Raw genomic sequence first — 115,343 nt, 5'->3', positions numbered from 1 at the left:
TACTTGCCACAAATCCTGCAGAGCCAGCTTTAAGCGGTACGCTCTTCCCGTCTGCAGGTTGCCGTCTTTGAGACGTTCCAGCGTCTCTCGTTGCTCAGATGTTAGTTTGTCCTCATTTTTAAGCCAGATGTATTTGGTCTTCTTCAGCTCTGGTGCTTGCTTTTGTTCCTGAATCCGGACTTGGTCTACGGCTTCGCCTACCAGCTTCATGACGTGGAATTTGTCAAAGATAATCTCGGCTTGAGGAAATGACGCCTCAATGCCCCGAATGAACGCAGGAGACAAGTCGCAACACACTTCTTCAATCTGTTCAGCTGGAATCCCTTTGTAGCTCAAGTACTGGCGGAATTGGGCCAAGGTGTCTTTGCCTTTTCCTTCCGCTGCGAACAAAACAATTTTGCGGTCAACGTCCACAAATAAGGTGATATAGCGATGACCACGTCTGGACGAGGTTTCATCGATCGCGATTCGTTTGACGGTTGTTACATCTAAGGATGCCATTGCTTTATCCACATAATGATGAAAAATCCGCCACATCCGCGTATCATGCTCCCACAGTTCGCGTGCAGCCGCATTGACAGGCATTTCGGCCATCAGTTGCATCGCCCAGGACTCGAAGGCCAAGGTGAAGTGAGCAGCCGGCCGCGACCACTTGACCAGAACTTGTGTCACTTTGCTACAGGAATGACAGCGTACCCGGGGTACACGCACATGCATAAACGTCTTCTATTCCCAGAAATCCAGATGACGCCACACTTTCAATGGAGCGACGTGAGCTTTGGAAGCTTTTCCACACAAGGGGCAAGCAAATTCAGCACCCGGTTCAAAGTCCATAAAGAGATGCCAAGCCTGCTCCTGATCATCAAACGAAATTTCTTTCAGTTCCCAAGGAGCCTCTACCTGAAGAGCTACTTTAAACAACTCATAAATCACATACTGTTCTCGATTTTTTGATGTCCACATTTTGCATCCGCTCCTATTAATCTTCTTAGAAGCAGTATGCACGTACTCTCTTTATTTTAGACTTCGTCCATCAAATAGAGCGATGAAGCAAAAATTTTCCACCTCAAAAATTTTAGATTGAGCCTGTTATCATTAATCACTTCTTGCATATTCATTTGCATTGTTCATAATTTCTGACAATATGACAAGGTGAACATTCTCAAAACGTGTGGGCAAGAGTTAAAGGGAGGCGACTAGGTGTACCCATTGTCCGCTATCGAGTCATTCTGCATGCCCAAAATGATGCACATCCGAAAACTTTATGAAAACCTTACGTACGAATTGATGAAGAGGAACTGGTATTAAAGGTCAGCCCTTCACTCTTTATAGAAATACAAAAATGTATATATTGTGTAAACTATTACAAATATTCTAATATAGTGTATACTGCTAAATGGGAGGTGACTTTTGGTATTATTTAGGAAAACGGTTCTTGATTTTAATAATTGCAAATCATTTAGGAGGGACCCTTGTGAAAAGAAATTTAAAAATGTTTTCTGTACTGTTGGCATTCCTCATGTTATTTGTTTATTGCGTTCCGGCTCCTCAAGCGAATGCCGACAGTACTTTGGTTCCAACTGAGAAGCTGACACAATTAAGTGGTGAAGATCTATTAAATACACTCTTAAACAATGGACTCGTAATACCCGAAGCATTAGAGAAGGAAAAAGAATATACAGAAAATGCTGTAAAAACAATTATTACCGATATCCAGCGGGGAGTAACAAGTGCAGAACGAATCCCGTATAACTATACGGAACTGGCAGAGTTAGCCAGAAGAGTCGTGGCTATATCTGCACAAAATAATAAATCTCTTTTAGCTAGCTATACGTTAGTAAATAGTACAGTAATAGGATCATGGTCAGATACCTATCTTGGATATAATTGTTATGGATATTCCATAGGTAATCATGTCTTCAAAGATCCAGGCTATCATTCAAATCAGGGCGGCTTCAGTATGAGTTTACCTATTGCAAGTATGGCGGATTTAGTAATTAGTGATCTAAATGCACTTGGATATTGGGCTTTAAAGACAACCACAAAACCATCGTCATTGAATTACTATGAAAAAGTAATAGCTATCAGAAAAGGAAACTCTGATTACCATTTTATGAAAGGCGATACTTCAGGTAACGATTGGACACATAAACCAGGAGGGAGCAATCCTCTGAGATGGAAATATTCGTCCCCTGGAGCTACGATTTGGACAAATGAATATTCCGCTTATAATGTAAGTAACAGTGGAAGTTTGACATACGATAGCACAATTTATTACATTAAGTATTGGTTAAAAAACGGTCCTGGTCCACAACCTACCAAAATTGATCCTACAATTTAAATTGAAGGTTATCTCATTTTGATCTCGTACAGGGGGGGCCGGATTGCCTATTAACACAATCAAAGTCATCCGACTAAGACGACTCTTCATTTGTTCAGTTCTTGGCTTGTTACTGCTTAGTGTCGGGTGCGCACTGAAGACGAAAGAAGAACCAAAGCCAAAGTCTGTAAGCGTACCTTCGGATGAAATGATCTCCATACCCTGGAATGAAGGTTGGTCACTCGCAGTCAGTATCACCCCGGGCATCCCAGTTGAACTACGCGGCAATGATGAAGTTATGTATGAAATATCTGGCGATACGAGCTGCTTAATCGTGTATTCCGAGGAAAAACTCGAAAGTATGAGCAAGGGGGGAACCCGCAAGTATGCGGAGGAGCTTTTCTACTGGAACCCATTCTTCGGGAATTCTACATTGCAACCCACCGAAATTGGAACCTCATGGATTCGTATAGTCCGTAAAGAGGAAGGCCATACGACTGGTTTGGTTTTGATTAAAATATTTTCTTCGGCGGGCAAGACAGCAGACGGTGTCGGAGGCGTGACCTTCAAAGCAGATATCATAGCAAGCCTGGAATTCCCTCGACAAAACGGTGCTTACCAGAACATCTCAGACCAGCAATTAGAGACAATTGAATCCACCTACACAAATTAAAGGACAAAAAGAAGAATGCCTTGGATTATACATAGTCCAAGGCATCTTTTTATTCAGCTTTCTTTTGTGGCTCAATCTAATAATTCGAGCAATTCGTTGATATCGCAGTAGTCATGCCCATCGGTCAGGAGATGAAAGTCAGCTTTACTTCGTCCACTCCTCCGACATTGTAAATAAAAACATTAAAATTCACTACTCGGTTACCTCTGTGAATAAAATTAGAGTTTTCGTCAATTAAACAAACAAAAACAAGTCTCTCAAATTGCTCTAAGCTCTTAGCAATGGCTTAATATGCACTTTATTTTAGAATTCTGCCCACTGCTAGTACATATTTTAAATAGTCGCCATAATTAGCAGCTGCAAACTCTGTTTTCTGCTGAAATACTTGACCTTCTGCGAGGGCTGGACGAGGACGTTGTTGTTCTGTTGCTGGGTTAAGATCAGCCTCCATTTGATAGGTCTTATTAAATAATGGTTGTGAATGATTTGTTAGATAACTAGAAACTGCCTGCAAGTACGCTAGATTCATTCGTACTTGCAGGCAGTTTTAATTTATAGTATTTCACTATATTTTACAGTTTATAGATTCTCTGCTGCTCAGAACGTGAGGTCACCGTCATAGGAAGCGATCAGGCGGTACAGCTCCGGACGGCGGTCGCGGAAGATGCCCCATTCGATCCGGCCGACCTCCAGCGCGTCGAGATCAAATTCGCTGACCAGCACTGCCTGCTCGTCGCGTCCCGCTTCGACAATCTTGTTGCCCTGCGGTCCGGCGATGAACGAGGAGCCGTAGAAGTTGATGCTGGACTCTTCATCGCTCTCTTCGCCGATACGGTTGGAAGCTACCACAGGGATCAGATTGGCTGCGGCATGGCCAAGCATGCAGGTCTGCCAGTGATCCTTGGAATCAATGCTGCCATCCTGCGGCTCCGAGCCGATGGCTGTCGGGTAGAACAGGATTTCTGCGCCCATCAGGCTCATGACGCGGGCCGCTTCCGGGTACCACTGGTCCCAGCAGACGCCGACGCCAATCTTGGCGTAGCGGGTGTTCCATACCTTGAATCCGGTATCGCCGGGATTGAAGTAGAACTTCTCTTCATAGCCGGGTCCGTCCGGAATATGGCTCTTGCGGTATTTGCCCAGCACCGTGCCGTCGGCGTCAATCACCGCGAGCGAGTTGTAGCGGGCGTAGTTCTTTTTCTCATAGAAGCTGATTGGCAGCACTACCTGCAGTTCCTTGGCGATCTCCTTAAAGTGGTTCACGGCCTTGTTCTGCTCAAGCTCGGTAGCGTAGCTGTAATAATCGGATTTCTCCTTCTGGCAGAAGTACGGGGTCTCGAACAGCTCCTGCAGCAGGATAATCTGTGCGCCCTGGGCGGCCGCTTCACGTACCAGCGTCTCCGCCTTGCGGATATTCTCATCAATGTTGCCGGAGCAGCTCATTTGTGTCGCGGCTACTTTTACGTTTCTCAATGATTGTTCCTCCTTGCTGTTAGGTTAGTTAACCGACGGCATCTGCTGGGTCGTGCAATGCACATTGCCGCCTTCGCCGATCACGGCCATGCCGTTCACGGTACGGATTCTGCGGTCCGGGAACAGCGCTGCCAGCTTCTCGGCAGCCAGCTTGTCTGTCTCCTCGGCAGCGCCGCCGAACACCGGCAGGATAATGCCGCCGTTCACAAAATAGAAATTCAGATAACTGAGTGTCAGACGGGTACCCTCATATTCTCTGTACGGCGGCTGTTGCAGCTTCACAATCTCCAGCTTGCGGCCCTTGGCATCCACTGCCGTCTCCAGAATACGCAGGTTCTCCTGCGTAATGGCATAGTTCTCGTCCTGCGGGTCGTCGCAGACCTGGATAATGACTTTACCGGGAGCTGCGAAGCAGGCGATGTTATCCACATGGCCATCCGTTTCGTCGCCGCTAAGGCCTCTCGTTAACCAGATGATGGACTCCGCACCCGTAAATTCGCGCACGTAGCCTTCGATCTGTTCACGGCTCAGCTCCGGGTTGCGGTTGGCGTTCAGCAGGCATTCCTCAGTGGTAATCAGGGTGCCTTCCCCGTCGGTATGAATGGAGCCGCCCTCCATCACCAGCGGAGCATCCAGCTGCTTGACCCCGTAGTGCCCCAGGATCTGCGGCGCCACCGCATCATCGAGATCAAACGGCACGTATTTGCCGCCCCAGGCGTTGAACTTCCAGTTCACCCCGGCCAGTTTGCCTTCCTTGTCCATGACAAAGGTCGGTCCGTTGTCGCGCAGCCAGGCGTCATTATGACGGATCGGCAGCAGCGTCACATTGTCGCCAAGATTCAGCTTCGCTACCTGCTCTTCTTCTTCCGGGTTGACTAGCACCGTCACCGGCTCGAACTCAGCCATGGCGCGGATGATCTCCGCGTATCCGGCGCTCACGGACGGATAGTTGTCCGGATAGACCATCGAGGCCTGCACCGGCCAGGAGATGAAGGTCCGCTCATGCTTCGCCCACTCCGCCGGCATTTTATATTGCAAATCATTAAGATTCATGTGTTGGTTACCTCTGCGAATGAAATTAGAGCCTTCCGCAATAAAAAAGCTCCTCACTCATCATACAATAAGTTGGGGACAGGCTCAATGTCAGACAGCAAAACAGAGAACTGCCTAATTTTAGACAGAGATGCGATAATTAAGGTATATTATGCATTTTTATGTATTATTTTTGAAGGGAGGGTGTTCCTTGAAGCATGGGACTACGGTTGTAACCGAGCTTGAAAGCTATCTCCAGAGAGAGCATTTAACCATATCCAAATTTGCCGAGCAGTCCGGCCTGCACTCCGGTACACTTAGCAACATCATTAATGGCCAGCGTCCGATTTCCATGAAACAGCTGGATCAGATGACCGAGGGTATGAATCAACCGGAGGGCTATTATTACGAGCTCTTCGTCGAGAATTACATTATGAATCGGGCTGCAGATTGGCGCCGGATCGGGCCGCTGTTAAAGCGCTGCGCTGAGCTGGGGAAGCACAAGCTGATCCGCCAAGTCGTGAATCATAGTATGGAGAATTTAACGTATGCCTCTCTGCTGTTTGAAGCGGCGGAAGAATTATTCTTGGAAGGCTATAAGACAGCTGCCGAGGTCATTTATGAATGCGTGGCCGAAGGGGAACGCCTGCAGCATTCCGAACGGCTGGCGTTGTGCCGGTATAGACTGTTTACGATTGCGTTAAGCGATAATTATCAATCCAACCTTCATGCAGCTAATCAGTTCGACCCGTTTATCGAGCGGCTGGATGAAGTGGATCAATTGGATGCCATTAAGCTGATCATCGACGTGTACGGCTCGCTTCATCAGTGGGACCGGATGGAATATTGGGCGGAGCAGTTGGAGCGGAAAGGAGCGGCTCATTATCAGTATTCCTCTGTAAAAACCTCTAATAAACGTCCCATCCGAGAGGTTATATACTATATTCTTTACTCCTATTTGATGCGGGGACAGGTGTGGGAAGAACGCGGCAATTTTGTACAGGCACATTATTATAATACACTAACTGCGGATTTCAGTTGGATTAGAAAACCTTACAGCGACACAGAGACTGTTGTGATGGAGCAATTTAAAGAATGGAGTATAGCCAATGATTATCTGTTCCGTATGTTGTCCGGAGAACTAGAAATTATTCCGGCATATATAGAGTATGTCGAGAACTTGGAGAATGAAATTGCTCCAGCCCTGTTCTATATCACGCAAGCGGCTAATCGTTTTGATCTAGATATTGACGGGTTGCTTAAACGGTTCAGTGATCGGTTATGCTACCGCAATCCACAAAGCCGAATTGGAGGCTTTAATTCACAATTGATTGATGATAAGAACACCCGCTTCTTGGCCGAATTAGCCCTTTACCATTTGAGCAGAGAACGTTTTGAGACTGGATTCAGTTACTTACAGCAAAGCTTTGAATCCTCAGTACGGACTCAGAGCAACGATAATATGATGCGCTGCATTGCCTTATTTGAACGGTACCGTTCTCTCGCTTCCTCCGGGCAGAAACAACAATTTTTCGCCGATAACTTTCTGTCCTACGATTCCTGGTATTGGGGTGCAAAGTCATCGTAATCACTTGTATCAATACCCGATTAGAAAGAAGGGCTTCTCTTGAACCACGGGAATACGATTGTGACCGAACTTGAAGGCTATCTCCAGAGAGAGCATTTAACTATATCCAAATTTGCCGTTCAGTCCGGCCTGCACTCCGGCACACTCAGCAACATCATCAATGGCCAGCGCCCGATTTCCATGAAGCAACTGGATCAGATGACCGAGGCCATGGGGCTCAAGAAAGGGCACTATTATGACCAATATATTACGGATTTCATTATCAACGGGTCTGCGGATTGGCGCCGCACAGGTCCCCTGCTGCAGCAATGTGCCGAACTGGGTGACCTTGAGGCAATAAGGCGAGTGGTTAACAACATTTTGGACAACCTTACTTATTTGCCAATGCTATTCGACGCAGCTGAGAGTTTATTCGATCAAGGTCTCTACTCAGCAGCCAGCGTTATTTATAAAGGCGTAGCCGAAGGGGAACGTTTCCAGCATTCCGAACGGCTAGCATTGTGCCAATATCGGCTGTTCCATATGCAGCTTGGCGAGAATCAGGACACCAACCTCCAAGCGGCCAATCAGTTTGAGCCTTATGTGGAACGGCTGGATGAGGCGGATCAACTTGATGCGATTAAGCAGTTGGCGGATGTGCACACATCTCTGCAACGCTGGGATAAGGCGGAGGAATGGGGAAAAATACTTGGGAAAAAGGGCCGTGTTCAATACGAATACTATCATAATAAAAGAGTAGAGCAAAAACAGCTGAGTAAGCCGTTAATTTACTATACTTTATACTCATATCTGACTCTATCAAATGTATATTATGAAACCGGAAAACATGAAAAGGCATTACATTACGCTTCTCTATACGCTGAAGTGAATTGGGCTAGAACTCCCTATAGTGAAGATGAACGTGTGGTCCTGGAGCAATTTAAAGAGTGGTCCACGGCTAATATACTCTTATATCGGCTAATGTCCGGTCAAGTAGAGGCTCTACCTGAATACGTTCAATATATAAAATCTAGAGAAAACGAAATTGCTCATGCTTTATTTAATATTGTTCGGGCTGCTAACCTCTACAGATTTAACGTCGACAATATACTTGAAAGGTTTCACGAGCACATGGCTTATGGCGAGCAGTTTAGCCGTTTTGGCAGATATAAGAGCCCTCAAATTACTCAGGAAAGACGCATCCGATTTTTTGCGGAGCTGGCAGTCTATCATCTGCAAATGGAGCGTTTCGATCAGGGGTTTGACTACTTATCGCAAAGTTTCGAAGCTTCAGTACGAACTCAAAGCAAGGACAATATGATGCGCTGTGTCGGACTATTTGAAAGGTACAGGTCTCTCGCTTCTTCCGAGCAGAAAGAAAAATTCTTTGCCGATAATTTTCTTTCATACGATTTCTGGTATTGGGGTATAAAATAATCGAATGACAACCAAATACAAACTAGCATAGACCACTTCCTATATAGTGGTCTTTTTAATTTATTTATAAATAATTTCGCATAAATAAAAACAAATTCACAATTCATTCATGTGTAAATATTGACCAATGGTTCATTTTGTATAATACTGGAATAAATATAATCTTTCTGATAATTTAAGTATTGTTTGGAGAGGAGGTCTTGTTTTGAACCCTGGAGCCACGATATTAACCGAAATAGAAGATTACATAGAACGAGAGAATTTAACTATATCCAAATTTGCCGAACGTTCTGGAATGCATTCCGGAACCCTAAGCAACATTGTTAACGGAAATCGCCCAATAGCCATGCAGCAGCTAGACAAGATTACGCAAGCTATGGGGATGAACGATGGTTATTTTTACGATCTGTACATAGAATGTTATATCATTAATGGTGCAGCAGATTGGCGCCGAATTGGACCTCTCCTGCTGCGATGTGCGGAATTAAATAAATTGGAGGCAATTCATCGGGTAGTTAGCAATATTCTGGACAATTTGTTCTACTTGCCAATGTTGTTTGATACAGCCGAGGAATTATTCACACAGCAGAAATATGCCGCTGCAGAAATCATTTATAAAAGTGTGGCCGAAGGAGAACGTTTTCAGCATTCTGAACGTCTGGCCTTGTGCCACTATCGTTTATTTCATATTGCGCTAGGAGATAATCAGGAGGCCAATTTACATGCAGCCAATCAATTCGAGCCTTATGTGGAACGATTAGATGAAGAAGATCAATTGGATGCTATTAAACAATTAATTGATATGTTTACTTCACTACAAAGATGGAAGAAGGTTGATGAACTAGCACATCTTTTAGGACATAAATCGAGAGTTCAATATCAACACTTTAAGAAAAAAGAGAGCAGTCTAAGACATTCAAAACATCCTCTTATTTTCTATATCCTTTACTCATATTTGATGATTTCTATAGCGTGGAGTGAACGCGGAGACTATGAAAGAGCCTTGTATTATTGCTCATTAATCTCTGAGTTCAGTTCGGTAGAGTTCCCTACTGACCCTGCTGAAGATACAGTATTAATTCAATTCCATGAATGGAATACTGCTAATTCCTATTTGTATCGGTTTATGAGTGGAGATGTCGAGATTCTTCCCGATTATGTCATGTACGTCGAAAACCACGAATCTGAAATATTTCCTGCCCTAATAAAAATCACCCAATCCGCTAATAAATTTTCTTTAAACATTGATGATATTTTAAAAAAATTTAAAAGATATATTCCATATAACGAACAGACTAGTCGATTGGGTAAAGTAAGAAAACAATTGACCAGTACATTGCATACTTTTTTCATGAGTGAACTATCTGTCTATTATTTTACACATAAAAATTTAGATAAAGCATTTTACTATTTATTGGAAAGCTTAGAGTCATCCATTAGAATTACAAATAATTCGAACATTGTTAAATGTGTAGCATTATTTGAAAAAAACAGAGCATTAGCGACAACAGATCAAATCCAAAAATACTCTTATCATATGGGTAGCCTTTTAATGTTATGACGAAGAGAAAAATGTTTGCCACAGGTAATTCACTAATGCAATAATATAGTTATCATCCCATTATATTCTTCTCCGCCTAGCCTATAACAATTGTTAGATCGGCATAGGCAAAAAATAAAAATTTTATTTAGGAGGTGCACAAAAATAATGAAGAAACAAAAGGTTCTCTTGCTTGCAGTAATAAGCTTTATCCTATTATCAGCCCTCCCTATCGAATCAACTACGACGACAGAAAAATTGACTGTAACATATCAAACAATGCAGCATGGATCCGGTGGCGGGGGTTAAACCTCGGACAATCAATTTACAAACAGAGTATATGTACTGTAATAATATTCTACATAAAGCTTAGAGGAATTATTAGAGCCGCGCCTCCAGCGCCGCTCTTTTTCTTTTCCCGGCACATTGTCGCGCCCTCCTACTTTTGACATATTATACTAATGTACTACATAGGGAGGGAATACCATGCCAAATTACCAAGACAATCTGCGGATGAGGGTAGAAAAGGCCCGGAGAAAGCTGTATCAGACCCAGCAGCGCTACGGCCATCTGACACATCCCAAGGTGATTGAACAGTCTGTCATCCTTGACGATTTGTTAAACCAGTATACATACAAACGTCAAGCACGCTAGTGCTCATATAGAAACAATAGAGGACGAAGCTTGAAGAGAATCGGTGTTGCCATACAGCAGCTGTTATTGTGTTAGGTGGGTGTGTAGATTACTCATCCCCGCTCCCTGACCAAGGTCATGTGAAAAATACAACAGAGTCGGCAGCGCCCAAGGCTTTAAAGAATGAACCTGCGAAAGCAACTCCACTGCCTGACGGTGGTCCGTTACGTTGTCGCAGGCATAAGAAAATGTGAAATAAGGTGCACTGGGTCTTTTAGCAGTGAGGCACTGCGCATATACCTCAACTCAACCCAACTCAGTTCACCTTACCTCACTCGAAACTCAAAAACTCAAAACTCTATTAAAACAAAAGCGATCCGGGCGAACGGAGATTGATTAATTGAAAGATATGTCGCCCGGGTCAGGAAGTGCCGCACCTCTTACTCCTACAGCGAGATCTGCTTTACTGTTTTCCCCGCAAAATCCTTGATCGTAAACTCGCCGTTCTCCAGTATAGCGTAGGAGTTAGGATTGTTCTCCTTAGGCAGGGAGATGGAGCCAGGATTCAGCACAATGATGCCGTCCTTGACATCAGCCACCGGCAGGTGGGTATGTCCCTGGATGAAGATGTCTCCGGCACTCAGCGCAGGCAGGTTGTCGATGCTGAAGCCGTGGCCGTGGGTGGCGTAGATTTTGCGGCCCTCGTGGAGAATCAGCACGTAGTCGCCCATCATTGGAAATTGCAGCAGCATCTGGTCCACCTCGGCGTCGCAGTTGCCTCTGACGGCCACCAGCGATTTGCCGTAGGCATTGAGTCTGGCCGCTACGCCTTGCGGGTCATAACCGTCCGGCAGCGGATTCCGCGGGCCGTGGTACAGGAAGTCTCCCAGAATAACCAGCGTATGCGGCTGCTCCTGCTCCGCCTTCTCCAGCGCCTTCTCCAGCCAGTGCAGCGAGCCGTGGATGTCGGAAATAAACATCAACTTCATGTGCAGTTCTCCTTTAATCTGTATTCAGTTAAACTGGTCTCCACTCGTACCTGCCCGGGGCGCTATAAGTTAGTCCCTTGATATGAATCACCGTCAGTGCGGTACAGGTAAAAAGACTCTCATCAAACACAGTCAAGTTAAAGCCTTTCTCGTCTTGATTCATTGTGCTGACATACTCGATCCCAGCGTACTCTCTTTGTCCTTCTTCATTCTTGATGCTTTTTATAAAATCAGTAATGTACTGAGTGGGTAAATAATCCAGATGACTATCCTGGCGCCTGAGTGGCTTAGCAATCTCCCGATTAATTTTCTCCAAATGCCTCTTATTGATGGCATGCTGGGTAGCGTTCAGTTCTGAGAAGGCGCTAATCCTGTTAATTGCCGTTAAATCAACAATATTGATGTCCTCGTTCAATTCGAACCTTCCCACTGTTACATAATCATGTGCTCCGGCTCTAACCTCCTTCAGAGTCGTCATTACCTCATCGGACAGATATAAATGGCTGATCCCCTCAGGATTTGCTCTACCCGCACTTGCCATTCCTGGTGGGGGAGCATACATTTGATCAGCAGGAAACCCCAGCTTGTCCGAAATTCTGGCCCTATAAAAGACACTGCCGACCGGATAAATCTTCTTCACGTAGGAGCAGAAGATTTGCAACACCTCTTCATTCAGGTGATCGGTATGAAAACGGTTCTGCGTCTTGATTGCTTCCACGAAGTCTTCCCAGTGATAGGTTTTAAGAAGGGAGTTCTCATCAAGATAACTCCGCTGCTCCGATTGTAGAATCCCAATAGGGGCATCGAACAACTCCGGTATGCTTCTGTATCGTTCCCGGCAAATACAGGTAACCAAACTGTATATGGTATTAGGATCAAGATTGAAGATATTCCAGCTATCATGCAGTTCATGTTTCAGCAGGCTTAAATTTCCTCTTGGGAATTCTTCCGGCAAACTGCTTACCGGGGTATATGCACTCAGTAGGGTTTCAAATACCTCGGTCAACTCATCATCCGTCTCCGTATCGTAAATGTAGACATTCAAGTTTCCGCAAGTTGTGCATCGACCCAGCCTCTGCAATCGTCTAATAATCGACTTCACTTCAATGTCCCTGAAGCATTCCGTGCAACAGATCATATTACAACACCTCGTCCAAGTATCGGGATACGAGCTCAAGATGATGCATAATAGAAAGCTTCTTTACAATTCCCAGACCGGGATAAGTCCCCGCCTCAAAATGCCCCACCAACTGGTCTATGCCGTAAGTCCTTACATTTACCTCCCTATACCACGCCGCCAATTTCGTAACCGCTTCATAGAACTTGCCTGCGGGGTCATTGAGGTCCTCGTTGGAATCCGAAACAAAATGTTTAATTCGCAAATTGCGTAATTCATCAAAGTAAACAATATGTATCGCAATGGCAAAAGGAGCGAATCCCGATTCAGTATACGGTCTGCCCACAATGGAGTAGTCCGAGAAGCCAATGTAGTTCTCATCCGCAAAATAAATGTGATCCTCCGAGAAGAACTCATCTTCCGTCTTCAAGTAGTCTACATTACGCAGTTGTTTGGTAAACTTATCATCCAGAAGCACCCTGTTAGCTTTTAATTTTCGCCTGAATGCACTGTCGCCGGGAATCAGATGATATCTGGAAGGCTGATCATTCAAATGCTGCCCATAGAAGTCCAACACATCCCTGTTCTCGCAAATAATCAACAGGTCTTCCTGCACCACCCCTAAGGGGGTGAGCTGCGCAAGTTCAGTTTGGGATTGATGATTTAGTATGTGGGCTTTAATAATGACTTGGTTTGACAGGAGGCGTTCATAAGCTTCTCTGAGCGGAGAGCCGGCCAATTGCTCCAGTTCGTCCGCAAACGATCCTACCTTGGGGTTATGGATGACAGCAATCGGCCTTTCTCTGGAGGCAAAGTACTCCAAGGCTTTAATTAAGGTAGCAGATAATTTAAGCGGTTCAACGATCGGAATTACATGTTCGCCGATACATTCACGTTCCAACAGTTCGCGCAGAGCCAATAATTCATATTGCCGGCCTCTCAAATACGGAAAGTACATTCACGATCAACCTCCAAATTTTTTCGCCAGGAAAGCATTCAGCTTGAAGTAATCTTCCTTTTTAAAATTTGAAAAATAAACCGAAAATTTCATTTCGTAGGGCACAAGGGCTTGAAAAGCCTCTGAGTCTATGGTAACCCTGCGCTTTAACTCTAACAACATATACCGATAGGCCAGCTCTATGGGAATCTTACGAAACTGTTCACAACATGCTTTGTAGTAATGTACTTGCTCCGTGACAGGAAGCTCATGGAAATGTCTGAGCAGAATGCTCTCGAACTCCTGCTTCCGCAGCATCTTAAACATCGTTCTGTAGTCCAATTTCGACCCGTCAGCAATTGGCGGCTTGCGAAGACTTAAAGTGTTGCGCTGAGTCAGAATATAAATACCAACTGAAGTTTGCTCCAAAATCTTAAATACGCGCTTATAGTTGGATTCGCAGGTTACAACACAGACATTATCGAAGCCCTTGTAGTAATCATTCAATTGACTCTCCAGCCGGTCAAGGTTGTCCAGCTCTGTTTTGATCTCGTATACCACTGCCTTACCGTTGATCAATACAAAATCGGCTTTGGATTTATGGACAAGAACCTCTGTCAGAGCTGTAGTTGTCTTCAAACTATGTCTGCCGAGCAGCAATTTATTTAATAGTGTATTTTTATAGAAATATTCATTTCGATAATTTTTGGTTATGATATTGTATACATCGCCTATTACCTTTTTATTGGTAACGCCCCCGGGATTACCCAAGTATCTGTCGACAGTCGCAGTATAGGCCTCATTGGTAAGATCATTAGTCCAATCACTTATGGAACTCCGCGAGAAGAAACGGTTAAGAACCATATTATTTGTATCCATAGCAAACCCTCTTTCAAAGCCATCACTTATGCTACAACAATCATAATATGATTCCGTTCTCCAAACAACAATTCTACTAAATAATCCCATGTAAATCCTGTTGCTTGCTTTTACAATTAAAATTAAAACGGACGCCCTCAGAAGGCGCCCGCACCGGGTTCTTCCCGGCTGTGTTCTTTATTAAATAAGTATAGTACTCAAGGCAAATTCGACGAGCCCATCAGATAACGGTCCACCTCGCGGGCCGTCTCGCGGCCCTCATGGATCGCCCAGACGACAAGGCTCTGGCCGCGGCGGATATCACCGGCGGCGAAGACGCCTTCCACGCTTGTAGCCATGGCTCCAAGCTCAGCCTTGACGTTCGAGCGTTCATCACGCTCCACGCCAAGCTGATCCAGCAGCGCTTCCTCGGGTCCGGTAAAGCCCAGCGCGAGCAGCACGAGCTGTGCCGGAATGACCTCTTCGCTGCCCGGTACTTCCTGCATGATCATCCGGCCTTCGGCATTCCGCACCCACTCGATGCGGACCGTGTGCAACTCCTGCACCTGTCCGCCGTCGTCGCCGACGAACCGCTTGGTGGAGACCAGATAACGGCGCGGGTCCTCCTGATAAAGGGCTTCCGCCTCCTGCTGGCCGTAGTCCACCTTCAGCACCTTCGGATATTCCGGCCAAGGGTTGCTGGCCTGACGGCTGAGCGGCGCCTGCGGCATGATCTCCAGTTGGATCACGCTCTTGCAGCCATGGCGGATCGAAGTGGCCACACAGTCGGTGCCGGTATCGCCGCCGCCGATGACAACTACATCCTTGCCTGCCGCCGAGATGTACTCACCGTCCGCCAGCTCCGAATCAAGCAGGCTCTTCGTATTCAGCGTGAGGAATTCCATCGCCTGATAAATTCCCCCCAGCTCACGGCCTTCCACCGGCAGATCGCGTGCCTTGGTGGAGCCGCCGCAGAGCACCACCGCATCATGTTCTTCCTGAAGCTGAGCTGCCGGGATATCCTTGCCGATCTCGGTACGCGTAACGAAGGTAACGCCTTCTGCAGCAAGTAAATCCACCCGTCGCTGCACCTTGGCCTTGTCGAGCTTCATATTCGGGATACCGTACGTGAGGAGTCCGCCGATCCGGTCAGCACGTTCATAGACGGTAACGCTGTGCCCCGCCTTATTCAGCTGTGCGGCGCAGGCGAGACCGGCCGGGCCGGAGCCTACAACCGCTACCTTCTTGCCGGTGCGATTCTGCGGCGGCTCGGGTACAATCCAGCCTTCGGCGAAGCCACGGTCGACGATGGCTTTCTCAATCGACTTGATCGTAACCGGCTTGCCATGCAGCCCTACCGTGCAGGCTCCTTCACAAGGCGCAGGACAGACGCGTCCTGTGAACTCAGGGAAATTATTCGTCTTATGCAGACGCTTCAAGGCAACCTCCCAGTTGCCCTTATATACCATGTCGTTCCATTCGGGAATCAAATTGTGCAGCGGGCAGCCGGAAGCCATCCCGGAGAGCAGACGTCCCACATGGCAGAACGGAGTTCCGCAGTCCATGCAGCGCGCCCCTTGCTCCTTCAATTTCTCCTCATCGAGAGGCACCGCAAATTCATTCCAGTTCTTAATCCGCTGCAAAGGCTCGCACTCCGCAGGAGTCTGCCGTTGATATTCCAAAAATCCGGTTGCTTTACCCATTCCTGTCATCCTCCGAGTCTCTCTGATTGGCCGCCGGGAACCCCGGAAGGCGGTATTCTTCCCCACAATACCTCCGGGCAAGTAGCACCGGCTACCGATGCGCCACTGTGAAGCAGCGAAGCAATCAGCTGCCGCAAGACGCGGACAACGTCCTGGACGGGCCCTTCACATACACGGAATTGGGGAATAAATGCCTTCATATTACCATCTATACCCCGGGCCGGACGTGAGCTATGTCACCTTTTGCGGCAGAAAACGCACTCTATTATGAGGATTCTTTCCCTTTGACAATATTATAGAAAGCGCAGAACATTCCGAACAGAAGCCCGGTGACGGGGAAGATGACCCAATTGATATGCCATGAGCCAAACACAAACCCGCTGACCAGAAAAATGCAGGTCGCCAGCGGCCAGACAACGGCGGCAACCGCCCCGATGACCCGTTCTTCCTCCTTCTGCAACTTGGCGGCCTTCGGCTTCTTCAGCAGCACGGTGTGGCTCTCCTTGATGTTGCCATAGTAGACGAACAGGAACACGGCCACAGCGACAATCTCCAGCAGCGCGATCACAGCGTAAGAGGTAGCGCTGTCGCCAAACGCCGAGGCTGCAAACACCGGAATAACGGACAGGATACATAGACATACGCCTAAGATCAGCGACAACGTATAGGTCGGTGCAAAAGCGGCCTGTCTCCGCTCGACTTCCAGCTTCATGTGGTAAGGCAGTTCAAAGCCGGCTTGCAGATAGCTGTATTTCTCCTGCTTCATCCCGCTGTAGATGAACATGCCGACCGCAGGCACAAGCAGGAGGAACATGGCAACCAGCCCCAGCATATTGCCGGCATCCTCGGAAGCAAAAGAACCGAACCATCCGTTTTCCACCAGTGTATTGAACAGAATCATCAGCGAAATGCCGGTCAGGCAGAGGGCTACACCGATGCCGGTGAAGAGGCCCGTTCTTTTTTTGACAGACATATAGCCTGCAGCTTCTTCCTCGGAGAGCAGCGGGAACAGGTCTTCTTCGCTCACAGGGGAGATTCCCAGCTCCGCAGCCAATTCCTCAATGTTGCCGAATTCGGAAATCACGATGCCGACCGCTTCATTCTCACTCTTGCCCTCCTGCTTCAGTTCGTAATATTTCTCCTCCATACCGGCCAGCAGATCCTGCTTCAGCTTGAACGTCTGCTCGGTCCTCGGCAATGCGGCGAACATATTATTCAGATAGCTCATAATGGTATCCATCTGCATCACAGCTCCCTTATAAATTTGCTGACGACTTCCTGCGTCAATTTCCACTCTTCGCATTTCTCCCGGTAATAGGCACGGCCCAGTGGAGTGATGCGATAATAGGTCCGTCTCTTTCCGAACGTCTCATCCATGAAAAAAGAATCAATAAATCCGTTCTTCTCCAGCCGGGTAAAGGCCGAATACAATGTGGTCTCCTTCATGATGTACTTCTCCTCCGACAGCATCCTGATTCTCTTCGAGATTTCATAACCATAGGATTCGCCGTCCAGGAGCAGGGAGAGAATGATCGTGTCATTGTAACCGCGTATGACATCACTGCTGATCAATACGGAACGCCTCCTCAAACAAGGGTACTGCCGCCAAAATTACTTCATCTGTCGTAGTAACTGCATTGTAGCATAATTACTACGACAGGTGAAGTAGTTAATGGAAATTTAGGCCAACGGTTTCGTTGTATACGCTAATGCAAATTAAAAAAAGCCCTGCGACTCAGGAGGCGCATTGGCGCTCCCCCTGTCCCAGGGCTGTCATTTACAATTATCGATTCCGCATGATTACCGTTGTTTCCGGATCTTCCACCATTTATAGCCTTCTGCCGCGATATCCGCCAGCGTGATGATCAATATGATATAAATCAGATTATCCGTTACCGTATCCCAGACCGTACCTATCGTCTCCAGCGCTTCGCCGCTGGTTACAAGCCCGGTGCTCTGCACCTGCATCAGAAAGTCCGGATTCCAGAATCCGGGCTTCTGCAGCATAATGGCCGCAAACCCCAGGCCCAGAAGGCTATAGATCACATGATAGGCCAATAATCCGGCCGTCCGTCTGCGGACGATGATCTTCCATATCTCTTTCAGCACACCCAGCGCACCCAGTATGGCGATGAACGGCAGGAACCTGTCGAGCGCGCCGGGACTGATGAAGGAGACCAGCTGCAAGGGCGAATCCTCGCCATGCCGCAAGTATACTCCAATCAGCTCTGATCCGAACAGGAACAGCACCGTGAAGATCACCGTGAAAAAAATACCCGCCACCGGCTCCGACAGCTTGATACGCTCACGCTGCGAAGGAACCGGCGGCAAATCACGCGGACTCCATTCCGGCTGCGCTGCGGCCGGGCTTCCTTCCTTGCTGTGAAGATTATATTCATAGAAGGCGAACCCCGCCGTTACCCAGAAGAACGCCTGACCCGCAGTGGTGAACAGCGTGGCCAAGTATTCCGCAAATTGATCCACGACCGGCTTCTTATCCACAATAAGCTCGATGGCGAACACCACGGTCATCGCCAGCAGTGTGGCGGCAATGACAATCTTCAGCGTAGACAGGTAGGAATCGAAATAAGCTGGCCCGATCAGATAACGCTCTCGGCCCCGGTACTTAGCCGCCATGCGGACAGGAGAGCCGAGCTCCAGCAGCACCTGCTCTACATCACCGGCCGAAGGCCGGCCGCCTTCCAGACGCTCCTCCAGCATATCTTCGATCAGGCCCCGCAGCTCCTTGCGGATATCCTCCCTCTGCCCTTCGGGCAGCCGCTGGATCACAGCATAAATATAGCGGTCAATCATCTCCATGGTTGTTATCCCCCTTCATCCCCGATAATGTGCTTCATGCTTGCCGTCAGCGCACGCCACTCGCGGCACAGCCCTTCATATACCTCATGTCCAAAGGCGGTTAGCTGGTAATACTTGCGCGGCCGAGCCTCATTCGTATCCCAGCTGCTGCTCAGCAGCTCCTGCTTCTCCAGCCTGCGGAGCAGGGGATAGAGGGTTCCGGGATCGACGGCGATCCCCTTCTCCTCCAGTACGGTTACCAGCGAGTACCCGTACTGTGCCTCTGTCAGTTGACTTAAGACCCCAATGATGATCGTTCCCCGTCTCAGCTCGCTTAATATCCCTTGAATCGTTTCTTGTACGTCTGCCATATCATCAACTCCTGCTTATAATATACTGTACGCCACACACTATTGTAAATAGACCATTATAGTTTTATCCAAAATATTCTTCCTCGTCATGCTTGTGTTGTTAAGCGCTCTGCCAAACAGCAAAAAGACCAACCAGAATACTCTGGTTGGCCAAAGGTAAAGTACAGTCAATTAAATTAGGGTAGCCAATACAACCATACCAATGCCGTTCATCTTCAGCCTACCTCCGGAAATTTCCGGCTGCAGCTCCTCACCGAAGATACACTGCCAGTCACCAAGTGCAGGCAATGTCAGCTCTGTACCGTCCTGATTTGAGTTATACAGAACATAAAGATGCTCTGCAGATTCGCCGCCGGCATGATTGCGCAGCGTGTAAGCGATGGCTCCGGCAGGCGCCTTCTCGAATACCAGCGAGTTGCGAATATCCTCGCCGCTGCGCAGGCGGAACGCCGGATGGGCGCGGCGGAGTGCGATCAGCGACTTCATGTAAGCCACGTCCTCGGCATGCTCCGCGCAGCGCTCCCAATCCAGCCAATTGACCTCAATCGGCGATTTGTAGCTGTTCTCGACGCCGCCTTTGGTCCGCATAAATTCTTGGCCGGCATGCAGGAACGGAATGCCCTGGCTGGTCAGCACCATGGCGGAGGCCAGACGGTGCATGGCCCGGCGCTGCGCGTCGGTTGCACCCGGCGTGGACATGGCAATCTTGTCCCACAGCGTATGGTTGTCGTGGCATTCCATATAATTCACGCTCTGCTGCGGCTCCTCTGCGAACTGGGTGGCGGTAATGCCCGCTTTGACCGTACGGTCCAGGCCGCCTTTGCCGCTGATGAATCCCGGTTCGTTGAAGCGGAAGATATTCCCCTTCACCGCATCGCGGTAGCTGTCGTTGAAATGCCCGATGCGGGGCAAGGCCTGCGCGTTGTTCTGGTTGGCCCGGCGGTCCTCCGCAAGCTCGGTCTCCATGACCCAGCCCTCGCCGATCGTGATCAGACTCGGATCAATCTCATCCAGCCGGCGGCGTACCTCCTGCATCGTCTCCACGTCCATCAGGCCCATCAGGTCGAAGCGGAAGCCGTCGAAATGGTATTCCTTCGCCCAATAGATAACCGATTCGACAATGAAGCGCGACAGCATCTTCCGCTCGGTGGCAGCGTCATTCCCGCAGCCAGAGCCGTTCGACAGCCGGCCGTCCGGAAGATAGCGCACATAGTAGCCTGGAACAAGCTTGGCGAAGTTGACCCGGTAGCCGTCATAGAAATGGTTATACACCACGTCCATAATGACGCGCAGACCGCGGTCATGCAGCGCCTGAATCATCGTCTTCATCTCCCGGATACGCGCTGCGGGAGCATACGGATCGGAGGCGTAGGAGCCTTCCGGTACGTTGTAATTCTTGGGATCGTAGCCCCAATTGTATTGCGGTTCGTTGAGCCGGGTCTCATCGACGCTTTCGGTTGCGTAATCGTAGACAGGCAGCAGCTGTACGTGGGTCACACCCAGGTCAACAATGTGATCCAGCCCTGTCTTGATGCCGCCGGGCCCGCGCGTTCCGTCCTCGGCAAGTCCAAGGTATTGTCCCTTCTGGGAAATCCCGCTGGCCGGGTGCAGCGATAGATCGCGCAGATGCAGCTCATAGATCACTGCATCCACCGGGTCCGCGAACGGCGGCTTGTCGTCCGTCCAGCGCTGCGGATCAGTCTTGCGCAGATCGAGAATACAGCCTCTGTCGCCGTTGACAGCGACGGCCCGAGCGTACGGATCGGCTGCTTCGTTCCACTGTTCCCCGATGCGTACGCGGTAGGTATAGAGCTTGCCTTCCAGATCGCCGTTGACCGTCAATCTCCAGGTCCCCCGCACATCACGGACCAGCGGGATATGCTGTCCCTCTGCCTCATCCCAAGTATTATAAAGCACGACCTCCGCCTCTTGGGCGGTCGGCGCCCATAAACAAAAAACGGAACCGGACGGTGTATAGGTTACACCCAGATCGTCCCCTTCATAACTGAACAGTTCGTCAAACGCTTGGTCGGACACGGAAACTCCGCCGGTCGCCGCAGGATCACCGTAATGAATCGGTTCATTCATTTCCTTCTGTACTGACAAGGCCCCTGTCTCCTTTACCCTATGATATAAGAAATTATATCTTATTCAGCGATTTATGCAAACGTTTGTATTCGATTTTTTTGCCATTTTTATGTCATTTCATTGGTTAAACCGGAGGGCTGTATAAAAAAACGGCCACCGCTGCACACAGTGCAGCAGAAGCCGTGAATTAAGGGCAGCCGGATGGACAGAGCCGCCTCACGGCGTTCCGGATGAAGCTCCAATATCAAGGGCGACCATCGTAATAATCTCCTTGTGGGGAGCATAGGCAATCCGGCGTTCGCGTCCGGGCACAAAGCCGCCGCCTGTACGCCGGCGCGCTCCGTTATCATGAATGATCAGCATAGTGCCTTGTGAGGTCTCTTCGTAACCGATTCCCAGCACCCAATGATAGTCGAAGATGTAATGGCCTCTCCAGCGGAAAGCGGACCATTTATCAAATTTAAGCGCGACCGGACGGCCAAAGTCAATTTCAGACTTATAGCGCTCCAAATCGTTGAACAGCATGACCGATACAAGCCGCCGCATATCGACCCGGCCCGCAGCAGCCGCGCGGATATAGGCCTTGGCTCCCCTGGCAAAAGCGCGCGCACTCATTCCCCAGGGAGCGCCGCCATGATACCGGTAGATGTAATTAACATGCGCCGCCTTGGAAGCAAAATGACCGGCCCCGGGAATAAAGGTCCGGCCTTTCCGGGCATGCCAATATTCCATCAGGGCGGCCATGGTCGCCGGACCGCAGGAGGAGCCGGGGGACTCCACCTCCGGCTCCCACTGCGTATATGCCTCTGCACTCAGGATGCGCCGCCGCAAATATCCGCCCTCCGTTTCGCTCATAAGGATATCTTTTCCTGGCAGCTCTGAAGTACCCGGTCAATTTCGGAGGAAAGGATCGGCTTGCTGATGAAATCATTCATGCCGACAGCCATGCACCGCTCGCGGTCCTCATTCCTGGCATACGCGGTCACTGCAACAATATGTGGCCGCTCATTTCCCTGCAGCCGCTCGTTGATCCTTGCGGCTGCCGTCAGTCCGCTCATGACCGGCATCTGCACATCCATGAATACCAGATCGTACCGCCGCTGCGTGACGGCTTCCAGAGCTTCAATGCCGTTCACTGCCAGATCCGCATGATATCCTCTCTTCTCGAGGATCGCCAGCAGCAGCTTCTGGTTCACCGGGTGATCCTCCGCTACCAGAATACGCAGCTGCCCATACTTGCCTATGGGCGTTCCTGATCCGTCCGGCAGCAGCAGTTCCCGGCCCTCCGGCTTCTTCTCGGGCGCGGCAGGAGCGTCTTCATGCTCCAGCGGCGGGTCCTCCGGATCAAAGTCGATATCCATCGGCAGGGTGAAGAAGAAATTGGAGCCCTCGCCTTCCTTGCTCTCCACACCGATGGCCCCTCCCATCAGCTCGACCAGGCGTTTGCAGATGGCCAGCCCCAGCCCGGTTCCGCCGTATTTGCGGTTAATGGCGGGATGCAGCTGGGAGAAGGACTGAAACAGCAGCGGCTGCTTCTCCAGCGGGATACCGATCCCCGTATCGCGCACATTGAACTTCAGCGTAAGCTTGTGTGCATTGGGGCAATACTGGGTTCCCACGTCAATCAGGACCCGGCCCTGCTCGGTGAATTTGACGGCATTGCTGACCAGATTAACCAGCACCTGGCGCAGCCGGGAGCCGTCACCCATAATGAGCTCCGGCACATTCGGGGCCATCTGGCGGACCAGCTCAATGTTCTTCTCGCCTGCGCGGGACAGGAACAGGTCGGTCACATGATCCAGCACCTCTTCCACGCTGACCGGCTCATGCACCAGGGTCATTTTTCCGGCTTCAATTTTACTGAAATCCAGAATTTCATTGAGAATATACAGCAGCGAGGCGCTGCTTTGGCTGATAATCTCCGTGTAGCTCCGCTGCTCGTCATCCAGTTCGGTTTCCGCCAGCAAATCGGTCATGCCCATAATACCGTTCATCGGCGTCCGCAGCTCATGGCTCATGATCGCCAGGAATTCCGATTTGGCCTGGTCGGCCTGCTCGGCCAATTCTTTGGCCCGGATAATTTCCTGCTCGTTGGTAATATCGCGGAAGACGATAACCGCACCGACACGCTCTCCCTTATCAAACAGCGGGGTAACCTGATATTCGGCCAGGAAGCTTGAACCATCCTTGCGCCATAGCACCGCATCTTTGCTCTTGAGCGACTCTCCTAAATGGACGGCTTGGAGCAGCGGAGACTCATCGGGGCGGTACTGCGCGCCGCTTAATGTAGTCTGCTGAAAATGTTCCAGATAAGGATGACCCATGATTTCGTCGTAAGGGAATCCGAGCATCTGCGCCCCGGCCGGATTGATAAACTGTACTCTGCCTTCGGTATCGACACCGAAAATTCCTTCGGACACGGCATTTAAGATCAGCGTATAATCATTGCTTAGCTTCTCGATCTGCTCGGTATACCGGATACGCTCGGTAATATCGCGGGAAATGCCGTATACGCCCACCACCTGCTTGTCCACAATGATTGGAATGTTCACGGTATTGATCTCCACCAGATGACCATCTTTATGGATCAGCGTCAGATCGTAGCTCTGCGGTTCTCCCTGGGTTGCCAAGGTAAAATGATGATGCGTCTTTGCAACATCCTTGTCGTGTACAAGCGGCCCGTAATAATGGCCGAGCAGTTCTTCGGCAGAATAACCCGAGAGCTTCTCCAGATTGGCGTTACAGGTCAGATAGTCCCCCTGCAGGTTCATCGAATAAACGGCAGAAGGATTATATTCGAACAAGGATTTGTACCGCTGCTGGCTCTCCTGCAGCCTGGACTCGATTTCCTTGCGCTCGGAAATGTCGCGTCCAACGGCAATAATCTCCACAATCTTCCCCTGCTCGTCAAAAATATACCGGCTGTTCGTCTCAAACCAAATGTAGGTTCCATCCTTACGGCGGTACCGGAAAGAGACCGGCGGTATGAACCTTGCCTGTTCGCTCTGCACCATCGTCTGCTGCATTTTATGCAGGTCGTCCGGATGCAGATAATCATAAGCGCTTGTTCCGATCATCTCTTCCGGTTCGTAGCCCAGCAGCCACCGGCTGGCCGGTGAACAGTACAAAAAGATGCTGTTCTCTACGGCGTGCCGTGAGATCAGGTCCAGCGAATTCTCCGACATGAGCCGGTAATTGCGCTCGCTCTCACGCAGCTGCTCTTCCATCCGCCGGCGCTCAGTGATATCCTGCATCATCCCTACCAGCCGGATCGGAGCCCCGGAAGGCCCGGAAATGACATCCCACTGGCTGTGCACAGTAAGGGTCTGCCCGCCCGGAAGAACAAGCCGGTATGAGGATTCTCCGGATTGTCCATCGAAGATGGCCCGGTCAACGGCTTCCTGCACCGAGGATACATCCTCCGGATGGACCAGCTTAAGAAAGGTCTGGTACTCGACACCTTCAGCCTCAAGCGCATACTGCAGGAACCGGCGCAGCTCTTCGGAAAAAGCAAGGGTGCCTTTGGTCAGGTCCCAGATCCAGGAGCCGATCCGCGCAATCTTCTGGGCGGCGGCCAGCGCTTCTTCATCTTTCTTGCGGTCCGTTATATTGCGGCCGACCCCCATAATCCGCGTAATCTGATTATTCTCGTCGCGGAGGATGTGGAACGAGGTTTCGAACCACAGGTAATGCCCTTCCTTATGACGCAGGCGCCTGACAAAGGTATTACTGGTCAACAGCCCGTCTGCCCCATGCATTTCCTTGATATCCTCGGGATGATAGAATTCCAGCCGGTTCCTCCCGATCATCTCCTCCGGTGTATAACCCACAAGCGACGTCGAGGAGGGGGAGATGAAGGTAAGAATTCCGTCGGGATTGGTAAACGAGATCATCGTTTGTTCATTCTTGATAAACAGGTCGTACAAATCGCGGCTGTCCACCGTCAGCTGATCGGCAATCTTCTGGTCAGTGACATCCTGGGCATACACGATAATATGGGAAGCCCGTTCCTGCCCGGCCTTTGCCAATGTAAGCGCCAGCCATACAGGGCGGCCGGAACGGGTTATAAATTTATATTCTTTAGTCAGGCTGACCTGCGATGAGGCGGCCAGTTCATGCTGAATCTCTTTAATGCATGATCCTTGCGGCTGTGTGGCGTGCGAAGTCTGCTCAAACGGCGACAAAACGGTTCCGGCAAGAAACTGCTCTTCCGTGCAGCCGAGAATGTTGCAGAAGGCGGGATTCACCTTGACCCACCGCTGTTCCCGGGCTTCCAGCACGGCAATGCCGAGCGGCGACACCATGAAAGCTTGATCCAGAATTATGCCGTTGTCTGCCAGGTTATCCATTATACAAAGCCTCCTCGTCTCGAGCCGCTGGGATGCTGACTCTCAGTTGTCCTTACCCCAGTATACGACAAGTAAACTTAGGAAGAAACGAAGATTGCAATTAAAAAAGTTAAATTTAAAAATGCAAATATTGACTGGATGTGACGGTTATTTTATAGTTTGGAGGAATAGTTCCTGTATTACGGCGGAAGCACCCGTAACGAAGGCTGAATAGCCTTTGCTGCGGGTGCTTTTTTTGTTATGCCGGTAACAGGAAGAGTCCAAAGGAGGAGTGCAATGAGTAAGCTAAAGCAAACCATGCTGGCACTGCTGGTCTTCATTATCGCAGCGGTAGGAGCAGTGGAAACGGCATCGGCATCCGCTGCGGACCTGACGCCCTCGGTTCAGGCAGCCTTCGATTTGACGGCGGCTGTGGCAGACAGCTCCGCAAGAACCAAGCTGCGGAGCCTGTACCAGGAGCTGTCCGTGCTTGACGCGCAGTATGACGCGCGCGAGGAGACGATCCGGAATCTGCACGGCAGCAACACGCAAGCACTGATTGCCGTACGCGCCAGGATCAAGGAGATTGGCCAGGCCGAGGTCGCACGTGCTTCGGCTACGGTGGAGAATGCCAGGAAACGGTACCAGCCGCTGTTCGATCAGTATGCCGCGCTGAATAAACAGATTTCATTGCTTAAAGGATTGAAGGACAAGTCGCTGAATGCGGTGCTCCGCACCCAGGCGGACGCCATGAAGCTGCTCGTCCAGGCCGCCCGCCAGGACATCCGTGACAAGGAAGCGCAGTTGAAGGACGTAAAGCAGCGGCGCGCGGACAAGGTCGCCGCGGCCCGTAAGACACTGGCTGCCATCGACAGCCCGCAGGCTGCCATCAAGACGCAGAAGAGTGCAGCCTCAGCGCTCAGCAAGCGGCTGTCTGCCGACTTCAGCGACTTCAAGGCCGCCACCCGCAAGAAGAATCCGCAACTGACGCTGCAGTCGCTGTCCTCCCTCGTATCCGGCTACAAGCAGATTGCCGCGAACAAACAGAAGATCGTGGAGCTGGAGCAGAAGATTGCCGGTATTATTGCCGCCACAAGCAAGCAAATTGCCGTCTGATATTCCTCCGCTCCCGGTGACTTCCGCCTGCATGACCGCATATGGTAGGTAGTAACTATATCCGTCAGGCAAGCGGAGGAGGCCTATTGTATGCATATCTGTATAATTGCACCGGAGCAGTTCCCGGTGCCGGGAGACGGCTCGGTGGAGATTTGCATTCTGGCCATTGCCGGGAAGCTGGGCCGGCGTCATAAGGTAACCATCTTAAGCAGAAAGGCGCCGGGACTCTCTGACTCGGGTGAAGCAGAGCAGGTCCGGATCATCCGGTTGCCGGCAGGCAGCGCGTCCCGCTACGAGGCCTCTGTGCTTGAATTTCTGGAGGATGAAAGCTTTGATCTGATCCAGATCGATAACCGGCCGCTTCTGATGGCGGCCGTCAAGCGCCGGCATCCCCACACCCCGGTGCTGCTCTTCCTGCATTCCATGACCTTTGTGCCCGCTCATGTCCGGATTGCCGGCTGCCTGGCCCGGGCCGACGGCATTGCGGCCAACAGCCGTTCCCTGCAGCTGCGGCTCTGCCGGCGCTTTCCCGGCGTGGAGAAGAAGCTGCGCGTCATCCCGCTCGGGGCAGACCTCTCCCGCTTCACACCGGCGTCTGCAGCGGAGCGGGAACGCCTGCGCAGGCATTACAACCTGCCGCCTGTCTTTACGGTGCTGTTCGTCGGACGGGTCATTCCGCGTAAAGGAGTACCTGTATTGCTGCGGGCCATGCACCGGCTGAAGCGGCGGCTGCCCGCCCATCTGATCATTGCCGGCAAGGGAAAGCCGGCTTATGTGCGGCAGCTCCGGGCGCTGGCCCGCAGGCTGGGCGTCCGGGTTTCTTTTCTCGGCAATGTGGCCCACGGACATATCCACGAGCTGTACCAGGCTGCGGACTGCTTCGTCTGCCCTTCCCAGCGCCACGAGGCCTTCGGGCTGGTCAATGTGGAGGCTATGGCTACCGGCCTGCCGGTTATCGCCTCCAGCAACGGGGGCATCCGCGAGATCATCGACTCCGGCCGCAACGGATATCTCGTTGGGCGTTACCGCGAAGCCGCACCTTTTGCCAGACTGATGCTCAAGGTGGCCCGGAATCCGCAGCTGGCGGCCAGAATCGGTATGCAGGGGCGCAGCGATGCCTTGTATTCGTTCGAGTGGCAGCATACGGCGGGGCAGATGGAGGAGCTGTACCGTTCACTCTTGGGCAAGTAAGCGGGGGAGGCCCGGTACAGCTTCCCCCTCCTATGCGACAATCTGTCAAAAGAAATTTGTGAGCTTCGTCGCTGGATAGCGCAGCAGTTAAGTTTATACTCAATTTGTAAGCGTTGCCATTAACAAACGATGTTATTTATTTACCCAACATGATTTGGCAACCCCCTACAACACATTAATCGCTGTAGAAAGGGTGCATCGGTATGATAATGATTAAGGCGATCATCAGACCCGAAAAAACGGATGAAGTCATGGAGGAATTGATGCTGGCCGGCTTCCCCTCCATCAGTAAGATGGATGTGCTGGGACGCGGCAAACAAAAGGGGATTCAGGTCGGCACGAACTATTACAACCAAATCTCCAAGAAAATGCTGGTCATGGTCGTCAATGACGACGAGAAGGACGATGTCATCAGCATCATCATGAGAACGGCAAGAACCGGAGAGAACGGCTCCTTCGGCGACGGCAAGATATTTGTGCTGCCTGTACTCGAAGCCTATACGATCAGCACCGGCAAAAACCAACTGTAAATCTTATCCTTACCATAAAAGAGGCGGCGTCCGCATCCCGGCTATCTTGGCCGATGATGCGAACGCCGCCTCTTGTCGTTCCGACTCTTAAATCATCTGAATCAAGGAAAGCACCAGCCCGACGGCAAATCCGCAGACCGCACCGTTGACGCGGATCCACTGCAGGTCTTTGCCGATCTTCTCCTCCAGCATATTCACCAGGGTAGCGTCATCCATCTGATCGAGGTTCTCCTTGACCAGGATGCCGATCCGGTAATGGTTCGCCGTCACAAAGGTAATCAAGGAGCCGCGCAGCTTCTCTTCGGCGGCCTGAACCCACGCCTCTTCGGCGGCGATGCGCCGCACCAGAAGGGCGTATAAGGCGAACAGCTTGCGGCCACCGGTGTTCCGGTCCTCCTCAATCAGGCCGGCCGCCTTGGTGCGCAGCGATTCGAGCTGGCTCTGAAGAAAGACTGCCGTGCCCTCCTCTTGTATGGCAGACACCGCCCACGCTTTGAACAAGCCGAGCTTCGCCTCATCGCTCACAAGCTGGAATAACGCAACGCGAAGCTCCCGGAGAATCTCTTCGCGGTGCGGATTATCCCCGTCCTGAAAGTCCCGGATACCGGAGATCAGCATTCCCTGCAGCATCTCTCCGAGCATATCTTCGTCCATAAACCCGACGAACGCCTGAAAAGCCATACCTTTGAGGCCGCCGAGCTTCACCTCGGCGAGCTTGCCTGCGGCAATCTGCCCCAGCATGCTCCGTGTCTCTGGACGCCCGCTCCATTTGGCGATTCCGTCCAGGGCATAGTCCAGCGCGGCGACATCCTTGCGGTCGTTCATGAGCCTTGTGGCGATTTGCTCGGCGGGAGCGCCAAGCTCGGCATCCCGGATATAGCCTGCCAGGGCGCGCTGCAGATGGGGAACCGCCTGCTCCACCGGCAGCCGCCGCACGGCATCGCCGAGCTGACGCAGAATCCCGGCTCTGACCTGTTTACGGGCCATGAGCTTCAGCAGCAGCCCGCTGCCCAGCGAGACGAAGCGGATGCTGCGCAGCTTGTTCTCGATGCTGGCTTTGTTCAGCAGCTCGTTCTCCATGGCGGAGATGAGCGACTGGACGATTTTGTCCCGGTTCTTGAGCAGCAGCGAGGTGTGCGGTATCTTGAGGCCGAGCGGATGCCGGAACAGTGCGGTAACCGCGAACCAGTCGGCAATCCCCCCGACCAGACCCGCTTCAAAGCCGCCACGCAGCAGCTCCACGGACCAGTGGTCCGGCAGAAAAAGTGTAAACAAGAATCCGCAGGCCATCACGGCCAGCGATATGGTTGCTAAATTTCTGGATTTCACAGTGCATCTTCCCCCTTACCTACCCTATATTGTACCATGCTCTCCCGGTGAACAAAAAATCTTCCATTGTCTTGCTTTCACTCTTTTTCGGCCGTTTCATGAAACTGGTTTTTAATTTTCGCAAGATCAATGATAAAATACATTCAGGCGGCCTGCATCCCTTTTAAGGGAGAGAACCCACATAAGGAGAACAACAACATGCTGATTGCACTGGATATGGATGGAACGCTGCTGAATGAAAAGGGCATGATCAGCCCGGAGAACCGTGAAGCGATTGCCCGGGCTCAAGGCCTCGGCCACATTGTAGCGATTGCCACCGGCCGCTCCTATATGGACGCCGAGCGGCAGCTGCGGCTGGCTGAGCTGGAAATGCCTGTGGTCAGTCTGAACGGAGCGATGGTTACGCTGGGAGACGGAGTACTGGCAGCGAGCCAGCCGCTCGACAAAGCGGATATTACCCCTGTCATGCGCTGGATGAATGAAATTCCCGAAATATACTACGAGGTATACACTGCGGATAATGTATATGTAGAACTGGATAAGCGTGTCCGGCTGGAGAAGCTGTCCTCGCTGAGTGACGATGAGGTTCCGGAAGAGGTGGCCTGGCTGCTGAAGGCGATGATCAACAAGCAGTTTCAACAGGCTGCCGTATCGTATGTGGAGAACATGGAGGAGATCTGGAACAGGGAAGACACCCCGATTTACAAGGTGCTGGCCTTCTCCCTGAACCGCGAGCTCCTTAAAGAGGCCTCTACGCGCTTTGCGGAGATTTCCGGACTGATCATTACGGCTTCGCATGTGAATAATATCGAAATCAATCATGAGGACGCCAACAAAGGCGCCGGTGTGGGGAAGCTGGCCAAGCATTACGGCCTGGCGCCGGAGCAGGTCGCCGTCATGGGCGACAGCTACAACGACCTGCCGATGTTCGAGACGGCCGGCTACAAGATTGCGATGGAGAACGCCGCGCCGATTCTGAAGGAGACGGCCGACTTCATTACGCTGAGCAATGAGGAGCATGGCGTGGCCGCCGGGCTGAAGCATTTGCTGGAGAAGGCATAGGCGGCTACCGATGTTATATGTATACACGCAGACAGGCCGGATCCTCCAAAGGGTACCGGCCTGTCTGCATTAGTTGTTGAACCGGTAGCGATTGTCAAAATGTTACCATTATCAGCATTCGCCGCGCGCCTATACAGACCGGGAAGCACGGTGGTATAGTTGAATTTGGCTAAAATTTAAGCAAGCGCAGGTGCAGGAACTTGAAGGTAAACCCAATAAACCAACTTATGTTTCATAATATACCGCTCGGTGCAAGCGGCGAGCATATTCCCAAGGCGCAGGTAGCTGCCGCACAGACGAGCCGGGAGACTGTGCAGGCCGAGGATGGCGATGCTGCCTATTTCCGGCGGCTGGAGGAGGGCGGCATGCTGCTTAATCCGCCGCAAATCGCGGCCGTTCGTCATCACCGGGGCCCGCTGCTCACACTGGCCGGTGCCGGGTCCGGCAAGACCTCGGTGCTGGTTGCCCGGACCGGATATCTCCTGGCTATCCGGGGCATCGCGCCAAGCCGGATGCTGCTGCTGACCTTCTCCAGCAAAGCGGCGGCAGAAATGCGTGAGCGGATCGCGGCGCTTCCCGGGGTACACCCCGGCTCCGCAGCCGGACTGCAGGCGCGGACCTTTCACTCGTTCTGCCTGTATTTACTGCGGCGGCAGGGCTACGTGCAGGAGATCTTCAGCGAGACCCGCCGCCAGCATATTCTGCTGAAGCAGATTATGCGTGAGCTCGGTCTGCCGAAGGATGCTTACCCGCCGGAAACGCTGCTCGCCCTGCTCTCCTCCTGCAAGATGAACCTGAGCGGGCCGGCGCAACTACCGGAAGGTACCGTTGCCGAGCAGGAAATGAAGGCCATCCTGAACATTTATGAGCAGTGGAAGCTGGACCACCGCAAAATGGACTTTGACGACGTGCTGGTGCTCGCCTACCGGATGCTGCAGGAGCAGCCGGCGCTGCTTCAGGCGCTGCAGCAGCAGTATCAGTACGTGATGGTCGATGAGTTCCAGGATACCAATGCGCTCCAATACGAGCTTGTCCGGATGATCGCCCATCCGCAGCAGAATCTGATGGTGGTGGGCGACGACGACCAGACCATCTATTCCTTCAACGGGGCCCGCAGCGAGTTCATTCTCGACTTCGAGAAGCAGTATCCGGGCGCCAAGGTGATTACGCTCGATATTAATTACCGCTCCGGCCCGGCCATCGTCGGACTGGGCAACGGCATTATCCGCCATAACCGTCTCCGGCGGGCAAAGACGCTGCAGTCGGCCAGCCGCAGCGGCGGACTGCCCAAGTACTTGCGCCCGCAGACGGCGGATGAGGAAGCGGAGCAGATTATCGCGCACATTGTGAATGAAGTGCAGCGGGAAGCGCGGGAATACCGTGACTTCGCACTCCTCTACCGCACCACCAGCAGCAACCGGGCGCTGCTGGAGCTGCTGCTCTTGCGCGATATTCCCTATGTCGACTACGGAGAAGGCCAGCTGCTGTACGAGCACTGGCTGATCGCTCCGGTGCTGGATCATCTGCGGCTGTCGGTCGACCGGCGCAATTTCGCGGCGATGGAGAGCATCCTGCCCACGCTGTACATCAACCGCGAGCAGGGGATGGAGCATATCCGCAGGCAGGAAGCGCTGCGGGCGAAGCAAGGCCCCCTGATCCATCTGCTATCGCTGCCCGGCATGCAGGATTTCAGGGAGGCGAAGCTGCGCGAACGCCTGACCATGATCCGCGAGCTCAAGGAGGGAAACCCGGTACAGGCCATCCGCCGGATCCGGACGAGCTTCTATGACCATTTCATTGAAGCGGGCGAACGCCATCAGGCGACCCTGCACCGCGAGACGCTGAAGGAAATGCTTGATGAGCTGGAATCGTCGGCGGAACGCTTCGCCGACCTGCCGGCCTTTCTCGAGTTCATCGACCAGATCACCCGGCGCAACGAGCTGAACCGGCAGCCGGGCCTGAAGGAGCAGGGCAACCGGATTGCCCTGATGACGATTCACAAATCGAAGGGACTGGAATTTCCGGTCGTCTTCCTGATCGGTGCGTCGGAGGGCATCCTGCCGCATAGCTCCGCCCTGGAGGGAGAGCGGCTGAAGGACCGCAAGGCCGCCAAGGCGCAGCAAGCGGCTCAGACCAAAGCCGCCGGTGCGGAATTGGCGGAGCTTGAGGAAGAACGGCGGCTCGCTTACGTCGCCGTGACGCGGGCCCGCGAGGAGCTGTTCATCAGCTCGCCGGCCCGCCATCACGGCAAGAAAGCGGAGGTCTCCCGCTTCCTGCTGTCCGCCTTCCGCGCTGCGGCTCCGGCCGCTGCAGCCAGCCCTGCGCCGGCCCGGAGCCGCAGCGGCGGGTACGCGGCCGGCAGAGCCGCACCTGTTTCGCAGACAGCCTCCAGGATGCAGACTGTGAATATCTGGAAGTGCAAGGCCGGTACCTGCAAGGGCTGGACACGGCGCAAAGCGGACGGGTCCGAGGAGCAGCTGTCCGCCAAGGCCTGCCCGCTGTGCAAGACGGACATGGAGAAGGCGACCCGGGAGGTACCCGTGTAAGCGTCCCGGCGCCCGCACCCAATCACATCTCCACGAAGTGTTTTGCAGGGGCCATTCATTAGCAATTATCGGATCAATCAAAAAAGTGACCGTTGCCTTTAGAGCAAGGGTCACTTTTGTCAGGTCCAGGCCCACATAAACAGGTCGCGGTCCCAGGCAATTCTGCCGCCGTGCAGCTTGCGGAATGCCTTCTTCACTTCTTTGTCCAGCGATTCATTGCCGTTCTCGTTGCGGAACACAAATTGCTCGCCGAAGTTCGCTTTCACATATTCAATAGCGGCTGTCTGGTACAGGCTGCCGGTAAACCGGATTTCCTTGACCATCCATTCTGCAACCTCCTGCGCCGTTGCTTCCATTATGGTGCTGCCCCTTTCTAGGTACATGCTGCAAATCCTCTTTATTATAGCATGTACCCGGGCGAAGTATCGGCGCAAGTCACACAGGGGGAAAAGGCGGATGAGAGATGGAGCGGCCGATGGTTAACGTACTTACCGTCTCCGCGGACCAGCGGTGACCACGCCGTACCGGTACAGCACCTTACGGCCAAACCAGCCGAAGAGCCGGTCGGTAAAGAAGCCCATGAACCCCAGGCAGAACAGTCCGACAAAGATCCAGTCTGTCCGGAAGAACAGCCGCGAATTCCAGATCAGATAACCCACGCCCTCGTTGGAGGCAATCATTTCAGCACCGATAATCGCCATATAGGAGGTGCCCATCGCCAGCCGTACTCCGGTAAAAATATACGGAGTGGTAGCCGGCACAATGACATGCAGCAGAATCTGCCACTCGCCCGCACCCATGCTGCGGGCTGAGCGGATTTTATCCTCCTCCACCGCCAGTACGCCGGTCAGCGTATTCAGCACCACGATAAAGAAGGTCGCGTACATAATGAGCGCGATCTTCGACTGCTCACCGATGCCGAACCAGACCAGAAACAGCGTGATGAAGGCGATTGGCGGAATAAAGCGGATAAAGTTCAGGAACGGCTCTGCAAAGATGCGGATGATATGAACCTTGCCGATGGCAAGCCCTACGGGAATCGCCAGCAGGCTCCCCAGCACCCACCCGATAAGCACGCGGTAAAAGCTGATGCCGATATACTGCATCAGGGTACCGTCCGCAATCAGCTCCTTCCCGCCCTTAATCGTCGCCCAGGGTCCGGGAACGACATCGGGGCCGTACAGCAGGGCGCCCAGCTGCCAGATTATCAGCGCGCCGAGCCATAGCAGCGAGACGGAGACCCATTTTTTCTCCAGCCATTTCATAAGCTTCCCCACCCTACTCTTCTTCAAAATGAGCCTGAATCCGGTTGTACAGCGAATAGAATTCCGGCGCTGCCACATCCCGGGGATAAGGCAAGGTATTATCGTAAATATCCGTAATATTGGAGGAAGGCCCCACAGACATAATACCGATCCGCTCGCCGAGCAAGAGCGCTTCCTGAATATCATGAGTCACGAAGATGACCGTCTTGTGCGTTTCCCGCCAAATATTGACGAGCTCCTTCTGCATCGTCCGCCGGGTCATCGCATCCAGTGCGCCGAACGGCTCATCCATCAGCAGAATTGCCGGATCGTTGGCCAGCACCCGGGCCAGTTGCACACGCTGCTTCATGCCGCCTGACAGCTCCTTCGGGAACTTCGCTTCATGTCCGCTCAGCCCCACCAGCCGGATGTAACGGTCTGAAATCTCCCGGCGCTCCGCTTTCGGCGTCTTCTTCATCCGCAGGCCGAACTCGACATTCTCCCTGACGGTCAGCCACGGGAACAGCGAAGAATCCGCCTGCTGGAACACAACCGCCCGGTCACTGCCGGGCCGCTGCACCTCGACATCATCCACCTTCAGATTGCCTCCGGATTTGGAGACAAACCCCGCGATCATATTCAGCAGCGTCGATTTGCCGCAGCCGCTCGGACCGAGCAGGACGAAGAATTCACCGCCTTTGATCACCAGATTCACATCTTTGATAATGTAGTGGATATCCCCCGCTCCATGCTCGTTATAGCTTTTGCGGAGCTGCTCGATGTGGATGGTATTTTGCTTGGCCGGCAATGACATATAAGGCACCTCCTGAATCTATTTGAAAAAATCCGCACCGCCGGGAGCATGGAACTCCGGATTGACTGCTCCGGCACCAGTGCTCCCGTTCATGCGCTTGTTATGGCTTGAGGCCATTCATTATGGTTTAACGTAAGTCACTTTATCGGGAAGCACGCCTTGGAGCGGCTCCAGATTTATTTTGCCGGCCAGATCGAAATCCTTCTCGATGATTCCGGTATCGACCATATATTTCTTCTGCCCCGCAAGACTGTCGTAAGCAGCCTGGGTAAATCCGACGATCCAGGGATTGATGGGCAGATCCTTCAGCGTATTCTCCTTCGGCTGCTTCACTTCCTCATACATCAGATCCGCCACTTCCTCCGGGTGCTCCTGGGCATAGGCCGCTGCTTCATCCACCGCCGCCAGGAACCCGCCGACTGCACCCGGATTAGCCTTAATGAACTCGTCTCCGGCCACAATTCCCATTCCCAGGCGCACTGAGGTTTTCGACATGTCGCTAAGCTCGTGCACGCCTTCAAGCGCAGCCAGCTTGTCAAACAGCGCCGATCCCGTGAACCAGGCAGCGTCAATGTCTCCCTGCTTCAGTGCAATATAAGCTTCATCAAAACCGCCCTGCCCGGTAAGTGTCACATCGCTCAGCGCAACGCCCTGCTCCTTCAAGTACACATCCCACAGATATGGGACAAAGGTACCGCGCGAGAAGCTCAAATTCTTGCCTTTTAAGTCGGCGCCGGACTGAATGTCATCCTTTACAAAGAGCTTCCAGCCGGCGGCAGCCTGATCCGTCGCCTGACCGGCGGAGGCAATAATGGAGTAATCGCCCTTGGACACGGCATTCAGCACCGGAAAGTCAGCGCCGAAGGCGATATCCACCTGCTTGATGAAGAGAGCGTTCACCCCTTCAGCCGGAGTGGCGAAGTTGTTAATTTCGGCATCGATGCCGTGATTCTTAAAGAAGCCTTTGGCCTTGGCCACCCGAAAGACCGGATTCGAGTTAATATCGGCGATCCGAATCTTTGTTGTCTCCCCTTTGCTTCCGGCCGCGGAATCCGAGGCAGCGGCATCGCCTTTGGAGCTGCAGCCGGAGAGGACGACGGCCAGCGATAGGGATAAGAGCAGGATAGCGGGGCTAAACCAGGATTTCTTCACAATTACACACCTCTTCATTAATAGATAGATTTCAGGAATAGGTAGATTTCAGGGATAGACTTCAGGTTATGAATTCTGCAGGGCTTCCTCATCCGAAGTTGCCACGCAGGCGGCGCCAGCTACGAACGGCAGGGTCTGCGCAACCTCAACCACAGAATCGGAGCCTTTGGGAGCGGCACCCGGTACGCGGAAATTCGTCACATCAATCGGGTCGATTGCCGTTTCCTGCGGCTTCTCCAGCTGCGGCACCCAGGAGTACGGTACACGGTAGGAGCGGTACACCATATTGGTGTTCCGGCGGTCCTTGAACGGGGAGATATATTCCCACACAATCTCGTATTCCGCCGTCACCTCGAACAGTCTGCCGTTCGAGCCCTCCGTAATCAGCGTATTGCCGTTCGGCAGGCGCTGGGCTGAGCTGATGTACGGGCTGTAGAATTTATAGGAATCCGTCGGCACCGAGAAGCCCGCTTCAGCGGACGTATATTGCCAGACAATTTCGAGTGTCACCGGATCAATCTCCAGAATGCGGGAGTGGTCACGGACCGCGTTCTTCTGGCCGAACGGCGATTGCGGATTCGGCAGACCATAGCCGCCCCAGCCGCCGTTGTCGAACACGAGCAGGTTGCCTTCGCCGGGCAGCCCCTTCGGAATGATATGGGCGTGATGCTGGCCGATAATCCAGCCGATATGCCGGAGCTCCGGCAAGGAATAATCCGGCCCAAGCCGCCAGACAATGTTGCCGGTTTGTCTATCGGTAATGGCGATGATGTTCGCTTCCCGGGCGTCCCAGATAATGTTGTCGGGATGGAAGCGCTCGTCCCCGGCGTCATAGAACCGGTTGGGACCGACATAGGAAGCGGAGTTGATATGCAGCCAGTCGCCTACGCCGCCGCCGAGATGCCCGAAGGAGCGGGTGTTCGGATCGCGGAACAGCACGTTGCGCGCCGCTTCGTCGAAGCCCAGTTCGGAAAAATGATCGCTGGCCGCCCATTCCCACACAACGTTGCCTTCCCAGTCCACTTCCAGAATCGTATCGTCCAGCAGCTCCTTATTGGAGATTTCTTCGTTGCGGACATTTTTGTGGGCCAGAATCAGCGTTTTGCCGCTGCCGATCTTCGGAGCCAGTCCGGGGGCGTAATAACCGACCGGATTGCCCTCACGCTGGTAATCATGATGCTGACGGGCGTACCACAGCGGCTCATAGCCGGGGTCCTCGATATATTCATAGCTGTTGTATTTCCAGACCACATTGCCGTCCCAATCGACCTGCACCAGATCGACATTATCCTGGATACCAAACTTAGGGTGACGGACACCCGTACTGCCGAGCACGTATCCGCCTGGGAGAATTTTGGCCGGGAACCCGACCAGCCCCTTCCACAGATGAACCTCCTTGCCGTTCATATCGATCAGCACAACGCCTTCTTCGCCTGCCTGAAATACCGTATAGCCGCTCCACGCCTTGGCCGGGTTATAGATTGTTGCTCCAGTCGGGTAAATGGTTGAATGTCCCATGATCATCTCTCCTCAAAGTTTTGTTTAGGTAAATAGGCTTCCTGTATTGCTTCAAACAAAACTGGCTTCGGAAGCATCCGCTTAGTTTTAAGCTGTCACCAGATAAGTCCGGAAGGTGACTCTGGTGCGTTTTGGACCTCTGGTCCGGGGCAACCAAATCTGTTTAATTGGAAAATCGCCACTTAATTTCAACAGTTTATTGATAATTACAGATCTAGTTGGATAACCGCCACTTAATATGAGCGAAAATAGATTATTACGCCAATATCGTCCAAATTAAGTGACGATAATCGAACTAGATGGCTGAAATCCGTGAAAACGGCAGAATTAGTGTGCGAAAATCCACTTAGTTGCGTTTCCAAAGCTCACCTCTGCACTCCCTCCAACTGTGCTGTTTTTTTGCTCAACTTATATAGCTTCTTCCATAACTTCAATCAAAACTGGCTTCGGGAGCATTGAGTATTCGCTTAGTATTCATTAGGTGAACAGGCTTCCCTCATTGTTTTCGTTTCGACTATTAAATGTATTTCTAACGTTGTTATCAGTAACTCAGGTACTTGCTGTTACTCGTATTTCCGCGCGGCTTCTGCTCAAGGGCGGACGGGGCGCAGGCTTCTGCCCGCTCCTTCGCCAGGGCCAGCAATGCATCCGAGAATCCCTCCAGATTCGCGAGAATCCGCTCATAGAAGCGGCTCTGCTGCTCCAGCTCTTCCGCTGTGAAGCCCTCGAACAGAAGCGTGATACATCGTTCGCCGATGCTGGCGTAGCGGTCGTGCAGCTGCCGGCCCTTGGCCGTAATATCCAGCAGCACGGTGCGGCGGTCGTCCTCCTTGCGCCGGCGGACCGTATAGCCGCCGCTCTCCAGCTTGTCGCTCAGCGCCGTAATGGCGCCGGAGGTGAAATCAAGCTGCTCCGCAAGATCGCCCAGGCGCTGCTCGCCTTCACGGATGATTTTGTGCAGAATCAGCATACCCGGCAGCGTAATCCCCTCTATGCTGATGCGGTCGCGCTCCTTAACGAATCTCCGTACCATTTTGCGGAAGAGGTAATCGGCTTCCTCCAGTTGCTCCCACTGTTCGCTGTTCATGTCTCCCCGGCTTTCTCCGTCAGGCCAACAAAAAAGACCCCCGGCACACTTCTCCAATGAGAGAAGTCGCGGGAGCCTTTGGCGGTCCAATCGGCTCAAATAATATTTCACTGTTCATTTAATGAGTGATGAAGGATTAATTGCTGTTATCATAAACCCCTTTAAACCCACCTGTCAAGTATGATTTTAAAAATAGGTTGAATTTGCTCCTCTCTCAACGCAAAAAGCACCAGCCCCTGTCTGATCGGACAAGGGCTGGTATAAAGCGGCAGACCGCTACGATAGTCTGATTACATAAGCCACAAAGGATAAAGCACCCTCCTTCGGCACCGTCGATGAAGCGAGCAGCGCATTGCCGGAGGGACTCCAGCGGAGCCGGTCGGAGATCTCAATATCGGCGAGAACCGGCGTCTGCTCGCCCGTCTCCGCTTCCGTGATGAACACACCGCTCTGAGCCGACCCCGAATCCCCGGGAATCAGCGAGTAGGCCAGCTTGCTGCCGTCGGGCGACCAGCTGGTGCCGAACACCTGCTGTCCGGCAGCCAGCCGGGACTGCTCATTGCCGGCCGTATCGCACAGCGTCAGCACCATTTCTCCGGGCCGGTTGCGTTCCACCAGCGCCAGCCTGCTGCCGTCGGGGGAGGGGATGACCCAGACGATGTTTTTTTTCAGCACCGTGGTCTCCTTCGTTCCGGTGTTATACGCGCTGAGCTGCATATCCTCGCCGGTGACGTAATAGATGACCTCCCCGGACTGCACCACCTCATGGACATATGGCACACCAGGTTTCAAGATAATCCCGCCGCTGCCATTCACGTCCTTCCTCCAGATGCTGCCCTCCATGTCCGGAAAAATAAGCTGCTGATCATCCACCCACTCCCCCTCTTCGCTGCTGAACGGGGCCTCGCTGATTTTCACCGATTGTCCCGATTCCAGATTCATGACATAGCCGTCGCCGATATACTCATCAATCTGTCTGTAGAACAGATACTTATGATCGGGCGACATGAGGGCTGCGCCGTAATCGCTCTCCCCCTCAAGCAGCGGCGTCTGTGTTCCATCAGCAAGATTATGCGAATACAGATTCACCGGGTATCGCATCACGCCTTCCACCGTTTGCGGCTTCAGGCTCCGGTTCTCCCGGCTGACCACCAGTGTATCCCCGCTGATCCAGTCGAGGGCGCGGACACCTTCAATTCGGTCGATGCCCTCAAGCTGCAGCTTCGTATACACCGACTCACTGTGGTCATCCATCACGGTAATCCGTGTGCCGGAATCCTTCACTACGGTCCGGCTCTCCGGCTGATTGCCATTGCAGGCGGTCACAGCTAGCAGCGCCGAGGCACACAGCAAGACCAGGACCGGCCTGCTCAGTACGTGATATTTGGCAGGCATCGCCAGCCTCCTTTCGTTCATCCTTCATCCTCTAAATTTAGCGGAAGATTGTTTCCACAAAGCAGCCGAATGTATCCGACTTGTAAATTAAATGGACGGAAAGATCAGCAGAAACACCGATCCCTTCTGCTCCGTCTCCAGTAAAGTGATTGTTCCGTTATGCTTCTCCACCAGATTGCGCACCAGCGGAAGGCCCAGCCCGGTTCCCCCCGATTGCCGCGAACGGTCCGGATTGACCGTATAGAAGGGCTCGAAGATTTTGTCACGCGCTTCCGCCGGAATGCCGATGCCTGAGTCTGAGACCGTGATCCGTACCTCATCTTCTGCGGATTCGCAGCGAAGTCTGATGGTCCCGCCCGGAGCATTGTATTTAATCGCATTGTCCAGCAGATTGACAAAGACATGCATAAAGCTCTCCGGGTCCATCCAGATATGCGCCGGCTCAGCCTCAAGCGTAACCGTGAGGCCGAAGCGCTCCGCCTTGCCGCGCATCCGCCCGCAGACATCCTGCAGCGCTTCAGCCACCTCCAGCCGCTCTGCCCGGGACTCAAAATCATATTTCTCCAGCGCCGTCAGCTGCAGCACCTTCTCCACCATCTGATACAGCCGCTCCGTCTCCTTGGCGATGTTCTGCTTGGCATCCCTCAGCAGCTCCGGATCATCGTCATACATATCCAGAAGATCCACATAGGCTTTGATCGCAGTGAGCGGAGTCTTGAATTCATGGCTGATATTCCCGATATACTGCTTCTGCTGCTGCTCCAGTGCCTGCAGCTTGGTCACGGCCAGCTGCAGCTTGCGCTGCTCCTCGTCCTTGGCGGAGATGCTGCGTTCAATCTCCCGGCTCATATAGAAAATGCCGTCCGCCAGCTCGCCCAGCTCATCCCTGCGCTTCACTGGCGGGGCAGTGATATATTTGGCGCGTCGGATGGACTCCGCCGCCGTCTTCAGGCGGCTGATCGCCGCCGCCGCGCGGTAGAAATACAGATAGCCGATCAGGAAGCTGAGAACCAGCACGGCGGCACCGGTCGTCAGGAACAGCTTCAGCAGCGTGCGCTGGAAGCTCTGCTCCCGCTCCAGCGGGTAGCGCAGCTGGACGACGCCCATCTGCGCATCCGGCCCCTGCAGCGGGGCAAGGTACAGCAGCGAACGGTCTGCGCGCTGGTAGGCAATCTTGCCGTCCAGCGCATAGGCCAGCGCTGCAGACATATCAGGCGCGCGCCCCGGTGCGGCCCCTTCCTGCACCGAGGTGCCCGCTTGTGCGCCACCGGCGTCGTACAGGGTCACCTCAAGCCCCGTGAACCCGGCCAGCTCTGCCGCCAGCGTTCCGCCGCGCTGCTGCAGGAAGGCCTGCGGCTCCAGCCGCACACCGGTGTAATAGGTCTGCTTCACCCGCAGATTGACCGTCTTGACATGCTGGGCCAGATAAATCTCTGTCTGCGCCGTCTGGTTCCGCTCCACTCCGCGCAGCACCAGAAAGCTCAGCACGCTCAAAGCCAGGGTCAGCAGCAGTGCCAGGAACAGGCTGAACTTCAGCTTGATGCTGAATCTCATCGGTAGCTCCCCGCCGGCACCGCTTTATAGCCTATGCCGTAGACCGTCTGCAGCAGCTGCTGATACGGCTCGCCGAGCTTCTTGCGCAGCCGCTGGATATGGATATCTACCGTCCGGGTGCCCCCCGCGTAATCCATCTCCCAGACCTGCTCCAGCAGCTCCTCCCGCATATATACACGCTGGGGGTGGGAGAGCAGCAGCAGAAGAAGATCGAACTCCTTCGGCGTCAGCTCCAGCGCCTGTCCGCCGATCTCCGCAGTACGCCGGTCCGGATATACGCTAAGCCCGCCGTAGACAATTGCTCCGCCCTTGACCTCACCGGCACTCTTCTCCAGCCGGCGCAGCAGCGCCTTGACCCGGGCCAGCAGCTCGCGGATTTCAAACGGCTTGGTCATATAATCATCTGCGCCGAGCTCCAGCCCGACGATTTTGTCCACAATATCATTCTTGACGGTAAGCAGAATAATTCCGATATCATCCCGGTCCTCCAGCTTACGGCATACATCATAACCGTTCAGCTTCGGCATCATCACATCCAGCACCAGCACTTGGGGATGAAAGCTACCCACCTTGGCCAGCGCCTCCTCGCCGTCGGCGGCGGTATCCACCTCATAGCCCTCACGCCGCAGCGCATAGGCAATCGCACTTACAATGCCCGGTTCATCGTCGACAACCAGCACCCTTTTGTCCATTTCCGGCTCATCCTTTGCCTCAGATATTCGCTGATCCACAGCCAGTCTTCCTATCGTTAACGTTCCACTTCTTGTAGTATACCCGTTACTTCCGGCCAACCCAAACGGCGGTGTACCGGAGCTTCTCAAGTTTTACTCCCGATTAAATGACCTCCATATGCAAAAAACGGTTACCCCGGCATCCTTTTACCGTATATATACAGTGTATGTCTATCTTTACGCGCTCTTTAAGTGAATTTAAGCTTCATTTCAGCTTTGCGGGGTACAATACAAGTAGGCCAAATCCACAGCAACCGTAAATACTGAACTTTAACCATGACAAAATATATCGAAATGAGGATGAACAGTAATGAACATCAAGCGAGTGATGATTGTCGGGACGATGGTAGTAGCCATGTCTTTTGGAGGAACCGCCTGGGCCAGAACCGTCGTGCTTGCGGCACCGGTGGCCAAGTGGTCGGTCAGCAGCCTCGCCGGAAGCGACGTTCTGCTGGCAGCCCTGAAGCAGAGCTCGGATGAGGAGCTTTACGAAGCCCTGTATGACGGTAAATCCCTGAAGGACATCGCTGAAGCAAACGGCGGAGATATCGACAGTGTGATCCAGCTGCAGGTTGCAGAGTTGACGGAGCAGCTCGGCGAGCGTCTGGCAAGCGGCAGCATATCCCAGGAGCAGTATGAAGCACAAAAGGCTGAGCTGCTGGAGATTGTGACTGCCAGTGTAACTACCTCGTTCAGCGTATAACGCTACATAAGCATACAGCACAAAGAGGCCGTCCGACATTCCCCCGTGTCGTGACGGCCTCTTGGCGTCGTCTGCATAGTCCGGTACTACTCCTCCTTGTTCTCCCGCAGTTCGGCGGCGCTTACCGTATAGAAATTATGGTAGAACAGATTAGCCGAGTTCTCCGCCAGCTTCAGCAGCGTCTGCGCCTTGAAGGACTTGGCTGCTGCGGCATATTCCGCATCGCCGATCAGCAGATCGGCTACATGCAGCGAGAGCTGCAGCTCTCCGGCCCCTGCAAGCTCCCTCGCCTTGTCCAGCACCTTCGCCTTATCGCCGATCAGCTCCACATAAGTCCGCTTGACTGCTTCCTTCGGCGAGGGCGCCAGATGTGTCGGATTGCCGTCATACCAGCCGGTATACCGGTGATAAATGCCCCGGATCACAAATTCCCTTGTTCCGTACACAGGTACAATATAAGGGCTTTGCAGCAAATGCTCCGGCAAAGCGATGCCCAGCACCGCTTCTTCCACGGATTTGCCCTGGTTGATATACTCCACAGTTTCTTTGTGCAGTATTTGTAGTACTTCCGAGGTATCTCCGAGCGCTCCGCGGATCGCCTCCGGAGTAAGCAGGCTTGGCCCGTGGCCGGGGGCAATGGCTTTGGGCTGCCAGGAAAGGACGCGGTCCAGCATTTCATACCATTCGCGTTCGTAGCGGACCACCTTGTTCGGATTGCCGACATTGGGGAACGTCCAGATGATGAAGTCTCCGATGTAGACAATCCGGTCTTCCGGAATATAGACCACCGTCGCATCGTCGGTTTCACCCTTGCCGTGAATAAGCCGGAAGGTCCTGCCGCCAAGCTCGAATACATATTCCGTATCGTACTCAATATCCGGATAGACCAGGGACGGCTCCGCTGTCAGCAAGCCGGTATTACGGAACTGTACGGCATTGATAGCAAGGTGATGCTCCCAGAGCTTGGAATAACGGTCGAACCGCTGACGGACATTGCGGTGGCCGATTACAGTGGCCCCCTCCCGCTTGAACACTGCTGCTCCCCCGACATGATCGAAATGACCATGGGTATAGATCAAATATTTGACCGGAAGATCGGTCAGCTTGCGAATCTCCGCCAATACCGCTTCAGCGCCTGCAGGGGATACAGTAGAATCAATGACAGCTACACCTTCATCTGTGATAACAAAGCCGCTGTTGCCCAAGCCGAAGTTGACCCCTGAATAGTAGCCCTCCGCAAGCTGAATAAGTCTCGATTCGCTGCCGGGAGACCAGTTCACCTCGCCCTTCGCGGCACTCTTGATGGTTCCGCCTTCCACAATAGTAGTTTCTGCCATCTCTGATGTCCTCCTTAGTTATAGGGTAGATTTCGGTTATTCTGGACCGTTCAGTTCTTGCCCTTGTAGCTGTCCTGCCACTTCAGCAGTCTCCGCTCCAGCAGCCGGACCAGGCTGTCCGAGAGCTTACCGGCGGCGGCAAAGATCAGCACCCCGATAAAGACGACAGCCGTCTGCATGAAGGAACGTGCATCCTGGATCAGATAGCCGACGCCGCGCTCCGCCCCCATCAGCTCGGCGACGACGAGCGCCATCCAGGCGAAGCTGAGCGAGAGCCGCAGCCCCAGCAGAATATTCGGCAGCGCCTCCGGGATCAGCAGCTTTGTAATTTGCTTGCTGCGGCTGAACTCCAGCACCTCCGCCACCTCAAACAGCTTGGCATTGACGCTGCGCACCCCCTGGAACGAATTAATGTACATCGGGAAGAATGCCCCTAGTGATATGATCAGCACCTTGGACAGCTCGCCGAAGCCGAACCACAGAATGAACAGCGGCGTAAGGGCCAGCATGGGAATCGTGCGCAGCATCTGGATCGTCGGATCAATATAATCCTCCACCGGCCGCAGCATGCCGGCGAAGATGCCAAGGAATAAGCCGATGCTTCCGCCGAGCAGAAAGCCGGCGGCAGCCCGCAGCAGGCTGATCTTCAGGTGACTCTGCAGTTCTCCGGTCGTAATCATATTCCAGAATTCCGCAATAATCGTATGCGGAGCGGGGAACAGGAGCGGGTCAATTCCGCCGCCCAGACTGCCCAGCTCCCACAGCGCAATGACGGCGGCCGGCAGCAGGCTGCCCTTCACCCAGCGCCGCTGCCGGAAGGAAGGCCTGCGGGCGGATTCTGTCCGCCTCTTCTGCGGCTTCACTTCTCCCGGTACCGCAGAGATATTGGCCAAGGTTCTATTCATCGGTGTTGCAGCCCCCTTCAGTGGTTAGTCTAAATGCTCCAGGCCTCTTCCTCTTCCTGCTTATGCTCAAGGCTCCGCAGCACACGCGTCCGCAAGTTCTGGAATGCTTCGCTTGTCCGGTCGCGCGGATAAGGCAAAGCAACCGGCACAATCTCTTTAATCCGGCCGGGCCGGGGATCAAGGATGACCACCCGGCTGGCCAGGAATACCGCTTCGTCGATATCATGCGTAACGAACAGCATGGTCGTACGGTTCTGCTGCCAAATCTCCAGCAGCGCTTCCTGCATATGTGCCCGGGTGAAGGCGTCGAGCGCCCCGAACGGCTCGTCGAGCAGCAGCACCTTCGGACTGCGCAGCAGGCTGCGGGCTATGGCTACCCGCTGGGACATGCCTCCCGACAGCTGCTTCGGGTAAGCCTCCTCGAAGCCCTCCAGCTTCACCAGCGAGATCAGCTCCTTCACCCTGGCGCGGACCTCCGGATTCTTCAGCGGCAGGTCGGCGGCAATGTTCTCCTGCACCGTCATCCAGGGGAACAGCCGGTGCTCCTGGAAGATATACCCCCGGGTCTTGGACGGCTTCGTCACCTTCACCCCATCCACCAGCACCTCGCCCTCGATGTCCACCTCAAGCCCGGCCACAATGCGCAGCAGCGTACTTTTGCCGCAGCCGCTGGGGCCGATAATGGAGATGAATTCTCCCGGCTCCACCGCCAGCTGCAGCTTATCAAGAACGGGGATATCGCCCTCCTGCGAGGGGAAGGTCTTGCTCACACCAACAAGCTCAATCAGCGGGTCCATGATCAATCTCCCTTCAGCGCCTCTTCAATCAGACTGTTGTCGACATAATCCGTATAGGTAATTTGCTTCTTGATCAGCTTGGATTCATACAGGAAATCGGCCGATTGCTGCTGAACCGCCGAAATATCCTCTGTAATCGGGGAGAAGGTCAGCTGCAGATTGGCGTTGATGGCCTTAATCAAGCCGACGTCCAGGCTTTTGAGACCCGCGAACAGCTCCGCCGCTTCCTCCGGGTTGGCATTCTGCCATTCGACGGTATCCCCGATGGCTTCCAGCACGGTCTTCACAATTTCGGGATGCTCCTTCAGAAATCCGCTGCGCACCACCAGCGCAATCGGCGCTTTGACGGCCTCCTTCGGGGTGAGCATTACAGCCTGCTTCTGCCCCAAGAGCTGTGTCTTATAAGGATCAATGATGGAGAGGGCATCTACCTGCCCGCTCTGAAGAGCAGAGGCCGCTTCGGCATGCTGCAGATTAATAATGCTGACATCGGACTCCGTGAGGCCGTACTGCCCAAGCAGCTTCACGAAATACACATGGCTGGTTGTTCCCTTGGGCAGTGCAATCTTCTTGCCCTTCAGGTCGCTTACATCCTTAATGCCGCTATCCGGTCTCACGAGAAGCGAGTTCAGCTTGGCGCCTTCGCTGAGCACGCCGATGTTCACAAAAGGCAGCCCCGCCGCCTGGCCTTGCAGCGCAGCTCCGTCGCCCAGAAAGGAGATGTCAGCCCGCTTCGCTGCAATGGACTCCAGCAGTGCCGGTCCGCCGGCGACCTCGCTCCACGAAGCCTTGGCATTGACCTCTGCCAGCAGACCGTCCAGCTTGCCCTGCTCCTTAAGAATACTGAACGTGCTGAGCCCGCTGTTGATCGCCAGATTGACCGTTACCGGCTCACCGCCTCCCGCCGATTCTGCTGCTCCATCCTGTGCCTGCCAGACCCAAACTCCTCCAATCAGCAGTACGGCGGCCACCGCAACACCGATGATCCAGAACCCTTTTTTCTTAGTCATGCTCATGTCTCCCCTTTACTCTCGAATAAAAAACAGCCGAAGACCCACTTCTCCCGTTGACGGAAAAATGCAGGCTCTCCAGCTGTCTGGTCGAGACTAAACTTATTATTACTATTGAATAAGTTGGTTTTAAAGCCAAACAAAATGATTTAATAGTCATTTTGTGGATTGAACTAATACTACAATCGTTGCGGAGGACTGTCAATTCTTTTTTTGCTAAAAACAAGCGCGATAATTGCAGGGCCGCCGTAAAACCATGGAAATAAAAAAAGCCGGGTTATGGCCCCGGCTCCTCACGTACCTCCAATATATCGAGAAAGAAAGCAAAGATCGGAATGCCGAGAATAAGGCCCCAAACACCGATATAATGCTCTGCGAACAGCAGCACGATCAAGGTGTAGAACATCGGCATGTTCATTTTGGACGACATCAGCTTCGGATTGAGGAAGTAGCCCTCGACGAAATGCAGCACCAGAATCATAGCCAGCACATAAATCGTCATTTCCAGCCCGCCGATGTTGTAGCCGATAATGCAGAGCGGGACCAGCGAGACGACGAAGCCGGCTACCGGTATCAGACTAAGCAAGAAGATCATTACAGAAAGAGCGAACAGATACGGGAAGTTGAAGATCCACAGTCCGATCACCGTAAAGAAGGTGTTGAACAATGCGATCAGAATCTGCGCTTCGATTACCTTGCCGAAGGAGGATACGAATTTGCGGCCGAAATATTCCAGCTCGACGTAGAACCACGAAATTTTGCTGTTGCGCATCCGGGAGGTGAAGGCGACGATACGGGTTTTTTCCAGGATAAACACTAGGCTTAAAATGGTGGACAGGACAAACGTGGTGCCCCAATTGCTGATCTTGAAGATGTAATTGATTCCGCCCTGAAGGTAATCCTCGTAATTCAAATCCTTGAGCGTATCGTACACGTATAGTGCGATCTCGTTCTGGGGGATATCTTCGCGGGTAAGATTGGTCAAGAAGGCGGTGAGCTGCTGGACTTGCGTAAATATTCTCGGCAGATATTTCACCAGTGACATGACGATGACGGCAATTAAAGCGAGGTACAAAACAATGATGATCACCTTGCTGTTAACCCTTACAAATTTACCGATCCGCTTCGTTACCAGTACCTGCACGCTGTTCATGACATAGGCGATCAGAAATGTCAGCAGCACCAGATTAAGCATATCGCGGATACCGTAAAGCAGCAGCCCTACCAGCGCCAATATCAGAAAGCGCCGGGCCGTCAAACTTGTGTAAAAACGCTTGAATACTTCCATTGTTCCTCTCCAATCGCTTGCAATTAACGGTTACCTTTATAGTCTACCGTAACGAAATCATTTATAGCAACCGAAACAGTCATTATGCCATGAAAATGAAATTTTTTCCGCCATACTCAGATTTAGCACAGATGGAAGCTGTAATATGCGTAAAAATAGTTTAAAATTAAAGTAATTTCATTTCGCCACTGGGGGTTTCCATCATAATGGACAAAATCATCTGCATTACCGGGGCATCATCGGGTATTGGCCTGGCTGCAGCGCATAAATTTGCCCGGGAGGGCTGGACTGTCTATGCAGGAACAAGGCATCTTGAACGTGATCGAACAACATACGAGGATGAGAGCCGGCTCCATTGGGTAGAGCTCGATGTTACCGATCAGGAAGCTGTACAGTCTGTAGCCGACCGGATAGCCGCAGAGCACGGCGCTTTGGATGTGCTGTTCTGCAATGCAGGCTTCGGCTATGTCCGGGGGCTGGGACAGGTGCCTTTTGCGGAGATCGAGCGCGTCTTTCAGACCAATGTGTACGGCGTGATGCATATGATCCGGGCCATGCTGCCGCTGCTGCGCAATAACGGAAACGGTCATATCATCGCCACCTCCAGCGTAGCCGGGCTGGTCGGACAACCGCTGCTGGAAATCTATTGTGCCAGCAAATTCGCGTTGGAGGGCCTCTTGGAGAGCCTCGCTACCTATTACAAGCCGCTGTTCAATATCGATGTAACTCTGCTGGAGCCCGGAGCCACTGCTTCCGAATTCAACAATAAGGTACTCGACCATCTCGCAGCTACCGGGGGCATTCTGGAGGATGAATACAAGCCGGTGGCGGATGCCTTTATGGCAGCCTTCCTGCAGCGCATTACTGAACCCCAAAGCCTGCTTCCGTCGCGGAGACGGTCTGGAATCTGGTGAATATGGAAACCAAGCCGCTGCGGCTCCGCACGTCCGAGCAGGCCGAACGTCTCGCAGCCCATAAGGTGGGTGATGATCCTACCGGCCTGGAGGGCGTTCTCCAGTCACGGAAGAACTATCTGAACCTGTAATGAGCAACGCAGTGCGCATTAGTCTTTGACAATCTCCCCAAGCTCCTGCTTCAGTATCTCACAATTGTCCCGGTGGTTTCCGGCCATATTGCGCGGGAAAAGACAGCCGTCGGGGAGCCGGTTCATAACCTCCGCGTTTCCATTTGTACATAACTCTCCCTCCTTCTTTAGGATCAGCATTAAGTAAGATAAAAAAGATTGTATCCCGCAAGCCGGATACAATCTTGATGTCGAACAGTTATTATGCGGGGCTCCCTCAGATCCTCTTGTTACCTTTGAACCGGCTCGATGCGGCTGACGCCGCCTGCTGCGGGAACCATCCGCCAGCCGATGGACAGCACCGCCTGAAGACGCTGCTGCTCAGCTTCCGTCAGGGCAATTTCCACCGCTTCCTTGCCTTCTGCCCGCTCCACCTGCGGTTCCCTGCCGAAGGTGACAACGATCCAGCTGCGGATACCACCGATCGTATTGTATTTGATCTGATAACCCTGCGTTACAGCCTGCCGGTAGATTGCCGGCTGTTCTGCTGCCAAGACTGCAAGCTGGCTGTAATCAAAGTGAAAATCGCTGTCGTCCGCCGGTAGCTCCCCGGCTGCCGCAATGTTCAGCAATGCTTCGTCTGTCCACCCCAGTCCCCGGAGGGATTCCAGGAGCAGTGCATCCCACTGCGAGAGCTTTACCTTCTCTACTGCTTCCGTCATGATTTCTAGCCTCCTCTACCCGTAATGATCATTATTCCGATTGTAGCATAATTCCGGATCTATTCCTTAAAATCATAAGCCACATAATGGCCCGGGCTTACCTCCTGCAGCGGAGCGGCTTCACCTTCCCCGCGCGAGACGGAGAAGCCGTCCAGCGCAATCCGTTCCCCGGCTTTGCGCGGATCGGTCTCCAGAATGGAGGACAGCAGCGCCTTGGTATAAGGATGGAGCGGATTGTCGTAGAGCTCGTCGCTCTCCGCCACCTCCACCAGCCGCCCCCCATACATCACACCGATCCGGTCAGATATATGGCGTACCATCGACAGGTCATGGGCGATGAAGAGATAGGTCAGGCCGAATTCCGCCTGGAGGTCCTCCAGCATGTTGACGACCTGGGCCTGGATGGATACATCCAGCGCCGAGATCGGCTCGTCGCAGACGACGAATTCCGGACGGACCGACAGCGCGCGGGCGATGGAAATCCGCTGCCGCTGCCCGCCGCTGAACTCATGCGGGTAACGGTACAGATGCTCCGGCTTCAGCCCGACCTTGGTCAGCAATGCGGCCACGGCATCCTTGCGCTCTGCGCCCTGGTACAGTCCGTGAATCTTCATCGGCTCGCTGATCAGCTCCAGCACATTCAGGCTCGGATTGAGCGAGGAATACGGGTCCTGGAAGATGGATTGAATCCGTCTGCGATAGGGCTTCAGCTGCTTCTCGCCCAGCCCGCCGAGCGGCTGGCCGGCGAAGCGAACCTCGCCGTCCGTGTAATCGTACAGCCGCAGCAGGCAGCGGCCGACCGTAGACTTGCCGCTTCCGGATTCGCCGACCAGCCCGAAGGTCTCGCCCTTGCGGATCTGGAAGCTGACACCGTCCACCGCCTTCAGCACGGAGGTGTCGCGGCCGCGCATATCCTTGCCCTTGGAGAAGTACTTCTTGAGATTCTGCACTTCGACCAGCACATTGTTGTTGTCGCTCATTTCGCGTCACTCCCTTCACTGGCGGCCGCAGCCGTCTCCGGCTGCTCTACGGCCAGCCAGCACATCGTACGGTGGCCCGGCGCAAGCTCGGTTACCGGAGGCAGCGAGGCGCAGCGGGCATGCGCCTGCGGGCAGCGCTCCATGAACGGGCAGCCCGGCGGCGGATTCAGCAGATCGGGCGGCGTGCCTTCAATCGGCACGAGCCGCTCACGCGAGCCGCCGCCGCGCTTCGGCAGCGAGCGCAGCAGCCCGGTGGTGTACGGATGCTGCGGGCGGTAGAAGATATCCTCTACCGTGCCTTCCTCCATGATCAGCCCGCCGTACATCACGACGACCCGGGTGCAGACCTGGGCAACCACGCCGAGATCATGTGTAATCAGCGCCACGGCCGTCTGCGTGTTTCCCTTCAGCTCCTTGAACAGGTCGAGGATCTGGGCCTGAATTGTCGCATCGAGCGCCGTCGTCGGCTCGTCGGCGATCAGCAGCTCCGGCTTGCAGGACAGCGCCATGGCGATCATGACCCGCTGGCGCATCCCGCCGCTGAATTCATGCGGATATTGCTTCAGCCGCTGCTCCGCGTCGCGGATACCCACCTGGCGCAGCAGCTCTGCGGCCTCGGCATAGGCCGCGTCCTTCTTGAGTCCGCGGTGCCTGCGGATGACCTCCGTCAGCTGCTGGCCGATGGTCTTGACCGGATTCAGCGAGGTCATCGGGTCCTGGAAGACCATCGCGATCCGGTTGCCGCGCAGCTTCCGCCATTCCCTCTCGGAGAGCCCGTTCAGGCTCTGGCCATTGAACCGGATCTCTCCGGAGGTAATGCGGCCCGGCGGTGCAATCAGCGACATAATCGCTTTGGCCGTAACGCTCTTGCCGCTGCCCGATTCGCCGACAATGCCCAGCGTCTCTCCGGCATCGATATGAAAGCTGACCCCGCGAACCGCCTGGTTCTCGCCTTCGCGGGCAGCGAATGAAACCTTTAAATCCTGAACGGTCAGTAGCCGCTGTGTCATGATGTCCACTCCTATCTCCGGTTCAGCTTCGGTTCAAAGCCGACCCGCAAAATATCACCCAGCACATTGAAGCTCAGCACGGTCAGCAGAATGAGCAGACCCGGGAAGAGCGCCAGATACGGCGCCTGGGCGATGTAGCCCTGGGCGCTGTTGAGCATGCTGCCCCAGGTGGCGTTCGGCGGCTGTACCCCGAAGCCGAGAAAGCTCAGCGACGATTCCATCATGATCGCCGAGGCGATATTGTTGGTGGCCCCGACGATGATGACCGGCACCAGGCCGGGCAGAATATGCCGCCAGATGATGCCGCGGGCACTCTGTCCCGAGGCCTTGGCGTACAGTACGTATTCGCGCTCCTTCAGGGTGAGCGTCTCCGCCCGGATGATCCGGGCGATGTTCATCCACATCAGGAGGGCGATAATCAGAATGATATTGCCGACGCTCGGCTTCAGGAACACGCTGAGCAGCAGCAGGATCAGAAATGACGGAATAGAGGTAATTACATCGATCATCCGCATCAGCAGGCTGTCGATCCAGCCGCCGAAATAACCGCTGATCACGCCGATCAGCACTCCGATGCCGGTGGCAATCACCATGGCGGCGAAGCCGACCAGCAGCGAGACGCGGCCGCCGTACAGCGCCCGGGACAGATAATCCCGGCCATAATCGTCGGTGCCGAACCAGTGTTCAGCACCCGGCGGCGTCAGCCGGGCCATGGCGTCCATCACATTCGGGTCGCGCCCGGTCAGAAAGGCGAATACAGCCCCCAGTGTAAACACGGCGAGAAGTACCACTGCGGCAATACCCATGCCGCTTGTAAACAGCTCGTTCCGTACATTTATCCATTTACTGCGATTCATGAGTTCACCCCTTCAGTTTAATCCGCGGGTCTACAAAGCTGTAGAGTATATCCGCAATCAGATTGCCCAGTATCAGCATCAGCGAAGAGAACAGCGTGATGCCCATAATAAGCGGATAGTCCATGCCTTTGACGGCCGTCATCCCGAGCGACCCGATCCCGGGCCAGGAGAAGACGGTCTCCGTCACAATTGCACCTGCCACCAGGTCGCCCATGGACATGCCGAGCAGCGTGATCACCGGCAGCAGCACATGCTTCAGGACATGGCGGAACAGAATCGTCGATTTCCTGGAGCCGAAGGCGTACTGAATCTGCACATACTCCTCCTTCAGCTGGCCGATGGTGCTGGAACGGATATACCGCACATAGCTCGCCAGAAAGCCGAACGCCAGCACCGTGCAGGGCAGAATTCCATGCTTCACGACATCCCAGGCCGACTCTACGCCGATGGTGCGCATGCCCATGCTCGGCAGCAGATGCAGCTTGATCGCGAACAGGTACATCAGCAGAATAGCCAGCCAGAACAGCGGAACCGATATCCCGATGTAAGCGACCAGGTTAATTAATTTATCCGCCCAGCGGTTGCGGTTCGCACCGGCAATCAGCCCGAGCGGAATCGCCAGCAATACGGCGAGCGCAATCGCGCTCCCCATCAGTCCGGCAGTGGCCGGCAGGCGGTCCAGGATCTGGTCCAGCACCGGCTGGTGGTTGACCAGGGAATAGCCGAAATCGCCTTGCAGAATCTCCTTTAGCCACAGGAAGTACTGCACATAGGCCGGCTTGTCGAGGCCCAGGTTATGGCGGATGCGTTCGATATCGTCGGCATGCATATTGGGCGTCACGAAAGAAAGCACCGGATCTCCCGGAGCCAGCTTAATCATGGCAAAGCAGACGACCGATACGAAGAACAGCATCGGCACCGTCTGCAGTAATCTCCGAACGATGAGTTGTCTCATACGCGAATTCTCCCAGCTTCTTGATCAGGCAAAAATAAGCTGGACCCGCCAGCTTATCCTTGCCGTGCTTATTTGGTTTAACGGTTATTTCAGGTAGAGCTTGGACAGGTCTTCAAAAATAACGACCGGCTTCAATACCGCCTCTTCGATACCGCCGTATTGATTGGATACCGCTACGACTGTCTTGGTGTAGGCAATCGGGTAGATCGGTGCATCCTCGGCAATGATCTGCTGGGCTTTGGTGTAAATTTCGCCACGCTTGGCCGGATCGGCTTCACCTGCACCGTCATTCAGCAGCTGATCCACTTCGCTGTTCGCATAACGTGTGTAGTTGGAGGAAGCGCCGGTTGTGAACAGGATGCGGTAGGCATCCGGGTCATAGCCCATGATGTAACCGGTCAGTGCCAGTTCATAGTCAGTTGCGTTCAGGTCAATGAACTTCTGCACCCATGCGGAGGAATCCATGCTCTGCAGCTCGACTTCCACACCGATTTCCTTCAGCTTCTGCTGAACATACAGGGAAATGGCTTCCTGTGCTTTGTTGCCGCTCTGCACGATAAATCTCAGCTTCAGGTTGCTTTCGCCTGCGGCCGCCAGCATTTCCTTGGCTTTGGCCGGATCATTGTCGAAGCTGGTAACATCATTCGTATGATACAGCGCGTCCGGAGTCAGGAAGGACTTGGCCGGATCGGCATATTCGGTCGAAGTGTACGCCGTCTGGATGATCTCGTCGCGGCTCAGCGCCAGGGACAGCGCTTGACGGACTTCCTTCTTGGCGAGGGCACCGGTGTCGCTGCCTGCATTAAACATCAGGTAAGACAGACGGCCTTCGCTGTACGGCAGAATTTCAAAATTGTTCGTTGCTTCAATAGTAGCTACATCCTTCGGATCAAGGTACTGCACGTTGATTTCGCCGTTCTGCAGGGCGAGGTTCGCTGCATTGGTATCCTTGGCAATCCGGTAAGTGACGGAATCCAGATGCGGCTTGCCGCCGAAGTAGTTGTCAAAGCGTTCCAGCGTCACATACTCGCCTGCTTTGTACTCTTTGAACTTGAACGGACCGGAGCCTACAGGCGCGGCGTTCTTGGTGCTTTTCTCAATGTCGGCTTCGTTCTCAAAGACATGCTTTGGAATCGGGAATACCTGAACCAGTGTGGCTTCAAACGCCGGCGCAACCTGCGGCAGCTTGAATTCCACCGTCAGATCGTCAACCTTGGTCGCTGTGATGGCCTTGTCGCCGATCAGGAAGTTTGCTCTCAGGAAGCTGTTTTGCTTCTCGTCGAGGATGCTGTCGATGGTGAACACCACGTCGTCAGCCGTCAGCTTCTCGCCGTCATGCCAGGTCAGTCCGTCCTTCAGCCTCAATGTATAAGTCAGATTATCCTCGGAAGGAGTCAGGCTTTCCGCCAGATAGTATGTCTTCTCTCCGTTATTCACCTGGAACAGCGGCGCGTACAGCGCCTGGTCAATGGTCAGGCTGACGCGGTCGCCGGCATAGTTCGGATTCAGGACTACCGGATCACTGGCAACGCCGATGATCAGATTCCCTCCGTCCTTCGGCCCTTCGCTGGCAGCAGGCTGCTGCGATTCCGCCGGAGTTTCGCTTGTATTCGGTGCGCCCGCGTTGTTGTTGCCGGAGCAAGCGCTGATCATTACCGCCAATAATACTAACATGACTACCCCTGAAAATCCTTTGCGCATGTCTCTCTCTCCTTTATGACTGTCTATGTGAGTTTTATCACTGTTTCTGAATTATATATCGGAATACTAGGAATTACAATGCAATCTTTTTTTCAAAAATGTAACTTGCAGGAAGCGGTATTTTCAGAACGCTACACGGAAGTGCCCCACACCTTCACTTCCTTCATTATATCTCCGCGTCTGAGCGCTTCCACATGCTCCATCCCCTCTGTCACCTGTCCGAACACCGTATGCCAGGCGTCCAGATAATCAAAGGTATCATAGCAGATGAAAAACTGGCAGCTGCCGGTATTCGGCCCGAAATGGGCCATCGACAAGGCTCCGCGTACATGCCTGTGCGGATTGTTCTGCGTCTCGCAGCGGATCTTCCCCGTACCGCCGCGTCCGTTGCCGTCCGGGCAGCCTCCCTGGGCCACAAAGCCGCGCACCACACGCTGGAACTTCAGACCGTTATAGAAGCCGCTGTTCGCCAATTTCTCGAAGTTGGCCACGGTGCCCGGGGCCTCCTCATCATAAAGCTCAAGCCGGATGATGCCGCCCCGTTCCAATGTAATTGAAGCCTGCTTCATCTTCTGGCCTCCCCTGAATCTCCGGTCCGTGCCGGTGCTCCAATCCGCACCACTGTCTTGGCGGCCTGCTCCGGTGCGTAAATCTCCTCTACGTCCTCGTCTCTCAGCGGCCGGCTGGCTCCCGTCTCCGTGTCGAACCAGCTTACCTCGGCACGCGGGTTCATCGCCAGCAGAATGTCGATAAGCTGCTGTACTTTCAGCGGCGCTTGTTCCATGAAGCCACTCCTCTCTAAGGTGTGTAATGGGTATCTCTGATAGCGGTATTGTACACCAGCCCCCCTTCCGGAGACCAACCCATATATTTCCTCGCGCTTTTTCAAAAAATAAGGGTTAGTCTATTCCCTCTCAAAATATATTGAATACATATAATTCATATCCGTAATTGTGAATCCAAGGGGATGTTCTATTCATGTTGACCCTGCAAGGAAGTGAGGAGCGGTGAAGAGAACACCGAAGCGTGTGCTGCTGGGCAGTCCGATTCATCAAAAGCCGCAGATTCTGCGCGAATTTCTGGGCTCGCTACGGCGGCTGCACCGCGATAACTTCACGCTGGATTTCTATTTCATTGATGACAATGACGATGAGGCGTCCAGCCTGCTGCTCCGGGAGTTCGCGGACCAGGAGCCGTCCGTCTTCCTCCAATCCTCCGGCGTCCGTGACGCTTATATCCGCAACGACACTACCCATTACTGGCATTCGGCGCTGATCTGGAAGGTGGCCGGCTTCAAGAATCTGATGATTCGCCGCGCCGAGGTCTTTGAATACGACTACCTGTTCCTGATCGACTCGGACCTGCTGCTGCATCCGGGTACCGTGAGCCACCTGATCCGCATGGACCGGGATATCGTCTCGGAGATTTTCTGGACGCAGTGGCAGCCGAATACCATGCTCCAGCCGCAGGTCTGGATGCATGATGAGTACAATCAGTGGGAATTGCTCCCCGGAGAGCAGCTCAGCCAGGAGGAAATTAACCGCCGGTTTCATGAATTTCTGAACAAGCTGCAGCATCCCGGTGTCTATGAAGTAGGCGGCCTGGGTGCCTGTACCCTGATCAGCCGCCGGGCTATTCTCTCCGGAGCCAGCTTCGACCCGGTCAAGAATATCTCCTATTGGGGCGAGGACCGTCATTTCTGCATCCGCGCCGCCGCACTCGGCATCCCGCTCTATGTCGACACCCATTATCCGGCGCTGCACCTGTACCGGGACAGCGATCTGGCCAAGGTCGACGATTATCTGCGGCTGACCTCGCCGCAGGCGCGAAGCGAAGGAACCGCGTGGGCTGCGGGCGAGGACGCTGCCCGGATGTGGGACGCTGAGGATGCGGAGGGCGCGGGTGACCGTGCACGGGAAGATAAGCTTGCGGACGATAGTCTCGGGGACCAGAGTACGGGGAGTGGCGCTGCAGAGGAACCCCTGCCAGCCGATGCAGCCATTGCACCCGGGCCCGCTGCCGTGCAGCCGCAGGAAGGCAATACCTCCCCGCATGAGGGGGCGCTGCCGGATGAACCAAGCTTCACGCAAGCAGCCAGCGGGACACCCCCCGGCAGGCGCCCCAAGCTAACGCTGAGCATGATCGTCAGGAATGAAGGCGGACGCTTCCTGCAGCAGGTGCTGCGCGAGCACCGCAAATACATTGATGAGGCCGTCATTATCGACGACGGCAGCACCGATGATACGGCAGAGATTTGCCGCCGCGAGCTGGAAGGCATCCCGCTGCGGCTGGTGCAGAACACCGTCTCCAAATTCAGCAACGAGGCGGAGCTGCGCAAGCAGCAGTGGGATGAGACGCTGAAGAGCCGGCCGGAGTGGATACTCAGCCTCGATGCCGATGAGCTGTTCGAGAAGAGCTTTGCTGCGGAAGTCGAGACCCTGCTCCGCGAAGAGTCCTGCGATTTATTCTGCTTCCGGCTGTACGATTTCTGGGATGATGAGCATTACCGTGAGGATGTCTTCTGGCAGGCCCATCAGAGCTACCGCCCGTTCCTGATCCGCTACCGGGAGGATTTCGGCTACACCTGGAACAACCTCCCGCAGCACTGCGGGCGGCTGCCGGAGAATATTTTCGAGCTCCCCCATCAGCTCAGCAATCTGCGGATCAAGCACCTGGGCTGGTCGCGGCCGGAATACCGGCTGGATAAATACCTGCGCTATATGCTGCTAGACCCCGATGCGCAGTACGGCTGGAAGGAACAATACGAATCCATCCTCGACCAGAATCCCCGTCTCGTGCCGTGGGATGAATAAGCTTATTACGGCAACAAGCGTCCTGCGGCCTGCCGGCCCCGGACGCTTGTTGTATTTGCATGGCTCTAAAATTTACGTGTTCAAGGAGCAGTAATCTGTCACGGCAATCCTCGGCACCCTATCCGGCTGCTAACTTGGCACTGCGGTGTTCAGCTTCCAGCGGCAGATCATCGTCAGCTGCTCTCCGTGCAGTTCCGCTGCAAGCGTGCCGCCCATCTTGTTCATCAGACTTTTGGCAATGGAGAGACCGAGTCCCGAGGATTGGGCGGATCTTGTCCGGTCTGCGGTATAGAAGCGGTCAAACAACAGACTGACGTCGCTTCCGGCCAACGCCTGCGCATCGTTTACTATCGTCAATACGGCTGTCTCCTGCTGCTCTGCAAAGCTGATATTCACCTGGCCGCCCGCATGTTTAACCGTGTTAATCAGCAGATTCTCGATCACTCTCCGCACGGCCGACTCGTCGGTGTATAGGAACACATTCTCCTCCGGCAGCCGTATCTCCGGCGTGATGCCCTTTTCATTAAAGGCATCGTAGAATCCTACCAGAATGTCGGAGAGCAGCGCGGTCATGCCAAGCTTTTCAGTTTGCAGAGGATAATCCAGCGACTCAATGACGGATAGCTCGAAGAAATCGTTCAAGAGCGCCTGCAGCCGCCGCGCCCGGTTTTTGACATAAGCGACGTATTCCCGTTTCTCCTCCGGCGTAATCGACTCCGCCTCAAGCAACTGAATATAGCCCAGGATCGAGGTCAGCGGAGTACGGATATCATGGGAGATGTTCGCAACCGCCTGCCGGAATTCATGCTCGATCCGTTTGCGCCGGGCCTCCGCTTCGACGACTAACCCGGATTGGCGGTTGATTTGTTCCGCGAGCGCCTCAAGCCGCCCGTCGAATAAAGCGACGTCGATGTGTTTGCCCGTTGTCCGGTCGTTGTAAAGACGCAGCTGCTCCGTCATCCGCTCCAGCTCCCGTCTTAGCATCCACAGCCGGGTGAGCAGAAGAGCCGCTGCCGCAAACAGTATAATGATTAGAACAAGCAGCACCTCTTGCCCACCCCTCTATTATTTGATCTCTTTCCGGCGGAAGGCCAGGATTCCCAAAATTGCCGACAGGGCAATAGTCCCCAGGGGCACCAGCAGGAACGCCGGCCACTCTCCGCTGTCAATTCCAGGCTTGCCGATCTCAATGGACAGCTTGAAGATGGAATAGTCATGCAGCTCGGCGAAGAATGGAATTTTCCTGCCTACAGCAACCCAGAGCGTGTCCGTCAGCATAAAGAAGGCTAATAAAAAAATGATTGTCTTGTCGCTGTCGGTAAAGATTACGGCGAACAAGGCCCCCATCGCCGCAAAGGCGGCCGAATATAATAGGGTCAGTCCCAGAGCACGGGGGATCAGCAGTGCAGCACCGCCCTCCGGCAGTTGGCCGAAGCCTGCCAGCAGCGTCGTTTCTGTCATGCCGACGACCGGAAAGACCAGCGAAGCCGCCATTGCACCCGCTGCGAATACGATCAGCTTGGCCGTGAACAATCGCCATCTGGCGTTCCCCGATGAGGCGATGGTCTTCATGACACCCGAGGAGTATTCCGTGCAGATAAAGAATCCGGCCAGCATCGCCACGCTGAATTTGAGGACATGCGAATTGCTTGCGATAAAATTAACGAAGAATTCGGCACCTGTCATCTGCGGCGTGCCGCTCGCCCGGCTATCGAAATAATATAATAACGGATAGGCAAGCGAGAGGATGGTGAGTGTACACAGCAGCGTCCAGAACGCCCCGTTCTTGCGGAGCTTGAACAGCTCCCCTTTGATCAGGTTATACATGCGGATGCCCTCCGATCCGCTTCGTGTAATAGCTCTCCAAATCTTCGCCCATAGGCATAAACTTCTCGATTACGAGCCCTGCGGAAAAGAGCGCCGTCGATACCCTGCCCGGATCTTCCATACGGCTGAACAGCTTGATGGCCCCGTCCTGCATCACTTCGAAATCCGCCGTGTCCAGTTCTTTCTGAATGACGGCCGCCGCCCTATCGGGATGATCCGCCTTGATGAGCAGATACTGCTGGCATTTGCTGTTCAATTCCTCAGCCGTGAGCTGTTCCAGCAGCCGGCCGCGGTGAATAATGCCGTAATGGCTGGCCACTAGATGCAGCTCACTCAGGATATGGCTGGAGATCAGTATCGTAATGCCCAGCTCACGGTTCAGCCGTCTGAGCAGCTCGCGAATTTCCACAACGCCCACCGGGTCCAGCCCATTGATCGGCTCGTCCAGCATCAGAAACTCCGGATCGCCCAGCAGAGCGATTCCCAAACCCAGGCGCTGTTTCATGCCGAGCGAGAAATTTCTGGCCTTTTTCCGCTGAGCCCCCTCCAGACCAACCTGCTTCAGCATCCGGTTCACGCAATCCTTGCCGGGAATGCCGCGCAGAATCCGGTTTGCTTCCAGGTTCTCGGCAGCAGTCATATGGGGGAACAGGGCGGGGCTTTCAATCATGGATCCGACCCGCTTCCGCGCCTCGGTCAATGCCTGCTCTCCGCTGGCTCCGAACAGCTCAACCGTCCCCCCGCTCGGATAAGCAAGGCCGGCCACCATACGGATGAGTGTTGATTTGCCGGCCCCGTTCTGCCCGATAAAGCCATAGATGGAGCCTTTGGCGATCGACAAATTGACTTTATCCAGCGCCGTATGGCCTTTGAAATGCTTGGACAGCTGATTCGTTCTTAATACATATTCTTGCATCCTCGTCTTGGCCTCCTTTACGCGATAGACCAAGTATAGAAACCAAACCATAAGAAGAGCTAAAGGCAAACCTTAAGAATGTCTTAAGGCTTGAGCCGGTAGCCCATGCCCCATACCGTCTCGATAAATTCGCTCCCGGGGGCGGCCTTGGCAAGCTTGCTGCGCAGATTGCTCATATGAACGTTGACCGTATTGTCATCTCCGTAGAATGGTTCGCCCCATACTTTTTCGTACAGATTGGCTTTCGTAAATACCTTGCTCGGGGCCGACAGGAGCAGCGAGAGAATGTCGAACTCCCGGGCGGTTAACGTCAATTCGCTCCCCTCCGCCGTAACCGCCATGGCATCCTGGTCAAGCACTAGTCCCTTATGCTGCAGCACCTTGGACAATGCCAATGCCGGCTGGGCGATGCGTGCATACAGCCGCAGATGGGAATCGATTCGCGCTGAGACTTCCTCGACATCGAACGGCTTGGTGATGAAATCATCCGCACCGCCGCGCAGGGCAGCCACCTTGGTCTGCGGCTCGCCCTTGGCCGAAATGATGAGAATCGGCAGATTCTCCCGCCCGGCCATTTTCTGCAGCAGCTCTTCGCCCGTCATCCCGGGCAGCATCAGATCGAGCAGCAGCATACTCCACGGGCGCTGCTCCAGATAAAGCAGGGCCTCTGTCCCCGAATAAGCAGGCTGGGGAATATAGCCGCTCTTTCTGATAATGCTGCACAGCAGCCGGCTGATATCGCTGTCGTCTTCGGCAACGAGAATATGTATGGGGTTGTTCATCGTATCTCCTCTGATTTCCGCAGGTATTTCCGTTATTTGGATTATGGCCATTCTATCATAGCAGATCGAGGCAGGAAACGGGGAGAAGCAGTCAGCTGTTCCCGGTCGATATTCTGTCCGTAAGCAGCGCCATTGGGCCTCTCATACAAAAATAGCGGCTGCCCTGTCTGTAAGATGGACAGGATAGCCGCTTTGGTTACAGGGATGCCTCCGCCGCACCGGCTGCCTCCGGCTTAGCGATGACAACGTCGAGCCGGCCTTCGCGCTCGCGGACCTCCAGCACCGCGCCTTCATCGGCATCGCCGGCGATTAACGCTCTGGCCACCGGCGTCTCCAGGCTGCGCTGAATGAACCGCTTCAGCGGCCGGGCGCCGTACACCGGATCGAAGCCCTCGCGGGCGATAAAGCGCACCGCCGACTCTTCCAGGTGCAGACCTACGCCGCGCCCGGCAAGCCGCGTCCGCAGACCGTCCACCAGCTTGACGACGATTTGCTCAATTTCGCCCAGGCTGAGCGGCTTGAACATGACAATATCGTCCACCCGATTCAGGAACTCGGGACGGAAATGGCCGGTCAGCTCCTTCATGACGCGGTCCCTGACGGCCTCAGTCAGCTCGCCGTTGTCATCAGTGCCTTGAATAAGATGCGGCGAGCCGATATTCGAGGTCATGATGACTATCGTATTCTTGAAATCGACAATCCGGCCCTGCGAGTCGGTCAGGCGGCCGTCATCAAGCAGCTGCAGCAGGATGTTGAACACATCCGGGTGAGCCTTCTCCACCTCGTCCAGCAGCACGACGGTGTACGGCTGGCGGCGCACCGCTTCGGTCAGCTGGCCGCCTTCCTCATAGCCGACGTAGCCGGGAGGCGCCCCCACCAGGCGGGATACGCTGTGCTTCTCCATGTACTCCGACATGTCGATGCGGATCATGCCGTCTTCGCGGTCGAATAGCGACACGGCCAGCGCCTTCGCCAGCTCAGTCTTACCGACGCCGGTCGGGCCAAGGAACAGGAAGGAGCCGATCGGCCGGTTCGGGTCCTTGATGCCCGCCCGCGCCCGCAGCACGGCATCGGCTACCAGCGACACGGCCTCATCCTGGCCGACCACCCGCCGGTGCAGCGTCTCTTCCAGCCGCAGCAGCTTGTCGCGTTCGCCTTCCACCAGGCGGGTGACCGGAATACCGGTCCAGCGGGATACGATGTCGGCGATCTCCTCCTCGGTTACGGCCTCACGCAGCAGCCGCCCCTCCTGATCCTGCTCCGCCGCTTCCTCGGCTGCCTTCAGCTGCCGCTCCAGATCGGGAATGATGCCATAGCTCAGCTCGGCCGACTTGTTCAGATCATATTCCTCCTGGGCGTCCACCAGGTCCTTGCGGGCTTGCTCCAATCGCTTCTGCAGCTCGCGGATACCCTGGATTACTGATTTCTCCTTCTCCCAGCGGGCCGTCATCTCCAGATGCTTCTCCTTCAGATCAGCAAGCTCCCGCTGCAGCGCCTCAAGCCGCCGTGCGCTGGCATCGTCTGTCTCCTTCTTCAGCGCGGCCTCCTCAATCTCCATCTGCATCAAGCGGCGGGTCACTTCATCCATCTCGCCCGGCATGGAATCAATCTCCGTACGGATCATCGCACAGGCCTCGTCGACAAGGTCAATCGCTTTATCCGGAAGGAAGCGGTCGGTAATGTACCGGTTTGACAGTACGCCCGCGGCCACCAGCGCGCTGTCATGGATTTTGACGCCATGATGCACTTCGAACCGTTCCTTCAGCCCGCGCAGAATCGAAATTGTATCCTCGACATCCGGCTCGCTGACCAGCACCTGCTGGAAGCGGCGTTCCAGCGCCGGGTCCTTCTCGATATACTTGCGGTATTCATCCAGCGTCGTCGCTCCGATACAATGCAGCTCGCCGCGCGCCAGCATCGGCTTAAGCATATTGCCGGCATCCATAGCCCCCTCCGTCTTGCCCGCGCCGACAATGGTATGCAGCTCGTCGATGAACAGGATGATCCGGCCGTTGCTTTCACGGATTTCTTTTAATACGGCCTGCAGCCGCTCCTCAAATTCCCCGCGGTATTTGGCGCCTGCAACGAGCGCACTCATATCCAGCGAAAAAATCGTCTTGTCCTTCAGCCCCTCCGGCACGTCCCTGCGCACAATCCGGTGCGCCAGCCCTTCCACGATAGCCGTCTTGCCGACGCCCGGCTCACCGATCAGCACCGGGTTGTTCTTCGTCTTGCGGGAAAGAATGCGGATGACGCGGCGAATCTCCCCGTCACGGCCGATCACGGGATCAATCTTGCCTGCCCGCACCTCGGCGACCAGATCGCGTCCGTACTTCTCCAGCACCTCATAGGTCGCTTCCGGCTCACGGCTTGTGACCCGCTGGTGGCCGCGGATGTCTGCGAGCACCTTCAGCAGCTTATCGCGGGTAACGCCGCGGCTTGTGAACAGTCCCCGCAGCTCCCGGTTGCCGCTGCCGGAGTCCGAAACCATTGCCAGTACGGCATGCTCGACGGCGACGAATTCATCGTGCATCTGCGCCGCCTCCCGCTCGGCCTGCTCCAGCACCTCAAGCAGCGCCTGCGAGGCATAGCGCCGCATCGTACCGGTGCCGCTGACCCTGGCTTTGCGCGCAAGCAGCGCTTCAGTGTCCTGGAGCAGCTCCCCGGCCGGAATATCCAGCTTCTGTAGCAGTCGCGGCAGCAAGCCCTCCTGCTGCAGAAGCAGCGCCTTCAGGAGATGGAGATGGTCGATCTCCTGATGTCCGCTTGCCGCAGCAAGGGATTGCGCCTCCGCCACAGCCTCCTGCAGCTTTTGCGTTAATTTGTTGAAATCCATATCGCTTCACCTCTCCATATCCATCCATTGATTCATCTTAATCTGCTGTCCATATATTACCCCATTGCGGCTTTCCGGTGCTGCATACCCGCTGCTTGCCGTTTCGACCGGCCTGGAAGCCGCTTTCCGCCGCCAGCCCTTCCCGGAGCTTCCATCCCAATTCATTCTTCCCATCCGTCTTCGCAAAAAAGCGCATCATAGCGTGTGTCCCACTACAATGCGCCTTATATAAAAAGTCCGGCCAATCCGCCGCCCTGGCGGGAATCAAAGAGCCTCAGGCATGGCCATGCCGCAAAGCAGGAGTTCCCTGGCTTCTGCCGAACCGCCCGGACTTGGGCTCATTATTTCAATTCGCCGCCGGATGATCCGCCATCCTCAATCTCAATCCGTTTGCCCTGCGGCTTTTGCCGTTTCGGCACTTCCAGCTTGAGCAGCCCGTCCTTCAGTGAAGCACGTATTCCCTCTTCGGCAATATCCTGCACATAGAACCGGCGCACATATTCTCCGTAACGGCGCTCTCTGCGCACCACCTGATGCTTCTCGTTCTCTTCGCTCTGATCCTCATTCCGTACAGCCTTGATCGTCAGATAAGGAGCACTGTAATCGATGCTGATCTCTTCTTTGCTGAAGCCGGGAAGCTCGGCCTCAATCAGGTAAGTCTGCTCGCTTTCATGGATGTCCGTCCGGAAGGAAAGAACTCCGCTTTTGATCGGTGCAAAGAAATCATCATTAAACATGTCATTGAAGGATTTCGCCAGCAGACCGAAAGCATCTTCTCTGTTGCGTTTACCAAATGGGACCAAATCAAACATCTTGCATTCTCCTCTCTTTGACTTTGACTATATTTGACCTATGGCTTTATTATAGTCTCCCATGTCCAGGATGACAAAACCGGTATAAGCCGAAAAACCGGAAAAATCCGGCGTTTCGGCTACATTAGGCTGGCATATTTTAGTGTTTCTAAATTTTTGACCTTTTTTGACCTTTATTTAACCTTCCGACAGATAACGCTCCCGGTACTCATGCTCCAGCATGCTCATTGTAATACAGTCATGGTATTCGTGGTTGAAATAGAGCGTGTGCCGCCGCACTCCCTCTTTCACAAACCCGATGCTCTCGTAGACGTGCATGGCCCGGTTGTTATAGGTGTATACCTCTAGTTCAATCCGGTGCAGATTCAGAATCCCAAAGCCGTAATCGAGCATCAGCAGCAGCGCTTCTCTGCCATATCCCTTGCCTTGGTGCCGCTCGTCCCCGATGGCAATCCGGATATTGGCCGTACGGTTATTCCGGTCGATATCCTGAATGGCGATGTCACCGATAACCTCATCGTTCCCGCCTAGCGCAATCAGCAGCAGCACCGAGCTGTCGTCTCCCGCTTTGCGGGCGATATAATCGGCGATTTGTTCCTTGGTAATATGTCTTTGCGTGCCGGTCAGCCGCCGTGTCTCCGGTTCGTAGAACATATGGTAGTAAAGCTCGGCGTCGTCACCGTTCAGTGGACGCAGGTATACCTGCTGCCCCGTTAATAATGCTGAATGTCTGTTCATCGTTATCCTCTCCTGTCGCTTTCGATAGCCTTATCATAAGACCTGACTGTATACTTTAAAATATACAAATCAGAGTATTTTCAAAGGACAGATTACCGAGGACAGGGGGTTCATACCATGCTGCTCACACCCGCATTAGACGGGGACAGCAGGACTCCGTACTACATCCAGCTGTATGAATATTTCAAACAAGAGATTGCCAGCGGTTCACTTGCCGCAGGCAGCCGCCTGCCCTCCATCCGGCTGCTCGCTTCCCAGCTCGGCATCAGCAGCACCCCGGTCGAGCTTGCCTACCAGCAGCTCTTATCAGAGGGCTTCATCATCAGCAGGCCGCGCAGCGGTTACATCGTAGAAGCTGTGCATCCGCCCGGCGGGCAGCCAGACCGCAGTTCCGGCACGCCGGAGCTTCCGGATCATCCGATTACCCCCCGTGACCCCAAGGCGTATACCTATGATTTTCATATGTCCAAGAATGACTTCACCTTGTTTCCGGCCCAAATCTGGCGCCGGCTCTATCAGGAGCAGCTCGGGAATCCCGACCTTCTCCAGTACGGTGATCCTCAGGGTGAACCCCAGCTGCGGGAGAGCATTGCTGCCCATCTGCGGCGTTTTCGGGGGCTGCGGTGCAGCGCCGGGCAGGTCATCGTCGGAGGAGACCAGCATAGCCTCTGCTCGCTGCTCTGTCTGATGCTGCAGGGACACTTCCGGCGGCTGGCGGCCGAAGACCCGGGGTATCATCTGCTCCCGGCGGCCTTCCGCCGCCATGGATACGACATCGCTCCGGTTCCGCTGCAGGCGGATGGGCTGGATGTGGAGCGGCTGTATACGAGCGGTGCGGAGCTGGTCTATGTCTCGCCCTCCCACCAGTTCCCCCGGGGAATGGCCATGCCGATAGCCAAGCGCCACGCGCTGCTGGAGTGGGCCCGCCGGGCCGGCGGTTATATTATCGAGGACGATTATGACGGGGAATTCCGTTACCACGGACGGCCGATCCCCGCTCTGCAGGGACTGGCGGAGAGCAGCCCGGTGATTTATATGTGCAGCTTCGCCCAATCGGTGGCACCCGCCCTGTGCGTTCATTATATGGTGCTGCCGCAGAAGCTGCTGCCGATGTATCACGGGCTGGCCCGTGAGCTGTACCTGGAGCATTCCGCTTCGCGGCTGAACCAGATTGCACTGCATTACTTCATGGAGCGGGGCCATTTCGAGCGGCATCTGCGGAGAACGCGGCTGCTGTACCGGCGCAAGCACGATCTGGCCTTGCGCAGCCTGCAGCAGTATTTCGGAGAAGAAGCGACGGTATCCGGCAAAGACGCAGGATTCCACCTGCTGCTCTCGCTGCGCCGTCCGGGCAGTGCGCGGCAGCTGACCGCAGTGGCAGCCCAGGCAGGCATCCGTGTCACTCCGATGTCGTATACCTGGTGGGACCGGCCCGGTAACGATGACCCGGAATTTGTACTGGGCTTCGGCGGGATAGCCGAGGAATTGATAGAGGAGGGGATTCGCCGGCTGGCGGAGGTGTGGAATTACGGTTACGGCAGCTAAGTCCGGTACTGCTATTTCTTTTTCCCGCTACTGTTTATGGGATAATAATCCAGATAGTGATATATCCCGCCACAAATTCATGGAGAGGTGAATTCAGATGACACTCCGCCATTATCTCGGATCGGACCGCCCGTTCCAGGCCGGCCATTTCGGTTATGTGTACACGTACAAAAGATACGGCGACATCCCTAAGTCAGCAGACCCGCAGGCGCTTCACAATATCATAGACCTGTCCCATTTGGATAATACGCTTGTTCAGGAATTTGAGTCGGAGCTTGATGCAGTGGGGCTGGAGATTACGGATATTTCCTCGCTGCCATGGCGTCAGCGGCTCGCTGTCTCCAAGCCGTATGTGTATGATCTATTTGGTGCCTTTGAACTGAGGCCGGAGCTGCAGGAGCAGGCTCCCCAGGCTTATGCAGCCGGTCTGAAATGTCTGGGCCTCTTATTCTCGCAGATTGACGAGCATTTGAGCGAAGGAGAAACGGTGGAGCTTTACTCCTGCTGGGACGGAGAAGAGGAGATGGGTGTCCGGTCCGAATGGACTCTCCACCTGCCTTCGTTCACACTCGGAGGCCCGTTCGCCCTGGCCGATAAGCAGTTGATCCGCGTAACCAAATAACGGAGCTTGCTGAATGCTGGTTGCCGGCTATTTACCGGCAGCCCCTGATCCGGCCGGGATGAACTCTGGCATTGCGCACGGTTCAGCTGTATTTCTTCAGCATCCCGGCCAATATCGCCTTCATTTCCTCCACCAGCTCGGGTGGTTCCTGTACCGTAGCCTCCTGGCAGAGGCCGATGACATACTGGGCAAAGAACCGCAGGTCCTTCCGGGCGATTCCCCCTTCCAGCCGGCCGTCTCCATGCTCTTCACGGATCAGCAGCCTGGCCGCCCATGGCTCCCCTTCACAGCGCTGTGCGCCTTCTGCCGTGAGCCTCACATGGAGCTTCAGCTCCGCTTGCCGGGGTCCACCGCTTAAATGGCCGCTGTCCTTCAATGTCTCCAGATGCACTCCGCTTAAATCCAGCGGCTGCGGGCTCTCCAGGCTGTCCATATATTCGGCCGAGACCATCCGGTCACAGCGGAACACCCGAATCCCTTCGCGCATAAAGCAATAGGCCGGACAATACCATAGCCCGCCCGATGCGTACAAGCCGATGGGCTGGATATTCCGCTTCGTCTCGCCGTCCTTGGACCGGTAGGTTACGCTTACCACCCGCGCGCCGGTGGCCGCTTCAAGCAGAATGGACAAGAAAGGGAACTCCGCCTGCCGGGCCGGAATGACGAAGTCGATCCGGTGCTTCATCCCGTCAATCCGGTCGCGGGTATCACCGGGCATGTAGTTATAAAATTTCTGCAGCGCGGATGAGGAGGCTTCCTTGAACGGAAGATACTGATAATGGCGCAGCGCATGGCTGGCAAAAAAGATTGCCACCGCCTCCTCTTCTGTAAAAGCAATCGGCGGCAGCACCCGCTCGTTCAGCACCTGATAGCCGCCATGCGGACCGACTTCAGAATATAGCGGCACGCCCAATTCACCAAGCTCCTGCAAATCACGGAGAATCGTCCGTGTTGAAACGCCAAATTCATCGGCCAGCTCCCTGACGGTGAATTTCCGTTTGCGGTTGACGGTCATCATGAGGTCGAGCAGCCGTTTTGACTTGGACATCTTGCTTCTTCCCTCCAGTTGGTATGCAGCCTAGCATAAAATAGTCTCAATAAAGATTAATAACCATGACAATAGTTGTCACTATTATAACCTACAATAGAGCTACAGCCCACCATAATGCATCACTTTCGGGCAAATCTATTATCAGGGAGGACAACACCATGTCCATTGAAGTTAATCCATATATTTTGCTGGAAGGCCAGGCCCGCGAGGCAATCACCTTCTATCAGGAGAGCCTCGGCGCCCGGCTCCTGTTCATCCAGACGGCAGGAGAAGTCCCTCAGCAGCCGGATGCGCCCAAAACGGCGGCGGAGCAGGCGCTGATCGCCCATTCTGTCCTGCGGATCGGTGACAGCACCGTCTTCGTTGCCGACCTGGAGCCGGGCCAGACCCTGCGTAAAGGCAACGCCATCAACATCTGCATCTCCACGGAGGATGCCGGCACTTCAGAGCAGCTGTTCAGCGCCCTGAAGGCGGACGGCGAAGTCGAGATTGAACTCGGACCTGCTTATTTCAGTCCGGCATACGGCATGCTGACCGACAAGTACGGCGTCACGTTCCAGATCTTCACCAAACGGCCGCGCTAATCAGGCGGGGACGGAAAACTGCAAAAAGGCCATGACTCCGCTGCTGCCTCGGGATCATGGCCTTTTTGTGCATCCAGAATTGCCTTGTTAAAGACACCTGTTTCAAGCGTAGCTCAGAAAGCGCTCTGACGCTTCAATATAATGCCCGCCACAAATAAAAAGTCGCATACGCCTCCCAGCCGCGCCAGCGTGCGGACATTTCCACCAGCTCGGCCGGGGTAGGCTTACGGTCCATGCCGGTGAGGAATTTGACCGCATTCTGCAGCCCGACGTCGCCGGCCGGAAAAGAGGTGGCGTCGCGCAGGCAGCGCATCCGCACATATTGCGAGGTCCAGGGACCGATGCCGCGGATCTGCAGCAGCCGCTGTTCGGCCGCAGCCGGCGAAGGCAGCGCCAGAAGCTCTTCGCGGCTGAGTGCCCCGGCGGCGATCAGATGAGCCACCTCAAGCACGGTCCGCGCTTTATTCCGGGTAAGCTGAAGTGCGCACAATTCCTCCATGCTCACCTCATGGAAGACTTCCGGCTCCGGGAAGCTGTAATAGGTGTGGCCCTGCCATTCCAGCGACTGCCCGTATTTGGCCGTGAGGCGCTCCTTCAGCCTGTAGGCAAAGGCCAGATTGACCTGCTGGCCGAGTATGGCCCAGCATAACGCTTCGAACAAATCGGGAATGCCGATAATCCGCAAGCCGTCGTTCGCCTGCAGCAGCGGCCCCAGCAGCTCATCCTCTGCCGCCAGCTTGTAAAAGGGCGCCAAATCGCGATCCAGATCAAACCACTCCACGATGTAGCGGGCTAGCCATGCCAGCCCTGCCTCGCCGGGCAGGCTGCCGTACAGAAGCGCTGCCCGGAGCCGCTGCGGCCGGTCTGCAGGCATGGTCAGCCGGATCAGCACCGCCTGGCCTTCCACAATAAACAGCCGCTCTACCCCTTCGGCATCCGAACGAAAGAGACACTCCAGCGGGGAGCGGTTCATATACTCAAGGCATGCCCCAAGCGCGAAATGGTCCGGCAGCGGCAGCTCAAAAAGCAAATCGTTCATGTCCGGCCGCCCCCACGTTCGTAATGCCTTCCAGCGCCAGAAGCTCCTGCTTCAGCTTCAGCCCGCCCCGGTATCCGGTCAAGGTCCCGTTGGCCCCAATGACACGATGGCAGGGAAGAATAACCGGAAGCGGGTTCTGCCCGTTAGCCGCCCCTACGGCCCGCACGGCCAGCGGTCTGCCGATCCGCACCGCCAGCTCCTTGTAGGTCACCACTTCGCCGTGCGCAATCCCCGAGAGCCCGCGCCACACCTCACATTGAAACGGCGTGCCCCATAAATCGAGCGGCAGGTCCCTGAAGCTGACCCGCTTGCCGCCGAAATACTCCTGCAGCAGCTCTATAGCACCGAAGCGCTCAAATACCGCCGCATCCTCCCGCAGCTTGCTGCCCGGGGCATAGGACCGCTGCCAGCCTTCCGGTAACCGCCCCTGATCCTGCTCGTAGGAGAGGCGGATCAGTCCACGGTCTGTAGCCCACAGGGTCCACTTCCTGTTCCCGAGGGTCAGAGTATGATGATAGATTGTTGTGTCAATCATGCCGGGTTCCTCCTTGTTTCTCCGCCCTATATTCTGTCGGCGTCAACCCGGTCTTCCGGGTAAACCATGCTGTAAAATGCGACGGCCCGGACACTCCGGTCTGCCGGGCAATTCCGGCAACCGGGGTCTGAGTTTCCGCCAGCAGCAGGCAAGCCTGTGCCAGCCGCAGCTCCTCCAGCCTGGCTGCGGGCGAGCGGCCCCGCACCTGCTTGTACGTGCGCTGCAGGTGGAAGGGGCTGACGTTCAGCTCCTCCGCCAGCAAGCGCAGCGTCAGCTTCTCGCCCATCCGCGCCTGCAGCAGCTCATCCGTCCGCGCTGCCAGCACCGCATCGGGACGGAGTGCCCCGCCTTCCTCCGGCTTGCATCTTTTACAGGGGCGGAAGCCCGCTGCTACCGCTTCTTCAAGTGAAGTGTAAAATGTAACGTTACAGGCCTTGGGCGTCCGCGCCCGGCAGGAAGGCCGACATACAATGCGCGTCGTCAGTACGCCGGTATAATACACGCCATCAAATGTGGGCTCACGCCGCACCACCGTATCATAGATACGCTCAAACGTCGCCTGGTCCATCTGCATCACCTCTTACCGCCAGTATAAACGAATACCCTGTCCGTATGCAGTCCTGCGGAATAGGAGCGCAAGATTACGACAGCGGGACAGTCCATGCCGGAATGCCGGAACCGGGTCTCACGCTGAGGCACGCATCATTCCCGCATCCAAATTCAGCATCTCCCTCTGTTTGCGGCTATTTCCCGAACCAGTATATAGAAGTTTGCGTAGAGTGCGGGCTAGCTGCGCCGGAAGTGCTATAATAATGAAATGGATTTATGACACTATGTACAGGAGTACGATTGCGATGCAGCCAAACTATGCCATGGACGATGCCGGGTGGGACAAGCTCGTTGCGGACGTGGCCTATCTTTTTGATGATCTGACCCTCAAGCGGGGGTTTCAATATTTCAAGCAGCAGCGGGTGCATGCCCCCAATATGTTTACGCCCGTAAAAATGATGGCGCTGGTCGAAGGCCGTGAGGACTATGCCGTGGTCCTGGAGCTGGACCACCTGTCCCAAAGCCGTTGTGACTGCCCAGTGCAGGGCCCCTGCAAGCATATAGCCGCAGCTCTCATGGCTTATGCCGAAATGCAGGAGCGCTCCGTACACCTGATCGCCAACGCCAAGGCGGTCCTGACCCGGGCCAAGGCTCCGGCCTTCACCCCTCCTTCCGCTGCCGGGGCCCGTGAGCTCCGGCAGGAGCGGCTGAACGAGCTTTCCGGCCGCATCGCCGCAGGCAGCGTGGAAGACTGGCGGGAGTGCCTGGCCCAGTTAACCGCTCCGCTTGCCCATACCGTGCGTAATCCGGCATACGTGCAAAGAGCGCTGGCGGCCGTATTCGAAGCGGCGCCGCAGCTCTCTCCCGCTTCGCAGCTGCTGTTCCAGCTTCATACCCGTTTATTCATCCTGGAGGGCTTGCTTCGGCCGGGTGGTCTGCATGCGGCAGGAGCCTCTTCTCCCCTCAGCTACTCGTCCTTGGGGTACTATACTTCACTCGCGGTTACCGAGCTGCAGGATTCGATAACCGGTATGATGGAGCAGCCTCTGCCGCTGGCGGAGGAGCCGGAAGCATGGCCGCGCCTGATGGACACGCTGGCTCTGCTGCGCCGGGAAATGCTGACCGAATCCCGTGACCGTTCGCGGGAGCAGCCTTATTTCTCCGTGTGCTACGACCTGCTGTGGCGCAGCTGGATGGCTACGCATGCCGATTCGCCGCAGCTGTATCTGGAGGAGCTGGATCAGCTCCGGGAAGCCGAAGGCCAGCTCGGCGCTTCACTGTCCCGTCACTCCCTGCTGCTGGCGGAAGCGCGGATGTATTACCTGCTGCACGATGACCGTGCGGCCTGGGGGCGCCTGGTCCAGGCCGCCGAGCGGCCCGGCATGTACCCCGCCGAGCTGATCAGCTTCCTCGCACCGCTGGCCGAAGCCGGAGATTGGCCGCGGCTGGTGGACTGGCTCGTAGAGATCGGACCGCTGTTCACCAGCCGGATCTACAATTTGCGCGGTTATGCGGCTTATTGGATGGATGCGCTCGGGCATGAACCGGAGGCCGAGGCCAGAATGTGGGACACGCTGGCCGGGATGCTGCCGCTCTCCAGAGAAATCTATGAGGATCTGCTGATGGAATACGGCAAATGGCGCGAGTGGATGGATTATCAGCTGGCCGCCGGCAAGCAGCCTGCCGATTTCCGGGTCAGCGACCTGGCGCCGATCGAGAAGAATGCCCCTGAGCTGCTGCTGCCGTTCTACCATCAGGCTGTCGAACGCCTTGTGCTGGAGAAGAACAGAAGCAGCTATAAACAAGCGGTGAAGCTGCTCAAACGGCTCGCCAAGCTGTACAAGAAGCTGAAGCGCACGCAACGCTGGGAAGAGTATCTGGAGCTGTTCACGGGCCGCCACAATAGGCTACGGGCGCTTCAGGAAGAACTGCGGAAAGGAAATCTGCTGCCATGAGCATGTATATACGCGATATTACTATCCAGCTTGCCCTGAGCGAATACGGCGATGCCCTGATTTATGCCGTCGACGAACGGAACGATTATGTTCCCGGGGTTGCTCTCAAGCACAAGCTGTTCTCCTGGCACGAAGCATCCTTCTACGGTACGGAGCTTACCCTGCAGAGCGCCGAGGGCGTCGATCTGGTGGTTCTCCCTGCCGAACAGGTCATTCCTTTCTTCGCCGCGCCGCAGCTGCTGCAGCATGTCGGCTGGCGCTGGCAGGGCGATGCCGCGCTGCTTGCCGCGCTCGCCCCGGTAACGGCGGAGCTGCTGGCTGCGAAGCATTACGCGCCCGGCCTTGCCGCCTTCCGCGAGGGCCAGCTGCAATGGAGCTGGGACCGCAAGGCGCTTGAAGCGGCAGCCGCGCTGCAGGAGGAAGCCGCCGAAGCGCTCCGGGCGATGCAGTCACGCCCCGGCTTCGCCAGAGGCTTGGCGTCCGCCTTCTCGGCGGCGGTCTTCCAGCGCTTTTACGGCACGGAGGCGGAATCCGCCGACCTGCGCCGCGAATTTCCGCTGCTGTTCAGCCGCAGCGGGGAATCGGCAGCCGGCATGGACGAAGAGAGCTGGCTGATGTCCATCGGGTGGAAGGCCGACACCGCGCCGTTCCGCCCCGTCCTGCAGCTGCAGGAGCCGGACGAGGATCGGCCCTTCTGGCGGCTGCAGCTGCTCTTGCAGGACAAGCGCGATGAAGCCGCGCTTGTTCCGGTCACGCTCGCGGCAAGCGGCGAGCCGTACGGGCGCTGGCCGGACGCGTGGTCGGCGGTCGTCCTCGACCGCGCGGACGGCTGGCTCTCGCGGCTGCGCGAGAGCCTGCCTGCGGGCCACGTCGGCTCGGGCGCCGATGTGCTGGCACAGCCGCTGGAGGGCGATGCCGCCTGGCGGTTCCTGACCGAAGACAGCCGGCGCCTGCTGGATGCCGGCTGGCAGGTGCTGCTGCCGGCCTGGTGGGAAGCGGCCCGGCGCCGCAAGCCGCGCCTGCGGGCCAAGCTCGGCGCCGGCGAAGGGACGCGCGGCGGCCGCTCGCTGTTCGGTCTGGATGCGCTGGTCGACTTCGACTGGCGCATCTCCATCGGCGATGCCGACCTCAGCGAGGCCGAGTTCGCGGAGCTGGCCGCGCGCGGGCAGCGGCTCGTGGAGTTCCGCGGCCAGTGGGTCGCGCTGGACCCGGCGCTGATGGCCCAGATCCAGCGGGCCATGGCCGGGATGGACAAGTCGCAGGGCTTGTCCTTCCAGGACATCCTGCAGCTGCACCTGCTGGGCGGCGGCGAAGAAGCCGCCGAAGAAGCGGCAGCGCAGCAGGCCGAAGAAGAGGCGGCCCGCATCCGCCTGGAGGTCGAGCTGAACGAGCATCTGCTCGGACTGATCGGGCAGCTGGGGCGGCAGGGCAAGCTGCCGCAGCTGCCGCCGCCCGCCGGACTGCGCGCCGAGCTGCGCAGCTATCAGCAGGAGGGCTTTGCCTGGCTCGCCTTCCTGCGCCGCCTGGGGCTTGGCGCATGTCTCGCCGACGACATGGGCCTCGGCAAGACGGTGCAGCTGATCTCTTATCTGCTGCACGTCAAGGAGCTGGAGAGCTCCGGAGAGCTGCGGCCGCAGACTGATCCGCCTGGCTGGCCGGCGCTGATTATCTGCCCGACCTCGGTGCTGGGCAACTGGCAGAAGGAGCTGCAGCGCTTCGCCCCTTCGCTGAACGTTATGCTGCATTACGGCAGCCGTCGGCTGGACGCCGGGTATTTCTACGGCGCCGCTTCGCAGGCCGATGTGGTGCTGACCTCCTACGCCACCGCCGCACTGGACCAGGAGCTGCTGAAGCAGTTCACCTGGTCGGCGATCTGCCTGGATGAGGCGCAGAATATCAAGAACGCCGGAACGAAGCAATCGGCAGCCGTCCGCAGCTTCCCGGCTCTGCACCGGATCGCCTTGACGGGGACGCCGATTGAGAATAAATTGTCGGAGCTATGGTCGATTTACGACTTTATCACTCCAGGCTACCTCGGCAGCGCCAAGGCCTTCCAGACCCGCTTCGCCAATGCCATTGAGAAGGAACGCGACCCGGAACGCACGGCAGACCTGCAGAAGCTGGTCAAGCCGTTCATGCTGCGCCGCAAGAAGAAGGACCCGGCCATTCAGCTCGATCTTCCGGACAAGAACGAGATGAAGACCTACGTCCACCTTACAGCGGAGCAGGCGGCCCTGTACGACCAGCATGTCAACGGGCTGCTGGAGCAGATGCAGAAGCTGGAGGGCATCGAGCGCAAGGGGGCGATCCTCGCCGCGCTGACGACCCTGAAGCAGCTCTGCGACCACCCGGCGCTGCTGACGAAGGATGCGCTTCCGGCTCCGGGAGACGCAGACCCGCAGAGCAACGCCGCCCTGGTCGAGCGTTCGGCGAAGCTTGAACGGCTGGTGGCCATGGTGCGTGAGCTCCGCGAGGAGAACGAGCGCTGCCTGATCTTCACGCAGTACATTGGCATGGGCAATATGCTTAAGGCTGTGCTGGAGCAGGAGCTGGACGAGCCGGTGCTCTATCTGAACGGCAGCACGGGTAAAAGCGCCCGCGACCGCATGATCGAGCGGTTCCAGACGCCCCTTCCGGCGGAGGGAACGCCGCCGGACCGCGAGCAGCCGAATGTGTTCATTCTCTCGCTGAAGGCAGGGGGCGTCGGCCTCAATCTGACGGCGGCCAACCATGTGTTCCATTACGACCGCTGGTGGAACCCGGCCGTCGAGAATCAGGCCACGGACCGCGCGTACCGCATGGGCCAGACCAAGGATGTGCAGGTGCATAAATTCATTTCGCTCGGGACGCTTGAAGAGCGTATTGATGAAATGCTGGAGAGCAAGCAGCAGCTCAGCGACGATGTCATCGCCGGCTCGGAGAACTGGATTACCGAGCTGTCCAATGATGCGCTGAAGGATCTGTTCACCCTGCGGCGGGATTTCAGTGCGTAGCGTGCACTCCCCGGCAGCATATCTTTAATAAAGAAGCCGATAATCCAATGCCTTCGCGCGGGATTATCGGCTTTTTCAGAGTCGGCTGAATTCCTGCTTCTAATCCTTCCACACCGCTCATGGTACCGCCTACCACCGCTCCGACATACGGAATGTAGCAGCTACCGTGTCTTCTCCGGCCAGTGAGCTGATCACAAGGGTGACCGGCTCTTCCTGGAGGTCATACAACTGCATCTGGGCGATCAGATTCTGCGCCACGCTCTGATAGGCGCCCGATATGCCTGAACCGAGGCCCTGGGTAATCACCCTGCCGCCGGTCACTGTTGTGCAGGTAAAGTTGACCTGCAGCGCTGTATCATTCAACGGGATGGCGGTGGTTGACGTCGGAAAGTTGACAAAAGTGCCATTGAGCGTTCCCCCGGCCACAATCATGTAGCGGATCGGGGTAGAGGCCAGAATGTCGAATCCGTCCGGGCGGATCTCGGCGGCAACGGCCTCGGGTACGGCCACCGCAGGATTCCTCCGGAAGCTGATCGCGGCGAAATTCGCAGTCGTCACTGCCATGTTGTCGCGGAATTCCGAGGTCATCCGGCTTACAGGGGTCCGCTGCAGCTCAACCGGAGTCCATACACCGGCGGCGTCGACAAGAAAGATCTGCACCTGCAGCTGCTCCTGGGAGGAAACCACATTAAATTGAAAGAAGGTCTGGGTGATATTATAAGTAAGACTCACCACTTCCCGGTAGTCGACCTCGAACAGTCCCTGGGCAAAAAGGATCTGAGAGCTGCTGTCATTATTTAGCCCGGTCAAATAAACTACCGCTTTGGCGGGTCCGTTGTTGGCTACTTTGACGACTGCCTGGCTGATGGCGGCCAGGCCTCCAGTGGGATGACTCGTCAAGGTGTTAGTGGTCAGAACAGGCAAGCATATCCCTCCTCTACTAAAGACAATTAATATATGATATGCATAATCAGTAGGAAGTTTCTGGATTAATAACGCTGCAGGTTTGCCAGAAAGTGCCTGATGTGCTAAACTCAATGTAACTTTTAGGAACGGAGGGTTGCCGTGTGGTAGATTTTATCCGGATTCGTACTTTAGGCTAATGCTTATGAATAGCGCTAAAGCTCTGCCCTGTGTGCAGAGGACTCAGGATAGGTCTGTCCATTAACTAGGCAACCCGCTCAAGCAGGATACGAACGGCCCCGCGGGGCCATGTTCGCCAATGCCTTATGGAATTGTATTCGCATTTCGATAAACAACGGTGATCTGCGGCGGCCACTTTCCGTGTACCGCCCGGTCTTTGCCGCGTGATTTCATGCGAATTGCCGGAAGCCGGTGCTTCACGCCCGGTCCGGTACCTCCTATTCTGCAGTCCTCATAAAATGGATGCCAGCACAGGCAGACGGCCCTGTGTTTTTTGTTGTGTCTAAGAACTTGAGGAGGTTCACCTGTATGGAACAAACATTAAGACAACCCGCAGTCATCGTCGGCGTACAGCTGCAAAACGACCTGCATTTCGACTACTCGATGGATGAGCTGCGCAATCTGGCTGCCGCGTGCAATCTGGAGGTGGTCGCCGAGCTGACCCAGAAGGCTGCCAAGATCAATTCCGCCCATTACATCGGCTCCGGCAAAATCGCCGAGCTCGCGCAGCTGGCGGAAACCGCCGAGGATGCGGTCATTATTTTCAATGATGAACTGACGCCTTCGCAGATCCGCAATCTGGAGTCATCCCTTGACCGTACGGTTATCGACCGGACGATTCTGATTCTGAATATTTTTGCCGAGCGTGCCCAAACCAAGGAAGCCCAGCTCCAGGTAGAGGTCGCCCGCCTGCAGTATATGCTGCCCCGGCTGAGCGGCATGCGCGAATCGCTGGGCCGGCAAGGCGGGGGCGCGGGGCTGAAGAACCGCGGCACCGGCGAAACGAAGCTGGAGCTCGACCGCAGAAGAATCGAAGAACGGATTTATGCGCTGCAGACCGAGCTGCAATCCATGGTCGCACGGCGGCAAATCCAGCGCAAGCAGCGGCATAAGAATGAAGTGCCGGTCATCTGTCTCGTCGGCTATACGAACAGCGGCAAATCCAGCCTCATGAATGTCATGATTGAGACCTATCATCCCGGCTCGGGCAAGCAGGTCTTTGCCAAGGATATGCTGTTCGCCACGCTGGAGACTTCAGTGCGCAGCATCCGGCTGCCGGACCAGAAGAGCTTTCTCTTGACCGACACCGTCGGCTTCGTCAGCCAGCTGCCCCATCATCTCGTGAAGGCCTTCCGTTCTACACTGGAGGAAGTGACCGAAGCGGACCTGCTGATTCATGTGGTCGATGTTTCTGACCCGCAGCATAAGCAGCATATGGAAGTGACCGAGGAGACCCTGAAGGCGCTCGGTGCCGAAGGAATCAAGACCATCTACGCTTATAACAAGGCGGACCTGACCGATCTGGCCTATCCCGACATCCAGAAGGATGCCATCTGGCTCTCCGCCAAGCAGGGCAAAGGGATTGAAGAGCTGACCGGCCTGATCCGCAAGGCTGTGTTCAACGATTACGTTCAGCGGGAAATTCTTGTACCCTATGACCGTGGTTCCGTGGTTTCCTACTTCAACGAGCATGCCAATGTGCTGGGCGTCAGCTATGAAGAGGAAGGCACGCGGCTGAAGCTGGAATGCCGGCTGGCCGATTACGAGCGGTTCCGGGATGATTTCGTGGATGTTACACTTGAAGACTAGCATATCTAAATAGAGCCGGCTTCCTGGTCCAGCGACCAGAAAGCCGGCTCTTGCTGTGCTTAAGCTGCCGTTATAGGCTTCAGTATACCTCAGGCTTAGGCCGGACCGGGCACCAGGCTCAGGGAAAAGTCCTGCGGCCCATCCGGACTTCCGCCCACCCGCAGCAGGCCGTCGCCGGACCGTTCCACCAGCGGCTGCGACCCTGGCTCCGGCCGCTGAAGATCCAGCGAGAAGACAAAGGCCGCCTGCTGCAGCTTGGCGAAATGAATGCCGGTACGCGGACCGGAATACAGAATCATATCCAGGTGGAGTCCCCGTTCATCCCTGAGCATCTCCCATCTCAGACTGCGCTTCGGGTCCGGACAGGCACTGAACGCCGCGAACCAGGTGGTCAGGGTCACTTCGGTATCTCCGATGACAAGTAGGGCCCCGTCTTCACCCGCTTGAACGGTTACTCCCTCCTGTGCCCCGCCGATCTCCAGCATCAGCCGTAAATCCTCCGCCTCAATCACCCCTCCGGTAGGGTCCAGGTTCGGATGCGTATCACCGCCGTTCGTAATAAAGTCGATGCCAAACAGTACCTCTCCCTGACTCTGCCGGGACTTGAAGCGGGCGGAGCAGTAATCATAGCCGTCATGCAGGCAGCGGAGCCGGAGATACACCGGCGATCCGCTGTTGTCGATGTACGCCAGCAGCGGCCTTCTTTGATTCCAGAAATCGCTGTGGGTGAAGGAGCCGATGCTGTATTGCGGGGTTGTGAACGTCACCGCATAACGGCCGGTGCCGTTCTTCTCCTCGCCCTCGTACCATTGTCTGATTTCCTTGACAGCGGGGTCGGTGAAGCAGCCCAGATAGGCGGCGGGGCACTCCATTCCGCTCCGGTACCATTCCTCCTCATAGGGAAGCTCCGCCCAGTCAAAGAATCGCACGGCACCCCGGGTCGTCAGCTGCAGGAAGGCCCTTCCCTGGCCATGCAGCAGGGTCTCGTAACAGCGCGCGTGCGGGCCGGACCACTGGCCGGTTGCCGGATGATAATGCCCTGCGACGCTCCGCCAGGTCAGATCGAGCAGCTCCTCGCACAGCCCTTTGACGAGCGGGTCCGCCGTCTCGGCACGCAGCTTGGACAGCTCCAGAATGGCAATGTAGGTATAGACCGGGCTGTTATATTCCTGAAAAGCGCCGCGTACCCGCGTATAGTCAACTAATTTCTGCAGCCGCTGCAGCCCGTATTCCGCAAAGTCACCGCGCCCGAGCTGTTCTCCGGCAATCCTCGTCACCAGCGCCCCGATGATGGCGATATTGGTGTAGTCCGGGCCGACGTTGCGGCGGATAATGGCTTCGCAGGCGTTGTCGATGGCCTGGATCATGTCTTCACGCAGCGCCTCCGGCAAGCGGTGCCCATGCCGCGCGAGCGCCTGGACCAGCCGGCTGCCGCAGAAGTCGGCCCAATTCCAGTCCGGCGGCGACATTTGCGCGAGCGGCTCCTCATAGAACCAGGACCAGATGCCGAACGTATCGCGGCTGCGGTCGGTATCCTGCAGTGAAACGACCTTGCCGATGATGCCGAAGGCACGCTGCTCATAACGTTCTAGCTCCGTGTCCAGCAGACCCAGAGCATAGGACAGGGAGTCCCGGGTGGAATGAATGAATTCGGCCTCCCGGATCGTTGTATGATAACCCGGACTGCTGAACGGTGAACGCAGCAGGCGGAGCTCCGGGTTGTAGCGCTCCTCGTAGGCCTCCATTTTGCGGATCAGCATAGCCCGCTCATCGAGGGTTGCGTCCCTGTTACGTGTTGTTTCTGTTTCTTTCATCGCTTGGCTTCCTCCCTTTCCCGGAGGGAATGGTATTGATTCAGGCATACAGACTGAGTGCCTGCGTCAGCAATTGCATGGTTAATCCCTGACCATAAAGCGTCGGATAGACCGGAATTTTGTTATAAGCCTCTACTGAAGGCATGACGGGCGTACCGCCCGATACTCCCCGCACCTCGCCGTCCTCCCCAATCAGCGGAAGGATGCCGGGCACCGCCCGCTTCACGCATTCCAGATATGAGGATTCCAGTAGTCCGCTCCTGACGCCCTCGATGAAGCCGCAGGCGATGCCTGCACTTGCCGAGGTCTCCGTGACCGTGTCCGGCCGGTCCAGCACAGTATGCCAGAGTCCCTCCGGGGTCTGGGTGGCCCGTAGTCCCGATGCCAGCGCCGCGTACCGGCTGTACAGCTCCTCCGGGATGGTCACCATTCCCTGAATTTCCGTAGCAATCTGCGGCACCGCCAGCACAATCCAGGCGTTGGCCCGGGCCCACCGTACGGCTGACATATGGCTGCCTTCCCGGCTGCTCCAGCCATGGAACAAGAGTCCACTGTGCGTATCCTGCAAGAGCTGCAGATGCAGCAGCGTCTGCGCTGCCGCCCCTTCCGCATACCGCTGTTCCCCTGTCTCTCCGGCCAGCCGCGCCAGGAACAGCACGGCCATATAGACAGTGTCGGCCCATACCTGCTCGGGAAAGGACGCATTCTCGGTGACGGTATGCTCCAGCGCACCTTCGCGGGTGCGCGGCGCTTCGGTGAGCAGCCAGTCCGCTGCCTCTTCCGCCTCGCGCAGAAGCCGCTCATCCTTGGTCAGCCGGTACAGCCCCGGATACACCGCGTAAGGGGCGAATGCATTGATGACACGGGTGCTTTCGGCTTTGTGCTTGTTGCGGTGCACCCACTCCAGACAGTAACCGACAGCTTCAGCCGCTCCCGCCGCTGTGCCGTATTCGAACAGCGAACCCACACCTACGCCGGGAACCCAGTCCCAGTGATGGATATCCATCCCCCAGTTGCCGCTGTGCCGCTCATCGGTCATGTAGCGGAACAGGGTCTCCAGCGTTTTTTGCATTTTATGCCTAGTGTTCAGCACAGATTATGCCTCCCCGATTGAAATCCGGCTCTGCCGTTTCCGCCTGAACCGGGGAGATCCCCCGGAAGGGCAGTTCTCCGAAGAGTGCCGAGATAAGCACCTCCATCGTATCTTCATGAAGCGAATAGGCGTTGACGAGCGCATCCAGAAACGGCATATCCCGCAGCAAATAGGGTGTAGCAAACGAAATGCCGATCGGGCGGATGGTCTCCGCATGCTGCATCGCCCAGCTGGCCTTGGCCGCCTCACCCACAGGACGTGCGGTATTCATCATCCCGTGCAGCGGCAGAAAATACGGCGCAAAAGCGGCATCCCAGCGCATTCCGGCCTGCTCCCATTTCCACACCGTGTTCAGCGGCTCGAATTCCTCGAGAATATCGACCTCCAGGCCGCGCGCCTGCAGCAGCTCGATGAACCGGTCCATCCGGCCGTATTTGCGCCCTTCCGTCACTTTATTCAGCTTGATGACCAATACCCTCTTGGTCTTCTGCGGGTCCAGCGGCAGCAGGCCTCCGTGGTTGCGGACCAGTGTGACAGAGCGCTCAGCCAGCGTGCGGCTTAAGCCCCGCACCACTGTATCCTGCTCCGGTGCCAGCCTGTCATTGATGAGCGGGGCAGCCTGCGGATCGCGCCCGCCGGCATCAAGATGCTGGACACCGAGCGCTGCCTTCAGCCCGAGCACGCGCCGCACGCTTTCGTCCAGCCGCTCCATGGTGACGCTTCCACTCCGGAGCGCGTGCTCCATCGTCTCGAAGTAACGTACGCCCGGCCACAGCAGCACATCCGTCCCGGCGTTGAAGCAGTCGACGATTCGCCGCTCGTACGCCCCCCAGCCCAGGAAGCCGCCCATATCCAGTGCGTCCGAGAGAACTACCCCCTCAAAGCCCAGCCGTGTGCGCAGCAAATCGGTGGTAATCCGCCGCGATACCGTTGCCGGTACGGGCCGCCCTTCCTGATACCCCTCCAGCCACGGCAGCGCGATATGACCGGTCATCATGGTCCACACGCCTTCTTCAATCATCCGCCGGGTCACCTGTCCATAGGTCGCGAACCACTCTTCTTCTGACAAGCTGTTGATGGTAGTGACGATATGCTGATCCCGGCAATCCACGCCATCCCCGGGAAAATGCTTGGCGCAGGCTGCCAGTCCATAGTCCTGCATCCCCCGCACAACGGCGGCAGCTAGACGGGCGGTGCGCTCCGGCTCGTCGCCGAGACAGCGTGTCGTAATCACCGGATTCATCCAGTTCAGTAGCAGATCGGTTCCCGGTGCCAGCGCCCAGGTAAACCCGGCGGCTCTGCCTTCTATAGCGGTGTATTTGCCGTACGCATAGGCGAGCTCCTCGTCATCGGCGGCGGCCAGCGCGAGCAGCGGCGGGAAATCGGTGAGGCTTCTCACCGCCGAGCCGGCCCCGAACTCCAGATCGCCCGAGAACAAGAGCGGATACTTGCTGAGGCGCTGCATCCGCTCAGCGGCATCCCGGTAATCCGCCGCCTTGCCCGCTGCCCTCTGGATCACCTCGCCCCCGATGAAGAAGCTGCCCACCGGGTATTCTTCCAGATAAGCCTTGAGAGCGGCTTCATCCCGCCCGTCAACCGGCAGCCGCCCGGCATGATCCTGCATCGTCTGGCCGATTTTCTCGCGCAGGCTCATGGAGGCCAGTGTCTGCTCCACCCAATCTTGCGCTTCCTTGCTTAGTTGCCTTGGCATATTCCCATATCCCCCCGCTGTTTGCTACCCCCAGTGTACCGAAATCGGACTGGACGCTAAATAAAGCCAGCTACGAAATAAGTTTAAAATTCTACGGCGTTTCCGGCACATATGTGCCGCATGCTTGCCGGTTGTTTGATCAATCCTCTGGTCAAGATGTTAGTCATGATGCTAGTTATATAAGGGCAATACTGTTCGCAGACGGCAGTTGGAAAATCACCACTTAATTTGACCTGTATGGAGGATAATCACAGACTTAGTTGGATATCCGCCACTTAATATAGGTGAAAAGTAGTAATCCAATCAATTTCAACCAAATTAAGTGGAGATAATCCAATTAAATTGTTGAAATCAGCAATATAGGCAGAATTAGTGTGCCAAAATCAAACTAAGCTTCTCCCGTTCATCCATTCGCACCCTCAGGAAGCCGCATGCTTCAAGTTACTCCAAAAAAGAGCCCCGCCGCCTGATATTCAGACGCACACGGGGCACTTATTCCGGCACAAGCGGGGCCATCAGTGACCGCCTAATAGCTTCTCCACCGCCCAACGGGCCGGATCCGTAACCGGTTCAGGCTCTCTGCCTCCCAGCGTACCCGTCCAGTAACCGGTTCAGATTCCCCGGCGCCCAGCAGACCCGTCCGGTAACCGGTTCAGATTCCCCGGCGCCCAGCGCACCCGACTGGTAACCGGTTCAGATTCCCCGGCGCCCAATGGGCCGGGCGAGGCGCCTAGCTCACCGCTCCTTCATGGATAAACAGCAGGCCGGACGGCTGCAATTTTCAGCAAGCTTCAAAGCAAGCCTCGCGCCCCCTCAGGGCAATGGAACATTCAAGGTGACCGTCAGCTTGTTATTCTCCTTGTTCATCTCGCCGTAGCGCCAGATATCGTTCACGAAGAAGGTAATCTGGTAATCGCCGATGGTCGGAATGGTCCAGCGCGGCGTGCCCTGGGCGCTGCTGTTGGCCGTCAGGATCACCTCTTCGCCCGGCTGGATGACGCCGGTGTGCGTATCAGTCCAGGAGACGGTTCCGCCGTCCACCGAGAAGACGCCGCCGGTAATCATTCCGGCTCCCGTAGAGCTGTTCAGCGGCGTCGGACGAACGCCGATGTTCTTCACCTTGGCCCAGAAGATCAGGGAATCGCCAAGCTGCGGCGTGGTGTGGGCGGATGGGCTGCCGTCCGCGTTCACAATATTCCAGCCGATATCAGTCACAATCATATCGGGCCCCGGAACCGGAAGCGTAGCTTCATAGCCCTCAAATTCAAAGCCGTGGACCACTACCCGTCCGGCGGTGTTGCGGATTTCGATCCGGTGCAGGCCATATGGCAGCCCGGTCAGCTCATAGACCACCTTATCGTCGCCCTCAAGGCCGGCCTGAGGGATGACAATGGTCTGCTTATATTCGCCGTCCACGTACACCTCGGCGCTGCCCATGTCGCTCTTGATATCCGACCGCCAGCGGATGCCGGTGCCGTTGAAATGGAACACCGCTGACGCCTCCGGCGCGTACGTCACATGGGAGACTCCGCTCGGCGCGGTCTCGAAGCCGGTATAGTCGATGTAAGCATTATTGTGCTCTACCGGGTACCAGGAGGCCACCGGGACATATGCGCCTTCGTCCAGCCGGAAATAGTCCAGATTGGCGCCGTTGCCGCCCGAAGTGAAGCTGATCGTGTTGTACCCCGGCTGCAGCGTAATGCCGTATTGGCGGGCGGTAATGTTCGTGGTCCAGCTGCCTGTAGACGGCAGGGTAACCGTGGATTGCTTCACCCCGTTGACATAGATGTTCTTCTTCGACTCCTGGCTGGATGCATAGGCTATGCTCAGCGTGTAGCTTCCGCCCGCCGCCGAATAGAAGCCCTCAATGGCGATAGGACCGGCATGGGTCTGCTCCACCACCTTGCCGCCCGAAGCACCGCTGTTGTTGCCGATCTTCAGCGGCAGGGCAAAGGTTGCCGCCTCGGCCTCAAATTTACCCGGATCGCCGTAGACATGCGGGGTTACTGTGATGGCTGGTGTGGTGGCGGAAGCCGCCGGACTAAGCGGGGACACATTGCCGGAATCGTCGACGGCCTGCACGGTGTAGCTGTAGGCCGTACTTGGCGCCACCGTATAATCGCTCCAGAAGGTAATCCGCCCCGGTACAGTAACCACCGGCACAGTCCCGCCGTTGCGGTAGACGCTATAGCTGACCACGGCGTCATTGTCCGTAGCCGCCGTCCAGGCCAGCTTGATCTGGTCATGGCTGAGCGCCTGTGCCGTCAGGCCCGCTGGAGCGGTTGGCGCAACGTGCTCCGGCTGCTCCAGGATATACTGCACCGTCTCCCCTGCGCCGAGCGTGACCGTGAGCGTAAGCTCCGGTACCGCTGTGAGCTGCACGGTAGAATGGGCGGTGGCATACGTATTGCCAGCCCCGTACACGTCGCCGGCATAGACGCCGCTGCTTGGCATCGCCACCTTCACCTGCATCGTAAGCGGCTCCCGCTCGAAGTTCACGAAATTGAGCAGAATTTTGTCCGCCGCAGCACCAACCGCCGATGGCTCCAGCGCCGAGGTATCCACCGCGCGGAAATACGCCTTCTTGCCGGTCAGGGCGGAGTCATTCAGCAGCTCATAGCTTAAGGGACTGCCATGGGTGGCATACGCCGCCGCCAGCCGGCGGAAGGTCTTGAGCCGTGTCTCACCTGCCTCACCGCTGTGGGCCGGAACGGCCTCCGTATCTTCAAACCGGTGGGTATTCCAGTTGATATCTGACCGGAACAATCCAAATTCGGTGCCATCGTTGAAGAAGGCGGCATGCTGCATAATGTGATCGGCATAGCCTATGTCGGCACGCATCTCACGGTCGAAGGCGGAGGCGAACCGGTAAGCGTACGTGCCGTACTTCGTGTTGTCGGTATGGTTGTCATTGGCTCCCGTCTCGCTCATCGCCATCTCTTTGCCGAAGCCCTCCTCCGCCTCGCTGTAGACGCGCAGATTCTCATACAGCGCTGCACCGGGCAGCGGCTGTACCCCGGTGCCGCCGTAGCTGTGCCCGTTGGTGATATCCGACATCTCCTCAATGGGACGGCGCGCTTCAGCATCGCGTTCCCAGCCGTCGGGGATGCCATTGTAAGGCCAGTAGGCCCAACCGGGGGCTACTATCTTCAGATAAGGCTGGCTGTTCAGTTGCCGCTGTTCGTCCATCAGCTCATGGATGGCCAGCACGGCCTGCTGCGACCAGCCGAACAGCCCCGGCTCATTGCCGGTCTCGGCGTATTCGTAGAGATCTCCGAACTTGGTTACGAAATTGGCATAATAGGTCCGGAGCGCCGCAGGAATCGTTCCGGCTGCCAGCTCAGTGTTGCTCTTCCAGTTTGCCCCGATGATGTTGACCATCGGCGCAAGATTCAGATCGCGCAGCGTAGCCAGGTAGTTCCGGCCCTGCGGGTCCCAGCCGGTGCTCGTGTCCGACCAGAAGGAGGCGCGCATCCAGTTGCCGCTGTAGGCAATGCCCAGCCATTTCGCCATCGGCGACAGGTGCCGGATGGCGTTCTCGTCATACCTGAACGTGGAAGCGGCCAGCGTGGTGCCCAAATGGACATAACGCCCGTGGATCGGCTCTTCCGCTGCTCGTGATAGCGCTTCCAGTTTCAGGTAGTCCCATTCGAACCACAAATATTGATCCCCGGTATAACCGGCAGCCTGCGGATTGGCATACACTCCGGGGTCAAGCGCCAGCTCCAGCACATTGATGCCCGTCTGCAGCTGCTCTTTGGGGATGTAGAGCTTGTAGGTTTCCTTCCAGGTATGCTCCGGCACCGTTTCGCCGTTGTTCAGCCCGGCAATCTGCAGCAGCCCGCTCATTTGGCCGTTCGCAAAGACGGCAAGCTGGGGAATGGCGGTACTCGCATCAATCACCTTGAGGCTGAGCTGAACGCCGTGCACCGGTATCGCCCTTAAATTAAATGACAGGCTCATCGTACCGTTAATATCGGCCTTCATTCCGCGGGGCAGCTGCCCCAGGATGCCGGGCCCGAGCGGCAGAGATAGCTCGCTGTAAACGTCATTGTACACGGTAAATTCTGCGGAGCTGTTATCGGCAGTCCCCACCTGCCATAGCATTCTCCTTGCTCCGTACACATCTTCGCCGACAGAAGGCCCATAAGCGCCCCCGGCAACCATGGACCCTTCAGATACAGGAGCGGACAAAGGAGTCTCCGGCACGGCTGTCTCAGCCTGGGACAAGGCGGCCGATGGTACAGCCGGCGAAAGAAAGGTAATCAGCATAAGCAACAGAACGAGCAGTGATGCGGGTTTTTTCTGAATTCGCACAATTAACACCCTCTTCTTTTAATGATAAGATTCGGGCAACCAAACGGCTGGCTTGGCGAATAGGAACACCCGGTACCGAAAGAGACAAGCGGCCATTCGAGAATGACTCCACCTTCTACTCGCGGATACCGGGTCTGCTGCTGCTGTTAGTGCTTATTTGGCGGCCAAAAATGCATCCATCTGCGCCTGCAGCTCATTAATCACAGCGTCGATTCCCGCCGCTTTGAGCTTGGCGTTCATTTCCTTCAGTACCGGTTCAGGGTCCTTCTCGCCGGAGAAAAGCGTATTCTTGTACTGCTTGGTAATATTGATCAGCGCACCGATCTGCGACTGCACCTTAGTGGAGTCAAAGACAAAGCCGATGACCGGGGACACCCGGGAATTCTTGTTCCATTCGGTATACAGCTCGACACGGCGCGGGTCTTCGTCCTTGTTCAGGTAGTTGAGCAGCACATTGCCGATCATCCAGGAGGATACCGAGTTGTAACCGCTGTCCGGAATGAACTCTACCGTATTTTCGCTGACCTTCTTATAGTGTTTGCCTTCAATGCCGAAGGTGAGCAGATTATACAGCACCGGATCGGTGTGGATCAGATTCATGAACATCATGGCCCGTTCAGGATTCTTCGAGGTGCGGGAGATGGCAAGCATCGAGCCCTGTAGACTCTTCGTGCTGACCTGCACCGGCAGCAGAGTCTTGATCAGCATCGGCTTCTCGGCCAGGCGGGTCCAGTCATTGGTGGACGTAGGGTTCATGTTACCGTAGACGAACCACGATTTACCGCTCTTCACCGCATCCTTCAGCTCGGTCTTGTCGGTGGCACCGTTCTTGTTGATATAGCCCGCTTCATACCATTTGCGGATCAGCTTCAGCCGCTCCAGCATTTCCGGGGTGTCGTATTCGTTGAACACCTTCATCGTTTTGTAATCGAGCAGGGTCGGGATTTCATTGCTGCCGTCGAGGTCTTCACTTTCCGGGTAGGCGGTGAACCAGTGCAGACTGTCCGTATGGTTCATGAACAGCGGCGTCATCGCCGGCTCCTTCTCTTTGATCGTTTGCAGCATCGGCTCGATATCTTCAAGCTTCTTGATACTGTTCACATCGAAGCCGTACTTGTCGACAATCGCCTTGTCAAAAGCGAACCCGACCGATTGCCCCAGCTCTTTTTCCGTTGGAACCGCATACAAATGTCCATTTACGGTAGCCGCCTGCAAATAAGCGGGATTAATCTGGGCCTTGGTTTCTTTGGCGTACTGCTCCAGCAGCTCTTCCAGCGGCAGATAGGCGCCTTTGGCTGCATTCGTCATGAAGTTCCAGGTATAGACCATATCGAAGACTTCGCCGGACTGGATCATCAGGTTGACCTTATCCGCCGGTTTATCCCAGCTTAGCTGGTTGATTTTGATGGTGGCATTGATCTTGTCTTTAAGATAATCATTGATCGCCTGTTCCACGGAAGCTACATCCTTATCGGGTCCGCCCGGCAGATAGAGGGACAATTCCACCTGTTCCAGCTCCGAAGAAGACGCCGGTTCATCCTTGTTACCCGAAGTTTCAGGCGCTGCCGTTGTCTCTGTGCTTTCGGCGCTCTTCACAGGCGTTGCCGTGTTGCCAGAATTGCCGTTGTTACTGTTATTGCCGCCGCACCCGCTGAGCGTAAGTCCAATCATCAGCACCAGTGACAGCAGGAGACCTGTGCCTTTTTTGCTAGCCATCCATTTTCCTCCCCTTCTAAAAGAACCAATATATGCTAACCGGCATAATCCGGGTTTAGCCTTTGATGGAGCCAAGCGTCAGGCCTTTGATAAAATAACGCTGGAAGAACGGATACGCCAGCACAATCGGACCGATGCCGATCAGCGCCATGGCCATCCGGATCGTTTCACCCGGCAATTTGGCCAGCTCGGTGGCCGAGCCTTGGATGAGCGCCCCGTTGCGGCTCAGGTAGTCCGCCTGGGAGATCATTTTGTACATCAGATATTGCAGGGAGTAGAGATCGGTGTCGGTCACGAAGATCATACTGTTGAACCAGTCGTTCCAGTAATGCAGCGTGTTGAACAGCCCGATGGTGGCGAATACCGGCAGGGACAGCGGAAAAACAATCCGGAAGAAGGTCCGCAGCTCGCCCGCCCCGTCGATCTTCGACGCTTCAATCAGCGCCGCCGGTACGCTCATCTGGAAGTAGGTCTTCATAATCAGCACATTGAACGGCGACAGCAGCATTGGCACGATCAGCGCCCAGACGGTATTCTTGAGATCCAGTGCCTGTGTGTAGACCATATACCAGGGCACCAGTCCCCCGCCGAACAGCATGGTGAAGAAGATCAGAAAGGCGAAGACGCCGCGGTAACGGAAATCTGCACGCGAGATCGGATAGGCGTAAAGCGACGTGATCAGCACACTGAGCAGGGTTCCGGTTACCGTTACGAAGATGGATACACCGTACGCTTTTACAATGACGGAATAGTCCTTGAAAATATAAGCATATGCCTCCAGACTAAGCTCCTTCGGAAAGAACTGGTATCCGTTCAGTACGATGGAGTCATAGTCGGTAATCGAAATCATAAAGACGAGGATGATCGGCAGCAGGCAGGCCAGCGTCATCAGGATAAAAATCACGTGCAGCACAATATTGGTCGTTCTCGATATCTCATTATTGGTCAATGTACTTCCTCCTTTCTTAGAGGCAAGCTCGTTTAGAATACCGCCTGATCCTTGTCGAGTCTCCGGACAATCCAGTTCGAGCCCAGCACCAGGAAGAATCCGACGACCGATTGATACAGTCCCGCCGCAGCCGACATGCCCAGGTTACCCATGTTAATCAGCGCATTATAGACATACGTGTCGATGACCAGCGTGGTCGGATACAGAGCACCTGAATTCAGTGTGGTCTGATAGAATAGCCCGAAATCTGAGCGGAAGATGCCGCCGATGGCCAGGATGGTTGTAATAATAATGACCGGGCGGATCAGCGGAATGGTGATATGGACAATCTGCTTCCATTTGCTTGCGCCGTCGATCAGGGCAGCCTCGTAATACTCGCTGTCGATGCCGATAATCGCCGCCAGGTAGATGACACACCCGTAGCCGACCCCTTTCCAGAGGTTGATCAGCGGCAGAATAAACGGCCAGTATTTCGGCTCGGAGTACCAGTTCAGCTCGTTCAGGCCAAACAGGGACAGGACGCCTTTATTAATGAAACCGTATTCAACATTGAGAAAGGCGAACACCAGATAGCTGACCACGACCATGGACAGAAAGTAGGGAAAGAACATGATGCTTTGATAAAATTTAGCTGCAAGCTTATTCCGCAGTTCATTGAGGGCAATCGCCACAGCCACCGCAATCACCAGATTGAACACGATAAACACAAAATTATAGAGCACGGTGTTCCGGGTAATGATCCAGGCGTCGGAAGTGGCGAACAGAAACTTGAAATTGTCGAGCCCCACCCACGGACTGCCCAGAATCCCGTCCACGTAGTTGATATTCTTGAAGGCAATAATGATGCCGAACATCGGCAGATAGTTGTTGATAAGCAAAAAGATGACGCCCGGCAGCAGCATCAGCAGCAGCACTTTGTGCTTCCACAGATGCCTGAACACCGTGGACCTTCTTACTTGTCTGCGGACCGGCGACTCCTGCGCGGCGCTTAACACACTCCTCTTCTCCTGAGCAATCATTTCCTACGCCTCCCGTTTCTTCAAGCATGGTCTCTCTTCCATGATCTAAGTGTAAGTAAAATCCGGCAGACGCGAAATAAGGCCATCTATAATAAAAGTTCGAAAATCTACGGAGTTTGCCAGTGGAGAAAAGTTAAGGGGTAATGCAGCTGTAGGCGCAGTAACAGACCACCCTCAGCAACTGCAGGCCTTCGGTCTGGAAGCTCTGAAATATCGCCAACGCGGAAGCCAATGCGGAAGCCAATGCGGAAGCCAATGCGGAAGCCAATGCGGAAGCCAATGCGGAAGCCAATGCGGAAAAAAGCGGACCGCTGTCTTCCAGCGGTCCGCCTTCTGTGGAACATCTAGTTATCGGTATACTGAAACTAGGAGAGTCTATGCACCGACCACACAACCCCCGGCGAGCTTCCGCCGCTCAAGTCGATCGGAATCGTCAGACCATCAGCCTCGTAGAACAGGCCGATGACGTCGCCTGCATTCAGTTCAAATTCGCCGGCCAGGGTGACGGTGCCGTTGCCGAGGATCGCTCTCAGCGTGAGCACAAGCGCCACGTTGACGTTCAGCAGTGGGAACAGCCCGCTGACCAGCGTTGTCGCAGTCGGTGATGTTCTCAGTATGCTGAATGCCGGGTTCACACCGGCCCCCAGGGAGATGGTGAGGGCTGCGGTAGTCGAGTAGTTGACAGTCGCTTCAATCGAATATCGGCCGGTTGTCGGCACCGTAAAGTTCCCCGTCGTCGGATTAAAGCTGGCACTCGGATAGAACGGCGATGCTACCGTCCAGCCCGTAAGCTGTGTGCTTGCGGCCGTAGAGAAGGTCGGCAGGAATGCGGAGAACCCTTCTGTTGCAAAACCAGGTCCAGTTGCACCGGTGGCTCCCGTGACGCCGACTCCTGTCGCGCCAGTTACACCTGCCACGCCGGTGGCTCCTGTAGCGCCAGCTGCGCCAGTCTCGCCGGTAGCTCCGGTCGCTCCAGTTACGCCTGCCACGCCGGTTGCACCTGTGGCTCCCGCTGCTCCAGTTTCGCCGGTAGCTCCGGTCGCTCCCGTGGCTCCCGCTGCTCCAGTTTCGCCGGTAGCTCCGGTCGCTCCTGTTACACCTACTCCTGTTGCGCCGGTCGCTCCTGTCACTCCAGCCGTTCCGGTCGCACCCGTGGCACCTGCTGCTCCAGTTTCGCCTGTAGCTCCGGTCGCTCCTGTTACACCTACTCCTGTTGCGCCGGTCGCTCCTGTCACTCCAGCCGTTCCGGTCGCACCCGTGGCACCTGCTGCTCCAGTTTCGCCTGTAGCTCCGGTCGCTCCTGTTACACCTACTCCTGTTGCGCCGGTCGCTCCTGTCACTCCAGCCGTTCCGGTCGCACCCGTGGCACCTGCTGCTCCAGTTTCGCCGGTAGCTCCGGTCGCTCCTGTTACACCTACTCCTGTTGCGCCGGTCGCTCCTGTCACTCCAGCCGTTCCGGTCGCACCCGTGGCACCTGCTGCTCCAGTTTCGCCTGTAGCTCCGGTCGCTCCTGTTACACCTACTCCTGTTGCTCCGGTGGCTCCGGTCACTCCAACCGTTCCGGTCGCACCCGTGGCACCTGCTGCACCCGTTTCGCCTGTAGCTCCGGTCGCTCCTGTTACACCTGCCGCACCAGTTTCACCTGTTGCACCGGTGGCTCCGGTCACTCCAGCTGTTCCGGTCGCACCAGTTGCGCCTGCGACACCTGTAGCTCCCGTTTCCCCGGTAGCCCCTGTCACACCGGCTCCAGTTGCTCCTGTGACACCGGTTGCGCCTGTCGCACCTGTGACACCTGTTGCTCCCGTCACGCCGGTAGCGCCAGTCACTCCAGCTCCTGTCGCGCCGGTTACCCCAGCTGCACCAGTCGCACCTGTAGCTCCTGCGGCACCTGTAGCTCCCGTTTCCCCGGTAGCCCCTGTCACTCCGGCTCCCGTTGCTCCTGTGGCACCGGTTACGCCCGTCGCCCCTGTAGCACCCGCAGTTCCTGTCGCGCCGGTAGCGCCAGTCACTCCAGCTCCTGTTGCACCAGTTACTCCAGCTGCACCAGTCGCACCCGTAGCGCCTGCGACACCTGTAGCTCCCGTTTCCCCGGTAGCCCCTGTCACACCGGCTCCAGTTGCTCCTGTGGCACCGGTTACCCCCGTCGCCCCTGTAGCACCCGCAGTTCCCGTCGCGCCGGTAGCTCCAGTCACTCCAGCTCCTGTCGCGCCAGTTACCCCGGCGGCACCGTATCGCCCGTTGCCTGGGTATAGCTATGAACCGCCTGCTCCAGCCACGGGAACAGCCGGTCTCCCATAATGCCAAGCGTGCACAGGATGGTGGCACCGGCATTGTTCCGGCGGACGATTTTCAGAAACTCAGCATATTGCTCTCCATACTCCGCCTGTCTGGCGCCATCGTCCTTGGTGAACGAGTCATCATTGGTTCCCAGATTGATCACAATCAGTTCAGGAACAAACCTGCTGAAATCCCAGCTAACCTCGAGCGGGTTCAGTGTGCCATCCAGCTTCCCTTCTGACTTGGCCACCTTCTCATAGTAATCCGGCAAAAGATGCGTAGTCAGCTTCTGATCATTGTCTGTATAACCGGAAATAATTCCATATCCGCTGTAGGAAACCATGCTATAATCCGCCTGCAGTGCTTCCGCAGTCAGGTACGCATAGGCTTTGGTAACATCTTCTGTAGCCGTGGAGAAGGGATGCAGCTCATGCTCATCGTCTACCCCGTAGCCGCAGGTGATGGAATCACCTATGAACTCTATTCTATGTACGTGGCCCGGTGTGGGTATAATGCCTTCCGCGGCCTCGACGACTATCTCCTGAATGCCCGCTGTGGACATCGCTGCCTCGGACAGCTTCAGCACTCTTACTGTGACCTGCTGCTCGGTGCTGCTCTCGAACACGGTATAGGTCTTCACCGGTTGATGGATTTGCTCCTCAACTACCCGCACACCATTTACTTCGATGCCGATGCGGGCATGATTCGTATCGCCTTCGGCAATTTGATCGCCTTTAATGGTGATAGCCACTTTTTTTCCGTAACAAGAGAACTCTATCCCGCTGCCGGACAAAGCCAGCCACAGAACATCGTTATAGTAATGAGTACGGCCGATCATTTTAACATATTGCCCGGTTGCTTTATAGACTTGCATCGTCTCCGCCATATCTGAACCTTCCTTCTGCGCTATATATCTGTAACGGTAACAAAGGCGCTCCTTCTTTGCAATGAAAGCCGTACCAAACTATATCCGGATTCATAAAAATGTGAAATCAAATCAGATTAGTGTCGAAGCTGGATTCCCCTGAACGGATGGAGCTCTTCAAACAAACAAATACTCATATTTTCGCATCTGCAATTTAAGTACTTTGGCAATTCTGCCAAGCTCTTCTTCATGTTCCTCTATAAACTGCAGAACAGAGGAACGATCGAAGCGAAGGTTCGTCTCAAGCGCACGGGCTTGCTTCGAAAAATCTTTGCTGAACGGCTTAGCTTTGACACGCCGCATGGCAACATCTATAGGCATACTCAGTGGATAATCCGTTGTATCGGACAGCAGACTTAAACCATGATCAAAATATGGACAGAGCCTGTAACCCCCCGGTCCGTGAATAAAAGCAATGTTGTTCAAATGACGGTCTTCGTTCAACAAAAAGGCATCCAGCGGCAGCATCATTGAAAAATACTCAAGAGTATCCAAACGGATTGCTGTACGGAGAAATTCAATAATGGAAAGCACCGCATCGCGCGTACTCTGATTACGGAGCACAGCATCAATTGAAATGCCGTAGCTTTCTAAAAGGCGATGCAGTGAAATCAGACTTTCATCCGGCTGCAGAAAATCTTCGGAGTAACATCCCCGATATTCAGTACCGTCAGCTTCTCTTATCAAGCACCGGCTGTATGGAACAATGAACTGGGGCGGGATATTGGAGCGCTTGATGATTTCATAAGCTGCCCATTCAGCCAATCCTTCATAGCCGAATTTGTTCACTTTTGCCCATTGATTCTCCGTTCTCCATTTGAGCTGATCGCCCTTACTGGTGCTGACAAAGCTCTTACCCTCGTCCCTGGTCACTTGCATAACGGGGATGGATATCAATGCACGTCAACTCCTCACCAGAGAATCGGAGCCACACGTAATCATCGTATAATACACCATGCGTATGTTTGACGATATCCGTGGGCACGTATTCGCTCAGCCCCATGGATGCCAGGATCTTGTCGATATGATGGCGGGTACGCGGAACGCATCGGGACTCGAAATAGTCCAGCACGTCGCTAACCGATACCTTTGGCTTACAAGGAAAAGGCAAGAATACAGGCTCCACCGTATGATCCTGCCAGACATCCACGCGCTGATGCAGGTAATCCAGCTTGACTCTGGCAATGACACGGTCATGCTCCAGCACTTCGAACTCGAGGGGCGGAGGGATGAGATGATTGAAACTGTTCATAGGACAAGCCTCCTGCGGCTAGAGTAAAGTTTCGCGCTATCTATGCTGTTATTGGCCCTATTATATCATTTTCCAGTTCAATATCCTCCCAATTATGCCTGCTGCTCTCTTCCGTCCCCCTCAGCCCTCTTCCATCCCGTTCACTACGCGCCAGTTATTATTAACCGAGACGGTGAGGCGCCCCCGCTCGCGGATATAATCCGCCAGCAGTTCCACCATGTCGGTCGGGATATCTTTCACGACCGGCTTACCCCCGAACATTGCGAAATTCCCGCCCCCGCTGGCCCGGTAATTGTTCATGACCACGTCGTATTCCGCTTCGGCCCTAAGGGGCTGGCCGTTCCGCTCCAGCCGGGTCACCCGCTGGCCCATAGGCTGCGAAATGTCCAAAGTATAATCGATCCCTTCCCACATGTCATAGTTATAATGCTGCGGCTTCGGTGCCAGGTAAGACGGGTTTACGGCGATCTCTCCCTCCGCATTGACTTCGAAATACTCAGCCGATTTCTCCAGTGCGGCTTTAATATCGCTTCCGGTAACACGGAGAACCTTCAGCGTATTGGGATAGATGTAGTTAGACACGATCTCCCGCATCGTAATGCGTTCGCCGAACCCGGGAGAGACGTTGTCGAACAATGCCGCGCACGAAATATCGGCTCCAGATGCGTCCATTTGCACACGGTTGATGAACTCCATCAGCGGATGCTCCTGCAGCCGGGCTGCGAAGTGGGAGTGAACCGTCATATTCCCATCCACATAGCCGGACGGCTGATCCAGCCATTCTTGCGTTAGCTCCTCGATCTTACTGATCAGCTCTTCAAAGACCGGGTCTGGTCCGGCCTCCTCTGCCGAGACCAGCTCAGACCTCCGGCTGATCACCTTCCAGCCCTCCAGGCTTTTCTCCATCTGCAGCGTTACTTTTCCCAGGAACCGGCCTTCATTTGCGGGCTGCACCACGCATACGCCATTAATGCTGCGTTCTGCAATCGCCCGGTGCTGATGGCCGGTAAGCAATACGTCAATTCCCTCTACTTCCTGGCAGAGAGCGTAACCAACATTCTCTCCGGTTAAGGGTTCTGTTGGCTGGCCCGTGTCCAGATCCCGCTCAAAGCCGCCATGGTAAGACACGACGATGACATCCGCCTGCTCCTCCGCTTTCATGACCGGAATCCACTTCTGCGCCGCTTCCACCGGATCCTCGAAACGCAGGCCCGCGATATGCTGCGGCTGTTCCCAGACAGGGATGTAGGAAGTGGTCAGTCCCAGAATCCCGATCCGCACCCCGTTCTCCATCTCCCGCACCAGATAAGGCTTGCCGAACGCCGGCTGGCCGGTTGAAGCATCCACAATATTAGCCGATAACCACGGGAAGCTGGAAGCCTCCATCGCACTCTGCAGATACGGCAGTCCGTAGTTGAACTCATGATTGCCCGGTACGGCGGCATCATAATGCAACTCATTCAGGCAAGCGATCACCGGATTCGGCAGCTCACTGTTTACCTTGGCATGATAATACGTCAGCGGTGTGCCCTGCAGGCAGTCTCCGTTATCTATCAAAAGCGTATGCGAATGCATACGGCGCATAGCCTTCACGACAGCCGCGATGCGGGCCAGGCCGTGTCCGGCTTCGCTCCGGGTGGCATAGCTTCTCGGCAGTATGAATCCGTGCAGATCACTGGTTTCCAGAAGAACCACTTCACATTGCTCCAATGACATCGTTTCGCTCCTTTGGCTAACTATTCTGAAAAGATTGGATTATTCTATCACACTATTGAACGGGCCGACAGGCTCCGAGTGAGGTTTATCATAACGATGACATTAATCGGCCTGAAATTTAACAATTGAATTATATAGTGGTTAAGCACGCAAAAAAATAGTCTTGTACAAGACAAAAAAGTGGAGGTCTCCAAGTGAAGAAAAGAATCAAGCACTTATTTGCAGGTGTACTGGCGATCGGTTTGTTGGCGGGTTGCAGCGCGAATAACAATGCGGGTAACAACGGAGAAGCTGCTAATAACGCAGCAGCAACAAACAATGGAGCGGCGGCAACAGCGGAAGCAACGCAGCCTGCGAATACGAATATTGACGTGCTGAAAATCAGCTTTGTTCCTTCCAAGGACCCGGATCAGATTATTACCACCACTGAGCCGCTGAAGGAACTGCTGAAACAACAACTGGGTACTCAAGGCTACACGGTAGGCGATGTGCAAATCGATGTAGGCACAACATATGAAGCAGTCGGCGAAGCACTCAGCGCAGGAACAACGGATGTCGGCCTGATTCCAGGCGGTACGTACACGCTGTATGATGACGGAGCTGAAGTTATTCTGACCGCTACACGCAAAGCACTTTCCAATGATTCCGATAACCCTAAGGATTGGAACGACAACAAGCCGACTACGGGCCTTGACGATCAGCAGGCTTCCTACTACCGTTCGCTGCTGATCGCCGGACCTTCCGCCAAGGGCCAAGAGCTTGCCGCTAAAGTGAACAACGGCGAAGAGCTGACTTGGGAAGACCTGGACAGCGCAACCTGGGCAGTAATGTCCACCTCTTCTTCCGCAGGCTATATCTACCCGACCCTGTGGCTGCAAGAGAAATACGGCAAGAGCCTGACAGACCTGTCCAAAGTAACGCAATCCGACTCCTATGGCAGCTCCTTTGCCCGTCTTGCTGTTGGACAAGCGGATATCGTGGTGGCCTTCGCAGACGCACGCCGCGACAACGAAGAGAAATGGACCAGCGAGTTCGGCGGCACTGGCCCGATCTGGGACCAGACCAATGTTATCGGTGTAACGCAGCCGATCTATAATGACACCGTCAGCGTAAGCAAGAACTCTCCGATCATGAACGATGAGCTGAAGAAAGCCCTGCAGGAAGCGTTCATCGCCATCGCGGGCACTGATGAAGGTAAGGAAGTTATCGCTATCTACTCTCACGAAGGCTATAAAGTAGCCCAATCTGCCGACTACGACGGGGAGCGGGACGCGCAGGAATTGATCCGCAGCATGAAATAACCCGGCCAACAGCACAGGTTCGCATGAAACTTGGATGAGAGCATCATGAGATCATGATGTTCTCATTTTTCACTTCCAAATCTACTAAAGGATTGAATGCCCCATGATTCAGTTTATGAATGTAACCAAAACGTATACAAACGGCACCACGGCCCTGAACAATATTAATTTGGAAATCAAGCAAGGTGAATTCGTTGCCGTCATCGGTCTCTCCGGAGCCGGGAAGTCAACGCTAATCCGTTGCATTAACCGTATACATGACATTTCCAGCGGTACACTCCTCGTGGATGATGTGGATGTGTCCAAGCTTAAGGGCAAGCATATCCGTAAATTCCGGCGCAGAATCGGGATGATTTTTCAGTCTTTTAATCTGGTGACGCGTACGACGGTAATCAACAACGTCCTGGTATCCCTCGTGCCGGGCCTGCCGCTGTGGCGCAAGCTCACAGGAATCTTCCAGAAGGAGCACAAGATCATCGCGCTGGAGGCCCTCGATAAAGTCGGCATCCTGGACAAGGCGTTCGTCCGCGTCGATCAGTTGTCCGGCGGGCAGCAGCAGCGCGTTGCGCTGGCCCGCACACTCGCCCAGAATCCGGATATCATCCTGGCGGATGAGCCGATTGCTTCCCTCGACCCGGTAACTGCGCGCATCGTCATGGATGATTTCAAGAAGATCAATAAGGATATGAACATCTCTGTGATTATGAATATTCATCATGTCGAGATTGCCCTCGAATATGCAGACCGTATTATCGGCATCCGCAAGGGGGAAGTCGTATTTGACGGCGAAACCTCCCAGGTGACACAGGAGATTCTTGAGGATATTTACGGCGGGAAGTGGGAGGCCGAGAAAGCGGCGATGGAGGAGCAGGCGGCCTATGTTCGATAAACTTTTTCCTCCAAAAAAGATCGTGCTGCCGGGCGGAAAAATTGTGCTGCAGAAACGGTCCCGCACACCGCTCGTTGTCCTTATTCTGGCTGCCTGCACCGTATTGTCGGCGCAATTTACAGGCTTCAGCTTTCCTATGCTTTTTAAACGTATACATGAGTTCTTTACAATCATTCTCAAAATGATTCCGCCCGACTGGAGCAGCCTGAGCGATATTTGGTCCCCGCTTCTCGACACCATCAAGATGTCGCTGCTGGGCTCCATCATCGGTGCATTGATTGCATTGCCGGTAGCCGTAGCGGCCTCCTCCAACATCGTGCAGTCCAGAATTATTGTCATCCTCAGCAAAGCGGTCCTCAGCCTGCTCCGCACGCTGCCGACGCTTGTCTCCGCACTCATTGCCACCTTCGTGTTCGGTCTCGGGTCGATGGCGGGAACCGTGGCGATTATGCTGTTTACGATTTCTTATGTCGGCAAGCTGGTGTACGAGCAGATTGAGAATGTGGATATGGGGGCTTTTGAAGCGATGGAATCGCTTGGCATGACCCGGCTTGAGGCCTTCCGCTTCGCGGTGCTGCCGCAGGTGCTTCCGGGGTATATCTCCACCTCCCTGTACTGTTTTGAGGGAAATGTGCGGTATGCGGCGATTCTCGGCTTAGTCGGGGCCGGGGGCATTGGCCTGCTTATTAACGAAGGGCTTGGCTGGCGGGATTACCCCGCAGTGGGAATGATCATTCTGGTGCTGATTGTCACGGTCTATATCATAGAACGAATCAGCGAGCATTTCCGCAAGAAGCTTATTTAAGGAGACGTTACATTCATGAATAGTATTGAACAACAACTGGCAGCCGCCCCCCGCAACAAGCTCTACCTGGGGACCATTGCGGCCATCGTCGCCGCGTTATTCGTATGGTCCATGACGGCGGTGAATTTTAATCAGATCGAACAGAACAGTCTTAAGATTGCCAAAAACATTGTCTACGGGCTCACCCACCCGGATACACAGCTACTGTTCAACGTATCGAAGCAGAGCGTGCTCTACCTGCTGCTGGAGACAGTGGCCATTGCCTTTCTGGGCACCATTGTCGGCGCGGTGTTGGCCGTGCCACTGGCTTTCCTCGCAGCGTCCAACATCGTGCCAAAGCCGGTATCCTGGCTTACGCGGCTGCTGCTGATCATCATCCGCACCGTACCCTCGCTGGTTTACGGTCTGATGCTAATCCGGGTAACCGGACCGGGGGCCTTTGCCGGAGTGCTGACAGTGGGGATCACCTCCATCGGGATGCTGGCCAAGCTGTATGTGGACGCCATTGAGGAGCTGGATACACGCGTCCTGGAGTCGATGACCTCGGTGGGCTGCACCACCTTTGAGAAGATCCGCTTTGGCATCATTCCGCAGCTCCTCTCAATCTTCCTGTCGGTCATGATTTACCGCTTCGACATGAACATGCGCGAGGCTTCGGTTCTGGGCCTGGTCAGCGCCGGCGGCATCGGGGCACCGCTTATCTTCGCTATGCGCAGCTATAAATGGGATCAGGTCGGGTCCATCCTCATCGGACTGGTCGTGCTGATCCTGATCATCGAGTTCTTCTCGAACAAGGTCCGGGCGAAGCTGGTTAGAGGATAACAGGGGGATAGCCGCTCCTCTCAAGGTCCATTCCCTACTTAGAGTTTCCGTTGAATATCTTACCTGCGACTAATGAACAATGTATAATTGTTATAACAGTCAATTATAATGATACGGAGGGACTCATATGCAAAGGGGAATTGAAATGGAACGCAAGGTTTCTAAATTCGGGAATAGTCTAGGCATAACCATGACGGATGCTCTTAAACAAATCGGTTTGGATCAAGGGGATACCGTCATCGTTGAGGTTAATCAGTCAACAGGGGAGATCACTATACGGAAATCAACAAAGGTGGCGCTTCCGAATGGGATCAGCGAGGATTTCATGGACGCTTTGGCAGAGGTTATTAATGAATATGACCATACCCTGCAGGGTCTTAAAGACAGATGAGCATAGTCCGTTATCTATCCGTTCAAGAAGCGATAGCTATCAACCTTGCCATGATTCAGCGTTACAGTCCGGGAGAACAGATTGGTGTAAAAGACCCAGGGCTGCTCGAATCAGCAATTCTGCGTCCGCAGTCCTCCGCTTTCGGGGAAGAGGCATATCCCACTATTTATGTAAAGTCTGCCGCTTTATTTCAGTCTCTGGGACAAAACCACCCGTTTCATAATGCAAACAAACGGACCGCATTTACAGCACTTGTTATTTTTCTGCGCTACAACGGTGTGCATTTTAAAATGGACGTTGAAAAAGCGGAGAATTTTACCGTAGATATGGTGAATCATAAATACGAGCTTCAAGATCTCTCCGAGATTATTGAAGAGCACTGTTTTACCACACTATAAAGAACAAACAAAAGCGACCCCGAAAGGTCGCTTTCTTCTTGCCATGCTCATTTTCCGCTTCTTCAACCTGCTGCCTCTAATTCACCTTCATATAATACAGGTTCGTCGTAGTATCCTTCGTAATCGTATGTGCACCAGCGCCAAGAGACACCGTGGCAATACCACTCGTGATAGGATAGCTCGTGCCGTCCACCTTGATCTTCGTTCCTTCCGAGTTGAACACCAGCGTTAACGTCGAGGCTTGCGTAGTGGTGAACTTAATACTGGTCGCGCTCTCGATCTTCAGGCACTGGGTCAGAGTCAGACCGTTATAGACCACAGTTCCTTTGCTGGTGGACAGGTTCCCCGAGATGGTGAAGAAGCTGCTCGATGTTCCGTCTGTTGTAAAATTATGCACCTTTTCTCCCGCTACAGGTGTCGATGTGGGAGCTACCGTCGGCGACGGAGTCGTGGTTGGCACCGGAGTTGCCGTTGGCGTCGGTGTTGCCGTTGGTGTCGGTGTTGCCGTTGGCGTTGGTGTTGCCGTTGCAGACGGGGTTGGCGTCGGTGTCGCCGGGCTGGAGTTGCCGCCTACCGATACCAGCTGTGTAGTGTAGGCACGGATGGCCGACATCAGCGCTGTGTTAATGGCATAGGAAGCATCATCCACGGAATCATTGAACGTCCATACGAAATCCCCGCCGCCTAAGCGTCCTGCTTTGGCTGTAACATTCTGCTCCACCGCAGTCACACTGTCCACGGCCGATGCGCTTACTCCAGTGTTTACCTTCGTGTCGAAGTTATTATACGCCGTACCGCCGACCAGCGCCTTGAACGTGCTTGGTACGTTTTCAGTCCGCGAGGAGGCCAGGTAGGCGTCAAAAGAGGTGGCATTTGCCGCAGTCGTACCTGTGCCGGAGTTGGCATAAATCAGACTATCGGCTTCGGTAACGATATTGTTGTAAGCTTTGATTACCCCGCCATTCTCACCGGAGAACGTGCCCTCACCGAGCGCATCCGTACCCTGCAGCGAGATCAGCATCGGGTATTTCGTATTTCTGAACACATTGGATTCAACAAACGCCGAACCCCCGCTTGTCATGCCGACGCCATATTTGGAGACGCCGTCATAGAAGTTATTATAGATGTGGACCGAGGCCACTCTGATTCGCGGATGACGGGAGTCCGAGTGGTCGAACCAGTTATGATGGAAGGTGGCAAAGAACTCGGACGATTCGGTTAAGCCCACCAGAGAGGCTTTTCCGGAATCCCAATAGTGGTTGTAAGAGATCGTAATATAGGAAGAGCCGTTCTTCAGGTCTGTGGAGCCGTCACCCTTCGCCTGATCCGCATCGCCGCCGGCTGATCCGTAGAAAATATCATTATTATGCACCCATACATTCACATTGCCCGAGTCCATGGACACACCGTCGTCAGGGAACAGCATCAGCCCGAGATTCCGCACCTCTACATTGCCGACATAGCGCAGCAGAAGTCCCCAGCCATAAGCGTACGCATCGTCGCCGATTCCTTCCAGGGTAATGTTCATTTCAGCGTAATTGCTTTTGCCTTTGACCTGCAGATAGCCGCTGCTGTTGAGCTGTCCGCTCAGATCGGAGGCTGTAATTTTGCCGACAAACCGGATGGCCAGCGGGGTGGTATCATAGCCCTTCTGTCTCAGGTTCAGAATCTCGCCCAGGCCTACAGCGGTTTGGGTCGATCCGGAGCTGCTTACTTTGACGGGAAGCGTTACGGTCTGCGCATTCTGGGAGGTAATGTATACGACCTGTGCCCCGCTCCTGAGCGTGCCGTTACTATTGTAGGCCCCGGAGCCTGTACCATATTGGGAATTCGGTGAAAAAGCAAACCCCGACCGGTCATGAGCCGCTACGCTCAGCGTGCCCGACACGGCACTTACCTTGGAGCCGCCGGACAGCACGGCTTCCACCTTCATGACGTAGCTTCCGGCGGCAAGCCCTACCGCATCCGCTCTCCAATAAGACGGATATTTGCGGATTAACTGGCTATCAATCTGCTGGTACTGGGAGTCGGCGCTACTGGCCGGCTTCACATAGACGTTATATCCTGTAGCATTGCTTTCGGGCGACCATTTGACATAAGCCGTTTCATTCCATCCTCCACTGCCGGTAATCGCAAGACCCGCAGCATGTACTGTTGAATTGGCCCATCCGCCGGCAATTAATGATAATGTCAAAGACAGCAGCAGGACGATGCCGGTGATTCTGGATAACTTGGATGCTCTTCTGATCATTTCATATCCTCCTTATATATTTGTTCATACCTATTTGAAACCGCTTGCAACAAGTTATAAGATTACTACTGCACACCCCCCATCCTTCTGAATTCTGTTACACGGCATTACACAGCTGGGTTTGTACAAACTTTGTGTCGAAGTGAGAATAGAACTCGCAGCGAACCCCCCAGTATTTCTGCAAAAAATCCAAATTTTACAACTGATGCACCCTCAGATTAGCAGTGTTCTGGACAGTTCCGAAACAATCATTTACTCATATTTCCAGTTTCTCTGTCGTAATCTGAGCTAGTGATTATATGACAGAGACATGATACACGTCCCATTCACAAATACGGGTTATCGGCAGAGCAAAACTATTCTATAATGAAATTGGACTGGGAAACTTTAACACTCTGTGAACGCGCGTTTATTGCCCTGTCCATCATCCACTTTGTAGGAGGAATGGTTATGCAATACGGGCATTTTGATGAGGACAACAAGGAGTATCTCATTACGCAGCCGAACACGCCGGCCCCATGGGCGAATTATCTGGGATCACCGGAATACGGCGCCATTATCTCGGGTAACGCCGGGGGCTACAGCTTTGTTAAGTCTGGAGCCAACGGGCGGCATATCCGCTACCATTTCAATTCGAAGGACGAGCCGGGGCGCTATATTTACGTGCGGGACCTGGAGAACGGGGATTATTGGTCGGGCTCCTGGCAGCCGGTAGGCAAGGACTTGGAGCAGTACAAGTCAGTATGCCACCATGGAACCGGATACACCAACATTATTTCAGATTATGATAACATCCAGACGCAGACGCTATACTATGTGCCGCTGAACAAAACCTATGAGGTGTGGCGCCTGAAGGTCCGCAATAAGGACTCCAAAGCCCGGAAGCTGGCGCTCTTCGGCTTCTGCGAATTTACCAACGATAACAACTACGAACAGGATACGGTCAACCTGCAGTATACTTTGTTTATTTCACGGACCCGGTACATGAACAACATGATCCTGCAGACTTTAAATGAAAACGCTGCCGGAGAACAGAGCTGGCGATTCTTCGGTGCTGCAGGTGCGGAGGTCACTGCTTATGACGGCGACCGGGATACATTCCTCGGTGATTACCGTGGCTACGGCAATCCGGCTTCCGTAGCCAATGGACAATGCAGCAATTCATTGAACTACAACACCAACTCCTGCGGCGCCCTGCAGATCAACGTAGACTTGCAGCCGGGCGAAGAGAAGGAAATCGCCTTCCTTCTGGGACAGTATGACGAGCAGGGAGCTTCGGAAATTCTCAGCCAGTATCAGGACCTGTCCGTCGTGGAGCAGGAGCTCGAAGAGCTGAAATCGTTCTGGCACAGTAAGCTTAACCGGTTCCAGGTCCAGACGCCCAGCGATAATCTGAACAGCATGATTAATACATGGAACGCGTATCAATGCTTCATCACCTTCATCTGGTCCCGTGCCGCCTCCTTCCAATACTGCGGCCTGCGCAACGGGCTCGGCTACCGGGATACCGTGCAGGATATCCAGGGCATCATTCATCTGGATCATGAGATGGCCCTCGGGCGGCTGAGACTGATGCTCTCGGCGCAGGTCTCGAACGGCGGCGGTCTTCCGCTGGTGAAATTCAACCATAATCCCGGACATGAGGGCACGCCAGACGACCCGGATTACGTACGGGAAACCGGCCACCCGCATTACCGGGCCGACGATGCCCTGTGGCTATTTCCAACCGTCATTAAATACTTAAATGAAAGCGGAAACTGGGACTTTACGGATGAAGTGATTCCTTATTCCGATCAAGGCGAAGCCACTGTATACGGGCACCTCCGCCAGGCGCTTCAATTCAGCCTGGACCGCATGGGCGCCCATGGCATGCCGGTCGGACTTCATGCCGACTGGAATGACTGTCTGCGGCTTGGCGCCAAGGGCGAGTCGATCTTCGTCGCGTTCCAGCTGTACATGGCTTTTAAGGTGTTCATGGAAATCGCACAGAACAAAAACAAGCCTGCGGATGTAGAGTGGGCGCAGGGCCTGCTGGACGAGCTTGATGTCAACATTCAGAAGCATGCCTGGGAGAATGACCAGTTCGTCCGGGGCTTTACCGAAGACAACTACACGGTAGGCTCCTGGGCGAATGACGAGGCCAAGGTCTGGCTGAATCCGCAGAGCTGGTCCGTATTAAGCGGCGCAGCCCGCCCGGAACAGGCCAAGCTCGCCATGGACAAGGTGTACCATAATCTGCGGACGGATTACGGCACCATGCTATTCTATCCGCCGTTCCGGGAATATGGCCTGCCGGTGGCCCTGATGGCCCTGTTCAATGCCTCGACCAAGGAAAATGCGGGTATCTTCAGCCAGCCGCAGGGATGGCTCATCCTGGCAGAAGCCATGCTCGGCAACGGGGACCGCGCATTCGAATATTTCCTGAATTGCAGCCCGGCCAGCATGAACGATAAGGCCGAAATCCGCAAGCTGGAGCCTTACGTGCACGGCCAGTTCGTCGAGTCCAAGGACAGCCCGTATCAAGGCCGGGCGCATGTTCACTGGCTCACCGGCACCGCCTCGACCGTAATGGTTGCTCTGGTGGAAGGCATCATGGGGATTCAGCCTCAAAAGGATGGCCTACGCATCAATCCGTGCGTCCCTTCGAGCTGGAAGGAGTTCTCCATGGTACGCGAATTCCGCGGCAAGAAGCTGAGCATTCAGGTAGAGAATAATAGCGGTGTACAAAAGGGAGTGTCCCGTATCGTCATTAACGGCGAAGAAATTCAGGGTGATCTGATCCCCGCCGCCCGGATGGAAACGGAGAATAACGTGGTCGTCATTATGGGATAAAGCCTTATGGATATACTTGCTTCTTCCCAATGAGTGGCTGATATTTTCGATATCGCCCTTTTTATAAGTCCGAAAAGTGATACCCACACGCATTCTCCTTTGTTATCCATGCTATGGTCGCTCTGTCTGTTCATTACTATATTTCAGGAATGTACGGGGCAAGGGAGTGAATGAGTAGTAGTGGTTGTTTACCGGCCTTATGGCTGGTACAAAGCGATAGGCTTCAAGCAAGCAACTAAAAGCTACTGGTGGAGCAAGTCTTAAAATCAAGTAATAAAGTAGAGGGGCCTACAGCTCCTCTCTTTTTTCATTCGTGACAGCCCCCCCATTTTCAATACACAACTATTATGGTTAATATATCTAAATAAGGTACATATACCTCGCATTTATCCAACCAGCATCAGAAAGGGGATAGACTAAACAGTGAAGCCTGTCGTACAACGGCGTACTCGCAAACCAGTCATGATTATAATCATCGGACTCGTCCTCGTTGCCGCAATCGCCGTACTCATCTGGTCCATATTCTTCTCTAAAAGCGGAACCTTCTATCAACAAGGAATCCTCCGCGCGTTACACTCATCCTATCAATCAAAATTCATAATCGTATCCGAGGAAGGCACTAATGAGGATGGCTTCCAGGTATTAAAGGCTGCACCAGCCAATGACCGGAGTCTTGTCTTTACGGTAACCCGTTCAAACGGCACCATTACTGGCGGCCTCCCCTTATGGAGACAGCTTAACGACGATTATAAAGAAGTCGCACAAATGAAGTACTACCCGCGCCTGGTCAAGAAACACTTCGGCATAGATATACAAGATGTGCCCCTGTCGATTTATCGGGGAAGTGATTCCTCCAAAGAGCCGGCTGATGGAAATTACATAGAAGTGAACCCAACATATCTGGATAGCATCGCATCTAAAGCGAAAGATTTCTTTCAGGAGGCGGAAAGTCATCGCTTAAATAAACTTTTCTTTCAATTCAAGGACGACCTGGACCTTCCGCTATCGGACGCTCCCGCACAGCAGCGGTTTGAATTGCTTGGATTTGAGTATGAAGTAGGAGAACACTGGGGCAAGGGCTTTCGCGCTCTGACCGAGGAGGAACTCAAAGAGCAATTGGTGAAGCAGATGGGAGCAAAGCTTGCCGATCGTGTGGTGTACGCTTTTGAAAAAGAGAACCCGGACTGGCAAAGAACATTCGATCTTGAATTCCCGGGGAATGACCTGACAAGCTTTGAAGGTTATGTAGTGAGCCATACGATAACAGCAGAACAAAGAGAAGAAGCCCTTGCGGAGATCTATGAGGCCTATACCAAGGTGCTTCCCTTTGTCCAACAGCTGAGCAAGCTTCAAATGACGGCCATTCACCTGCAATACAAGACCAATCTAGAGACCGAGTCCGTAACCTTACAGAAGGCAGATTGGGGTTCCGTGAATAGCTTAGCTGCCATGAAGGAACGGTTCAATCATTCGCTCATTACAGATAACCCCCGCTGATGGGTGTTGTATTGTGGCATTGATATCAATAATCTTTTGAACTATAATTTGCATGACACAAAATTCCAAGGATACATTGTATTAACTTTGGTCAGGCTTTAACTCTAATTTAGATTGGAGCTCAGGAATATGACGTTAATATTACCTTTTATTCATCCCAACAAAGACAATTACTTACTGGATCAGGTGAATTGTCTGGAGAAGACTTGGACCATTGTGGCAGAGGGGAAACGAAGCTATTTTTCAAACTATTATCTGATTCTTCAGAAGTGCTTTGAGTTATACCATAGCTCAAATATGAAAGATGGTTTTCTCCACTATTGCAGGAATACCGAGGATGTTATGAATCTTCTTGGTTTTAAGGTACATTATTTCCCCATTGATAAAGATATCCATGAAACCATCAGGCAGCAGATTGATCTCCAGAGACCGGTTCTTGTTTGCGGTAATCTGAAAGCGCTCTACTATAGTCACCATTACAAGGTATCCGATTGGATGCATCTGTTCTTAATTAAAGGATATAATGCCCAAACAGAGGTCTATTATATTATGGACAGTGCCCAGAAGAAAAATGAGGGCTATAAATATGATGAATTTGTGATCACTGCGGATATGATAGAAAGTTTGGCGACATCCTCTTTGAATACATATGCAGTGAATTGCTTTCTTTCCATTGAAAGCTTGCCTGTAGAACCGCTGGAATCAGAATTACTGATAACTTGTATTCAAGAAATTTTGAAGGCACCGACCTATAATGAGATTCTGGCCATGGAACAGTTTCAAGAAATCAATAGCGGAAGCAGTACGAAACACATTGGCCCGAAGCTACTGGGTATGATCAAATCAAAGGACGTACTGTATACAGAATTGGTACTGCAATTCAGGCGTTTCTTCGGCAATACTCCGTTAACAGACCAAATAGAGGAAGCTGCAGAGCAGCTGATAAAGGAATGGAGGGCAGTTATCACCGATTATTTGAAAAGTAGAACGGTAGGCAACGGCTCCTTTGATGTACAAGCGAACTCACGAACCGCCATACAGTTAGAACATTCCCTAAGATCCTGTTTAGAAGATGGTTTGGATGTGCTTCATCCATTACGGGAGACCCAGCAGAAAGAGCTAACTGAAATGAGTTGGACAGCAGAAAATAATGAGGCGGGTATCATAAAGCTTGACGAAGAGAGGGTGAAGTTTTGCTTTCAAACTGACCATGAATATGATTATTCCAACTCCCCCAAATACATATATCCTTTAAAGCCTAACCATAAATTTATATATAATGTACAGATTTCGGTTACGCAGGAACCTAAAGTGTCTGCCTATCAGGCAGGGATTGTCTTTAGAACAAAGCATGGTGAGACCTACCTTTGGGGCCTTTTTAACAATGAAAAAGTCGTATTATCCAAATCTATTGATCCGCTATTCAGTTATGATATCAACCGAAAGGTTGTGAGGTTACAGGTGAGGCTTGAGGACAACGGGGAATATGTTTTTTCTGTTGCCGAACAGGATGCATCCCTTGTTGAAGTTTACAGAACAACGATGTTAGCGGAGCTTAGTGTGATCGGGGTCGGTTTTAGGAATTGGTATTCTGTATCTTCGTTGCAGCTGGATTTCAAATCACATATCGAATGTTCAGAGTGACACAGAAAAGACACCTCCTACAAGGTGTCTTTTTACTCAGCGCTTCGTTTGATTAGGACTTTTATTAGCTATGATAGGCAGCATTTTCTGATCCTTCTCCATAAGGGAATTGCATTGGCCACAGACCGGCTGATTTTAAAAAACGAAGTTATCTCTTATCCATCCGTTGCACTTTTCATTGGTACATGACCATATCGTTGTCATTTCCTCTGGAAGATCCACCAGCAGTCTTTTCCGTGAATAGTACAAGCAGCGACCCCTTTTCTCTTCTGGAATAATGAGCAATAAAAAGCCCCAACACTAGGGTTGGGGCTTTCTAGCAGCAGCTTTACAGTTTAACAACATTCTCGGCCTGTGGACCGCGGTTGCCTTGTACTACATTAAATTCAACGCGTTGACCTTCGTCCAGCGATTTGTAGCCGTCGCCAACAATTGCACTGAAGTGCACGAATACATCGTTTCCGCCTTCAACCTCGATAAACCCAAAGCCTTTGTCTGCATTAAACCACTTTACTGTTCCTTGTTCCATGATCAATTACCTCCATATTTTTCATTTTACATGATCTTCAAATTCCAAAAAAAATCACATATTGTACAAGGTTAGATAATCAAAATCTTAACCCTCTACAATATGTGATCTCAGGTCGAAATTCTAATAAGCTAACTATAGCACATCTGGAACCGGTTTACAACTTCACTTTATTTCCACCTGATTCTCTTCCAGCATTGCTGGTTCACAACCTTTATATCACTCTATTCGCGGTTTTGGGACGGCCCCGATTCCGGTGCCTGCGGATTAGATTTCTTCCCGCCGTTTCTCTGCCTGACGCCTGATATAATCATTCCAACGAAGGCCCAGCCCACGAACACAAGCTGCATGACCCACGGGCTGTCCATCATCACCTTGGAATGCCAGGGAAAATGCATGCTTCTTATCCCCCTATTCCTTTTCTTCTATTAGATGTAACGGCTTGCCATACATCCCCGTCCGGGTAATGGTAACGGAGCTATTGACCGAAATTTCCGCCTCCGGATAAGCATCGACCCACCGGTCCTTAAGCTTCCTCCACTCCTTGGGGTTATGGCGGGAAATTTCCTGGCCTACTCCAAAGATATCCGCCTTCAGCAGACTTTGGGATATTCCAGAAACTTTACGTATGCTACCCTCAATACTATTGCTGAGAGCTTCTTCGACCTGTACAATATTTTTGGGATCGCTAAGATCCAGCTCCGTATTATTCTCGTGAACCGGTCCGCTGGTCTTCACAGAAATATCCACCTGTATCTTTCCGTCCCGGATACGCGTCTTGATCTTTTTGCCTGTCTTGTCGAGCTCCATGACTACATTCCCTTTGCCCGGGATGTCCCCCGTAATGCTGACCCGCTTGTTCTCGTTCAGCACCCACAGCAACCCCCGGGTCTGCTCCATATCCAGATATCCAGCCAGCTTATAATCTTTAATAACGGCCGAGCCGGCCAGGCGGAAGGTCATCATCTTGCTGTCTTCACCTTTGCCGCTGCTGACTCCTGCGCCTGCAGTTCCCTCTACTAGTTCCAGTGCGCCTACGGTCGGAACGATTTCATCTCCGGACATGGCCGTAAATAATTCCCGCAGCGTCGTTGTAATTTCAGCATTGATTTCCTGCAGCGAACGGACCGCCCTTGTCGGAACCTTCTCAAAGGGAACAGGCTGCAGCAAAAGCTCGGCCGCCCGGGCATTCTTTGCGATCAACAGATAGGTCTGCAATCTGCTGTCCGGATCGCGGCTGAAATGATCCAACGTATCCTTCAAGCCGTTCCTGGCCAGCGCTTCCCCAATAAGCAGCACCTTCCGGTGTTCAATGAAAAGCTTGCGGGAGAGCTTCCGCTGCAGCTCGTCCATCGCGTCGTGTACATTCTTCCCGACGGCGGATACAACGGTAAATCCTCTGGCTCCCGCTCCGGACTGTGTCGAACCTCCCTCGGTTTGAACGCTGGTGGGCACGGCGATTTGCGAGGAGGCCATGATATTTCCTTCTTCCGTGTAGTCCAGGGCTGTGGCCATAACTACAGCAAGCTGGTCAATGCTGCGGCTGTCCCAGCATCCCGTGAGGCCAGTGCTGAGCATAGCCAGAATAATCAGCCCCCATGTAAACCTTGGCTTCATGATTTCCCCCCCGGATTCTTAGGTGGTTTCGGCATCTGACCAGCCGGAATCCGGACCGGGTTTTTGCTCCCGGGCTGGGTTGGCCTTCTGCGCATGCTCCACCAGGGAACACGAATCCATACATCTTTCAGATTGGATACCGTCAGCGGAGCGACAGGCGAGAAATACGGAACGCCGAACGACCGCAATCCGCACACATGGAGCAATATAAACAGGACACCCAGCGTCAGCCCGTAAAGACCTGCAGTCCCAGCGGCAAAAATTAAGGGAAACCTCAGGAACCGCACGGCCAGGCCAGCGCTGTAATCCGGGATGGTGAAGGAAGCAATGCCTGTTATGGAGACGACAATTACTAGCGGTGCAGACACTATTCCTGCCTGAACTGCTGCCTGGCCTATAACCAATGCTCCTACAATACTCACAGCCTGTCCTACCTGTCTGGGAAGCCTGAGCCCTGCTTCACGGAGTCCTTCAAACGTAATCTCCATCAGAAGGACCTCTATAATGACTGGAAAAGGGACGCCTTCCCGAGCCGAAGCGATGCTGAGCAGCAGGGAAGTAGGAAGCATTTCCTGGTGAAAGGTAACGATGCTTACGTATAGGCCCGGCAAGAACATAGTGGCGGCAACCCCTAAATAACGAATCCAGCGAACGACTGTAGCCATCCAGAACCGTTCATAGTAATCTTCATTAACGCTTACTGAGTTCCAGAAGTTTGCCGGCATAACCAGCGCAAAGGGGGTGTTGTCCACAAGTACCGCTACCCTGCCTTCCAGTAGGTTAGCCGCAACGATATCGGGCCGCTCAGTGTTGTATATCGTCGGA

At 54.6% G+C, this 115,343-nt stretch carries 101 protein-coding genes (2 of these 101 cut by a window edge); 31 read left to right on the top strand and 70 right to left on the bottom strand.

What is annotated here, in order from left to right; translation table 11 throughout:
* Together F1379_RS18535 and F1379_RS30345 are read right to left on the bottom strand one after the other, a co-directional pair.
* On the bottom strand, window positions 1-717 hold the 5' portion of the coding sequence (locus F1379_RS18535) for an ISL3 family transposase (protein ID WP_239004732.1). The gene continues 354 nt to the left of window position 1, outside the view; only the first 717 of its 1,071 coding nucleotides appear in the window; the start codon lies at window positions 715-717; its stop codon lies off the left edge, out of view.
* A 9-nt stretch (window positions 718-726) separates the two neighbouring features.
* Window positions 727-963, bottom strand: a complete 237-nt coding sequence (locus tag F1379_RS30345) for a hypothetical protein (RefSeq protein WP_239004731.1) — start codon at window positions 961-963, stop codon at window positions 727-729.
* Between the two features lie 511 nt (window positions 964-1,474).
* On the opposite strand from F1379_RS30345, the gene F1379_RS18530 reads away from it, so the two are divergent.
* Both F1379_RS18530 and F1379_RS18525 read left to right on the top strand, forming a co-directional pair.
* Window positions 1,475-2,341 carry a hypothetical protein gene (locus F1379_RS18530; RefSeq protein WP_150272536.1) on the top strand — a complete coding sequence of 289 codons (867 nt, stop codon included), beginning with the start codon at window positions 1,475-1,477 and terminating at the stop codon, window positions 2,339-2,341.
* Window positions 2,342-2,384: 43 nt separating this feature from the next.
* Window positions 2,385-2,993, top strand: a complete 609-nt coding sequence (locus tag F1379_RS18525) for a hypothetical protein (protein ID WP_239004730.1) — start codon at window positions 2,385-2,387, stop codon at window positions 2,991-2,993.
* Between the two features lie 597 nt (window positions 2,994-3,590).
* Here F1379_RS18525 and aguB read toward each other — a convergent pair.
* Both aguB and F1379_RS18515 read right to left on the bottom strand, forming a co-directional pair.
* Window positions 3,591-4,466 (bottom strand): N-carbamoylputrescine amidase, encoded by an 876-nt coding sequence (gene aguB / locus F1379_RS18520; protein WP_150272534.1) that lies wholly within the window; start codon window positions 4,464-4,466, stop codon window positions 3,591-3,593.
* Window positions 4,467-4,490: 24 nt separating this feature from the next.
* Window positions 4,491-5,519, bottom strand: a complete 1,029-nt coding sequence (locus tag F1379_RS18515; protein ID WP_150272531.1) for an agmatine deiminase family protein — start codon at window positions 5,517-5,519, stop codon at window positions 4,491-4,493.
* 331 nt (window positions 5,520-5,850) lie between these two features.
* Here F1379_RS18515 and F1379_RS18510 point away from each other — a divergent pair, with 331 nt between their 5' ends.
* The 5 genes from F1379_RS18510 to F1379_RS18495 all read left to right on the top strand — a co-directional run bounded on the left by F1379_RS18510 (window position 5,851) and on the right by F1379_RS18495 (window position 10,696).
* Window positions 5,851-7,086 (top strand): transcriptional regulator, encoded by a 1,236-nt coding sequence (locus F1379_RS18510; protein WP_150272529.1) that lies wholly within the window; start codon window positions 5,851-5,853, stop codon window positions 7,084-7,086.
* 39 nt (window positions 7,087-7,125) lie between these two features.
* A complete protein-coding gene (locus tag F1379_RS18505) occupies window positions 7,126-8,502 on the top strand; it encodes a helix-turn-helix domain-containing protein (RefSeq protein ID WP_150272527.1) in 1,377 nt (458 codons plus the stop codon).
* 205 nt (window positions 8,503-8,707) lie between these two features.
* Window positions 8,708-10,063, top strand: coding sequence for a helix-turn-helix domain-containing protein (locus tag F1379_RS18500; RefSeq protein WP_162551208.1), 1,356 nt, complete (start codon window positions 8,708-8,710; stop codon window positions 10,061-10,063).
* Window positions 10,064-10,210: 147 nt separating this feature from the next.
* Window positions 10,211-10,351, top strand: coding sequence for a hypothetical protein (locus F1379_RS29800; RefSeq protein WP_162551207.1), 141 nt, complete (start codon window positions 10,211-10,213; stop codon window positions 10,349-10,351).
* A 177-nt stretch (window positions 10,352-10,528) separates the two neighbouring features.
* On the top strand, window positions 10,529-10,696 hold the full coding sequence (locus F1379_RS18495; protein WP_150272523.1) for an aspartyl-phosphate phosphatase Spo0E family protein: 168 nt from the start codon (window positions 10,529-10,531) through the stop codon (window positions 10,694-10,696).
* A 425-nt stretch (window positions 10,697-11,121) separates the two neighbouring features.
* On the opposite strand, the gene yfcE is transcribed toward F1379_RS18495, so the two are convergent.
* From yfcE to F1379_RS18435, 12 genes are all read right to left on the bottom strand, one after another.
* Window positions 11,122-11,664: a phosphodiesterase gene (gene yfcE / locus F1379_RS18490; RefSeq protein ID WP_150272521.1), complete on the bottom strand. Its 543-nt coding sequence runs from the start codon at window positions 11,662-11,664 to the stop codon at window positions 11,122-11,124.
* A 28-nt stretch (window positions 11,665-11,692) separates the two neighbouring features.
* Window positions 11,693-12,670, bottom strand: coding sequence for an RES family NAD+ phosphorylase (locus F1379_RS18485; protein ID WP_239004729.1), 978 nt, complete (start codon window positions 12,668-12,670; stop codon window positions 11,693-11,695).
* A gap of 133 nt (window positions 12,671-12,803) precedes the next feature.
* Window positions 12,804-13,739: a sce7725 family protein gene (locus F1379_RS18480; RefSeq protein ID WP_150272516.1), complete on the bottom strand. Its 936-nt coding sequence runs from the start codon at window positions 13,737-13,739 to the stop codon at window positions 12,804-12,806.
* A gap of 6 nt (window positions 13,740-13,745) precedes the next feature.
* Window positions 13,746-14,597 carry a sce7726 family protein gene (locus tag F1379_RS18475; RefSeq protein ID WP_150272514.1) on the bottom strand — a complete coding sequence of 284 codons (852 nt, stop codon included), beginning with the start codon at window positions 14,595-14,597 and terminating at the stop codon, window positions 13,746-13,748.
* A gap of 197 nt (window positions 14,598-14,794) precedes the next feature.
* Complete coding sequence (locus tag F1379_RS18470) at window positions 14,795-16,279, bottom strand: glutamate synthase subunit beta (RefSeq protein WP_150272511.1); 1,485 nt, start codon at window positions 16,277-16,279, stop codon at window positions 14,795-14,797.
* A 265-nt stretch (window positions 16,280-16,544) separates the two neighbouring features.
* Window positions 16,545-17,519, bottom strand: a complete 975-nt coding sequence (locus tag F1379_RS18465; RefSeq protein WP_150272509.1) for a permease prefix domain 1-containing protein — start codon at window positions 17,517-17,519, stop codon at window positions 16,545-16,547.
* 5 nt (window positions 17,520-17,524) lie between these two features.
* The gene (locus F1379_RS18460; protein ID WP_150272507.1) at window positions 17,525-17,851 is read right to left on the bottom strand and encodes a PadR family transcriptional regulator; all 327 of its coding nucleotides are present in this window, start codon (window positions 17,849-17,851) and stop codon (window positions 17,525-17,527) included.
* A gap of 228 nt (window positions 17,852-18,079) precedes the next feature.
* A complete protein-coding gene (locus F1379_RS18455) occupies window positions 18,080-19,099 on the bottom strand; it encodes an HAAS signaling domain-containing protein (RefSeq protein ID WP_150272505.1) in 1,020 nt (339 codons plus the stop codon).
* A gap of 5 nt (window positions 19,100-19,104) precedes the next feature.
* The gene (locus F1379_RS18450) at window positions 19,105-19,449 is read right to left on the bottom strand and encodes a PadR family transcriptional regulator (protein WP_150272503.1); all 345 of its coding nucleotides are present in this window, start codon (window positions 19,447-19,449) and stop codon (window positions 19,105-19,107) included.
* Between the two features lie 171 nt (window positions 19,450-19,620).
* A complete protein-coding gene (gene pulA, locus F1379_RS18445; RefSeq protein ID WP_150272501.1) occupies window positions 19,621-21,555 on the bottom strand; it encodes a type I pullulanase in 1,935 nt (644 codons plus the stop codon).
* Window positions 21,556-21,753: 198 nt separating this feature from the next.
* Window positions 21,754-22,392: a C39 family peptidase gene (locus F1379_RS18440; protein ID WP_150272498.1), complete on the bottom strand. Its 639-nt coding sequence runs from the start codon at window positions 22,390-22,392 to the stop codon at window positions 21,754-21,756.
* Window positions 22,389-25,886, bottom strand: a complete 3,498-nt coding sequence (locus tag F1379_RS18435) for a PAS domain S-box protein (RefSeq protein WP_162551206.1) — start codon at window positions 25,884-25,886, stop codon at window positions 22,389-22,391. The genes F1379_RS18440 and F1379_RS18435 overlap by 4 nt, the downstream gene beginning before the upstream one ends.
* Before the next feature lie 276 nt (window positions 25,887-26,162).
* Here F1379_RS18435 and F1379_RS18430 point away from each other — a divergent pair, with 276 nt between their 5' ends.
* The 3 genes from F1379_RS18430 (at window position 26,163) to F1379_RS18420 (ending at window position 28,702) form a co-directional block, all read left to right on the top strand.
* Entirely contained in the window at window positions 26,163-26,981 is an 819-nt protein-coding gene (locus F1379_RS18430) for a hypothetical protein (RefSeq protein WP_150272496.1), read from the top strand.
* Between the two features lie 90 nt (window positions 26,982-27,071).
* Window positions 27,072-28,172 (top strand): glycosyltransferase family 4 protein, encoded by a 1,101-nt coding sequence (locus F1379_RS18425; protein ID WP_150272494.1) that lies wholly within the window; start codon window positions 27,072-27,074, stop codon window positions 28,170-28,172.
* A gap of 203 nt (window positions 28,173-28,375) precedes the next feature.
* Window positions 28,376-28,702, top strand: coding sequence for a P-II family nitrogen regulator (locus F1379_RS18420; RefSeq protein ID WP_150272492.1), 327 nt, complete (start codon window positions 28,376-28,378; stop codon window positions 28,700-28,702).
* A gap of 87 nt (window positions 28,703-28,789) precedes the next feature.
* On the opposite strand, the gene F1379_RS18415 is transcribed toward F1379_RS18420, so the two are convergent.
* On the bottom strand, window positions 28,790-30,031 hold the full coding sequence (locus tag F1379_RS18415; RefSeq protein ID WP_150272490.1) for a DUF445 domain-containing protein: 1,242 nt from the start codon (window positions 30,029-30,031) through the stop codon (window positions 28,790-28,792).
* Window positions 30,032-30,229: 198 nt separating this feature from the next.
* On the opposite strand from F1379_RS18415, the gene F1379_RS18410 reads away from it, so the two are divergent.
* Both F1379_RS18410 and F1379_RS18405 read left to right on the top strand, forming a co-directional pair.
* Window positions 30,230-31,093, top strand: coding sequence for a Cof-type HAD-IIB family hydrolase (locus F1379_RS18410; protein WP_150272488.1), 864 nt, complete (start codon window positions 30,230-30,232; stop codon window positions 31,091-31,093).
* A gap of 227 nt (window positions 31,094-31,320) precedes the next feature.
* Complete coding sequence (locus F1379_RS18405; protein WP_239004728.1) at window positions 31,321-33,639, top strand: UvrD-helicase domain-containing protein; 2,319 nt, start codon at window positions 31,321-31,323, stop codon at window positions 33,637-33,639.
* A 119-nt stretch (window positions 33,640-33,758) separates the two neighbouring features.
* Here F1379_RS18405 and F1379_RS18400 read toward each other — a convergent pair whose 3' ends face one another.
* The 9 genes from F1379_RS18400 to F1379_RS18360 all read right to left on the bottom strand — a co-directional run bounded on the left by F1379_RS18400 (window position 33,759) and on the right by F1379_RS18360 (window position 43,095).
* Window positions 33,759-33,995, bottom strand: a complete 237-nt coding sequence (locus F1379_RS18400) for a DUF6953 family protein (protein WP_150272582.1) — start codon at window positions 33,993-33,995, stop codon at window positions 33,759-33,761.
* Between the two features lie 132 nt (window positions 33,996-34,127).
* The gene (locus tag F1379_RS18395; RefSeq protein ID WP_150272486.1) at window positions 34,128-34,904 is read right to left on the bottom strand and encodes an ABC transporter permease; all 777 of its coding nucleotides are present in this window, start codon (window positions 34,902-34,904) and stop codon (window positions 34,128-34,130) included.
* Window positions 34,905-34,917: 13 nt separating this feature from the next.
* The gene (locus tag F1379_RS18390) at window positions 34,918-35,697 is read right to left on the bottom strand and encodes an ABC transporter ATP-binding protein (protein ID WP_150272483.1); all 780 of its coding nucleotides are present in this window, start codon (window positions 35,695-35,697) and stop codon (window positions 34,918-34,920) included.
* Between the two features lie 120 nt (window positions 35,698-35,817).
* Entirely contained in the window at window positions 35,818-36,849 is a 1,032-nt protein-coding gene (locus F1379_RS18385; RefSeq protein WP_239004727.1) for an ABC transporter substrate-binding protein, read from the bottom strand.
* Between the two features lie 66 nt (window positions 36,850-36,915).
* Window positions 36,916-38,367 (bottom strand): aryl-sulfate sulfotransferase, encoded by a 1,452-nt coding sequence (locus tag F1379_RS18380; RefSeq protein ID WP_150272479.1) that lies wholly within the window; start codon window positions 38,365-38,367, stop codon window positions 36,916-36,918.
* A 541-nt stretch (window positions 38,368-38,908) separates the two neighbouring features.
* Window positions 38,909-39,454: a MarR family winged helix-turn-helix transcriptional regulator gene (locus F1379_RS18375; RefSeq protein ID WP_150272476.1), complete on the bottom strand. Its 546-nt coding sequence runs from the start codon at window positions 39,452-39,454 to the stop codon at window positions 38,909-38,911.
* Between the two features lie 276 nt (window positions 39,455-39,730).
* The gene (locus F1379_RS18370) at window positions 39,731-40,870 is read right to left on the bottom strand and encodes a TolB family protein (RefSeq protein WP_239004726.1); all 1,140 of its coding nucleotides are present in this window, start codon (window positions 40,868-40,870) and stop codon (window positions 39,731-39,733) included.
* 66 nt (window positions 40,871-40,936) lie between these two features.
* Window positions 40,937-42,403 carry a sensor histidine kinase gene (locus F1379_RS18365; protein WP_150272473.1) on the bottom strand — a complete coding sequence of 489 codons (1,467 nt, stop codon included), beginning with the start codon at window positions 42,401-42,403 and terminating at the stop codon, window positions 40,937-40,939.
* A complete protein-coding gene (locus tag F1379_RS18360) occupies window positions 42,400-43,095 on the bottom strand; it encodes a response regulator transcription factor (RefSeq protein ID WP_150272471.1) in 696 nt (231 codons plus the stop codon). The genes F1379_RS18365 and F1379_RS18360 overlap by 4 nt, the downstream gene beginning before the upstream one ends.
* 349 nt (window positions 43,096-43,444) lie before the next feature.
* Here F1379_RS18360 and F1379_RS18355 point away from each other — a divergent pair, with 349 nt between their 5' ends.
* A complete protein-coding gene (locus F1379_RS18355; RefSeq protein WP_150272469.1) occupies window positions 43,445-43,837 on the top strand; it encodes an SHOCT domain-containing protein in 393 nt (130 codons plus the stop codon).
* 86 nt (window positions 43,838-43,923) lie between these two features.
* Here F1379_RS18355 and F1379_RS18350 read toward each other — a convergent pair whose 3' ends face one another.
* The 5 genes from F1379_RS18350 to F1379_RS18330 all read right to left on the bottom strand — a co-directional run bounded on the left by F1379_RS18350 (window position 43,924) and on the right by F1379_RS18330 (window position 49,174).
* Complete coding sequence (locus tag F1379_RS18350) at window positions 43,924-45,174, bottom strand: alkyl sulfatase dimerization domain-containing protein (RefSeq protein WP_150272466.1); 1,251 nt, start codon at window positions 45,172-45,174, stop codon at window positions 43,924-43,926.
* A gap of 50 nt (window positions 45,175-45,224) precedes the next feature.
* Complete coding sequence (locus F1379_RS18345) at window positions 45,225-46,079, bottom strand: ABC transporter permease (protein WP_150272464.1); 855 nt, start codon at window positions 46,077-46,079, stop codon at window positions 45,225-45,227.
* A 29-nt stretch (window positions 46,080-46,108) separates the two neighbouring features.
* Window positions 46,109-46,876, bottom strand: a complete 768-nt coding sequence (locus F1379_RS18340; RefSeq protein WP_150272462.1) for an ABC transporter ATP-binding protein — start codon at window positions 46,874-46,876, stop codon at window positions 46,109-46,111.
* A gap of 2 nt (window positions 46,877-46,878) precedes the next feature.
* On the bottom strand, window positions 46,879-47,886 hold the full coding sequence (locus F1379_RS18335) for an aliphatic sulfonate ABC transporter substrate-binding protein (protein ID WP_162551205.1): 1,008 nt from the start codon (window positions 47,884-47,886) through the stop codon (window positions 46,879-46,881).
* A 277-nt stretch (window positions 47,887-48,163) separates the two neighbouring features.
* A complete protein-coding gene (locus tag F1379_RS18330) occupies window positions 48,164-49,174 on the bottom strand; it encodes an AI-2E family transporter (protein ID WP_150272457.1) in 1,011 nt (336 codons plus the stop codon).
* Window positions 49,175-49,380: 206 nt separating this feature from the next.
* On the opposite strand from F1379_RS18330, the gene F1379_RS18325 reads away from it, so the two are divergent.
* Window positions 49,381-50,088, top strand: a complete 708-nt coding sequence (locus tag F1379_RS18325) for an SDR family oxidoreductase (protein WP_239004725.1) — start codon at window positions 49,381-49,383, stop codon at window positions 50,086-50,088.
* A gap of 2 nt (window positions 50,089-50,090) precedes the next feature.
* Window positions 50,091-50,219, top strand: coding sequence for a hypothetical protein (locus tag F1379_RS30545; protein ID WP_275262557.1), 129 nt, complete (start codon window positions 50,091-50,093; stop codon window positions 50,217-50,219).
* Window positions 50,220-50,488: 269 nt separating this feature from the next.
* On the opposite strand, the gene F1379_RS18320 is transcribed toward F1379_RS30545, so the two are convergent.
* From F1379_RS18320 to F1379_RS18285, 8 genes are all read right to left on the bottom strand, one after another.
* Window positions 50,489-50,920: a hypothetical protein gene (locus F1379_RS18320; RefSeq protein ID WP_150272455.1), complete on the bottom strand. Its 432-nt coding sequence runs from the start codon at window positions 50,918-50,920 to the stop codon at window positions 50,489-50,491.
* Window positions 50,921-50,979: 59 nt separating this feature from the next.
* Window positions 50,980-51,900 carry an ABC transporter ATP-binding protein gene (locus tag F1379_RS18315; RefSeq protein WP_150272453.1) on the bottom strand — a complete coding sequence of 307 codons (921 nt, stop codon included), beginning with the start codon at window positions 51,898-51,900 and terminating at the stop codon, window positions 50,980-50,982.
* Window positions 51,897-52,910, bottom strand: a complete 1,014-nt coding sequence (locus F1379_RS18310; protein WP_150272450.1) for an ABC transporter ATP-binding protein — start codon at window positions 52,908-52,910, stop codon at window positions 51,897-51,899. Before F1379_RS18310 ends, F1379_RS18315 begins: the two co-directional genes overlap by 4 nt.
* 11 nt (window positions 52,911-52,921) lie before the next feature.
* The gene (locus F1379_RS18305) at window positions 52,922-53,767 is read right to left on the bottom strand and encodes an ABC transporter permease (RefSeq protein ID WP_150272448.1); all 846 of its coding nucleotides are present in this window, start codon (window positions 53,765-53,767) and stop codon (window positions 52,922-52,924) included.
* A 4-nt stretch (window positions 53,768-53,771) separates the two neighbouring features.
* Entirely contained in the window at window positions 53,772-54,722 is a 951-nt protein-coding gene (locus tag F1379_RS18300) for an ABC transporter permease (RefSeq protein WP_150272446.1), read from the bottom strand.
* Window positions 54,723-54,806: 84 nt separating this feature from the next.
* Window positions 54,807-56,423, bottom strand: a complete 1,617-nt coding sequence (locus F1379_RS18295; RefSeq protein WP_150272444.1) for an ABC transporter substrate-binding protein — start codon at window positions 56,421-56,423, stop codon at window positions 54,807-54,809.
* Window positions 56,424-56,554: 131 nt separating this feature from the next.
* Complete coding sequence (locus tag F1379_RS18290; RefSeq protein WP_150272443.1) at window positions 56,555-56,992, bottom strand: peptidylprolyl isomerase; 438 nt, start codon at window positions 56,990-56,992, stop codon at window positions 56,555-56,557.
* Window positions 56,989-57,207 carry a hypothetical protein gene (locus tag F1379_RS18285; protein WP_150272441.1) on the bottom strand — a complete coding sequence of 73 codons (219 nt, stop codon included), beginning with the start codon at window positions 57,205-57,207 and terminating at the stop codon, window positions 56,989-56,991. Before F1379_RS18285 ends, F1379_RS18290 begins: the two co-directional genes overlap by 4 nt.
* A 223-nt stretch (window positions 57,208-57,430) precedes the next feature.
* On the opposite strand from F1379_RS18285, the gene F1379_RS30340 reads away from it, so the two are divergent.
* On the top strand, window positions 57,431-59,236 hold the full coding sequence (locus F1379_RS30340; RefSeq protein ID WP_239004724.1) for a glycosyltransferase family 2 protein: 1,806 nt from the start codon (window positions 57,431-57,433) through the stop codon (window positions 59,234-59,236).
* Window positions 59,237-59,365: 129 nt separating this feature from the next.
* On the opposite strand, the gene F1379_RS18275 is transcribed toward F1379_RS30340, so the two are convergent.
* From F1379_RS18275 to F1379_RS18245, 8 genes are all read right to left on the bottom strand, one after another.
* Window positions 59,366-60,283, bottom strand: coding sequence for a sensor histidine kinase (locus F1379_RS18275; protein ID WP_239004723.1), 918 nt, complete (start codon window positions 60,281-60,283; stop codon window positions 59,366-59,368).
* Window positions 60,284-60,301: 18 nt separating this feature from the next.
* Window positions 60,302-61,063 (bottom strand): ABC transporter permease, encoded by a 762-nt coding sequence (locus F1379_RS18270; RefSeq protein WP_150272439.1) that lies wholly within the window; start codon window positions 61,061-61,063, stop codon window positions 60,302-60,304.
* The gene (locus F1379_RS18265; RefSeq protein WP_150272437.1) at window positions 61,056-61,979 is read right to left on the bottom strand and encodes an ATP-binding cassette domain-containing protein; all 924 of its coding nucleotides are present in this window, start codon (window positions 61,977-61,979) and stop codon (window positions 61,056-61,058) included. The genes F1379_RS18270 and F1379_RS18265 overlap by 8 nt, the downstream gene beginning before the upstream one ends.
* An 83-nt stretch (window positions 61,980-62,062) precedes the next feature.
* Window positions 62,063-62,761: a response regulator transcription factor gene (locus F1379_RS18260; protein ID WP_150272435.1), complete on the bottom strand. Its 699-nt coding sequence runs from the start codon at window positions 62,759-62,761 to the stop codon at window positions 62,063-62,065.
* 196 nt (window positions 62,762-62,957) lie between these two features.
* Complete coding sequence (clpB, locus tag F1379_RS18255; RefSeq protein WP_150272433.1) at window positions 62,958-65,597, bottom strand: ATP-dependent chaperone ClpB; 2,640 nt, start codon at window positions 65,595-65,597, stop codon at window positions 62,958-62,960.
* 37 nt (window positions 65,598-65,634) lie between these two features.
* Window positions 65,635-65,796 carry a hypothetical protein gene (locus F1379_RS29795; protein ID WP_162551204.1) on the bottom strand — a complete coding sequence of 54 codons (162 nt, stop codon included), beginning with the start codon at window positions 65,794-65,796 and terminating at the stop codon, window positions 65,635-65,637.
* Window positions 65,797-65,938: 142 nt separating this feature from the next.
* Entirely contained in the window at window positions 65,939-66,409 is a 471-nt protein-coding gene (locus F1379_RS18250) for an Hsp20/alpha crystallin family protein (protein ID WP_150272431.1), read from the bottom strand.
* A gap of 177 nt (window positions 66,410-66,586) precedes the next feature.
* Window positions 66,587-67,147 carry a GNAT family N-acetyltransferase gene (locus F1379_RS18245; RefSeq protein ID WP_150272428.1) on the bottom strand — a complete coding sequence of 187 codons (561 nt, stop codon included), beginning with the start codon at window positions 67,145-67,147 and terminating at the stop codon, window positions 66,587-66,589.
* A 117-nt stretch (window positions 67,148-67,264) separates the two neighbouring features.
* Between F1379_RS18245 and pdxR the strand changes: the two genes are divergently transcribed.
* Complete coding sequence (pdxR, locus tag F1379_RS18240) at window positions 67,265-68,692, top strand: MocR-like pyridoxine biosynthesis transcription factor PdxR (protein ID WP_150272426.1); 1,428 nt, start codon at window positions 67,265-67,267, stop codon at window positions 68,690-68,692.
* Window positions 68,693-68,789: 97 nt separating this feature from the next.
* Entirely contained in the window at window positions 68,790-69,314 is a 525-nt protein-coding gene (locus F1379_RS18235; protein WP_150272424.1) for a hypothetical protein, read from the top strand.
* A gap of 82 nt (window positions 69,315-69,396) precedes the next feature.
* Here F1379_RS18235 and F1379_RS18230 read toward each other — a convergent pair whose 3' ends face one another.
* Window positions 69,397-70,362, bottom strand: a complete 966-nt coding sequence (locus F1379_RS18230) for a helix-turn-helix transcriptional regulator (RefSeq protein WP_150272422.1) — start codon at window positions 70,360-70,362, stop codon at window positions 69,397-69,399.
* A gap of 161 nt (window positions 70,363-70,523) precedes the next feature.
* On the opposite strand from F1379_RS18230, the gene F1379_RS18225 reads away from it, so the two are divergent.
* Complete coding sequence (locus tag F1379_RS18225; RefSeq protein ID WP_150272420.1) at window positions 70,524-70,949, top strand: VOC family protein; 426 nt, start codon at window positions 70,524-70,526, stop codon at window positions 70,947-70,949.
* Window positions 70,950-71,082: 133 nt separating this feature from the next.
* Here the strand turns inward: F1379_RS18225 and F1379_RS18220 are convergent, their stop codons facing one another.
* Genes F1379_RS18220 through F1379_RS18210 form a run of 3 tightly spaced genes read right to left on the bottom strand, consistent with a single transcriptional unit; the run spans window position 71,083 to window position 73,091 of the window.
* The gene (locus F1379_RS18220; protein ID WP_150272418.1) at window positions 71,083-71,988 is read right to left on the bottom strand and encodes a DNA-3-methyladenine glycosylase family protein; all 906 of its coding nucleotides are present in this window, start codon (window positions 71,986-71,988) and stop codon (window positions 71,083-71,085) included.
* Window positions 71,969-72,523, bottom strand: coding sequence for a methylated-DNA--[protein]-cysteine S-methyltransferase (locus F1379_RS18215; RefSeq protein ID WP_150272416.1), 555 nt, complete (start codon window positions 72,521-72,523; stop codon window positions 71,969-71,971). Before F1379_RS18215 ends, F1379_RS18220 begins: the two co-directional genes overlap by 20 nt.
* Entirely contained in the window at window positions 72,516-73,091 is a 576-nt protein-coding gene (locus F1379_RS18210; protein WP_150272415.1) for an Ada metal-binding domain-containing protein, read from the bottom strand. Before F1379_RS18210 ends, F1379_RS18215 begins: the two co-directional genes overlap by 8 nt.
* A gap of 286 nt (window positions 73,092-73,377) precedes the next feature.
* Here F1379_RS18210 and F1379_RS18205 point away from each other — a divergent pair, with 286 nt between their 5' ends.
* Window positions 73,378-75,027: an SWIM zinc finger family protein gene (locus tag F1379_RS18205; protein WP_162551203.1), complete on the top strand. Its 1,650-nt coding sequence runs from the start codon at window positions 73,378-73,380 to the stop codon at window positions 75,025-75,027.
* Complete coding sequence (locus F1379_RS18200; protein WP_150272412.1) at window positions 75,024-78,020, top strand: DEAD/DEAH box helicase; 2,997 nt, start codon at window positions 75,024-75,026, stop codon at window positions 78,018-78,020. The genes F1379_RS18205 and F1379_RS18200 overlap by 4 nt, the downstream gene beginning before the upstream one ends.
* Before the next feature lie 129 nt (window positions 78,021-78,149).
* Here the strand turns inward: F1379_RS18200 and F1379_RS18195 are convergent, their stop codons facing one another.
* Window positions 78,150-78,944, bottom strand: coding sequence for a hypothetical protein (locus F1379_RS18195; RefSeq protein WP_150272410.1), 795 nt, complete (start codon window positions 78,942-78,944; stop codon window positions 78,150-78,152).
* 528 nt (window positions 78,945-79,472) lie between these two features.
* Between F1379_RS18195 and hflX the strand changes: the two genes are divergently transcribed.
* Window positions 79,473-80,753, top strand: a complete 1,281-nt coding sequence (gene hflX / locus F1379_RS18190) for a GTPase HflX (protein WP_150272408.1) — start codon at window positions 79,473-79,475, stop codon at window positions 80,751-80,753.
* A gap of 95 nt (window positions 80,754-80,848) precedes the next feature.
* Here the strand turns inward: hflX and F1379_RS18185 are convergent, their stop codons facing one another.
* The 12 genes from F1379_RS18185 to F1379_RS18130 all read right to left on the bottom strand — a co-directional run bounded on the left by F1379_RS18185 (window position 80,849) and on the right by F1379_RS18130 (window position 99,542).
* Window positions 80,849-82,567, bottom strand: coding sequence for a hypothetical protein (locus F1379_RS18185; protein ID WP_150272406.1), 1,719 nt, complete (start codon window positions 82,565-82,567; stop codon window positions 80,849-80,851).
* A 40-nt stretch (window positions 82,568-82,607) separates the two neighbouring features.
* Window positions 82,608-83,660, bottom strand: a complete 1,053-nt coding sequence (locus F1379_RS18180; RefSeq protein ID WP_239004722.1) for a glycoside hydrolase family 88 protein — start codon at window positions 83,658-83,660, stop codon at window positions 82,608-82,610.
* Window positions 83,647-85,371: a glycoside hydrolase family 3 protein gene (locus F1379_RS18175; RefSeq protein WP_150272404.1), complete on the bottom strand. Its 1,725-nt coding sequence runs from the start codon at window positions 85,369-85,371 to the stop codon at window positions 83,647-83,649. Before F1379_RS18175 ends, F1379_RS18180 begins: the two co-directional genes overlap by 14 nt.
* Before the next feature lie 813 nt (window positions 85,372-86,184).
* The gene (locus tag F1379_RS18170) at window positions 86,185-89,688 is read right to left on the bottom strand and encodes a carbohydrate-binding domain-containing protein (RefSeq protein WP_150272402.1); all 3,504 of its coding nucleotides are present in this window, start codon (window positions 89,686-89,688) and stop codon (window positions 86,185-86,187) included.
* Window positions 89,689-89,841: 153 nt separating this feature from the next.
* The gene (locus tag F1379_RS18165) at window positions 89,842-91,404 is read right to left on the bottom strand and encodes an ABC transporter substrate-binding protein (protein ID WP_150272400.1); all 1,563 of its coding nucleotides are present in this window, start codon (window positions 91,402-91,404) and stop codon (window positions 89,842-89,844) included.
* 55 nt (window positions 91,405-91,459) lie between these two features.
* Window positions 91,460-92,353: a carbohydrate ABC transporter permease gene (locus F1379_RS18160; protein WP_150272398.1), complete on the bottom strand. Its 894-nt coding sequence runs from the start codon at window positions 92,351-92,353 to the stop codon at window positions 91,460-91,462.
* A 32-nt stretch (window positions 92,354-92,385) separates the two neighbouring features.
* Window positions 92,386-93,372: an ABC transporter permease gene (locus F1379_RS18155; RefSeq protein ID WP_150272396.1), complete on the bottom strand. Its 987-nt coding sequence runs from the start codon at window positions 93,370-93,372 to the stop codon at window positions 92,386-92,388.
* A gap of 365 nt (window positions 93,373-93,737) precedes the next feature.
* Window positions 93,738-95,564: a collagen-like protein gene (locus F1379_RS18150; RefSeq protein ID WP_239004721.1), complete on the bottom strand. Its 1,827-nt coding sequence runs from the start codon at window positions 95,562-95,564 to the stop codon at window positions 93,738-93,740.
* A 20-nt stretch (window positions 95,565-95,584) separates the two neighbouring features.
* On the bottom strand, window positions 95,585-96,535 hold the full coding sequence (locus tag F1379_RS18145) for an SGNH/GDSL hydrolase family protein (protein WP_150272394.1): 951 nt from the start codon (window positions 96,533-96,535) through the stop codon (window positions 95,585-95,587).
* 156 nt (window positions 96,536-96,691) lie between these two features.
* Window positions 96,692-97,471, bottom strand: a complete 780-nt coding sequence (locus F1379_RS18140; protein WP_150272392.1) for a HipA domain-containing protein — start codon at window positions 97,469-97,471, stop codon at window positions 96,692-96,694.
* Window positions 97,428-97,826 carry a hypothetical protein gene (locus tag F1379_RS18135; protein ID WP_150272390.1) on the bottom strand — a complete coding sequence of 133 codons (399 nt, stop codon included), beginning with the start codon at window positions 97,824-97,826 and terminating at the stop codon, window positions 97,428-97,430. Before F1379_RS18135 ends, F1379_RS18140 begins: the two co-directional genes overlap by 44 nt.
* A 120-nt stretch (window positions 97,827-97,946) precedes the next feature.
* On the bottom strand, window positions 97,947-99,542 hold the full coding sequence (locus tag F1379_RS18130; RefSeq protein ID WP_150272388.1) for a bifunctional metallophosphatase/5'-nucleotidase: 1,596 nt from the start codon (window positions 99,540-99,542) through the stop codon (window positions 97,947-97,949).
* A gap of 194 nt (window positions 99,543-99,736) precedes the next feature.
* Between F1379_RS18130 and F1379_RS18125 the strand changes: the two genes are divergently transcribed.
* From F1379_RS18125 to F1379_RS18100, 6 genes are all read left to right on the top strand, one after another.
* A complete protein-coding gene (locus tag F1379_RS18125) occupies window positions 99,737-100,843 on the top strand; it encodes a phosphate/phosphite/phosphonate ABC transporter substrate-binding protein (RefSeq protein ID WP_150272386.1) in 1,107 nt (368 codons plus the stop codon).
* A gap of 103 nt (window positions 100,844-100,946) precedes the next feature.
* Window positions 100,947-101,732, top strand: a complete 786-nt coding sequence (gene phnC / locus F1379_RS18120; RefSeq protein WP_150272383.1) for a phosphonate ABC transporter ATP-binding protein — start codon at window positions 100,947-100,949, stop codon at window positions 101,730-101,732.
* On the top strand, window positions 101,722-102,537 hold the full coding sequence (phnE, locus tag F1379_RS18115) for a phosphonate ABC transporter, permease protein PhnE (RefSeq protein ID WP_150272381.1): 816 nt from the start codon (window positions 101,722-101,724) through the stop codon (window positions 102,535-102,537). Before phnC ends, phnE (F1379_RS18115) begins: the two co-directional genes overlap by 11 nt.
* A 15-nt stretch (window positions 102,538-102,552) precedes the next feature.
* On the top strand, window positions 102,553-103,359 hold the full coding sequence (gene phnE, locus F1379_RS18110) for a phosphonate ABC transporter, permease protein PhnE (protein WP_150272379.1): 807 nt from the start codon (window positions 102,553-102,555) through the stop codon (window positions 103,357-103,359).
* Between the two features lie 145 nt (window positions 103,360-103,504).
* Entirely contained in the window at window positions 103,505-103,750 is a 246-nt protein-coding gene (locus tag F1379_RS18105; protein WP_420850513.1) for an AbrB/MazE/SpoVT family DNA-binding domain-containing protein, read from the top strand.
* On the top strand, window positions 103,747-104,148 hold the full coding sequence (locus tag F1379_RS18100) for a type II toxin-antitoxin system death-on-curing family toxin (RefSeq protein ID WP_150272369.1): 402 nt from the start codon (window positions 103,747-103,749) through the stop codon (window positions 104,146-104,148). Before F1379_RS18105 ends, F1379_RS18100 begins: the two co-directional genes overlap by 4 nt.
* A 76-nt stretch (window positions 104,149-104,224) precedes the next feature.
* Here the strand turns inward: F1379_RS18100 and F1379_RS18095 are convergent, their stop codons facing one another.
* A complete protein-coding gene (locus tag F1379_RS18095; RefSeq protein WP_150272367.1) occupies window positions 104,225-106,399 on the bottom strand; it encodes a pectate lyase family protein in 2,175 nt (724 codons plus the stop codon).
* A 450-nt stretch (window positions 106,400-106,849) separates the two neighbouring features.
* Between F1379_RS18095 and F1379_RS18090 the strand changes: the two genes are divergently transcribed.
* From F1379_RS18090 to F1379_RS18080, 3 genes are all read left to right on the top strand, one after another.
* Window positions 106,850-109,231, top strand: a complete 2,382-nt coding sequence (locus tag F1379_RS18090) for a glycoside hydrolase family 94 protein (RefSeq protein ID WP_150272365.1) — start codon at window positions 106,850-106,852, stop codon at window positions 109,229-109,231.
* 423 nt (window positions 109,232-109,654) lie between these two features.
* Window positions 109,655-110,728, top strand: coding sequence for a hypothetical protein (locus F1379_RS18085; RefSeq protein WP_150272363.1), 1,074 nt, complete (start codon window positions 109,655-109,657; stop codon window positions 110,726-110,728).
* Window positions 110,729-110,857: 129 nt separating this feature from the next.
* Entirely contained in the window at window positions 110,858-112,372 is a 1,515-nt protein-coding gene (locus tag F1379_RS18080) for a cysteine peptidase family C39 domain-containing protein (RefSeq protein WP_150272361.1), read from the top strand.
* Window positions 112,373-112,507: 135 nt separating this feature from the next.
* On the opposite strand, the gene F1379_RS30635 is transcribed toward F1379_RS18080, so the two are convergent.
* The 5 genes from F1379_RS30635 to F1379_RS18060 form a co-directional block, all read right to left on the bottom strand.
* Window positions 112,508-112,621, bottom strand: coding sequence for a cold-inducible protein YdjO-related protein (locus tag F1379_RS30635; protein ID WP_338046519.1), 114 nt, complete (start codon window positions 112,619-112,621; stop codon window positions 112,508-112,510).
* A gap of 79 nt (window positions 112,622-112,700) precedes the next feature.
* Entirely contained in the window at window positions 112,701-112,901 is a 201-nt protein-coding gene (locus F1379_RS18070) for a cold-shock protein (RefSeq protein WP_150272359.1), read from the bottom strand.
* A gap of 224 nt (window positions 112,902-113,125) precedes the next feature.
* Entirely contained in the window at window positions 113,126-113,299 is a 174-nt protein-coding gene (locus F1379_RS29790) for a hypothetical protein (RefSeq protein ID WP_162551202.1), read from the bottom strand.
* 13 nt (window positions 113,300-113,312) lie between these two features.
* On the bottom strand, window positions 113,313-114,518 hold the full coding sequence (locus tag F1379_RS18065) for a Ger(x)C family spore germination protein (RefSeq protein WP_150272357.1): 1,206 nt from the start codon (window positions 114,516-114,518) through the stop codon (window positions 113,313-113,315).
* Window positions 114,515-115,343, bottom strand: partial view of a spore germination protein gene (locus F1379_RS18060; RefSeq protein ID WP_150272355.1) — the 3' portion only. Its footprint extends 752 nt past the window's final position; the window shows 829 of its 1,581 coding nt (coding positions 753-1,581); its start codon lies off the right edge, out of view; the stop codon is at window positions 114,515-114,517. The genes F1379_RS18065 and F1379_RS18060 overlap by 4 nt, the downstream gene beginning before the upstream one ends.

This window comes from Paenibacillus tepidiphilus, assembly GCF_008635795.1.
Classification (GTDB): domain Bacteria; phylum Bacillota; class Bacilli; order Paenibacillales; family Paenibacillaceae; genus Paenibacillus_AQ; species Paenibacillus_AQ tepidiphilus.
Note: the sequence above shows the minus strand (reverse complement) of the source record. Positions and strands in the feature narration are given on the sequence as shown.

What these genes read in the sequence shown, in the direction of transcription:
- F1379_RS30345 (WP_239004731.1), bottom strand. Translation starts at nt 963, where the DNA reads ATGTGGACATCAAAAAATCGAGAACAGTATGTGATTTATGAGTTGTTT.
- F1379_RS18515 (WP_150272531.1), bottom strand. Translation starts at nt 5,519, where the DNA reads ATGAATCTTAATGATTTGCAATATAAAATGCCGGCGGAGTGGGCGAAG.
- F1379_RS18510 (WP_150272529.1), top strand. Translation starts at nt 5,851, where the DNA reads ATGAAACAGCTGGATCAGATGACCGAGGGTATGAATCAACCGGAGGGC.
- F1379_RS29800 (WP_162551207.1), top strand. Translation starts at nt 10,211, where the DNA reads ATGAAGAAACAAAAGGTTCTCTTGCTTGCAGTAATAAGCTTTATCCTA.
- F1379_RS18495 (WP_150272523.1), top strand. Translation starts at nt 10,529, where the DNA reads ATGCCAAATTACCAAGACAATCTGCGGATGAGGGTAGAAAAGGCCCGG.
- yfcE (WP_150272521.1), bottom strand. Translation starts at nt 11,664, where the DNA reads ATGAAGTTGATGTTTATTTCCGACATCCACGGCTCGCTGCACTGGCTG.
- F1379_RS18480 (WP_150272516.1), bottom strand. Translation starts at nt 13,739, where the DNA reads ATGTACTTTCCGTATTTGAGAGGCCGGCAATATGAATTATTGGCTCTG.
- F1379_RS18475 (WP_150272514.1), bottom strand. Translation starts at nt 14,597, where the DNA reads ATGGATACAAATAATATGGTTCTTAACCGTTTCTTCTCGCGGAGTTCC.
- F1379_RS18470 (WP_150272511.1), bottom strand. Translation starts at nt 16,279, where the DNA reads ATGGGTAAAGCAACCGGATTTTTGGAATATCAACGGCAGACTCCTGCG.
- F1379_RS18465 (WP_150272509.1), bottom strand. Translation starts at nt 17,519, where the DNA reads ATGGATACCATTATGAGCTATCTGAATAATATGTTCGCCGCATTGCCG.
- F1379_RS18455 (WP_150272505.1), bottom strand. Translation starts at nt 19,099, where the DNA reads ATGGAGATGATTGACCGCTATATTTATGCTGTGATCCAGCGGCTGCCC.
- F1379_RS18450 (WP_150272503.1), bottom strand. Translation starts at nt 19,449, where the DNA reads ATGGCAGACGTACAAGAAACGATTCAAGGGATATTAAGCGAGCTGAGA.
- F1379_RS18440 (WP_150272498.1), bottom strand. Translation starts at nt 22,392, where the DNA reads ATGAGCGAAACGGAGGGCGGATATTTGCGGCGGCGCATCCTGAGTGCA.
- F1379_RS18435 (WP_162551206.1), bottom strand. Translation starts at nt 25,886, where the DNA reads ATGGATAACCTGGCAGACAACGGCATAATTCTGGATCAAGCTTTCATG.
- F1379_RS18430 (WP_150272496.1), top strand. Translation starts at nt 26,163, where the DNA reads ATGAGTAAGCTAAAGCAAACCATGCTGGCACTGCTGGTCTTCATTATC.
- F1379_RS18425 (WP_150272494.1), top strand. Translation starts at nt 27,072, where the DNA reads ATGCATATCTGTATAATTGCACCGGAGCAGTTCCCGGTGCCGGGAGAC.
- F1379_RS18420 (WP_150272492.1), top strand. Translation starts at nt 28,376, where the DNA reads ATGATAATGATTAAGGCGATCATCAGACCCGAAAAAACGGATGAAGTC.
- F1379_RS18410 (WP_150272488.1), top strand. Translation starts at nt 30,230, where the DNA reads ATGCTGATTGCACTGGATATGGATGGAACGCTGCTGAATGAAAAGGGC.
- F1379_RS18405 (WP_239004728.1), top strand. Translation starts at nt 31,321, where the DNA reads ATGTTTCATAATATACCGCTCGGTGCAAGCGGCGAGCATATTCCCAAG.
- F1379_RS18400 (WP_150272582.1), bottom strand. Translation starts at nt 33,995, where the DNA reads ATGGAAGCAACGGCGCAGGAGGTTGCAGAATGGATGGTCAAGGAAATC.
- F1379_RS18395 (WP_150272486.1), bottom strand. Translation starts at nt 34,904, where the DNA reads ATGAAATGGCTGGAGAAAAAATGGGTCTCCGTCTCGCTGCTATGGCTC.
- F1379_RS18390 (WP_150272483.1), bottom strand. Translation starts at nt 35,697, where the DNA reads ATGTCATTGCCGGCCAAGCAAAATACCATCCACATCGAGCAGCTCCGC.
- F1379_RS18380 (WP_150272479.1), bottom strand. Translation starts at nt 38,367, where the DNA reads ATGGGACATTCAACCATTTACCCGACTGGAGCAACAATCTATAACCCG.
- F1379_RS18375 (WP_150272476.1), bottom strand. Translation starts at nt 39,454, where the DNA reads ATGAACAGCGAACAGTGGGAGCAACTGGAGGAAGCCGATTACCTCTTC.
- F1379_RS18370 (WP_239004726.1), bottom strand. Translation starts at nt 40,870, where the DNA reads ATGAACGAAAGGAGGCTGGCGATGCCTGCCAAATATCACGTACTGAGC.
- F1379_RS18365 (WP_150272473.1), bottom strand. Translation starts at nt 42,403, where the DNA reads ATGAGATTCAGCATCAAGCTGAAGTTCAGCCTGTTCCTGGCACTGCTG.
- F1379_RS18360 (WP_150272471.1), bottom strand. Translation starts at nt 43,095, where the DNA reads ATGGACAAAAGGGTGCTGGTTGTCGACGATGAACCGGGCATTGTAAGT.
- F1379_RS18355 (WP_150272469.1), top strand. Translation starts at nt 43,445, where the DNA reads ATGAACATCAAGCGAGTGATGATTGTCGGGACGATGGTAGTAGCCATG.
- F1379_RS18350 (WP_150272466.1), bottom strand. Translation starts at nt 45,174, where the DNA reads ATGGCAGAAACTACTATTGTGGAAGGCGGAACCATCAAGAGTGCCGCG.
- F1379_RS18345 (WP_150272464.1), bottom strand. Translation starts at nt 46,079, where the DNA reads ATGAATAGAACCTTGGCCAATATCTCTGCGGTACCGGGAGAAGTGAAG.
- F1379_RS18340 (WP_150272462.1), bottom strand. Translation starts at nt 46,876, where the DNA reads ATGGACCCGCTGATTGAGCTTGTTGGTGTGAGCAAGACCTTCCCCTCG.
- F1379_RS18335 (WP_162551205.1), bottom strand. Translation starts at nt 47,886, where the DNA reads ATGACTAAGAAAAAAGGGTTCTGGATCATCGGTGTTGCGGTGGCCGCC.
- F1379_RS18330 (WP_150272457.1), bottom strand. Translation starts at nt 49,174, where the DNA reads ATGGAAGTATTCAAGCGTTTTTACACAAGTTTGACGGCCCGGCGCTTT.
- F1379_RS18325 (WP_239004725.1), top strand. Translation starts at nt 49,381, where the DNA reads ATGGACAAAATCATCTGCATTACCGGGGCATCATCGGGTATTGGCCTG.
- F1379_RS30545 (WP_275262557.1), top strand. Translation starts at nt 50,091, where the DNA reads ATGGAAACCAAGCCGCTGCGGCTCCGCACGTCCGAGCAGGCCGAACGT.
- F1379_RS18320 (WP_150272455.1), bottom strand. Translation starts at nt 50,920, where the DNA reads ATGACGGAAGCAGTAGAGAAGGTAAAGCTCTCGCAGTGGGATGCACTG.
- F1379_RS18315 (WP_150272453.1), bottom strand. Translation starts at nt 51,900, where the DNA reads ATGAGCGACAACAACAATGTGCTGGTCGAAGTGCAGAATCTCAAGAAG.
- F1379_RS18310 (WP_150272450.1), bottom strand. Translation starts at nt 52,910, where the DNA reads ATGACACAGCGGCTACTGACCGTTCAGGATTTAAAGGTTTCATTCGCT.
- F1379_RS18305 (WP_150272448.1), bottom strand. Translation starts at nt 53,767, where the DNA reads ATGAATCGCAGTAAATGGATAAATGTACGGAACGAGCTGTTTACAAGC.
- F1379_RS18300 (WP_150272446.1), bottom strand. Translation starts at nt 54,722, where the DNA reads ATGAGACAACTCATCGTTCGGAGATTACTGCAGACGGTGCCGATGCTG.
- F1379_RS18295 (WP_150272444.1), bottom strand. Translation starts at nt 56,423, where the DNA reads ATGCGCAAAGGATTTTCAGGGGTAGTCATGTTAGTATTATTGGCGGTA.
- F1379_RS18290 (WP_150272443.1), bottom strand. Translation starts at nt 56,992, where the DNA reads ATGAAGCAGGCTTCAATTACATTGGAACGGGGCGGCATCATCCGGCTT.
- F1379_RS18285 (WP_150272441.1), bottom strand. Translation starts at nt 57,207, where the DNA reads ATGGAACAAGCGCCGCTGAAAGTACAGCAGCTTATCGACATTCTGCTG.
- F1379_RS18270 (WP_150272439.1), bottom strand. Translation starts at nt 61,063, where the DNA reads ATGTATAACCTGATCAAAGGGGAGCTGTTCAAGCTCCGCAAGAACGGG.
- F1379_RS18265 (WP_150272437.1), bottom strand. Translation starts at nt 61,979, where the DNA reads ATGCAAGAATATGTATTAAGAACGAATCAGCTGTCCAAGCATTTCAAA.
- F1379_RS18260 (WP_150272435.1), bottom strand. Translation starts at nt 62,761, where the DNA reads ATGAACAACCCCATACATATTCTCGTTGCCGAAGACGACAGCGATATC.
- clpB (WP_150272433.1), bottom strand. Translation starts at nt 65,597, where the DNA reads ATGGATTTCAACAAATTAACGCAAAAGCTGCAGGAGGCTGTGGCGGAG.
- F1379_RS29795 (WP_162551204.1), bottom strand. Translation starts at nt 65,796, where the DNA reads ATGATGCGCTTTTTTGCGAAGACGGATGGGAAGAATGAATTGGGATGG.
- F1379_RS18250 (WP_150272431.1), bottom strand. Translation starts at nt 66,409, where the DNA reads ATGTTTGATTTGGTCCCATTTGGTAAACGCAACAGAGAAGATGCTTTC.
- F1379_RS18245 (WP_150272428.1), bottom strand. Translation starts at nt 67,147, where the DNA reads ATGAACAGACATTCAGCATTATTAACGGGGCAGCAGGTATACCTGCGT.
- pdxR (WP_150272426.1), top strand. Translation starts at nt 67,265, where the DNA reads ATGCTGCTCACACCCGCATTAGACGGGGACAGCAGGACTCCGTACTAC.
- F1379_RS18235 (WP_150272424.1), top strand. Translation starts at nt 68,790, where the DNA reads ATGACACTCCGCCATTATCTCGGATCGGACCGCCCGTTCCAGGCCGGC.
- F1379_RS18230 (WP_150272422.1), bottom strand. Translation starts at nt 70,362, where the DNA reads ATGTCCAAGTCAAAACGGCTGCTCGACCTCATGATGACCGTCAACCGC.
- F1379_RS18225 (WP_150272420.1), top strand. Translation starts at nt 70,524, where the DNA reads ATGTCCATTGAAGTTAATCCATATATTTTGCTGGAAGGCCAGGCCCGC.
- F1379_RS18220 (WP_150272418.1), bottom strand. Translation starts at nt 71,988, where the DNA reads ATGAACGATTTGCTTTTTGAGCTGCCGCTGCCGGACCATTTCGCGCTT.
- F1379_RS18215 (WP_150272416.1), bottom strand. Translation starts at nt 72,523, where the DNA reads ATGATTGACACAACAATCTATCATCATACTCTGACCCTCGGGAACAGG.
- F1379_RS18210 (WP_150272415.1), bottom strand. Translation starts at nt 73,091, where the DNA reads ATGGACCAGGCGACGTTTGAGCGTATCTATGATACGGTGGTGCGGCGT.
- F1379_RS18205 (WP_162551203.1), top strand. Translation starts at nt 73,378, where the DNA reads ATGCAGCCAAACTATGCCATGGACGATGCCGGGTGGGACAAGCTCGTT.
- F1379_RS18200 (WP_150272412.1), top strand. Translation starts at nt 75,024, where the DNA reads ATGAGCATGTATATACGCGATATTACTATCCAGCTTGCCCTGAGCGAA.
- hflX (WP_150272408.1), top strand. Translation starts at nt 79,473, where the DNA reads ATGGAACAAACATTAAGACAACCCGCAGTCATCGTCGGCGTACAGCTG.
- F1379_RS18185 (WP_150272406.1), bottom strand. Translation starts at nt 82,567, where the DNA reads ATGAAAGAAACAGAAACAACACGTAACAGGGACGCAACCCTCGATGAG.
- F1379_RS18175 (WP_150272404.1), bottom strand. Translation starts at nt 85,371, where the DNA reads ATGCCAAGGCAACTAAGCAAGGAAGCGCAAGATTGGGTGGAGCAGACA.
- F1379_RS18165 (WP_150272400.1), bottom strand. Translation starts at nt 91,404, where the DNA reads ATGGCTAGCAAAAAAGGCACAGGTCTCCTGCTGTCACTGGTGCTGATG.
- F1379_RS18155 (WP_150272396.1), bottom strand. Translation starts at nt 93,372, where the DNA reads ATGATTGCTCAGGAGAAGAGGAGTGTGTTAAGCGCCGCGCAGGAGTCG.
- F1379_RS18145 (WP_150272394.1), bottom strand. Translation starts at nt 96,535, where the DNA reads ATGGCGGAGACGATGCAAGTCTATAAAGCAACCGGGCAATATGTTAAA.
- F1379_RS18135 (WP_150272390.1), bottom strand. Translation starts at nt 97,826, where the DNA reads ATGAACAGTTTCAATCATCTCATCCCTCCGCCCCTCGAGTTCGAAGTG.
- F1379_RS18130 (WP_150272388.1), bottom strand. Translation starts at nt 99,542, where the DNA reads ATGTCATTGGAGCAATGTGAAGTGGTTCTTCTGGAAACCAGTGATCTG.
- phnC (WP_150272383.1), top strand. Translation starts at nt 100,947, where the DNA reads ATGATTCAGTTTATGAATGTAACCAAAACGTATACAAACGGCACCACG.
- phnE (WP_150272381.1), top strand. Translation starts at nt 101,722, where the DNA reads ATGTTCGATAAACTTTTTCCTCCAAAAAAGATCGTGCTGCCGGGCGGA.
- phnE (WP_150272379.1), top strand. Translation starts at nt 102,553, where the DNA reads ATGAATAGTATTGAACAACAACTGGCAGCCGCCCCCCGCAACAAGCTC.
- F1379_RS18105 (WP_420850513.1), top strand. Translation starts at nt 103,505, where the DNA reads ATGGAACGCAAGGTTTCTAAATTCGGGAATAGTCTAGGCATAACCATG.
- F1379_RS18100 (WP_150272369.1), top strand. Translation starts at nt 103,747, where the DNA reads ATGAGCATAGTCCGTTATCTATCCGTTCAAGAAGCGATAGCTATCAAC.
- F1379_RS18095 (WP_150272367.1), bottom strand. Translation starts at nt 106,399, where the DNA reads ATGATCAGAAGAGCATCCAAGTTATCCAGAATCACCGGCATCGTCCTG.
- F1379_RS18090 (WP_150272365.1), top strand. Translation starts at nt 106,850, where the DNA reads ATGCAATACGGGCATTTTGATGAGGACAACAAGGAGTATCTCATTACG.
- F1379_RS18080 (WP_150272361.1), top strand. Translation starts at nt 110,858, where the DNA reads ATGACGTTAATATTACCTTTTATTCATCCCAACAAAGACAATTACTTA.
- F1379_RS18070 (WP_150272359.1), bottom strand. Translation starts at nt 112,901, where the DNA reads ATGGAACAAGGAACAGTAAAGTGGTTTAATGCAGACAAAGGCTTTGGG.
- F1379_RS29790 (WP_162551202.1), bottom strand. Translation starts at nt 113,299, where the DNA reads ATGCATTTTCCCTGGCATTCCAAGGTGATGATGGACAGCCCGTGGGTC.
- F1379_RS18065 (WP_150272357.1), bottom strand. Translation starts at nt 114,518, where the DNA reads ATGAAGCCAAGGTTTACATGGGGGCTGATTATTCTGGCTATGCTCAGC.